We start from the raw sequence: 114,658 nt of genomic DNA, 5'->3' as shown, positions 1-114,658 counted from the left end.
GGCCGAGACGGCAACGGCGGCCCAGGGACTGTCCGACCGTCCCTGGTACGACGCCCGCCGACTGGACATCGACCTGCTGCTGTGGCGACTGCGGGACCACCGGGACCTGGCCGCCTTCGTGGACCGCGCCATCGGCCCCCTCCGCGACCACGACAACCGCTCGAAGCCTCCGCTGCTGCCCACCCTGGAGACGTATCTGGCGCACGCGGGCCGCAAGGCGGAGACCGCGCGCGAACTGCACCTCAACCGGCAGACGCTCTACAACCGGCTCGCGAGGATCGGGGAGCTGCTCGGGACGGACCTCGACGACCCGCAGACCGTACTGGCCCTGAGCCTGGCGCTGCGGGCCCGCAGGCTCGTCCCCTAGCGCGAGGCCCCGCGTCCGGGCCTACGGCAGCGGCAAGGGCTTGGTCAGTTCGTCGTACACGCTGAGGACTTGGGCCACCGTCTCGTCCTCGGTCGGCCAAGTGGCCACCTGGAGTGTGCCCTTGTCCCTCAGGAGCTCACGCCGGGCGGGGTCGCCGAGAAGAGCCTCGACGGCCTCGGCGAGCGCTTCGGAGTCTCCGTGCGGGACGAGTTCGGCCGCGTCGCCGACGAGTTCGGGGATGCCTCCGGCGGCCGCCGCGACGAGCGGCACGCGCGCGTGGAGGGCTTCCTGGGCGAGCACGGAGCGCGATTCCCAGCTGCCGGGCAGCAGCGCGAGATCGGCGGCTGCGAGCAGCTCCCCGATGTCGTCACGCGGGCCGACGAGGCGCACGGGCAGCCCTTCGTTCACGATGCGCCGCTGGAGTTCACCGCGCAGCGGCCCCTCCCCGGCGATCACGAGCAGTGGTACGGGATCGAGCCGCCGCCACGCGCGCGTGGCGTCCAGCAGCGTGTCGTACCCCCGGTGCCGGTCGAGGGAGCCGACGGCCATCAGCAACGGGCGGTCGGTCGCGCCGAGTTCGGCACGCGCCTTGGGGCGCAGCCGGTCGGCGTCCTCGCTCTCGGAGAGGGGCCGGCGCGGGGCGGGCAGCGCGACCGCGGCGAGCCGAGCGTCCCGTGCGCCCCTGCTGCGGGCCCGGTCCACGAGGTCGGACGAGGATCCGAGGACCACGGACGCGGCCTTGGCCACGCGCCGCTCAAGGAGGCGCAGCAGATGCCCCTGCGCGCCCTCGGCGTACGGGCGGGAGTGCAGGGTGACGACGAGCGGGACGCGCCGTCCGCTGAGCGCGAGCGCGGCCCGCAGCGCGGAGTGCAGCCCGTGCGCGTGCACCAGGTCGGCGTCCGCGCAGGCGGCCCGCAGCGCGGCCACGGAGGCCGGGTCGTTCCGCCTCGGCACGTGCACGTGGTCGGCCCCGACGCCGCTGAAGTCGTACGTGTGGTCCGCGGTGGCCGGGGCGCACACGGTGACCCGCACGCCCCGTGCGACGAGCCCCGAAGTCAGCGACCGCACATGGGCACAGCTGCCCGCGCTGCCGCCGCCGAGCACTTGGACGGTACGCAGCGGCGGCTGTCCGGGCGGTGAGTGGCTGCTCACGTGGATCACGTGGCCGGGGCTCCTGGTTCGGCGTCGGGCGGTCACGAAGAAACGTACAGAAGGAACGCGCGGTGGGGGTGTACCGCTCGGGTTCCTCTTCTAAGGATGCCAGGGCTCGCGGAAGTTGCGGACCATCGAGGGGGTGGGGTGGGGGTGGGTGGCGGAGACGGGGTGCGGGTGATCACTCACATGAGTGAGAGGTGGATGGTGGTCGCCCCCGGAACGGGCGGGGTTCGGGGAGCGGGCCGGATTAGGGGAGCGCGGAGGGCTCGACACTGGCGGGTGGGCGGGAAAACCGCCGCGCGTGGGCGGAGTTCGGCCCGCGGAGCGGGCAAGCGCCTCGGTGCGGCGCGGCACCCGGCCCCCGCAGCGGGGCGGCGGCTACCTGTCGCCCCGGGCCGTCGCCAGCAACTCCTCCGCATGCGCCCGGGCCGTTTCCGAGTCCTCCTGCCCGGCCAGCATCCGCGACAGCTCCCGGACCCGCTCCTCGCCCTCCAGGACCTTCACCCCGGACCGCGTGACCGACCCGTCGTTGGTCTTCTCGACCAGCAACTGCCGGTCGGCGAAGGCGGCCACCTGGGGCAGGTGGGTGACGACGACGACCTGTGCGCTCTTGGCGAGCTTTGCGAGCCGCCGCCCGATCTCGACGGCCGCCTTGCCGCCCACACCAGCGTCGACCTCGTCGAAGAGATACGTCGGCACAGGATCAGTACCGGCGAACACGACCTCGACGGCGAGCATGACGCGTGACAGTTCACCGCCGGACGCCCCCTTGGCGATGGGCCGCGGCGGCGCCCCCGGATGCGGAGCAAGGAGCAGCTCGACCTCGTCGGCGCCGGCGGGCCCGTACGAGACCGGACGACCGCCGACCTCCACGCCCTCCGGGTCCTCCGTCTGCCGGATCTCGAACGACACGCGCGCGTGCGGCATGGCGAGCGAGGCGAGTTCGGCGGTCACGGCGGCGGCGAAGCGCTCGGCGGCCTCCGTACGGGCGTCCGTCAACGCCTGCGCCAGCCCGCCCAGTTCGGCCCGCAGCGCGTCCCGCTCGGCCGTCAGCTCGCCGAGCCGGTCGTCGTCACCGTCCAACTCCAGGAGCCGCGCGGCCCCTTGTTCCGCCCAGGTCAGTACGGCACCGACGTCCTCGCCGTACTTGCGCGTCAGCGCGGTGAGCGCGGCGCGCCGCTCCTCGACCGCCGCGAGCCGCAGCGGGTCCGCGTCGAGGTCGTCGGCGTACCCCGCCAGCTCCCCCGCCACATCGCCCAGCAGGATCCCGATCTCCCCGATGCGGCCGGCCAGCGCGCCGAGCGCCGCGTCGTGGGACCGTACGGCCTCCAGGGCCCGGTGTGCGCCCGCGACGAGCGTCGTGGCGTCGATGCCCTCCGGGTCCTCGGGATTGCCCGCGAGGGCGGCGTGTGCGGCCGTGGCGGCGGACGCGAGGGCCTCCGCGTGTCCGAGCCGCTCGGCCTCGGCCGCGAGCTCCACGTCCTCGCCCGGGCGCGGCTCCACCGCGGCGACCTCGTCGAGGCCGAAGCGCAGCATGTCGGCTTCCTGGGCGCGTTCCCGTGCGCGCGTGGTGATCTCGTCCAGCTCGGTGGAGATGGCGCGCAGCCGTCGGTATGCGCCCGCGTACTTGGCGAGCGGCACGGTGACGGCGTCGCCCGCGTACCGGTCGAGGGCCTGCCGCTGGCGGGACAGCTTGAGCAGCCCCTGCTGGTCGGTCTGGCCGTGCACGGCCACCAGGTCGTCGGCGAGCTCGGCGAGCAGCCCCACCGGCACGCTGCGCCCGCCCAGGTGCGCGCGGGAGCGCCCCTCGGCGGAAACGGTGCGGCTGATGAGCAGCACCCCGTCGTCGAGCTCGGCGCCGGCCTCCTCGGCCCGTACGACGGCCGAGGCGCCGTCGGGTACGGAGATCCGCCCTTCCACGACCGCGTTCTTGGCCCCGATCCGCACGAGGGCCGGGTCGGCGCGCCCGCCCAGCAGCAGGCCCAGGCTGGTGACCACCATCGTCTTGCCCGCGCCGGTCTCACCGGTCACGGCGGTGAAGCCGGGTGACAGCTCGACGACCGCGTCGTCGATGACTCCGAGCGACCGTATCCGCATCTCCTCCAACACGGACATGACCATACGAGGTTTCCCCCACCCGGCGCGACGCCGCCCCAGTCCCTCCACAAACGCCCTGGAGCGGTTGACCGAATTGCCCGTCCCCCGCGCCCCTGAAAGACGGGGCGGTAGCCCCTGCTTTTAAGGGGCGCGGGGAACTGCGCGACCAGCCCCCACCGGCCCGCACCAAACCAACGACATCCCCCGCCCCCCTGCGGAACACTCAGTGAGGAGCGCCCCGCCAACCCGCCACCGGCAGCGCGAACTTCGCGACGAGCCGGTCGGTGAACGACGCGTGGTGCAGCCGCGCCAACCGCACCGGCACCGCACCACGGCGGACCTCCACCCGCGCGCCGGGCGGCAGCTCGATCGTGCGGCGGCCGTCACACCACAGCACCCCTGGCGGGATGTGCGGCAGGACCTCCACGGCCAGCACCGAGTTCGGCGAGGTCACCAGCGGCTTGGCGAACAGGGCGTGCGCGCTGATCGGCACCATCAGCAGCGCCTCGACCTCCGGCCACACCACGGGACCGCCCGCGGAGAACGCGTACGCCGTCGACCCGGTCGGCGTCGACAGGACGATTCCGTCGCACCCGAACCCGGTCACCGGCCGTCCGTCGATCTCCAGCACGACCTCCAGGAGCTTCTCGGCCCCCGCCTTCTGCACGGCCGCCTCGTTGAGCGCCCAGTCCGTGTGGACGACATCGCCGTTGCTGTGCACGACGACGTCGACGGTCATGCGCTCCTCGACCTCGTACGCCTTCGTCACCACCCGGTCGACGACCTTGTCGAGGTCGTCGCGCTCGGCCTCCGCGAGGAAGCCGACGCGCCCGAGGTTGACGCCGAGCATCGGCACCCCGGAGGCACGGGCGAACTCGGCACCGCGCAGCAGTGTCCCGTCACCGCCGAGGACGATCAGCAGTTCACACCCGTCGAGGCACTCCGGTGTCGCCTCCTTGACGAGCTCCACGCTCGACGGGAGCGGCAGATCGGCCGCCTCCGCCTCCAGGACCCGTACGCCGAGTCCGGAACGCACCAGCCCCTGGACGACGAGCTCGGCACTGCGGATGGCCGCGGGCCGTCCGGTGTGGGCGAGCAGGAAAACAGTACGAGCTCGGGTCTGTGTCAACGCGGCCCCTCCGCCACTGCACGGTCAACGTCGGCCGGGTCCAGTGCGGGTGCCCCGGCACGCAGCCACAGAAAGTACTCGACATTCCCCGAGGGCCCGGGCAACGGACTCGCCGTCACGCCGTTCACCCCGAGTCCCAGCTCCCCCGCCTGCCGGGCCACACCGCGCACGGCGTCCGCCCGTAGCTCGGGGCTGCGGACGACTCCGCCGCTCCCGAGCCGTTCCCTGCCCACCTCGAACTGCGGCTTGACCATCATCACCAGGTCGGCTCCGGGCGCCGCGCACCGCACAAGGGCGGGCAGCACCAGGCCGAGTGGGATGAAGGACAAGTCACCGACAATAAGATCCACCGGCTCCCCATCGATCGCCTCCAACGTCAACTCGCGTACGTTCGTACGGTCCTTGACGGTGACGCGTTCATCACTCTGAAGAGACCAGGCCAACTGGCCGTATCCGACGTCCACGGCGACGACGTGGGCGACGCCCGCGCGCAGCAGTACATCGGTGAACCCGCCGGTCGAGGCGCCGGCGTCCAGCGCCCGCCGCCCCTCGACCGCCAGACCGAGCGGTACGAAGGCCTCCAGTGCCCCGGCGAGCTTGTGGCCGCCGCGCGAGACGTAGTCGGGATCGTCGTCGTCCTGGGTGACCAGGATGGCGGCGGCCGTCTCCACCTGGGTGGCGGATTTGGTCGCGAGGGTCTTGCCGACGGTGACCCGCCCGGCGGCGATCAGCTGTCCGGCGTGCTCGCGCGAGCGGGCGAGTTTACGTCGGACCAGTTCGGCGTCGAGGCGGCGTCGTGCCACTCCTGCCACGTTCGGTTCAGCTCCTGTTGCTGTTGCTGCTGTACGGCGCGGGGGGCGCCGGAGGTCCCGGGCGGGCGTCGAGCGCGGTGAGCGCGTCGCGCAGCCCCCTGTGCACATCCTCGTACACCTCCACGTGGCCGTCCGTGGCGAGGTGGTCCACATCGGCCAACCGGTCGAGCTGGGCGTCGGTCTCGGCGTGGCCCGTGGGCGTACGCGGCACGTGGAGGGGAGCGGGGGCGGCGGGATCGTCCTCGGGTTCCGCGGCGGGCCCGGCCTCGGCCTGAGCGTCGGGCTCGCCTTCGGGCTCGGGCCGGGCCAGGGCCTCGGGGTCCGCGGACGCCACCGGCACCGGCTCGGGCACCGGCTCGACCGGAAGCCGGGCCTCCGCGCCGAAGGGTCCTGTGTCGAAGGCCCCCGTCTCCGGGCCGGTCATGGAGTCGCTCATGACCCGACGCTACCGCGAAGCGCTGCGGTACCGTCGATCGCGATGGCCACGATCGAGGAGTGCCGCAGCGCACTCGAGAAGCTCTCGGACAACATGGCGGGCGCGGACGGCGACGTACGCAGCGCGGCGGCGTTGGACCGCTCGCTGAGCTGCCGTATCACCGACCTCGACATCACCTTCGTAGGCCGTCTCAAGGACGGCCGGATCGAGGTGCTCGACACGCTCCAGGGCCCTCCGCCCGACAAGGCCGAGATCCGGCTCACGATGACCGGCGACGACCTGGTCGCGATGGTCGACGGCGAGCTGAACTTCGCGAAGGCCTGGGGCTCGGGCCGGGTCAAGCTCGAAGCGGGCCTACGCGACCTGCTCCGGCTCAGAAAGCTCCTCTGAAAGCTCCTCCGGCCCTGCCCGGCCGGCCCTTGGCGATCCCTCGGGAGCACTAGCTCTTCGCGACACCGGCAGGCGCGGCGGCGGTCGTACGTGCCTTCCGCGCCGCAGGCACCACCAGCGGCGTACCCGTCTCCGGGTCGTCGATGACCTGGCAGCGCAGCCCGAAGACCTCCTCGACCAGCCCGGCCGTGACGATGTCGGCCGGGGCGCCCTCGGCGATCACCGAGCCCTCGCGCAGCGCGATCAGATGGGTGGCGTACCGGGCCGCGTGGTTGAGGTCGTGCAGTACGGCGACCAGGGTGCGGCCCTGCTCCTCGTGGAGTTCCGCGCACAGGTCGAGCACGTCGATCTGGTGCTGGATGTCGAGGAAGGTGGTCGGCTCGTCGAGCAGCAGCAGCGGGGTCTGCTGGGCGAGCGCCATGGCGATCCACACGCGCTGGCGCTGGCCTCCGGAGAGTTCGTCGACATAGCGGTCGGCCAGTTCGGCGACCCCGGTCGAGGTCATGGACTCGCGCACGATCCGCTCGTCCTCGGTCGACCACTGGCGCAGCAGCCCCTGGTGCGGATAGCGCCCGCGCCCCACGAGGTCGCCGACGGTGATCCCGTCGGGCGCGATCGACGACTGCGGCAGCAGCCCGAGCGTCCTGGCCACCTTCTTCGCGGGCATCGACTGGATGACCTGCCCGTCGAGCAGCACCCGGCCGTGGTTCGGCTTCAGCATGCGGGACAGGGCGCGCAGCAGCGTGGACTTGCCGCAGGCGTTCGGGCCGACGATCACCGTGAACGAGTTGTCCGGTATCTCGACCGACAGCTGCTCGGCGATGACGCGCTGGTCGTAGGCGAGGGTCACGTTCTCGGCGGACAGGCGGTTCACAGTGCTCCTTCGGGTGTTCGTGTGCGGCCCGCCATCGGAGCCCGTACTCGTCCTGCTCGTCCTGCTCGTCCTGCTCGGCTTTCCGGCGGCGGCCGTACGCGCCGTCCCGTCGTCGGCCGTACTCGTCGTGCGGTCGGCCTTCATATCCGGCCCGCCTTCCGCTCGGTGACCAGGAGCCACAGCAGGTAGACACCGCCGAGCACTCCGGTCACGACGCCGACGGGCAGCTGGTCGGCGCCGAAGGCCCGCTGCGAGGCCCAGTCCGCGACGACCAGCAGGGTGGCGCCCATGCACATGGCGGGCACCAGGTTGGGGCCCGGCGAGCGGGTGAGACGCCGCGCGAGCTGTGGCGCGGTGAGCGCGACGAAGGCGACCGGGCCCGCGGCGGCGGTGGCGGCCGCGGTGAGCAGCACGGCGGCCACCAACAGCAGCAGCCGCGTCCGCTCGACCCGCACCCCGAGCGCGTACGCCACGTCGTCGCCCATCTCCAGCATCCGCAGTCCGCGCGCGCTGCCGAGGACCAGCGGTACGAGGACGGCACACAGGCCGAGCAGCGGCCAGACCTGGTCCCAGTCACGGCCGTTGAGCGAACCGGTCATCCAGACGACGGCACGGGCCGCGTCGACGAGGTCGGCCTTGGTGATCAGATAGCCGTTGACGGCCGTGACGATCGCGGAGACACCGATACCGACCAGAACCAGCCGATATCCGTGCACACCACGCTTCCAGGCGAGCACATAGATGGCGAGCCCGGTCACCAGGCCGCCGACCAGCGCCCCGACGGCGACCTGGGTGGCGCTCCCCGAGAAGAGCACGATCATCACGAGCGCACCGGCCGTCGAGCCCTGCCCGAGGCCCAGCACGTCCGGACTGCCCAGCGGATTGCGGGAGATGGTCTGGAAGAGCGCGCCGCCGAGCCCGAGCGAGGCCCCCACCAGGAGTCCGACCAGGACCCGCGGCAGGCGCAGCTCGTTGACGATGAACTCCTGGCCCGCGTCGCCGTTGCCGAGCAGCGTCCTGAGAACGTCGGCGGCCGGTATCGGGAAGTCGCCGGTGCCGATGAGCACGACACTCGCGGCGAGCGCGGCCACCAGCAGCAGCACGACGACCGTGAACCCGCGGACGTCGACACGGACCGAAAGCCCACCGCCGGTACGCACGGTCCGAGCACGGAAGGCCCGGACGGGACCTGCCTGATCGAGCACAGCCTGATCGAGCACTGCCCGATCGCGCCCGGCCTGTTCGTGTTCTGCCTGGTCGCGCCCGGCCTGATTGCGTGGGGGCTTCACAGCTGCGCCGTCCTCCGCCGTCGTACGAGAAAGATGAACACCGGCCCGCCGAGGATCGCGGTGACGATGCCGACCTGGAGCTCCGCGGGCCGGGCGACCATCCGGCCGATCACATCGGCGCCCAGCAGCAGCACCGGCGACAGCACGGTGGCGTACGGCAGGATCCAGCGCAGGTCCGGCCCGGTGAAGGACCGCACGACGTGCGGAACCATCAGCCCGACGAAGACGATCGGCCCGCACGCGGCGGTCGCGGCCCCGCACAGCACGGTCGCGGCGGCCATGGACAGCCCACGGGTGCGGTTCAGATGCGCCCCGAGCGCGCGGGCGGTGTCGTCGCCCATGGCCATGGCGTTCAGCGGCCGGGCGAGCGCCAGCGCGAGCACCGTGCCGATCACGAGGAACGGCAGCACCTGCTCGATGGTCGTGTTCGTGGCCGAGGCCAGCGAACCGACCGTCCAGAAACGCATCTTGCCCAGCGCGGCCTCGTCCGTGATCATCACGGCCTGCAGATAGCCGTAGAGAGCGGCGCTGATCGCGGTGCCGGCGAGCGCGAGCCGCACCGGCGTGGCACCCCGGCTGCCGCCGAGGAAGTACACGAGCGCCCCGACGGCGGCGGCCCCCGCGAAGGCGAACCACACATAGCCGCTCAGCGAGGTGACACCGAAGAAGGTGATGGCCGTGACGACCGCGGCGGACGCGCCGGCGTTGATGCCGAGCAGCCCGGGGTCGGCGAGCGGGTTGCGGGTGAGCGCCTGGAGGACCGCGCCGGAGAGGCCGAGCGCGGCGCCGACGAGCAGCCCGAGGACCGTACGCGACAACCGCTCGCCCACCACGACGTCGCCGTACGTCCCCGAGTCCTCGAACAGGCCGTGCCAGACCTGCTCCAGGGACAGCTCTTTTGCGCCGATCGCGACGCTCGCCAAGGCGACGAGCACCAGCACGGCGAGGGACACGAAGAGCCCAGCGGCCCGTATCGCCCGGCGGGTTGGGGGCGCGGGGGCGGTCTCCGCGCTCGGTTCGGGGGGACTGTCGACCAACACCCGGTTAGGTTAGCCTACCCTCGCTGCGAGCCACGATCCCCGTACGCGGTGACCTGCGCAACCACCCCTTTCGAGGCCGCGCTCCGGGCCCCGCCGAAGAGCCTGCCTGAGAGGCCCGGGGATTCCGCCGGGCCCGCGCTCAAAGCCCCAGCCGCGCCAGCGCCTTGCCCCCGTCCAGGTCGCACGCCCCGTCCCCGGCGGCCGTCCAGGCGGCGGCACACAGCGCCCGCAGCCCGTCCATCGCCTCGCCCTCACCGTCCAGTTCCAGCCGCTCGGTGCCGGCCGTCGCCGTCCAGCCCCCGCAGCGGAACCCTTCGCCCGCCTCGACGACCTCCGGCTGCCCGGTCAGCATCCCCCTCAGATCGGCGTCGACGTACGTCGGCCGGTGCTGCGGCGGCGCGGCGAGGAGCTGGGCCCCGTCGGTCACACCCGTCAGCACCAGCAGCGAGTCCACCTCGCCGTTGAACGCCCCCTCGATGTCCGTGTCGAGCCGGTCCCCCACCACCAGCGGCCGCTCCGCCCCGGTCCGCAGGATCGTCTCGCGGTGCATCGGCGGCAACGGCTTGCCCGCCACCTGCGGCTCGGCACCGGTAGCGATCCGTACAACCTCAACGGCCGCGCCGTTGCCCGGGGCGATCCCGCGCGCGCCGGGGATCGTCAGATCGGTGTTGGACGCGAACCACGGCACTCCGCGCGCGATGGCGTAGCAGGCCTCCGCGAAGCGGCCCCACGGCAGATCGGGACCGCCGTACCCCTGCACGACCGCCACCGGCTCGTCCTCGGCCGACCCGACCGGTTCGAGCCCGCGCTCGCGCAGCGCGACCCGCAGCCCCTCCCCGCCGATCACCAGCACCCGCGCCCCCTGGGGCACCTGCTCGCTGATCAGCCGGGCCACCGCCTGCGCCGAGGTGATGACGTCCGACTCCTTGGTCGGTATCCCCAGCTCCGTGAGATGCGCGGCGACCGTGTCGGGCGTCCGCAGCGCGTTGTTCGTCACGTACGCGAGACGCATACCGCCCGCGCGGGCCGTGCCGAGCGAGTCGACTGCGTACGCGATCGCGTTCCCGCCCGCGTACACCACCCCGTCCAGGTCGAGCAGCGCCGTGTCGTACGCCTCGCTCAGGGCCCGGTCACTGCCCTCGGGGCGCGTCCTCACGGTCTGGCTCATTACGCATCGCTCCTCGTTCGATCCCTTTCCCCCGATCATCCCGCATGGCAGTGACACACTTACGATGCACCAATGAACACTGCAGGTCCCGCGGACGTACCGGCACGCATGGGCCTTGATCTGACCCCGTTCCGGGGTCTGCGCTACGACCCCGACCGGGTCGGCAGCCTCTCCGCCGTCACGTCCCCGCCGTACGACGTGGTCGTACGGCCCGACGGTCTCCACCACCTCGAATCGGCGGACCCGCACAACATCGTCCGGCTGATCCTCCCCCAGGCCACCACGCCCGGCGTCCGCAACGAGCAGGCCGCGGACACCCTGCACCGCTGGCTGTCCGAGGGCGTCCTGACGACGGACTCCGAGCCGGGCCTGTACGTCTACGAGCAACGCGACGGCGACGGCATGCTGCAACGGGGCGTCATCGGCGCCCTGCGCCTGTCGGAGGCGTCGGACGGCGTGGTCCTGCCCCATGAGGACGTCATGCCGCACGTCGTCGCGGACCGTGCGGCCCTGATGCGCGCCACCTCCGCGAACCTCGAACCCCTGCTGCTGACCTACCGCGGCAACGGCGCCGCCTCCGGCACGACCGCCGTCATAGAGCGCGCCGCCGAGCGCCCTCCCCTGCTGTCCACGACCACGGAGGACGGCTTCAGCCACCGCCTGTGGGCCGTGACCGACCCGGCGCACCTGGCCGAGATCCGGACAGACCTGGCCAACCGCCAGGCCCTCATCGCCGACGGCCACCACCGCTGGGCGACGTACTTGCGTCTACGCGCGGAGCATCCCTCCCCCAGCGCCTGGGACTTCGGCCTGGTGCTCCTCGTCGACACCGCCCGCTACCCACTGCGTGTCCGCGCGATCCACCGCCTCCTGCACCGCCTCCCGGTTGCCGACGCCCTGGCGGCCCTCGGCGACGACTTCCGCGTACGCCACGTCGACGGCCCTCTCTCCAAGGCCCTGGAGGCCCTCTCCGCAGCGGCCGCCGAGGGAAACGCATACCTCCTAGCGGGCGACGGCACCTTCCACCTCGTCGACCGCCCGTCCCCGGACCTGCTCGCCCGTACGATCCCGGCGGGCCGCCCCGAGACCTGGCGCACCCTCGACGCGACGGTCCTGCACGCCACGCTCCTCGACCGTGTCTGGCAGATACCCGACGTCCCGGAGCACATCGCCTACATCCACGACACCGCTGCCACGGTCGACAAGGCGGAGCGCGACGGCGGCACGGCCGTCCTGATGCACCCGGTCCGCGAGGAGGTCGTACGCGACCTGGCGAGCCAGGGCGTCACGATGCCCCGCAAATCGACGTCGTTCGGCCCGAAGCCGGCGTCGGGCCTGGTGTTGCGCACCCTGGACCCCTGAAAACACGAACGGGCGGGACCCCCTCGGGGATCCCGCCCATGTACTCGTTCGTGTACTAGCTAGGCACTCGTACGACTCCTGCGGGGCTGTCAGCCCTTCAGGTCGTCCTTGTCGCCGTCCACGTCGTCCATGTCGTCCACGTCATCGTCGTCGACGCTGTCCTCGGCAGACTCCGACTCAGGCTCCGTCTCCGCTTCCGCTTCCATCACTGACTTCGGCTCCGGAGCCTCGGAGTTCACGACCTCGATATCACCGTCGCCATCGCCGTCGCTGTCGCTGTCGCTGTCGTCCTCGACGAGGGCGTCGACGAACTCCACACCGTCCAGCTCGGCGAGCCGGTCCGAGGCGTCCGTGCTGCCGTCCTTGTCGGACTCGACGGCCTTGGCGAACCACTCACGCGCCTCGCCCTCGCGCCCGGCCGCGAGCAGCGCGTCGGCGTACGCGTAACGCAGTCGCGCGGTCCAGGGCTGAACGGAGTTGGAGGCGAGCTCGGGGCTCTGCAGTGTGACGATGGCCGCGTCGAGCTGGTCCATGTCCCGCCGCGCACCGGCCGCCACGAGCCGCATCTCGACCTGGCCGGCCTTGTCGAGCTTCTGCACCTCGGGTGCCCCAGCCATTTCGAGAGCCCTCTCGGGCCGCCCGAGACCGCGCTCGCAGTCCGCCATGACGGGCCACAGGTCCACGTTGCCGGTCATGCGCCGCGCGGCCCGGAACTCGGCGAGCGCCTCGCTGTACTTCTGGTTCGCGTACGCGGCGAAGCCGGCCGCCTCCCGCACGGCCGCGACACGCGACGCCAGCCTCAGCGCGACCCTGGAGTAGCCGTACGCGCCCTCGGGGTCCTCGTCGATGAGCCTGGCCACCATCACCAGGTTCCGGGAGACGTCCTCGGCAAGCCCCTTGGGCAGGCTCTGCAGCTCCTGCCGTACGTCCTTGTCGATCTCCTCGCCCGTGACGTCGTCCGGGATCGGCAGCCGCTTGATCGGCTCGCGGTCGCGGTCCCGCTCGTCACGGAAGCGCCCGCCGCCACGGCGGTCGTCGCCACCCCGTCCACCACGGTCATCACGCCCACGGAACCCGCCGCCACCACCACCGGGACGGCCACGGCTGTCATCGCGACGCGGTCCGCCACGACGGTCGTCGCCACCTCGTCCTCCACGGTCGTCACGCCCGCGGAACCCGCCACCACCTGCGCGGTTGTCGTCCCGACGGAAGCCACCACGGTCGCCACCGCCACTGCTGCCACCGCGATTGTCATCACGACGGTCGTCACGCCGATCATCCCTACGGACGTAACCGGCACGGTCGCCACCACGGTTGTCGTCACGGCGGAAGCCACCGCGGTCACCGCCACCGCTGCTGCCACCGCGGTTGTCGTCGCGTCGGTCGTCGCGGCGGAACCCGCCACGATCGCCGCCGGCGCCACGGTTGTCGTCGCGACGCGGAGCGCCCCGATCGTCGTCACGACGGAACGCCGGACGGTCACCATCACGCCGCGGGGCACCACGGTCACGGTCATCACGACTCGGCCCACTCGGCCGGTCATCACGACGGAACGGAGGACGACCACCACGGTCGTCGTCCCGCCGGTCGTCACGGCGGAACGCCGGACGATCACCATCGCGCCGGAACCCACCACGATCACGGTCGTCACCACGGCGGTCGTCACGCCGGAAGGGCGGACGGTCACCGTCACGCCGGGGGCCACCGCGCTCGTCATCACGGCGGAACGCCGGGCGGTCTCCACCGCCACGGTTGTCATCGCGCCGGAAGCCACCACGGTCCCCGCCGCCACCGCGGTTGTCGTCCCGACGGAAGCCACCACGATCCCCGCTGCCACCACGGTTGTCATCACGACGGAACGGCGGACGGTCTCCACCACCACGGTTGTCATCACGACGGAACCCACCACGATCGCCGCCGCCATCGCGTCGGTCGTCACGGCGGAAGCCACCGCGGTCACCGCCACCGCTGCTGCCACCGCGGTTGTCGTCACGTCGGTCGTCGCGGCGGAACCCGCCACGATCGCCGCCGGCGCCACGGTTGTCGTCGCGACGCGGAGCGCCCCGATCGTCGTCACGACGGAACGCCGGACGGTCACCATCACGCCGCGGGGCACCACGGTCACGGTCATCACGACTCGGCCCACTCGGCCGGTCATCACGACGGAACGGAGGACGACCACCACGGTCACGGTCATCGCGCCCGCGGAATCCGCCGCCACTGCCGCCACCGCGGTTGTCGTCGCGACGGAACCCACCACGGTCACTGCTGCCACCGCTGCCGCTGCCACCACGGTTGTCGTCGCGACGGAAGCCGCCACGGTCCCCGCCGCCACCACGGCTGTCATCACGACGATCGTCACGCCGGCCGTTCCCGCCACGGTCGTTGTCGCGGCGCGGACCCCCTCGGTACCCGCCGCGGTCACCACTGTCCCGGCTTCGCTGGTCGCGCTCCGGTCGCTCGTCGGGAGAGTTGGTGGACATGGGTGACTCCTGTCATCGGTACCGCAAGTCATTCTCGCGCAGCCGGGTACCCAGCGCGCTTCGGAAAACAAAAAAGGACCTCTGGCCCCAGCGAGTCGCTGGGACCAGAGGTCCTCCAAATATTGTTCGGCGGCGTCCTACTCTCCCACAGGGTCCCCCCTGCAGTACCATCGGCGCTGTAAGGCTTAGCTTCCGGGTTCGGAATGTAACCGGGCGTTTCCCTCACGCTATGGCCACCGAAACCCTAATGGTTTCGAGCGAACAAGCACACTTTTCAGTTGGGTGTTCTGCTCAAAAGCCGACAACTGTTCGTTGTCTCAGAACTAACACAGTGGACGCGAGCAACTGAGGACAAGCCCTCGGCCTATTAGTACCGGTCAGCTTCACCCCTTACGAGGCTTCCACATCCGGCCTATCAACCCAGTCGTCTACTGGGAGCCTTAACCAATCTAGTTGGTGGGAATACTCATCTCGAAGCAGGCTTCCCGCTTAGATGCTTTCAGCGGTTATCCCTCCCGAACGTAGCCAACCAGCCATGCCCTTGGCAGGACAACTGGCACACCAGAGGTTCGTCCGTCCCGGTCCTCTCGTACTAGGGACAGCCCTTCTCAATATTCCTACGCGCACAGCGGATAGGGACCGAACTGTCTCACGACGTTCTAAACCCAGCTCGCGTACCGCTTTAATGGGCGAACAGCCCAACCCTTGGGACCGACTCCAGCCCCAGGATGCGACGAGCCGACATCGAGGTGCCAAACCATCCCGTCGATATGGACTCTTGGGGAAGATCAGCCTGTTATCCCCGGGGTACCTTTTATCCGTTGAGCGACGGCGCTTCCACAAGCCACCGCCGGATCACTAGTCCCGACTTTCGTCCCTGCTCGACCCGTCGGTCTCACAGTCAAGCTCCCTTGTGCACTTACACTCAACACCTGATTGCCAACCAGGCTGAGGGAACCTTTGGGCGCCTCCGTTACTCTTTAGGAGGCAACCGCCCCAGTTAAACTACCCATCAGACACTGTCCCTGATCCGGATCACGGACCCAGGTTAGACATCCAGCACGACCAGACTGGTATTTCAACGACGACTCCACCATGGCTGGCGCCATGACTTCACAGTCTCCCAGCTATCCTACACAAGCCGAACCGAACACCAATATCAAACTGTAGTAAAGGTCCCGGGGTCTTTCCGTCCTGCTGCGCGAAACGAGCATCTTTACTCGTAGTGCAATTTCACCGGGCCTATGGTTGAGACAGTCGAGAAGTCGTTACGCCATTCGTGCAGGTCGGAACTTACCCGACAAGGAATTTCGCTACCTTAGGATGGTTATAGTTACCACCGCCGTTTACTGGCGCTTAAGTTCTCAGCTTCGCACACCCGAAAGTGCACTAACCGGTCCCCTTAACGTTCCAGCACCGGGCAGGCGTCAGTCCGTATACATCGCCTTACGGCTTCGCACGGACCTGTGTTTTTAGTAAACAGTCGCTTCTCGCTGGTCTCTGCGGCCACCCCCAGCTCACCGTGTAAAACGGATCACCAGTGATGGCCCCCCTTCTCCCGAAGTTACGGGGGCATTTTGCCGAGTTCCTTAACCATAGTTCACCCGAACGCCTCGGTATTCTCTACCTGACCACCTGAGTCGGTTTAGGGTACGGGCCGCCATGAAACTCGCTAGAGGCTTTTCTCGACAGCATAGGATCATCCACTTCACCACAATCGGCTCGGCATCAGGTCTCACCCTGTTGGTGTGCGGATTTACCTACACACCGGGCTACACCCTTACCCCGGGACAACCACCGCCCGGGCTGGACTACCTTCCTGCGTCACCCCATCACTCACCTACTACAGGTCTGGTCCGTCGGCTCCACCACTCCCCTTTGCCCGAAGGCTCCAGGGCGGCTTCACGGACTTAGCATCGCCTGGTTCACTGTTTGACGCTTCACAGCGGGTACCGGAATATCAACCGGTTATCCATCGACTACGCCTGTCGGCCTCGCCTTAGGTCCCGACTTACCCTGGGCAGATCAGCTTGACCCAGGAACCCTTAGTCAATCGGCGCACACGTTTCTCACGTGTGTATCGCTACTCATGCCTGCATTCTCACTCGTGAACCGTCCACCACTAGCTTCCGCTGCGGCTTCACCCGGCACACGACGCTCCCCTACCCATCCCAGCGGGCGTTGGCCCTATATGCTGAAATGACACGACTTCGGCGGTACGCTTGAGCCCCGCTACATTGTCGGCGCGGAATCACTAGACCAGTGAGCTATTACGCACTCTTTCAAGGGTGGCTGCTTCTAAGCCAACCTCCTGGTTGTCTCTGCGACTCCACATCCTTTCCCACTTAGCGTACGCTTAGGGGCCTTAGTCGATGCTCTGGGCTGTTTCCCTCTCGACCATGGAGCTTATCCCCCACAGTCTCACTGCCGTGCTCTCACTTACCGGCATTCGGAGTTTGGCTAAGGTCAGTAACCCGGTAGGGCCCATCGCCTATCCAGTGCTCTACCTCCGGCAAGAAACACACGACGCTGCACCTAAATGCATTTCGGGGAGAACCAGCTATCACGGAGTTTGATTGGCCTTTCACCCCTAACCACAGGTCATCCCCCAGGTTTTCAACCCTGGTGGGTTCGGTCCTCCACGACCTCTTACAGCCGCTTCAACCTGCCCATGGCTAGATCACTCCGCTTCGGGTCTTGAGCGCGCTACTGAATCGCCCTGTTCGGACTCGCTTTCGCTACGGCTTCCCCACACGGGTTAACCTCGCAACACACCGCAAACTCGCAGGCTCATTCTTCAAAAGGCACGCAGTCACGACTGTATGTGCAAGCACATACAGCGACGCTCCCACGGCTTGTAGGCACACGGTTTCAGGTACTATTTCACTCCGCTCCCGCGGTACTTTTCACCATTCCCTCACGGTACTATCCGCTATCGGTCACCAGGGAATATTTAGGCTTAGCGGGTGGTCCCGCCAGATTCACACGGGATTTCTCGGGCCCCGTGCTACTTGGGTGTCTCTCAAACGAGCCGTTGATGTTTCGACTACGGGGGTCTTACCCTCTACGCCGGACCTTTCGCATGTCCTTCGCCTACACCAACGGTTTCTGACTCGTCTCACAGCCGGCAGACTGTGAAAGAGAGATCCCACAACCCCGTACACGCAACCCCTGCCGGGTCTCACACGTATACGGTTTGGCCTCATCCGGTTTCGCTCGCCACTACTCCCGGAATCACGGTTGTTTTCTCTTCCTGCGGGTACTGAGATGTTTCACTTCCCCGCGTTCCCTCCACACACCCTATGTGTTCAGATGTGGGTGACAGCCCATGACGACTGCCGGGTTTCCCCATTCGGAAACCCCCGGATCAAAGCCTGGTTGACGGCTCCCCGGGGACTATCGTGGCCTCCCACGTCCTTCATCGGTTCCTGGTACCAAGGCATCCACCGTGCGCCCTTAAAAACTTGGCCACAGATGCTCGCGTCCACTGTGCAGTTCTCAAACAACGACCAACCACCCACCACCCCACCCTGACGGGCGAGTTCACTGGGGCCGGCACTGAAGACAGACCTTGCGGCCATACCCTCAGACACCCAACAGCGTGCCCGGCACCCTCGCCACTCGTGATCAGCTTTCCACGCCCCGAAGGACAGTACTTGCAGCCCGAGATGACTGAGAGTGCCGAATAATCAACGTTCCACCCTTGAGCAACCAGCACCGGACGTACGCCGATGTACTGGCCTCTGGACCATCGGCAAGCCGACAGCCAAGAAGTGCTCCTTAGAAAGGAGGTGATCCAGCCGCACCTTCCGGTACGGCTACCTTGTTACGACTTCGTCCCAATCGCCAGTCCCACCTTCGACAGCTCCCTCCCCACAAGGGGGTTGGGCCACCGGCTTCGGGTGTTACCGACTTTCGTGACGTGACGGGCGGTGTGTACAAGGCCCGGGAACGTATTCACCGCAGCAATGCTGATCTGCGATTACTAGCAACTCCGACTTCATGGGGTCGAGTTGCAGACCCCAATCCGAACTGAGACAGGCTTTTTGAGATTCGCTCCGCCTTGCGACATCGCAGCTCATTGTACCTGCCATTGTAGCACGTGTGCAGCCCAAGACATAAGGGGCATGATGACTTGACGTCGTCCCCACCTTCCTCCGAGTTGACCCCGGCAGTCTCCTGTGAGTCCCCACCATCCCCGAAGGGACGTGCTGGCAACACAGAACAAGGGTTGCGCTCGTTGCGGGACTTAACCCAACATCTCACGACACGAGCTGACGACAGCCATGCACCACCTGTCACCCGACCACAAGGGGGGCACCATCTCTGATGCTTTCCGGGCGATGTCAAGCCTTGGTAAGGTTCTTCGCGTTGCGTCGAATTAAGCCACATGCTCCGCTGCTTGTGCGGGCCCCCGTCAATTCCTTTGAGTTTTAGCCTTGCGGCCGTACTCCCCAGGCGGGGAACTTAATGCGTTAGCTGCGGCACCGACGACGTGGAATGTCGCCAACACCTAGTTCCCACCGTTTACGGCGTGGACTACCAGGGTATCTAATCCTGTTCGCTCCCCACGCTTTCGCTCCTCAGCGTCAGTAATGGCCCAGAGATCCGCCTTCGCCACCGGTGTTCCTCCTGATATCTGCGCATTTCACCGCTACACCAGGAATTCCGATCTCCCCTACCACACTCTAGTCTGCCCGTATCGAATGCAGACCCGGGGTTAAGCCCCGGGCTTTCACATCCGACGTGACAGACCGCCTACGAGCTCTTTACGCCCAATAATTCCGGACAACGCTTGCGCCCTACGTATTACCGCGGCTGCTGGCACGTAGTTAGCCGGCGCTTCTTCTGCAGGTACCGTCACTTTCGCTTCTTCCCTGCTGAAAGAGGTTTACAACCCGAAGGCCGTCATCCCTCACGCGGCGTCGCTGCATCAGGCTTTCGCCCATTGTGCAATATTCCCCACTGCTGCCTCCCGTAGGAGTCTGGGCCGTGTCTCAGTCCCAGTGTGGCCGGTCGCCCTCTCAGGCCGGCTACCCGTCGTCGCCTTGGTGAGCTTCTACCTCACCAACAAGCTGATAGGCCGCGGGCTCATCCTTCACCGCCGGAGCTTTCAACCCCCACCCATGCGAGTGGAAGTGTTATCCGGTATTAGACCCCGTTTCCAGGGCTTGTCCCAGAGTGAAGGGCAGATTGCCCACGTGTTACTCACCCGTTCGCCACTAATCCACCCCGAAGGGCTTCATCGTTCGACTTGCATGTGTTAAGCACGCCGCCAGCGTTCGTCCTGAGCCAGGATCAAACTCTCCGTGAATGTATTCCCGTAATCGGGATGACACCACGAGAGCGGAACAACCGGGCGGAATAAGCCCGACTGTTCACAGCGTCCTCGCTGTGCGCCTACCGGAACAATGCCCGGCAGGACTTTTTCAAAGGAACCTCGTCCCGGCCGTGATGGCCGGAGACGGGGCATCAACATATCTGGCGTTGATTTTTGGCACGCTGTTGAGTTCTCAAGGAACGGACGCTTCCTTTGTACTCACCCTCTCGGGCTTTCCTCCGGGCTTCCCTTCGGTCTTGCGTTTCCGACTCTATCAGACCCTTTCGGGCCGTGATTCCCAGTCGGTGGGATTTGCCTTTTGGCCTCGCGGCCTTTCGACATTCACTACGTTAGCCGATTCCCTCAGCAACTCATAATCGAGTTCCGCAAGCTTGAATTCAGGCATGCAGGCACGCCGAATTCGCCCTCGCTCAGAGGAAGTCGTAGGTAGTGGGTTGGCCGCTTCCGACTGCTGACTGAACGCCGTACCCGGTTCAGCGGCTCGGGCTACATTACGGACCGCCCAGGGGAGAGTCAAGTTCGGCGACGGCGGGGGGTATGGGCCCGATAAGGGCTCACCGTCGGGTCGTTGTCGGCCCAGTAGCGCCACGGGTGGACGCCTCCGTCGCCGGACACTCCGGTGCGTGGACCGTTGCGTACCTGGTCGGAGGGCACCGGAGTGCCCGTGAGAAGGGTCAGCGGCGAGCCCTCGGTGGCGCATGCGTCCGTACCGTCAAGAGCCCGGTCGACCCCGAGGGCCGTGGCCAGGCGGGCCGGGCCTTTGGCCAGTTCTCTGTCATTTCGGGCCGAAAGTCGACGTTTGCGGGCCAGTTCGGCCCCTTCGATGATCTCGCCGGCGCGGAGCAGGACCGCGCTCGCCCTGCCCTCCGGGCCGCACACCAGGTTCATGCAGTGCCACATGCCGTAGGTGAAGTAGACGTACACGTACCCGGGCGGACCGAACATCACGCCGTTGCGGGCCGTGCGGCCACGATAGGCGTGGGAGCCGGGATCGTTCGGACCGTCGTACGCCTCGACCTCCGTGAGGCGGAGCTTGACCGGACCGTCCGGGGTGGTGCGCACGAGCACGCGCCCCAGGAGGTCTGGGGCGACCTCCAGAACGGGTCGGTCGAAGAACTCCCGGGTGAGGGGCGTACGGTCAGGGGCCGCGATCATGGCGTACGAGCGTAGTGCAGAGGTGTGACTGCGTGCGGGGTGGTCAGGGAGCGTGCGTCTTGCCAGGGTGAGTGCGCGGAACCGGACACGGCTGGATCGCGTTTGTATGGATCAAGGATCCGATCCGGACAGAACAACAACGGGGCGTTGCCCGAGGAGGAAAAGACATGGGGTTCAAGCGGCTGCTTGCGAGCCTGGGGGCCGGTGGGGCTTCGGTCGAGACGGTGCTGACCGAGGTCAACGTCGTTCCCGGCGGCGTCGTTCAGGGTGAGGTGCGGATCCAGGGCGGGTCCGTGAACCAGGCGATCGAGGGTCTGTCGGTCGGTCTGCAGGCCCGCGTCGAGGTCGAGGGCCCCGACGACCAGGAGCACAAGCAGGACATCGAGTTCACGAAGCTGCGGCTCGGCGGTGCCTTCGAGCTGCAGGCGGGCGGGGTGCACGCGGTGCCGTTCGGGCTCGAGATCCCGTGGGAGACGCCGATCACGACGATCGACGGGCAGCCGCTCCGCGGGATGAACGTCGGCGTGACCACGGAGCTGGAGATCGCGCGCGCGGTGGACTCCGGTGACCTGGACCCGATCAGCGTGCACCCGCTGCCGGCGCAGCAGGCACTCCTGGACGCCTTCATCCAGCTGGGCTTCCGCTTCAAGAGCGCCGACCTGGAGCGCGGCCACATCCGGGGCACGCGGCAGAAGCTGCCCTTCTACCAGGAGATCGAGTTCTTCCCGCCGCAGCAGTACCGCGGTCTCAACCAGGTCGAGCTCAGCTTCGTCGCGGACGACCGTGAGATGGACGTCGTACTGGAGATGGACAAGAAGCCTGGTCTCTTCAGTGAGGGCAGCGACACGTTCCGCTCCTTCAAGGTGGGGCTCAACGACTTCCAGGGGACCGACTGGACCGCCTATCTCAACCAGTGGCTGTCCGAGGTCGGTAGCAAGCGGAACTGGTTCTAGGCTCGGGGCGAGAGTTTCCAAGGATCAGGAACCGATCAGGAGGTGCCGAGGTGACCGAGTCCAAGAGGCCGCCGCTTCCCCATGACTTCCATCCCGTCGTGCCGTCGTTCACGGTCACGAGTGAGGACGTCGAGCCGGGCGCGACGCTGAAGGACGCTCAGGTCCACGCGGCCGGGAACACCTCGCCGCAGCTGCGCTGGGAAGGCTTCCCGCCGGAGACCAAGAGTTTCGCCGTGACGTGCTTCGACCCGGACGCCCCTACGGGGAGCGGCTTCTGGCACTGGGTCGTGTTCGACATTCCGGCCTCGGTGGCGGAACTGCCGACGGGTGCGGGCACGGGGAAGTTCGAGGGCCTGCCCGAGGGCGCTGTGCAGGTGCGCAACGACTACGGGTCGAAGGACTTCGGCGGCGCCGCGCCGCCTGCCGGGGACCCGGCGCACCGGTACGTGTTCACGGTGTACGCGGTGGACCAGGAGAAGCTCGGTCCCGACTCGGACGCCTCCCCGGCTGTCGTGGGCTTCAATCTCCGGTTCCACACGCTTGCGAGGACGCAGGTCGTCGCCGAGTACGCGGCTCCCGCGGACAGCTGAGCGTTCACTGAACGTTTGCCCGCTCCTGGTCATGGAATTGATCAGGGGCGGGCAGTTTTTATTGCGTTGTCCATCTCGGCGTGCCCGGCCAGAGTTGATCCAAGCCCGCCAGGCGGTGGGCCGGTGCGCATGGGAGGTGGGCTTGATGCGGGACACGCTGGTGCTGAATGCGAGCTTTGAGCCGCTGTCGACGGTGACGTTGAACCGAGCCGTCGTTCTGGTGCTGCAGGACAAGGCCGTTGTCGAGCAGGCCCACCCCGAACTGCGTATGCGCGGAGCCGCGCTCGACATACCGGCGCCCCGGGTGATCAGGCTCTGCCGCTATGTACGGGTGCCGTTCCGAAGACAAGCGCCGTGGTCGAGGCGGGGTGTGCTGGTGCGTGACCGGCACAGGTGCGCGTACTGCGGTCGTCGGGCGACGACCGTGGACCATGTCGTGCCTCGGGCCCAGGGCGGTCAGGACTCCTGGCTGAACACGGTTGCCTCTTGCTCGGCGGACAACCATCGCAAGGCTGCGCGGACGCCGGAGCAGGCGGGGATGCCGCTGTTGCGGCAGCCGTTCGAGCCGACGCCGGCCGATGCGATGTTGCTTGCGCTGGGGCGGGATGATCTTGAGGCTTTGCCGGAGTGGCTTGCGCAGCCGGCGGCGTGAGCGCTCCGCTGGGTGGGGCGAGGTTCAGGTGCTTCGTCGGGTGCGGGTGCGCTGTGGCTGGTCGCGCCGTTCCCCGCGCCCCTAAAAGATTGCGCCGTTCCCCGCGCCCCCAAGCAGGCTGTTCCCCGTGCCCCTAGAAACAAGTGGCGGCTCCTCGTGTCCCTGGTCAGGGGCGCGAGGGGCCGCTTTTTGTAGCCGGTGTCAGTCGGTGACCGACGGCTTTTCTCGGCGTTCTGTGGGGGGGTTGCCCTGGGGGCCGCCGCCCATGCCGCCCATCGGGCCGAAGTTGCCCATAGCGCCGCTGAGGCCCTTGAGGGCGTCGCCGATCTCGCTGGGGACGATCCAGAGCTTGTTGGCGTCGCCTTCGGCGATCTTCGGGAGCATCTGGAGGTACTGGTAGGCGAGGAGCTTCTGGTCCGCGTCACCGGCGTGGATGGACTCGAAGACCGTACGGATGGCCTGGGCCTCGCCCTCTGCGCGCAGTGCGGCGGCCCTTGCCTCACCTTCTGCGCGCAGGATCGCGGACTGCTTCTCACCCTCGGCGGTGAGGATCTGCGACTGGCGGATACCTTCGGCGGTGAGGATCGCGGCGCGCTTGTCACGGTCGGCGCGCATCTGCTTCTCCATCGAGTCCTGGATGGAGGTGGGCGGCTCGATCGCCTTGAGCTCGACGCGGTTGACGCGGATGCCCCACTTGCCGGTGGCCTCGTCGAGGACGCCGCGCAGGGCCGCGTTGATCTCCTCGCGGGAGGTCAGGGTCCGCTCCAGGTCCATGCCACCGATGATGTTGCGGAGCGTGGTGACGGTGAGCTGCTCGATCGCCTGGATGTAGCTGGCTACCTCGTAGGTGGCGGCGCGGGCGTCGGTCACCTGGTAGTAGATGACGGTGTCGATGTTCACGACCAGGTTGTCCTGGGTGATCACCGGCTGGGGCGGGAACGGAACGACCTGTTCACGGAGGTCGATGCGGTTGCGGATCGAGTCGATGAACGGGACGACGATGTTGAGGCCGGCGTTGAGCGTGCGCGTGTAGCGGCCGAACCTCTCGACGATGGCCGCGCTGGCCTGTGGGATCACCTGGATGGTCTTGATCAGTGCGATGAAGACCAACACCACCAGAATGATCAGGACGATGATGATCGGTTCCATCGTGGTCCCCGTACCCTTCTCCGCCTAGGTGCTTCCGGAAGATCTTGTGATTGTCGAAGATCTTGCTGGACGAGTGTGTCAGACCACAACTCGCCACGTGCGACGTTCCGTTCACTGGACGCCACAGGAGTCACATGACGATCGCCGTGGCTCCTTCGATCTCCACGACGTCCACCTCTTGGCCTACTTCGTAGGCGCGTCCGGTGTCGAGGGCGCGCGCGGACCAGACCTCTCCGGCGAGCTTGATCCGGCCACCCGAACCGTCGACTCTCTCCAGGACGACGGCCTGTTTGCCCTTCAAGGCGTCGATGCCTGTGGCGAGTTGGGGCCGCTGGGAGCGATGTCGGGTGGCGACGGGGCGTACGACCGCGATGAGCGCGACCGAGACGGCGGCGAAGACCACTACCTGGAGGACCACACCGCCTCCGAGGCCTGCGGTCACGGCGCCCGCGACGGCACCCACGGCGAGCATTCCGAACTCCGGCATCGCGGTCACGACGAGCGGGATTCCGAGCCCGACCGCGCCGATCAGCCACCACACCCATGCGTCGATGTCGTCCACGTGGTCATGGTAGGTCCGCGGGTCCTGTCCCCGACAGGGCGCCGATCAAGTTGGGGCAGGTGTTCCTGGTTGTCAGGACAGGGGCAGGCCCTGCGCGGTCCAGCGCTCACCGACCTGTTCGACGACGAGCGGGAGGCCGAAGCACAACGACAGGTTGCGCGAGGTGAGTTCGAGCTCCAGGGGGCCCGCGGCGAGCACCTTGCCCTGACGGATCATCAGGACGTGGGTGAAGCCCGGGGCGATCTCCTCGACGTGGTGCGTGACCATGAGCATGGAGGGAGCGATCGGGTCGCGGGCGAGGCGGCCGAGACGGCGTACGAGGTCTTCGCGTCCGCCGAGGTCGAGACCGGCGGCGGGCTCGTCGAGGAGGAGCAGCTCGGGGTCGGTCATCAGCGCGCGGGCGATGAGCGTGCGCTTGCGCTCGCCCTCGGAGAGCGTGCCGAACTTGCGGTCCACGAACTCGGTCATGCCGAGGCGGTCGAGGAAGGCGCGGGCGCGCTGCTCGTCGACGTCCTCGTAGTCCTCGTGCCAGCCGGCCGTCATGCCGTAGGCGGCGGTCAGGACCGTCTGCAGTACGGTCTGGCGCTTGGGGAGCTTCTCCGCCATGGCGATGCCGGCCATGCCGATGCGCGGGCGCAGCTCGAAGACGTCGACCTTGCCGAGGGTCTCGCCGAGGATGGTGGCGGTGCCCTGGCTGGGGTAGAGGTAGCTGGAGGCGAGGTTCAGAAGGGTCGTTTTTCCGGCACCGTTGGGACCGAGGATGACCCAGCGCTCGCCTTCCTTGACCGACCAGGAGACCTGGTCCACCAGAGCCCGGCCCTCTCGGACCACGGATACGTCCTCAAGCTCCAGAACATCGCTCATGAGCGCGCTGTCTCCCATTGCAGTCTCGGCCGTCGCTGACGTCTGTGGACGCAGCCCCCAGGGAAAACCTACGCCACCGGTCGACCCGTCCAATCCATCGGCCGGTCCTTAGGGTGGGAGCCATGCATTCGGAACCACGCTCAGGACGGCTGGCAGCATGGGGAAATGCCCTGTTGGCCGGTTTTGCCTCTCCGGACGACGCGGTCGTCGCCATCGTCGGCGAGGACGCGGTGCACCGGGTCGAGGGGCTGCCCGGTGAGACCGCGCCCGTCGGACTCACTCTCGCTCTGGGGCGGCTGCGCGCGCTCGGGGTGACCGGTCTGCGGGTCGCGCTGCCCGCGCCCGGGCATCCGCTCGGGCTGAGCGGACCGCCCGACTTCAACGCCCGCGCCCTGGATGCCGAGGAGGCGGTGGTCTGTCACGGGGCCGCGCTGGGGCTCGTGCCCGAGGTGTCCGAGGCCGGGCCCGACGGTGATGTGCATGTGGAGGTCGTCTGGCACTGTCTGCCCGTACGTGAGGCGCCGCCGGCCGATGTGCCGTCCCTCGGCGAGGCGGAGCGGGAGCTCGCGGAGGCGCTGCGCGACGCCACGGAGATGCTGTCGCGGCTCGATGTCGCCGGGTCGGGTCCGGTCGCCGAGGCGGCGATCGACGCGTACCGGGCTCGGGCCGAGCGGGGGCGTGAGGTGCTCGCCCCCGGATATCCGCCGCGTGCGGTACGGGTGTTGGAGCTGGCCGAGCGAGTCGGGCTGCTCATCTCCGTCGCCTTCGAGAACGGGCACGGCGGGGCCGTGAGCGCGTCCGAGATGGCCGCGCGCTCCGAAGCGCTGCGGCCGGTCGAGCGGACGTCCCGACGGGCTCAGGTGGCGGCGTACAACGCGTTCGTGGAGGAACGGGAACGGGGGGTTCGTTGAGCGGCGCCCACTGACTCGGCGGGGTGTGTTGTCGGGCGGCTGCGGGTCGTCTGTGGCTGGTCGCGCAGTTCCCCGCGCCCCTGAAAAGAGCCGGCCGAGCTTTCAGGGGCGGGTCGAAAACCGGACCGGCCCCCCAGGCGTGCCTGGAAGGCCGGTGGTCACTGGTGACCCGAGGCGCGAACGTCAGCCGTTGAAGCCGTCGTTGCCGAACGCCGGGTTCAGGATGCCGACAACGTTCACGGTGTTGCCGACCGCGTTCACCGGGATGGCGACGGGGACCTGGACGAGATTGCCCGAGGCGACGCCCGGCGAGCCAACGGCCTTGCCGCCCGCGTGCGCACCATCGGTGGCGGAGGCGAAACCGGCACCGGCGGCAACCAGGCCACCGGCCACCATCGTGACGGCTGCGGCCTTCTTCAGGTTCTTCACTTCTTGAGCCCTCTCCTTGTGAACCACTGCGGCAAAGCGCCGCAGCACGCACTGGAGAACGGCGGAGTTCCCGGAAGGATGCGCCATCCGGGGGACATTCCCACGACGGTATGAATCTCACTCCGGAACGGGACCCTCCGTGTTGCCGTCCGTAGTCCTCTCCGGAAGACCACCGATCCGCGGATCAGCAGGTCATCCGTCGACCACACCATGGCGTACGGCCCACAGCGCGGCCTGTGTTCGGTCGGCGAGGTCGAGTTTCATCAGGATGTTCGAGACATGTGTCTTGACGGTCTTCTCGGAGAGGACGAGGGCGCGGGCGATCTCGCGGTTGGAGCGCCCGTCGGCGATCAGGCCGAGCACCTCGCGCTCCCGCTCGGTGAGTGAACTGCCTCGCCCCTGGCCGTAGTTGGTCTCCTCCTGGGACAGCAGCGCACCGGCCACCTCGGGCTGGAGCAGGATGTGTCCGGCGTGGACCGAGCGGATGGCTCCGGCGAGGGCGTCGGGGTCCACGTCCTTGTAGACGTACCCGGCGGCGCCCGCGCGCAGGGCCGGGATCACCGTGCGCTGCTCGGTGAAGCTGGTGACGATGAGCACGCGCGCGGGGTTGTCGAGTTCGCGGAGCCTGCGCAGGGCCTCCACGCCGTCCATGCCCGGCATCTTGACGTCCATGAGGACGACGTCGGGTTTCAACTCCTCGGCGCGGGCGACTCCTTCGGCGCCGTCGGACGCCTCTCCCACGACCTCGATGTCGTCCTGTACTTCGAGGAAGGTGCGCAGGCCCCGGCGGACCACTTGGTGGTCGTCGACGAGCAGCACCTTGATTGCGTCAGCCACCAGGGACCTCCATCTCGATCGTGGTGCCCTTTCCGGGCGCCGATTCCACGGTGAGCGTGCCCCCGACGCCGTTGGTCCGGTCGCGCATGGACACGAGGCCCAGGTGGCGGCCCGCGCGGCGTGTCGCCCTGGGTTCGAATCCGCTGCCGTCGTCGATGACGCGCAGGACGGCGCCCGGCCCGTGCCGCTCCAGGGTGACGTCGACGCGGGCGGCGCCGGAGTGCCGCAGCGCGTTGTGCAGCGCCTCCTGGGCGACGCGCAGCATGGCCTCCTCCTGGGACGCGGGCAGTGCGCGGACACCGCAGCTGTCGAAGGTCACGCGCGCGGAGTGGGCACGGTCGAGGACCTGTATCTGGGTGCGCAGCGTGGCGACCAGTCCGTCCTCGTCGAGGGCCGCGGGGCGCAACTCGACGACGGCCGCGCGCAGTTCGTCGGCGGCCTCGGCGGCGAGGGCGGCCACCTGCTGGAGTTCGCCCTTGGCGCGGGCCGGGTCTCGGTCGACCAGTGCGGCGGCGGCCTGGGCGGTGAGGCGCAGGGAGAACAGCTTCTGGCTGACGGCGTCGTGCAGTTCGTGTGCGAGGCGGGAGCGCTCCTCGGCGATGGTGAGTTCGCGGCTGCGCTCGTACAGGCGGGCGTTCGTGAGGGCGATCGCGGCGTGCTGGGCGAGGATCGTCAGGAGTTCCTCGTCGTCCTCGGTGAAGCCGCAACCGCCTTCCGGCTTGGGGCAGTTCTTGTTGGCGAGGAAGAGGGCGCCCATGACCTCGTCGCCGTCGCGGATGGGCAGGCCCAGGAAGTCGGACATGTCGGGGTGGGCGGAGGGCCAGCCCTCGAAGCGGGGGTCCTTGCGCACGTCGGCCAGGCGCTCGGGGCGGGCCTCGTGCAGCATCGCGGCGAGGATGCCGTGCTGGCGCGGGAGCGGTCCGATGGCCTTCCACTGGGCGTCGCTGACGCCGTCGACGACGAACTGGGCGAAGCCGCCGTGGTCGTCGGGGACCCCCAGAGCCGCGTACTGCGCGTCGAGCAGTTCGCGGGCCGAGGCGACGATCGTCTTGAGGACGTCGCGCACCTCGAGGTGTCGGCTCATGGCCAGCAGTGCGGTGCTCACCGCCGACAGGCCCGAGCGGGGTCCTTTGCTCATGACCTCACGGTACCGGCGGGGTGTGACAGCGCGTATCCGACCTGTGGCGGCCCTCCCTGGGCCGCTGGGCCTAGGGCTAAGGGCCCCTTCGCATTGCGGCCCGCGCACGAGGCGGCGGGGGCGGTCCGGTTCCTACGTTGGAAGCACTCGCCGGGAACGGCGGCCATGGGACGAGGGGACGGATGTCATGCCGGTAGCGATCATCACGGGGGCTTCGAAGGGGCTGGGGCGCGCACTCGCCGAGGCCCTGGCGGAGCGCGGCTGGGATCTGGTGCTCGACGCCAGAACGGCGGGGGTCCTCCATGAGACGGCCGCCGCCGTCGCCAAGTACGGGACACGGGTGGAGGCGCTGCCCGGGGACGTCACGGACGGTGCTCATCGGGCCGGTCTGGTGGCGGCGGCGCGGGAGCTCGGTGGCGTCGATCTCCTGGTGAACAACGCCAGCGCGCTGGGCGCCGAACCGCTCGTGCGTCTCGACGCGCTGGCCCTGGACGGGCTGCGGCGGGCCCTGGAGGTCAATGTGGTCGCGGCGCTCGGCCTGATCCAGGAGGCGCTGCCGCTGCTGCGGGAGTCCCCCAAGGGCGCGGTGATCGATGTCAGCTCGGACGCCGCGGCCGAGGCGTACGAGACCTGGGGCGGTTACGGGGCCTCGAAGGCGGCGCTGGACCATCTGTCGGCGGTGCTCGGGGAGGAGGAGCCCGGGCTGCGGGTCTGGGCGGTCGACCCGGGCGACATGGGCACCGATCTGTACGCGGCGGCCGTGCCGGACGACGAGAATCCACGGCCTGAGCCGGTCCATGTCGTGCCTGCCTTTCTGCGGCTGATCGACCGGCGTCCGGCCAGCGGGCGCTTCGGGGCGCCGTCACTGCTGGAGGAGCGATGACGACGGCCCTTCGGGTGCCGGAGGAACTGTCGGCCCGGGTGCCCGCCGAGCAGCGGGGGCCGGGGCTCGACCGTGACGCGGTGCGGCTGCTCGTCTCGCGGGGTACGGAGGTGTCGCATCACGGGTTCGCTGAGCTGCCGTGCCTGCTGAGAGCCGGGGACCTGCTCATCGTGAACACGTCGCCGACGCTGGCGGCCGCCGTGGACGGGAGGATCGGGCACGCGCGCGTGGTGGTGCATTTCTCCACGCGGGGGGACGACGGGCGCTGGGCCGTGGAAGTGCGGGATCCCGACGGAAGGGGCACCACGCGCGCGCGTGCGGGTGGGCCCGCGGGGACAGAGGTGCGTCTCCCCGGGGGCGTACGGCTCGTCCTTGAGGAGCCCCTCACGGAGCGGAGTCCTCGGCTGTGGTGGGGGCGGGTGTCGGAACCGGGCGGAGAGGTGCCGGAGACGGACGGCCCGGGGCCGGAGGCCGACGTCCTGGGGTTGCTGGGCCGGCGCGGGAGGCCCATTCGTTACTCCTATACGGAGCGGGACCAGCCGTTGTCCGCGTACCAGACGGTGTTCGCACTGCCGGGCGCCGACGGATCGGGCAGTGCGGAGATGCCGAGCGCGGCCCGGCCCTTCACCGCGCGGCTGGTGGCGGCGCTGGTGAGCCGGGGTGTGCAGTTCGCGCCCGTCACCCTGCACACCGGGGTCGCCTCGGCCGAGGCGCACGAGCCGCCGTACCCGGAGCGCTTCGCGGTGCCGGAGACCTCGGCGCGGCTGATCAACGCGGCCGGGGCCGGCGACGGCAGGGTCGTCGCGGTGGGGACGACGGCCGTACGGGCGGTGGAGTCGGCGACCGGTGCCGACGGCGTGGTGCGGGCGGCGGAGGGCTGGACCGATCTCGTGGTGACCCCGGAGCGCGGGGTGCGGGTCGTCGACGGGCTGCTCACGGGGCTGCACGAGCCCGAGGCCTCGCATCTGCTGATGCTGGAGGCGGTCGCGGGGCGGGCCGCGATCGACCGCGGGTACGACGCGGCGCTGCGGGGGCGCTACCTGTGGCACGAGTTCGGCGACGTGCACCTCATCCTCCCGGAGGAGGCCCCTCACACAGAGCATTGCGCCAGCAACTGTTGGTGAGACAGGACCGGAGCCGGTGTGAGCCCGCACATAGGACGCACATCACGTACGAAGGGACCTAGGAGACAAAGGGACTCCTGGTGAGCGGGGCAGACGTATCGGTCTGCCCCGATTTGCCCTGACCGGGTCCACTACCCGGGTTCGTACGTCACACCTTTGCCACAGAAAATTGCGACCGCTAAGAATGGCCATCGGTCGCTCGGCGCCGCAGGTCTTTACCCGTGGTGCTTGTCCCGGAAACATCCTTGTCCCCATCGGGCCGAGAGCGACCTCCGCGCTATTCGAAGAGGTCCATCAGCCATGCCCAAGCAGCAGAACACTCCTGGTCATAGCCGCGCGCTGACCAAGACCCACAAGCTCTCCATCGCCGGTGTCGCCACCCTCGGTGCCGCGGCCCTCGCGTTCTCGCTCGTGCCGGGGAACACCCAGCAGGCCAGCGCCGACTCGGTCGCCGCCGCTCCGGTCGCCTTCTCCGCTGAGCAGCTCAAGCCCGCCACGGCCGGTCTCAGCGGGCAGCTGGCCGACGCCCAGGCCGCTGCCGCGAAGAAGAAGGCCGCCGACGCCGCTGCCGCCAAGAAGGCCGCGGAGGCCGCCGCGAAGAAGAAGGCCGAGGACGCCCGCAAGGCGAAGGAGGCCGCGAGCCGGTCCGCCAAGCGTGCCGCCGTCAAGCCTGCCGCGAAGACCTACGCGAACAACCTGGACGGCTGGATACGCCAGTCGCTGGACATCATGAAGAAGCACGGCATCCCGGGCACGTACGACGGCCTGCACCGCAACATCATCCGGGAGTCCGCGGGCGACCCGAACGCCATCAACAACTGGGACATCAACGCGATCAACGGTGTCCCGTCCATCGGTCTGCTGCAGGTCATCAAGCCGACCTTCGACGCGTACCACGTCGCCGGCACGGCCAAGAGCCAGTACAACCCGGTCGCCAACATCACCGCCGCCGCCAACTACGCGGCCGACCGGTACGGCTCGATCGACAACGTCAACAGCGCGTACTGAGGTTTGCGCGGACCTCTGACACGTACGCCGAAAGGGCGGCACCCCCAACGGGGCGCCGCCCTTCGCGTGTCGGCTGTGACCGGCCTGGCTACTTGCGCATGACCTCGGGCTCGTGGCGGCGCAGGAAGCGCGCCACGAGGAAGGCGCAGACTGCGGCCAGCGCGAACAGCGCGGTCATGTCCAGCGCCCAGGTCAGAGCATCGTGGTCCCAGAGCGGGTCCGAGTCGGTCGTGTTGTGCGGGTTGATCTTGTTGAAGTCGAGCGTGGTGCCGGCGGCGCCGACCGCCCAGCGCGACGGCATCAGATACGAGAACTCGTTGACGCCCAGTGCCCCGGCCAGGGGGAACAGGCAGCCGGTGAAGACGACCTGGATGATCGCGAACATGACCAGCAGCGGCATGGTCTTCTCGGCGGTCTTCACCAGCGAGGAGATGACCAGGCCGAACATCATCGAGGTGAAGCCCAGCGCCATGATCGGCAGGGAGAGCTCGATCGCGACCGCGCCACCGAGGATCAGGCCCTCGTCGGGGATCGTCCGGCTCATGAAGCCGATCGCGCCGACCAGCGCACCCTGGAGCATGGTGATCACGCCCAGGACGATCACCTTGGACATCAGATACGCGGAGCGGGACAGGCCGGTCGCGCGCTCCCGCTCGTAGATGACCCGTTCCTTGATCAGCTCACGGACCGAGTTCGCGGCGCCCGCGAAGCAGGCGCCGACCGCGAGGATCAGCAGCACCGTGGCGGCCGTGCTGTTCGGGATGGGCAGGCCGTTCGGCCCCAGCTGCTTGTTCACCAGCAGCGTCTTGTCGGGCTCGATGAGCAGGCTCACCGCGCCGAGCACCGCCGGCAGGATCACCGTCAGCGCCAGGAAGCCCTTGTCGGACGCGATCACCGACGTGTAGCGGCGGATCAGGGTCATCAGCTGCGAGCCCCAGCCCTGCGGCTTGGGCGGGCGCATCGACTGGGCCGACGGCATGTCTACGGACTGCGGGGCGACCGCGTCGATGTCCGCGGCGTACATCTGGTAGTGCTGCGAGCCCTTCCAGCGGCCCGCCCAGTCGTAGTCGCGGTAGTTCTCGAAGGCGGAGAAGACATCGGCCCAGGTGTCGTAGCCGAAGAAGTTCAGAGCCTCCTCGGGCGGACCGAAATAGGCCACCGAGCCGCCGGGCGCCATGACCAGAAGCTTGTCGCAGATGGCCAGCTCGGCGACCGAGTGCGTGACGACCAGGACCGTACGGCCGTCGTCGGCGAGGCCGCGCAGCAGCTGCATGACGTCGCGGTCCATGCCCGGGTCGAGGCCGGAGGTCGGCTCGTCCAGGAAGATCAGCGACGGCTTGGTCAGCAGCTCCAGGGCCACCGAGACGCGCTTGCGCTGGCCACCGGAGAGGGAGGTGACCTTCTTCTCCTTGTGGATGTCGAGCTTGAGCTCGCGCAGCACCTCGTCGATCCGGGCGTCGCGCTCCTGCGTCGTGGTGTCCGCGGGGAAGCGCAGTTTGGCCGCGTACTTGAGGGCCTTCTTGACGGTCAGCTCCTTGTGCAGGATGTCGTCCTGCGGGACCAGACCGATGCGCTGACGCAGCTCGGCGAACTGCTTGTACAGGTTCCGGTTGTCGTAGAGGACGTCACCCTGGTTGGCGGGGCGGTAGCCCGTCAGCGCCTTCAGGAGCGTCGACTTGCCGGAGCCGGACGGGCCGATGACCGCGACGAGCGACTTCTCCGGGACGCCGAAGGAGACGTCCTTGAGGATCTGCTTGCCGCCGTCGACCGTCACCGTCAGATGGCGGGCCGAGAACGAGACCTCACCGGTGTCGACGAACTCCTCGAGCCGGTCGCCGACCAGGCGGAACGTCGAGTGACCGACGCCGACGATGTCGTTCGGGCCGAGCAGCGCGGAGCCACCCTTGGCGATCGGCATACCGTTGACGTACGTGCCGTTGTGCGAGCCGAGGTCGCGGATCTCGTAGCGGCCGTCCGGCGTCGCGTGGAACTCCGCGTGGTGACGCGAGACCTGCAGGTCGGAGACGACCAGCTCGTTCTCCAGCGCACGGCCGATGCGCATCACACGGCCGAGCGAGAACTGGTGGAACGTGGTGGGGCTGCGATCGCCGTAGACCGGCGGCGCCCCCGCGCCCCCACCGGGTCCTTGCTGCGGCGGAATGTGCGCGCCCTGCTGCGGCTGCTGCCAGCCCTGCTCCGGTGCGTGCTGCTGCGGCTGCGGAGCCTGCTGGGCCCAGCCCGCCGCCGGCGCGCCCTGCGCGGCGTACGGCTGCTGCTGCGGCTGTGCCTGCGGTGCGGCGGCGGTCGCGTTGCCCCCCAGGCTCACCCGCGGTCCGTCGGTCGCGTTGCCGAGGTGCACGGCCGAGCCCGGGCCGATCTCCATCTGATGGATCCGCTGCCCCTGCACGAATGTGCCGTTGGTGCTGCCGTGGTCCTCGATGACCCAACTGCGGCCGCCCCAGCTGATCGTGGCGTGACGCCAGGAGACCCTGGCGTCGTCGAGCACGATGTCCCCCTGCGGATCACGTCCGAGGGTGTATGGCCTGGACGCATCGAGCGTCCAGGTCCGTCCATTCAATTCCAGTACGAGTTCCGGCACTCCATGCCCCACTGAGTTGTCCCCCGAAGTTCCCCCATCACAGGGAGTCTAGGGATGTCGAACATCGTGGGGAACTATTTCAGTAGGACCCCCTTGACCGAAAGTCGGGCCTTGTGAAGACCGCGTACGGGCGGCTTGTCCGTTTCCGTTGACTGGGTTGAAACCGGCCCGGAGAGTGGTAATCCCACGCGAGGGGGACACCGCGGTGGAACCATCGCGGCGCGGAGTCGGGGGGCTGACGATGAGCGACGGAACCGTGGGACACGGCAGGCGTGTGCCGTGGGGTGATGTGCTGCTGGCCTCGATCGCCGCCGTGAGCTGGGCCTTGATCGGCATGGCAGGCGTGGCGGCGCTGGGGCTGCATCTGCTCGGCGCGGACGCGGCGGGCTCGCTCGGGACGATGACCGCGGCGGTCGTGGCGCTCGCGGCGGGTGGGTCCGTGACACCGTCCGGCGACGTGTCGGCTTTCGGCCTTGAGGGCGCGCAGGCCGACACCGCCCTCCAGATCACGCCACTGGGCGTGAGCCTGGTGGGTGCGCTGCTGCTGTCCTGGTTCTTCCTACGGTCACTGCGCGGGGCCGGGGTGGTGATCGGGCCGGCCGAACTGCTCGCTCGCGCGGGCGCTGTGGTGGCGCTCTTCGTGGCGATGCTCGGCGGTCTGGCCTGGGCGGGGCACGACGTCATCACCATCGACGGCGGCTCGCTCGGGCTCGATTCGCTGCCGGGCGGCGGGCTGCCCGACGAGGTGGACGTGCCCGGTCTCGGTGACATCGGCGGACTGCTGCCCGACCGGCTCGGGGATCTCGCGGACGCGAACGCCGAGGTGGGCTTCACGGTCGAGACCGTGCCGACGCTGCTGGGCGGCCTGGGCTGGGTGCTCGGCGTCCTGGTGATCGCGCTGCTGGCCTCGCGCCGGACTCCGCTGCCGCGCGGCCTGACCGCCGTGCACCGCCTGGTGCGCCCTGCCGCGTCCGCCCTGGTCACGGTGTTGCTGGTGGCGGTCCTCGCCGGGCTCTCGGCGGCAGCGTACGCGGCGATCGGTGACGACAACCCGAAGCGGATCGCGGGCGCCGCGCTGGTCGGGGCCCCAAACGGGGTGTGGCTCGGCATCCCGATCGGGCTCTTCGTACCGTGGGACGGAAGCGCGTCGGGACCGCTCGTCCAGTTCCTGCCCGACCCCCTGGACAAGTTGCTGAGCGCCTCCTCCGACCAGTCCGTCTCGCTGGGACGGCTGGCCGAACTGGACAGCCGGGTCTGGCTGTTGGGGGTCGCGGCGGCGCTGATGATGCTCTACGCGGGTGTGCTGACCGCGGTGCGCACTCCGTTCGTACGGGAGCGGGGTGTCCTCGGTTTCGCCGGACGCTGCGCGCTGCGGCTGGGGATCGTGACCGCGCTCGCGATGCCGTTGCTCGCCTGGCTGACGGACGTGTCCGTGGACGCCTCGATGGCCGTGCTCGGCATCGACGCCTTCGACGCTGGGATAGAGCTGCACGGGCATCTGGGCATGGCTCTGCTGCTCGGGGCGCTGTGGGGCGTGGGCGCGGGGACGGTGGGGGCGCTGCTCGCGTGCGCCACCGGGGCCGCCGGCCGGCACGCGGCACCACTGGCACTGGGCGACGTGGACGCCGGCGAGGCGGGTGCCCCGGCCTCCGCTCCGCCGTTCTCGGAGGTCGCAGGCGAGAGCGGGCCCTACAACCCCGGTATGCCGTACCGGCCGGCGAACCCGGACACGAACCCGTATCTGCGGCTGCCCGACGAGCTGCGGGAGCCCGGACCCGGGCGGCGGCCCGGCGTCCCGCCGCCCGGCCCCCAGTCCTCCGGCAACCGGTCCTCGGGGTTACCGCCTGCCGGGCCCCGGTCCCCCGGCGGGCAGCCCTCTGGCCGGCGGTCGCCCGGGGCCCAGCCTCCCGGCGGGCAACCGCCAGGGGGACGGGATCCGGGCCGGCAGGATCCAGGCGGGCGGCCACCTGGTGCCCGGCCGCCGAACGACGTGTACGGCGCCCCCACGGTGGCCGGGCCGTTCACGCCGCCGCCCGCACCGGGGCAGCGGCGCCGGCCCCGGTCGTCGCAGGACGGGCCGCCTCCTCCCCCGCCCGACGAGCCGCCGCCTCCGTCCGGGAGGCGGCCCGGACGGCGCTGACCGGCGGCCGGGGCGATGCCGGGCCGGGCCGTGGTGTGCGGGCGCCACGGTTCGTGAAGACCGCGGACACCTCGGCGACACCCACTGTTCCCTGTCCGTCAGGCGGACCTCAGCGGCGTGCGGCACGGGGTGCCGGATACGGTGTAAGCACCATGAGCGCATCACAAACGTCTGATGTCCCCACTCTCCTCGTCAAAATCTTCGGCAAGGACCGGCCCGGAATCACGGCCGGGCTCTTCGACACCCTCGCCGCCTACTCGGTCGACGTGGTCGACATCGAGCAGGTCGTCACCCGTGGCCGGATAGTGCTGTGCGCGCTCGTGACGCATCCGCCGGCCGGCCTGGAGGGCGACCTGCGGGCCACGGTGCACGGCTGGGCGGACTCGATGAGGCTGCAGGCCGAGATCATCTCCGGCCTCGGCGACAACCGGCCGCGCGGGCACGGCAGGTCGTTGGTGACCGTGCTCGGGCATCCGCTCACCGCTGAGTCGGCGGCCGCGATCGCCGCCCGGATCACCGGGACCGGCGGCAACATCGACCGTATCTTCCGGCTGGCCAAGTACCCCGTGACGGCCGTCGAGTTCGCCGTGTCCGGTACGGAGCCGGAGGCGCTGCGGACCGCCCTGGTGACCGAGGCGGCGGCCCTGGGCGTCGACATCGCGGTGGTCGCGGCGGGGCTGCACCGGCGGGCCCAGCGCCTCGTCGTCATGGACGTGGACTCGACGCTCATCCAGGACGAGGTCATCGAGCTCTTCGCCGCGCACGCCGGCTGCGAGGACGAGGTCGCCGAGGTGACGGCGGCTGCCATGCGGGGAGAACTGGACTTCGAGCAGTCGCTGCACGCGCGCGTGGCCCTGCTCAAGGGGCTCGACGCCTCCGTGGTGGACAAGGTGCGCAGCGAGGTACGGCTGACGCCGGGGGCGCGCACGCTGATCCGTACGCTGAAGCGGCTCGGCTTCCAAGTCGGTGTCGTCTCGGGCGGGTTCACGCAGGTCACGGACGACCTCAAGGAGCGGCTCGGGCTGGACTTCGCCCAGGCCAACACTCTGGAGATCGTCGACGGGAAGCTGACGGGCAGGGTCACCGGCGAGATCGTGGACCGGGCGGGCAAGGCGCGGCTGCTGCGCCGGTTCGCCGCGGAGGCGGGGGTGCCGCTCGCCCAGACCGTGGCGATCGGCGACGGCGCGAACGACCTGGACATGCTCAACGCGGCCGGTCTCGGGGTCGCCTTCAACGCCAAGCCGGTGGTGCGCCAGGCCGCGCACACCGCGGTGAACTTCCCCTTCCTGGACACCGTCCTGTACCTGCTGGGCGTGACCCGGGAAGAGGTCGAGGCGGCGGACATGCACGTGGACTGAGTTCTCGCACGTCCACGACGCGGACGGGGCCCGGCACCGCGATGGTGCCGGGCCCCGTCCGCGTGAGAAGGGAACGACCGGGTCTACTCGGACGGCGCCCAGTAGTCGAGCAGTGTGGCCACGCCCGGCTCCAGGGCCTTCCAGGAACCGGTGAAGGAGAGCACGGCGAAGGCGGCCGCGGGGAAGCCCAGGCGGCTCATCCGCTCCTGCGCGTCGCCCTCGGACTGGCCGGCCAGGATGTCGGCGAGGCCCTGCACGCCGGGGTTGTGGCCGATCAGGAGTGCGTTCTGCACATCGTCGGGGGTTTCGTTGAGCACGGCGATCAGCTCGCCGGGAGAGACCTCGTAGAGCCGCTCCTCATAGACCGTTTTCGGCCGGTGAGGGAGCTCGTGGACGGCGAGTTTCCATGTCTCGCGGGTCCGGGTCGCGGTGGAGCAGAGGGCCAGATCGAAGGGGATGCCGGTGTCGGCCAGCTTGCGTCCGGCGACGGCGGCGTCCTTGCGGCCCCGCTCAGCGAGCGGCCGCTCATGATCGGAGACCTCGGGCCAGTCGGCTTTCGCATGCCGGAAAAGGACAATCCTGCGGGGTTCTGCGACGCTCATGGTTCCCAGCTTCGCACGAAACACGCCATGGGGCGCAGGGAGTTGACTGGCTGCCCCGACGTGGTGTGCCGGGAGCTCAGGAGCCCTGGCGCAGCACGATCTGCTGGACCTGCTCGAAGAGCCGGCCGACCGCGGGTTCGCCGCCTGTCGCGTGGGCGTCGGCGGGGTTCAGTATCAGCAGGAGCAGTGCGGCGAAGGCGAGCGCGGGGAGGACCAGGGCCCACCAGGGGAGCCGGGTCTCGACGCCGCGCCTGCTCGCCGGATGGGGCGGGATGTGCGTAGGGGCCGACATGCCGCCTCCGTGGGGCTTCGAGTGCTCCGTGGTCCGCGTCCTCGCGGCCACATCTCGAAGTTACGGACTTCGCAGGCCTCAACCCATCCGGAGATCCACCCACTTGACCCTGACACTCACCCCCTAGGGGATGGTGGGGATAGCCCCACCATCGCGCCGCGGAGGCCTCACGCCGGAGGGTTCGGGGCCGGCTGCCGACGGATCAGGGCGAGGCGATCGACGCGATGACGCCGATGATCACGAAGATGAGGAGGAACGCGCCGAAGACGAGCAGCATCTTCTTCTGGCCGTTCTGGGGGTTCGGGTCGAGCACGGGCATACGAGCAGTCTCGCACCTCTCTGCCGCCCGCTCGCGGGTGGGGTCGGCATGCCGGTGACAGCCGTACGCGGGCGGCGGCGAGGTCACGGCCGACGCTCGGCCTCGTCCTCCACCGTGCGGTCGCGGCCGGCCAGGATGCCCACCACGATCTGGGGGATCATCAGGCCCGCCATGAGCGCGATCGGCAGTCCCCAGCCGCCGCTGTGCTGGTAGAGCACGCCCACCAGGAGCGGACCGGGGATCGAGATGAGGTACCCGGTGCTCTGCGCGAAGGCGGAGAGCTGCGCGACCCCCGCTCCGGTCCTGGCCCGCATGCCGACCATGGTGAGGGCCAGCGGGAACGCACAGTTGGCGATACCGAGCAGCAGCGCCCACGCCCAGGCGCCGCCCGCAGGGGCGAGGTAGAGGCCCGCGTAGCCGACGAGGCCGCAGACCCCGAGGGCGACCACGATCGGTCCCTGGTGGGGCAGGCGCGTGGCCAGCCGCGGGATGACGAAGGCCAGCGGCACGCCCATCACCATGGTGACGGCGAGCAGCAGTCCGGCCGTGCCCGCCGGGACGCCCGCGTCCCGGAAGATCTGCGCCATCCAGCCCATCGTGATGTATGCGGCGGTGGCCTGGAGCCCGAAGAAGACGGCCAGCGCCCAGGCGGTACGGCTCCGGGTGATCCGCAGTGCGGAGGGCTCCTGACCCGCCGCGGATGCCGAGGGCGTGTCACGGGCCGGGGCCGGAGCGGAGGCCGAGGCGGTGTCCCTGGACAGGGCCGTGCCCCGGGCCCGTACGAGTGGGATCCACGGCAGTACGGCGACGGCCGCGAGCCCCGCCCAGACGGCGAGTCCCGCATGCCAACTGCCGCCCAGCGCCCGGGTCATGGGGACGGTGACGGCGGCCGCGGCGGCGGTGCCGAGTGCGAGGGCCATGGAGTAGAGGCCGGTCATGGAGCCGACCCGGTCCGGGAACCAGCGCTTGACGATCACCGGCATGAGCACGTTGCTGACCGCGATGCCCATGAGCGCGAGGGCGCTGGCGACCAGGAAGCCGGCCGTGTTCCCGGCGAAGGGCCGGATCGCCAGTCCCGCGGCGATCGCGACCATGCCGGCGCAGACCACGGCGGCGGGTCCGAAGCGGCGGGCGAGGCGCGGTGCCATGACCCCGAAGACGGCGAAGCACAGAGGCGGTACGGAGGTGAGGAGTCCGGCGAAGCTGCCGCTCATGCCGAGCCCGTCGCGCACCTCTTCCAGGAGGGCGCCGAGGCTGGTGATGGCGGGGCGCAGGTTGAGGGCGGTGAGCACGATGCCGACGATCACCAACCGCGTCAGCCACGCGCGCGTGGCGGGCGGGCGGAGTTCCGCGTCCTGTGCGGAGCTGCGTATCGGTGGGGACATCGCCGTCCGGGTTTCCTCGCCAGTCATGTCAGCCATCATAGAATCATGGGATGATTGGTTGTCCAATCCCCTGGTGCACACCTGGGGCACAATCCCCTGACACGCATTCCGGTGCGTCCTCCCGGTGCACCCCCTGGCGCGAAGGACCGTCATGCCGCTGAGCCACCCCCGCCGATCGGCACTGTCCGAACAGGTCATCGCCGAGCTGCGGAACCAGATCACCTCGGGCGAGTGGCCGGTGGGCTCCCGCATCCCCACCGAGCCGGAGCTGGTCGAGCAGCTGGGGGTCGCCCGGAACACGGTCCGCGAGGCCGTCCGCGCGCTCGCGCACAACGGCCTGCTCGACATCCGTCAGGGCTCGGGCACATATGTCGTGGCCACCAGCGAGCTGGCGGGCGTGATGCACCGCCGCTTCGCGGACGCCGATCCGCGGCACATCGCCGAGCTGCGTTCCACGCTGGAGTCGAGCGCCGCGAAGCTGGCCGCCGAGCGCCGCACGGAGCGCGATCTGAAGCAGCTGGACGCCCTCCTCGTACGCCGGGAGGAGGCCTGGGAGTCGGGCGACGCGGAGGCCTTCGTGACCGCCGACACGACCTTCCACCTGGCCGTGGTCGCCGCGTCCCACAACGACGTCATGACGGCGATGTACGCGGACCTGGGCGAGGTCGTGCGCGACTGGCTGCGCGAGGACGTGGGCGAGGAGCTGACGCCCGAGACGTACATGGACCACACGCGTCTGGTGGACGCCATCCGCACGGGCGACGCGGAGACCGCCGCCGCGGAGGCCGCGGGCTATCCCTTCCTGTGCCGCCCGGGCCGACCCGCCGTGGAGAAACCCGACGCCGCCCCGGCGTGAAGAAGTCTGCGGTCATCGCTGCGTGACAGGACGCGACGTCGTCGCCGTGCGGCAAGGCCCGGCGTCATCCCTGCTTGGCGAGGGGCCGACGCCGCCTCCGTACGAACGAGCCCGTCGTCATCGCTGGTGGCTGACCCACGCCGAGCGGACTTCCTTCCAGCAGCGGCCGGTCAGCCGCACGGTCTGCGCGGGTCCGGCCTCGACCGAGGCCCCGTCGGTGTCGAGGTCCCACCAGGGGTCGCACTCGATGTGCAGACGGACGTGATCGGGCTCCGGGTACGGGTTGTGGCAGTACGCCGTCACATACGAACCGTCGACGGCGGTCCGGCACGCCGCCCCGAAGGGCCTCTCCTCCACGGGCACGCGCGCGTGGGGCGCTGTTTTCGTGGTGTGCGAGGCGGCACCGCACGGCAGTGCGAGCAGGAGGGTCAGGGCAGCGAGCAGCGGGGCGAAGCGCTGGGACAGGCGCACAAGGGGACCTCCTCGGCAGAGCTCGGGAGGACATCTCGGGAGGGGGAACTCCTACTCCAGAGTGCGCTGTTACCGGCCCGCACCGCCCGGCCGGTAGGGCCGAACGGGTGACGCCCCGCTCCCCGCGCGCTGCGGGAAACGGGGCGTCGAAGCCGTACGAAGGCGGATACGCAAACGTTCGCGTAAACGCTTACGCGCCGATCGCGTGCAGACCGCCGTCGACGTGGATGATCTCGCCGGTGGTCTTCGGGAACCAGTCACTGAGCAGGGCGACGATGCCGCGGCCGGCCGGGTCGGGGTCCTTGAGGTCCCACTCCAGGGGCGAACGGCTGTCCCACACGGCGGCCAGGTCGCTGAAGCCCGGGATGGACTTGGCGGCCATGGAGCCGATGGGGCCCGCGGAGATGAGGTTGCAGCGGATGTTCTGCTTGCCCAGGTCACGCGCCATGTAGCGGCTGGTGGCCTCCAGGGCGGCCTTGGCCGGGCCCATCCAGTCGTACTGCGGCCAGGCGTACTGCGCGTCGAAGGTGAGGCCGACGACCGAGCCGCCGTTCTGCATCAGCGGCAGACAGGCCATGGTCAGCGACTTCAGGGAGAACGCCGAGACGTGCATGGCGGTGGCCACGGACTCGAACGGCGTGTTGAGGAAGTTGCCGCCGAGGGCGTCCTGCGGGGCGAAGCCGATGGAGTGCACGACGCCGTCCAGGCCGCCCAGCTCCTCGGCGACCAGGTCGGCCAGCCGCGCCAGGTGCTCGTCGTTGCTGACGTCGAGCTCGATGACCTTGGTGGGCTTGGGGAGCTTCCTGGCGATGCGCTCGGTCAGCGTGGGCCGCGGGAACGCGGTCAGGATGATCTCGGCACCCTGCTCCTGGGCCAGCTTCGCGGCGTGGAAGGCGATGGAGGACTCCATCAGCACACCGGTGATCAGGACGCGCTTGCCCTCGAGAATTCCGCTCATGGTGATCAGTGACCCATTCCCAGTCCGCCGTCTACGGGGATGACGGCTCCAGTGATGTACGAGGCGTCGTCCGAGGCGAGGAACCGCACCGTCGCGGCGATCTCCTCGGGCTTCGCGTACCGGCCGAGCGGCACCTGCTTCACGATGCCCTCGCGCTGCTCGTCGGTGAGCACCTTGGTCATGTCGGTGTCGACGAAGCCGGGCGCGACGACGTTGAAGGTGATGTTGCGCGAGCCCAGCTCACGGGCGAGCGAGCGCGCGAAGCCGACGAGGCCGGCCTTGGAGGCCGCGTAGTTGGCCTGGCCCGGACCGCCGTACAGCCCGACGACCGACGAGATCAGGACGACACGGCCCTTCCTGGCGCGCAGCATGGCGCGGTTGGCGCGCTTCACGACCCGGAAGGCGCCCGTCAGGTTGGTGTCCAGGACGGAGGTGAAGTCGTCCTCGGACATCCGCATCAGCAGCTGGTCCTTGGTGATGCCGGCGTTGGCCACGAGCACCTCGACCGGGCCGTGTTCGGCCTCGATCTCCTTGTAGGCCTGATCCACCTGCTCGCTGTCGGTGATGTCGCACTTGACGGCGAGGAAGCCCTCCGGGGGCTCGCCCGAGCGGTATGTGATCGCGACCTTGTCGCCCGCGTCGGCGAAAGCGCGGGCGATGGCGAGGCCGATGCCCCGGTTTCCTCCGGTGACGAGAACCGAGCGGCTCAACGGATCACCCTTTCGATAGCCGGTCTGGTACCTCGAAAACCTATCGGCACCGTCCCCCGTACGGAGAATCGGGCGCCGACAGTGACGCAACGGACTCGCTGTCGGATCCCTACAGAAAGTTGTGGCCCCCGGCGCGCCCGCGCGACATGATCGGACCGACAGGCGACGACAGCAGGGAGACCTCCGTGCCTCATTCCATCGACGAAGCCTTCACGGCACTGCCGCTGAGGGCCCTGGCCGACGCGGCGCTCGCGCGGGCCAGGGCGCTGGGTGCCGACCATGCGGACTTCCGGTTCGAGCGGGTGCGCAGCGCGGCCTGGCGGCTGCGGGACGCGAAACCGGCCGGGTCCTCGGACACCACGGATCTGGGCTACGCGGTGCGTGTGGTGCACGGCGGGACCTGGGGGTTCGCGTCGGGTGTGGACCTGACGATGGACAGCGCCGCGAAGGTGGCGTCGCAGGCCGTGGCGATGGCGAAGCTGTCGGCCCAGGTGATCAAGGCGGCGGGTTCGGACGAGCGCGTGGAGCTCGCGGACGAGCCGGTGCACGCCGAGAAGACCTGGATCTCCTCGTACGAGATCGATCCCTTCTCCGTGCCGGACGAGGAGAAGTCCGGGCTGCTCGCGGAGTGGAGCGCACGGCTGCTCGCGGCGGACGGCGTCAGTCATGTGGACGCCTCGCTGCTGACGGTGCACGAGAACAAGTTCTACGCGGACACGGCGGGGACGGTGACGACGCAGCAGCGGGTCCGGCTGCACCCCCAGCTGACCGCCGTCGCCGTCGACGAGTCGAGCGGCGAGTTCGACTCGATGCGCACGATCGCGCCGCCCGTGGGGCGCGGCTGGGAGTACCTCACGGGCACCGGCTGGGACTGGGAGTCGGAGCTCGCGCGGATCCCGGAGCTGCTCGCCGAGAAGATGAGGGCGCCGAGCGTCGAGGCCGGGGTGTACGACCTGGTCGTCGACCCGTCCAACCTGTGGCTGACCATCCACGAGTCCATCGGCCACGCCACCGAGCTGGACCGCGCGCTCGGCTACGAGGCTGCGTACGCCGGGACCTCCTTCGCCACCTTCGACCAGCTGGGCAAGCTGCGGTACGGCTCCGATCTGATGAACGTCACCGGGGACCGCACCGCCGAGCACGGGCTCGCGACCATCGGGTACGACGACGAGGGCGTGGCCGGACAGTCCTGGGACCTGGTGAAGGACGGGACGCTGGTGGGCTACCAACTGGACCGGCGCATCGCGAAGCTGACCGGCTTCGAGCGGTCCAACGGGTGCGCGTACGCCGACTCCCCCGGGCATGTGCCCGTACAGCGCATGGCGAACGTGTCGCTGCAGCCCGATCCCGCCGGGATGTCCACCGAGGATCTGATCGGGAGCGTCGACCGCGGGATCTACGTGGTCGGCGACCGGTCCTGGTCGATCGACATGCAGCGCTACAACTTCCAGTTCACCGGGCAGCGGTTCTTCAGGATCGAGAACGGGCGGATCACGGGCCAGCTGCGGGACGTTGCCTACCAGGCGACGACCACGGACTTCTGGGGCTCGATGGCGTCGGTCGGCGGCCCGCAGACCTACGTCCTGGGCGGCGCCTTCAACTGCGGCAAGGCCCAGCCGGGCCAGGTCGCGGCGGTCTCGCACGGCTGCCCGTCGGCCCTCTTCAAGGGCGTCAACATCCTCAACACCACCCAGGAGGCCGGTCGATGAGCCCTCGTACGAACAAGCCGCACGAGATCGTCGAGCGCGCCCTCGAACTGTCCCGGGCGGACGGGTGCATCGTCATCGCCGACGAGCAGTCGACCGCCAACCTGCGCTGGGCGGGCAACGCGCTGACCACCAACGGCGTCACGCGCGGGCGCACGCTGACCGTCGTCGCGACCGTTGACGGCCGCGAAGGCACTGCGTCCGGAGTCGTCTCGCGTGCGGCCGTGACCGCGGACGAGCTGGAGCCGCTGGTACGGGCCGCCGAGGCCGCGGCACGGGGCGCGGGCCCCGCCGAGGACGCGCAGCCGCTCGTCGAGGGCGTGCCCGCCTCCCCCGACTTCACGGACGCGCCCGCCGAGACGTCGTCGACGGTCTTCGCGGACTTCGCCCCGGCCCTCGGCGAATCGTTCGCACGCGCGCGTGCGGGCGGACGTGAGCTGTACGGCTTCGCCAACCACGAGCTCGTCTCCAGCTATCTCGGTACGTCCACGGGGCTGCGCCTGCGGCACGACCAGCCCAACGGAACGCTGGAGCTGAACGCCAAGTCGCCGGACCGTACGCGCTCGGCGTGGGCTGGCCGGTCGACGCGGGACTTCAAGGACGTGGACCCGGCGGCGCTCGACGCGGAGCTGGCCACGCGGCTGGGCTGGGCCGAGCGGCGCGTCGAGCTGCCCGCCGGCCGGTACGAGACGCTGCTGCCGCCGACCGCGGTCGCGGACCTGCTGATCTACCAGATGTGGTCGGCGGCGGCCCGGGACGCGGCCGAGGGCCGGACGGTGTTCAGCAAGCCCGGCGGCGGGACGCGCGTCGGCGAGAGGCTCACCGACCTGCCGCTGACCCTGCGCAGCGACCCGAACGAGCCGGGCCTGGAGTCCGCGCCCTTCGTGCTCACGCACTCCTCCGGCGACGACGCCTCCGTCTTCGACAACGGGCTGCCGCTCCGTCCCACGGAGTGGGTCCACGAGGGCGAGCTGAGGCATCTGACGAGCACCCGGCACAGCGCCGGCCTGACCGGTCTGCCGGTGGCCCCCGGCATCGGCAACATCATCCTGGACGGCGGCGAGGACAAGTCCCTGGAGGACATGGTCGCCGCGACCGGGCGGGGCCTGCTGCTGACCTGCCTCTGGTACATCCGTGAGGTCGACCCGGCGACGCTGCTGCTGACCGGGCTGACCCGGGACGGCGTCTACCTCGTCGAGGACGGCCAGGTCGTCGGCGAGGTGAACAACTTCCGGTTCAACGAGTCGCCAGTGGACCTGCTGGGGCGGGCGACCGAGGCCGGGCGCACGGAGAAGACGCTGCCGCGCGAGTGGAGCGACTGGTTCACCAGGGCCGCGATGCCGTCGCTGAGGGTGCCCGACTTCAATATGAGCTCTGTCAGTCAGGGCGTATAACCTCGATAGCCTCGCAGTCGGCTGTCATTCCGGCTGCCCGAAGATCATCCAAGGAGACACGAGAACCGTGACGGACATCGTCGACGAGCTGAAGTGGCGCGGGCTGTTCGCCCTGTCCACCGACGAGGATGCATTGCGCAAGGCGCTCGCGGACGGTCCCGTCACGTTCTATTGCGGCTTCGACCCCACGGCGGCCTCGCTGCACGTGGGGCATCTGGTGCAGGTCCTCACCATGCGCCGCCTCCAGCACGCGGGCCTGCGCCCGCTGGCCCTGGTGGGCGGTGCGACCGGCCAGATCGGCGACCCGCGCCCGACGGCGGAGCGCACGCTGAACGACCCGGAGACTGTCGCCAACTGGGTCGGCCGGCTGCGCGGCCAGATCGAGCCGTTCCTGTCCTTCGAGGGCGAGAACGCCGCGGTGATGGTGAACAACCTGGACTGGACGGCCGGGCTTTCGGCCATCGAGTTCCTCCGGGACATCGGCAAGCACTTCCGCGTCAACAAGATGCTCACGAAGGACTCCGTCGCCCGGCGTCTGGAGTCCCAGGAGGGCATCAGCTACACGGAGTTCAGCTACCAGCTGCTCCAGGGCATGGACTTCCTGGAGCTCTACCGGAGGTACGGCTGCACGCTCCAGCAGGGCGGCAGCGACCAGTGGGGCAACCTCACGGCGGGGCTGGACCTGATCCACCGGCTGGAGCCCGACGCCGAGGTGCACTGTGTCGCGACGCCGCTGATGGTCAAGGCGGACGGCACCAAGTTCGGCAAGACCGAGGGCGGCGCGGTCTGGCTCGACCCGGAGATGACGACGCCGTACGCGTTCTACCAGTTCTGGCTGAACGTGGACGACCGGGACGTCTCGACGTACATGCGGATCCTGTCCTTCAAGTCCCGCGAGGAGCTCGAGGAGCTGGAGAAGCTGACGGAGGAGCGGCCCCAGGCGCGTACCGCCCAGCGGGCTCTCGCCGAGGAGCTGACGACTCTGGTGCACGGCGGTGAGCAGACGGCCGCCGTGATCGCCGCGTCGAAGGCCCTCTTCGGTCAGGGTGAGCTCGGTGGGCTCGACGAGAAGACGCTGAGTGCGGCGCTCTCCGAGGTGCCGCACGTCCAGGTCGACGAGCTCGGCCCCGTGGTGGACCTCTTCGCGGAGGTGGGCCTCGTGGCCAGCAAGTCCGCGGCGCGGCGGACGGTCAAGGAGGGCGGGGCCTACGTGAACAACGTGAAGGTCGCCTCCGAGGATGCCGTCCCCGGCAAGGAGGATCTGTTGCACGGGCGGTGGCTGGTGCTGCGGCGGGGCAAGAAGAACCTTGCCGCGGTTGAGCTCCGCTAGGGGCACGCTAGAGGCAGGGGAACGGCGGCCTCGGTTCGTGTGGTGCGGATGTGTGGGGGCCGGTCGCGCAGTTCCCCGCGCCCCTTGGCGGGGGCGCCCCCGCCAAGGGGCGCCCCCGCTTCAGGCTCTCTCTTTGTTGCCCCGCATCGCCGTGTACATCATGTCGCCGAGGAAGACGATGACGATCGCGGCGCCGAGTTGGAGGACGTGGCGGCCCCAGTCGATGCCGCGCGTCTCGTCGATGCCGAAGCCACGGGCGATCGCGTTGCCGACGATCGCGCCGATGATCCCGAAGATCGTGGTGAGCCAGAGCGGACTGTGCTGCTTGCCCGGAATGATCGCCTTGGCCAGCAGGCCCAGCACGAATCCCACGATGATCGCCCACAACCAGCCCATGGCTGCCTCCTATACGGCTCTACGTGAGCATTAGGGCCAGTCTCGGCCTGTCCGCCATACGGCGCATGTCGGGCACGGCCATACGCGGTACGGCGCAGCCCTACCCCGCCGAAACCGGACCTGCCCCGGTCTCGTAGGCGACGCAGCCGCGGCGTAACGTGGAGGCTGTACGGGCCAGGGGAGCGTCCGACACAGGCGGGTGGTGGAACGTGATGCGGAAGCAGAGCGAGGTCGAGGTCTTCCGGATCACCGGAGCCAGGCAGGGCCTCGCCGACGATGTACGTGGCAGGCAGCGCCGCTACATCATCTCGATGTCCGTCCGCACACTCTCGGTGATCCTCGCGGCCACCCTCTGGAACGTCGAACGGCACGTCGCCGTCGTTGCCCTGGCGCTCGGCATCCTGCTCCCCTACGTCTCCGTGGTGATCGCCAACGCGGGCCGGGAGAACGCGCCCTCGCTGCCGTCCACGTTCGTGACCGCGCCGACCCGTCCGATGCTCGCGGCGCCCCGCGCGAGCGACGCCGCGGAATCCGTCCCGGAAGACCTCGGGACCGATGCGGGTGCCCGGCTGCGGGACGAACCGCACGAGCGGACCTGACCACGAACGATCCTCCGCGGCCGAGATTCAGGACCGTACCAAGCTCAAGAAAAGCTCAGATCAATCATGTTGTTCCGGTGCCGGGCAACGGGTTACCCGTGACATACTTCGTACGCGCTCCGCATCCCCCGTCGGAGCGACAGACCGACGCCGGGCAGCTCCCCCCGTGGCTGCTCGGCGTCGCCTTTTTCGGAGCATGGTTCGCGGCCCCCGCGACAGCACCCGGAGCGGCCGGCCTACGCCGCTGGCGTAGGGTCGAGGCGTGATTCTGAACGTCCCCGGCTCCGACCCGTCCTCACCCTCCTCCCCTATCTGTTCGGCGAAGGCCTGCCGGGCGGACGCGGTCTGGGTCCTCGCCTGGAACAACCCCAAACTGCACACGCCGGAGCGCCGCAAGACCTGGCTCGCGTGCGAGGAACACCGGGAGCACCTGTCCCAGTTCCTGGGCGTACGGGGCTTCCTGAAGGACGTCGTACTCCTGGAGGACTGGGAGTCCCCGGAGTCCCCCTAGAGGGCGGAGCGATCAGCCGCCGATCGCCGACATGGGCCGGTCCGGCTGGACGAACGTCGGGTCGTCCAGGCCCGCCCCTGCCTTCTTCCCCCACATCGCGAGCCGCCAGATACGGGCTATCTCCTCGTCCGGCGCGTCCGAACGCAGTGCGGCCCGCAGGTCGGTCTCCTCGCGCGCGAACAGGCAGGTGCGGACCTGGCCGTCGGCCGTCAGCCGCGTACGGTCGCAGGCCGAGCAGAACGGGCGCGTCACGGAGGCGATCACACCGACCCGGTGCGGGCCCCCGTCCACGACCCACCGCTCGGCGGGTGCCGAGCCCCGCTCCTCGGAGCCCTCCTCGGTGAGCTCGAAGCGCGTACGCAGTGAGGCGAGGATGTCACCGGCGGTGACCATGCCGTCGCGCTTCCAGCCGTGCTGCGCGTCCAGGGGCATCTGCTCGATGAACCGCAGTTCGTAGTCGTGCTCCACGGCCCAGGCGAGCAGGTCGGGCGCCTCGTTCTCGTTCAGTCCCGGCATCAGTACGGAATTGACCTTGACCGGGGTCAGATCCGCGGCGCGGGCGGCTTCGAGGCCCTCGATGACGTCCTTGTGGCGGTCACGGCGGGTGAGGGTCTTGAAGACGTCCGGGCGGAGGGTGTCCAGCGAGACGTTGACCCGGTCCAGGCCCGCCGCCTTCAGGGCGGTCGCGGTGCGCTTGAGGCCGATGCCGTTCGTCGTCAGGGACATCTGGGGGCGGGGCTCCATGGCCGCCACGCGCTCCACTATGCCGACGAGGCCGGGGCGCAGCAGGGGCTCGCCGCCGGTGAAGCGGACCTCGGTGATGCCCAGCCGGGTGACGGCTATGTCGATGAGGCGGACTATCTCGTCGTCCGTGAGCAGGTCGGGCTTTGCCAGCCACTGCAGGCCCTCCTCGGGCATGCAGTACGTGCAGCGGAGATTGCACCGGTCGGTCAGCGAGACACGCAGATCGGTGGCCACTCGGCCGTAGGTGTCGATGAGCACGTGGGCCCCCTCCCTCTAGCTCTTTCCGTACGGACCTCGGCAGAGACATCCGGTCGATCAGTCGATCCGATACCAGCGAGCCTACGTGACGGGACCGACAACGGGACGGGCCCTGATCCCACGAGACGCACCGCGGCCGCGTCGTAGGGATCTACGACGCGGCCACTGGGCGTGACGGTCAGTGCGCTCCGGTGCCGGTGAGGGAGCGGACCTCCAGTTCGGCGTACTTGCGGACGTCCGGCTCCTCCTTGGACAGGATCGTGCCGAGCCAGCCGAGCAGGAAGCCGGCGGGGATGGAGATGATGCCCGGGTTCTCCAGCGGGAACCAGTGGAAGTCGACGTCCGGGAACATCGAGGTGGCCTTGCCCGAGACGACGGGCGAGAACAGCACCAGGCCGACCGCCGTGGTGAGGCCTCCGTAGATCGACCACAGCGCGCCCTGGGTGGTGAACTTCTTCCAGAAGAGGCTGTAGAGGATCGTCGGCAGGTTGGCGGAGGCCGCGACCGCGAAGGCGAGGGCGACCAGACCGGCGACGTTGAGGTCACGGGCCAGGGCGCCGAGGCCGATGGAGACGACGCCGATACCGATGGTCGCGTACCGGGCGGCGTTGATCTCCTCCTTCTCGGTGGCCTTGCCCTTCCTGATGACGTTCGCGTAGATGTCGTGGGCGAACGACGAGGACGAGGCCAGGGTCAGACCGGCGACCACCGCGAGGATCGTGGCGAAGGCCACCGCGGAGATCGTGGCGAGCAGGATCGCGCCCCAGGCCGAGTCGACGCCGCCCAGATGGAGCGCGAGCAGTGGCGCGGCCGTGTTGCCGGCGGGGTTGGACTCGACGATCTCTTCCTTCGAGATGAGGGCCGCCGCGCCGAAACCGAGCGCGATGGTCATCAGGTAGAAGCCGCCGATGATGCCGATCGCCCAGTTCACGGACTTACGCGCGGCCTTGGCGTTGGGCACCGTGTAGAAGCGGATCAGGATGTGCGGCAGGCCCGCGGTGCCCAGCACCAGGGCGATGCCCAGCGAGATGAAGTCGATGCTGGACGTGGTCGTGAGGCCGTACTTCAGGCCCGGCTCCAGGAAGGCCGCGCCCCCGCCGCTGTTCTCGGCCGCCTTGCCGAGCAGTTCGGAGACGTTGAAGTCGAACTTGAGCAGCACCAGGAAGGTGATGAGCAGGGTGCCGCTGATGAGCAGCACGGCCTTGACCATCTGGACCCAGGTGGTGCCCTTCATGCCGCCGATGGTGACGTACACGATCATCAGGACGCCGACCAGGGCGACGATGCCGACCTTGCCGGCGTCGCTGGTGATACCGAGCAGCAGCGAGACCAGGACGCCCGCGCCCGCCATCTGCGCCAGCAGGTAGAAGATCGAGACGACGATCGTGGAGGTGCCGGCCGCCGTACGCACCGGGCGCTGACGCATGCGGTACGCGAGGACGTCGCCCATCGTGTACCGGCCGGAGTTGCGCAGTGGCTCGGCGACCAGGAGCAGGGCCACCAGCCAGGCGACCAGGAAGCCGATGGAGTACAGGAAGCCGTCGTACCCGAAGAGGGCGATGGCGCCCGCGATGCCGAGGAACGAGGCGGCGGACATGTAGTCGCCGGAGACCGCGAGGCCGTTCTGGAAGGCGCTGAACTGACGGCCGCCCGCGTAGAAGTCGGCGGCGTCCTTGGTCTGCCGGCCGGCCCAGACGGTGATGACGAGGGTGGCGACTACGAAGACCGCGAACAGGGAGATGATCAGCGGCCGGTGCTCGCTGGCCTCCCCCGCCGCGAGTTGGACCTGAGTGATCGCGGGGCTCATGCGCCGCCCTCCATCCGGGACTTGATCGCCTCGGCCTTGGGGTCGAGCTTGCTGGAGGAGTGCCGCTCGTACCACCAGGCGATGAGGAACGTGGTGAGGAACTGGGCGAGGCCCAGGACAAAGGCGACGTTGAAGTTGCCGAACAGCTTGGTGCCCATGAAGTCGTCCGCGTAGATCGACAGCAGGACGTACAGCAGGTACCAGCTGATGAAGCCGATGGTCAGCGGGAAGGCGAAGGAGCGGTGGGCGCGGCGCAGTTCACCGAACTCAGCGCTCTCCTGAACCTCGACCCACTCCTCGCTGGTCGGGAAGTGAGGTTCAGCTTTCGAGGGGGGCGGTGTGTCGGTAGCCACGGAGTCTCCTCGCGTTGCGGGTGCGGTTGCGACATTGGACGGGGGTCTCTGGGGATCGGGGGACGGGCGGGGTACGGGCATGGCTGATTTCTGACCTCACGGTGATGTGGATCACGTGGGCCGGGTGGCGATGTTAGGTGCCCGGGGCGTGATCCGACAGGGGGCTCGACGGTGCTCGTGCTCCCTGCTCAACGTCACGGAGCCGCACGAGGAGCGGTTCAACTCGCGGCACTTCTTTCGGAAGTCGGGGCCGACGTTTCGGAAGACATCCCCGTAAGTCATTGCTGGCCAGGGACGACGGGAGATAGCTTCGGGCCTGCACCACCCCGTCATGTACCTGCCCGGGCACCACCTGTGTTCGGGCTGGTTCCGTTTCCGGATGATGTGGAGATCCCATGGCTCATCTGCGTTCCAGACGCCGTCTCGCCCTCGCCGTGCCCGTTGTTCTGTCGCTCACCGCCTCGCTCGGCTTCATTCCGGGCGTCGCCACGGCGGCCGCCCCGCAGTCCGCGCCCGCCGTCACGGCGGCGGACGGCCCGAATCTCGCTTACGTGGTCAACACGAAGACCGACCACCGCACGATCGCGTCGGTGAAGAAGGCGATAGCCAAGGCCGGCGGCACGGTCGTCACCACCTACAGCAAGATCGGCGTCATAGTCGTCCACTCCGCCAACCCGGAGTTCGGCCCGCAGATACGCACCGCGCGCGGGGTGCAGTCCGCCGGTGCCACGCGCACGACGCCGCTGACCGCGGCGGGGACGACGGACGAGGGCGCCGCCGACTACCTGTCGGCCGCCGAGGCCGCCAAGGTGAAGGCCGCGGCCACCCCGAAGAGCGAGCCCCTCGAGGCCGACCAGTGGGACCTGCGCGCGATAGGCGCCGACAAGGCCGCCAAAATCAACCCGGGCAGCAAGAAGGTCACGGTCGCCGTGATCGACACGGGTGTCGACGACACCCACCCGGACCTGGCCCCGAACTTCTCCGCCAAGCAGTCCGCGAACTGCGTGGGCGGCGTGGCCGACACGAGCGAGGGCGCCTGGCGTCCGTACACCGCCGAGGACTACCACGGCACGCATGTCGCCGGTGAGATCGCGGCCGCCCGCAACGACATCGGTGTGGCCGGTGTCGCGCCCGGCGTGAAGGTCTCCGGCATCAAGGTCAGCGACCCGGACAACGGACTCTTCTACCCGGAGAGCGTCGTCTGCGCCTTCGTGTTCGCCGCCGACCACGGCGTGGAGATCACGAACAACAGCTACTACGTGGACCCGTGGCTCTACAACTGCATGGACGACCCCGACCAGAAGGCGATCGTCGACGCGGTCAACCGGGCCCAGCAGTACGCCACGAAGAAGGGCACCCTGCACCTCGCGTCGGCCGGCAACTCCAACCACGACCTGGACTCGGACGCGATCGTCGACGACTCGAGCCCCGACGACTCGACCCCGGTCACCCGCACGATCGACCCGCACGAGTGCTTCGACGTACCGACGCAACTCCCGGGCATCGTCACGGTGAGCGCGACGGGCGTGCAGAACCTCAAGTCGTACTACTCCACGTACGGCAAGGGCGTCATCGACATCGCCGCTCCCGGTGGTGACCGGCTGTACCAGATCCCGGACACCCCGTCGAAGAACGGCCGCATCCTCTCCACGATGCCGAACAACCAGTACGGCTTCCTGCAGGGCACTTCGATGGCCTCGCCGCACGCCGCGGGTGTCGCCGCGCTGCTGAAGTCCGAGCACCCGTGGGCGAGCCCCGCCCAGCTGCAGGCGCTGCTGAAGGCCCAGGCGGACAACCCGGGCTGCCCGGACTCGTACGACCAGGACGGCAACGGCACGCAGGACGCCAACTGTGAGGGCGGCAAGCGTGTCAACGGCTTCTACGGCTTCGGCATCGTGAACGCGCTGAAGGCGGTCAAGTAGCCCGCTTCCGCCGGGACTTCCCGCACGGCCCGCACGTATTCGCGAAACGAACTGGAGACAGCATGACAGCGCCTCAGACGCGCTCCCGCCGCGTCATAGCCATCCCGCTGGGAATGGCCCTGGCGACGGCTCTCGCCTTCCTGCCGAACGTCAGCGCCTCGGCGGCCCCGGCGGCCGACAAGGCCGATGCCGCCGACGTGGCGGCGAAGATCTCGGCGGAGGCCACTCCGCTGAGCTACGTCGTCAACGTCCGCGCCGGGCACGGTCCTTCCTCGCAGGTGAAGAAGGCCATCGCCCGGGCCGGCGGCACGATCGTGACGTCGTACGACAAGATCGGCGTGATCGTCGTCCACTCGTCGAACGCCGACTTCGCCAAGACGATCCGCAAGGTGCGCGGGGTGGAATCGGCGGGCTCGACGCGCACGGCGCCGCTGCCCGCGCAGTCCACGACCGACGTCGGCACCCCCAAGGTGCTCAGCTCGGAGCAGGTCGCGGACGTCGAGGCGGCGGCCGGGCAGGACCCGCTGGAGCCGCTGCAGTGGGATCTGCCCGCCATCAAGGCGGACAAGGCGCACGAGAAGACGCTCGGCAGCAAGAAGGTCACCGTCGCCGTGATCGACACCGGCGTCGACGACACGCACCCCGACATCGCGCCGAACTTCGACCGCGACGCGTCGGTCAACTGCGTGTCGGGCAAGCCGGACACGACCGACGGGGCCTGGCGGCCGAGCGCCGCCGAGAGCCCGCACGGCACGCATGTCGCGGGCGAGATCGCGGCCGCCAAGAACGGCGTCGGTGTCACGGGTGTCGCGCCGGGCGTGAAGGTGTCCGGCATCAAGGTCTCCACGACCGCCGGCTTCTTCTACACGGAGGCCGTCGTCTGCGGCTTCATGTGGGCGGCCACGCACGGTGTGGACGTCACGAACAACAGCTATTACACCGACCCGTGGTACTTCAACTGCAAGAACGACCCGGACCAGAAGGCGCTCGTCGAGGCCCTCGGCCGGGCGACGAAGTACGCGGAGAAGAAGGGCACGGTCAACGTCGCGGCGGCGGGCAACGAGAACTACGACCTCTCCGCGGACGAGATCACCGACCCGGTCTCGCCGAACGACTCGACTCCTTCGGAGCGTGTCATCGATCCGTCGGAATGCCTTGACATCCCGACCCAGTTGCCGGGCGTCGTCACGGTCGCGTCCACCGGCGCCAAGGGCATCAAGTCGTCCTTCTCCAACCACGGCCTGGGCGTCATCGACATCGCGGCCCCCGGCGGCGACTCGACGCGCTTCCAGACCCCGGCCCCGCCGGCCACCAGCGGCCTGATCCTCGGCCCGCTGCCCGGCGGCAGCTGGGGCTACATGGCCGGTACGTCGATGGCGTCCCCGCACGTCGCGGGCGTCGCCGCGCTCATCAAGTCGACGCACCCGCACGCCTCGGCGGCCAAGGTGAAGGCCCTCCTGTACGCGGAGGCCGACGCCACGCCGTGCACCAAGCCGTACGACATCGACGGCGACGGCAAGGTCGACGCGGTCTGCGAGGGGCCGAAGAACTACAACGGCTTCTACGGCTGGGGCACCGCCGACGCGCTGGACGCGGTGACGAAGTAACGCATCCTTGAAGGGGGTTGAGCTCCCGTCAGGAAGTCGAGCCGGGTGGCCCACGGGCCGCCCGGCTCTCGCGCGTCCGGGGCCACCGCGCCCCATGCCGGACACCGCGTCCCATGTTGATCGCGTACACCCTGCATAGTGCCCGTATGACGCGTTCGGATGCACCGACCACGGAGTTCGCGTGGACCGCGCTGGGTGGGGACCTGGGGCTGGTCCCACGGTTGTCGACCGTCGTACGGTCCGGCGCACTGGAAGCACGGCTGCCCGTACGGGAGTTGGCGCGGGCCTGTGTGGGAGCGTGCGCGCTGGCCGCCGCCGAGCTGGGCGCGAGGCGGGCGGGGCTCTCCGACGTGCCCGAGGTGCGCGTCGACGACGGGGCCGTCGCCACGGCGTTCGTGAGCGAGCGGCACCTCCTCGTCGACGGGCGGGCGCCGGTCACCTTCGCGCCCCTGTCGCGGTTCTGGCGGACGGCGGACGGGTGGGTGCGCACGCACGCGAACTATCCGCATCACCGCGCGCGGCTGCTGGGCGCCCTGGGGCTGCCGGACGACGCCTCGGTGGAGGCCGTGGCCGGGTGCCTGGCGGAGCGGCCGTCCGTGGAGGTGGAGAGCGCGGTGTACGCGGCCGGGGGCCTCGCCGTCGCGCTGCGCAGACCGGAGGAATGGGCACGGCACGAGCAGGGGACGGCGGTCGCCGGGCAGCCGCTCGTCGAGCGCGGAACGCTGGGCTCCGCCGCCTCGCGGAGCCTCCCGCCGCTCGCCGGTGACCCGCTGTCGCCCGCCGCAGGGCTGCGCGTACTCGACCTCACCCGTGTCATCGCCGGGCCCGTCGCGACGCGAACCCTCGCACTGCTCGGCGCGGACGTCCTGCGCGTCGACCCGCCGGGGCTGCCCGAACTCGCCGACCAGCACACGGACACCGGCTTCGGAAAGCGGTCCGCCACGCTGGATCTGACGGCCGGCCGCCACGACCGGCAGGTCTTCGAGGAGCTGCTCGCCTCGGCGGACGTGGTCGTGACCGGCTACCGCCCTGGCGCCCTGGACCGGTTCGGGCTCTCCGCGGAGGCACTGGCCGAGCGGCGGCCCGGGACCGTGGTGGGGCAGCTGTCGGCGTGGGGAGCGTACGGGCCGTGGGGCGGGCGGCGGGGGTTCGACAGCCTGGTGCAGGTGGCCACCGGCATCGCCGCCATTGAGGGATCCGGGGAGAAGCCGGGCGCGCTGCCCGCGCAGGCTCTCGACCACGGCACGGGGTATCTGCTGGCGGCCGGGGTGCTGCGCGCGGTCACGGAGGGGCTGGACGAGGGCGGGACACGGTTCGTGCGGCCGGCGTTGGCGCGTACGGCGGCCTGGCTGACGGCCGGGGACGGGGCAGGGCGGGCTGGGGCGCCGGCGGAGGCCTCCGGCCCGCGTGAGGGCTCGTACGGCGATTCCGGCTCGGCCGAGGGCTCGTACGGCGACCCGGCGCCCTGGCTCGCGGAGGCGGACAGTGCGCTGGGACGGCTGCGGTACGCCCTGCCGCCGGTCTCCTTCGCGGGCGGGCCGGGCGACTGGTCGCGGCCGCCCGGCCCCTGGGGTGCGGATTCGCCGCGCTGGGGCTGAGTCGGGAGGGCGGCCGGGCGCGTATGGATGGGCGGAATGTCGTGTGCGTGAGCGGAATACCGTTCCGTCAGTTGTTTGCCAGGACTTGCCCGGACCTGGACGACTGGTGAAGATCTTGAGGTGAGTTCGATAAGACCGACTGCCGACGCGGGTGGCGAGGCGGGCGCGCCCCGGGTGAGCGCGGCCGTCGTGCGGCGTTCCGTCGCCGTCCTCGCCCTGGTGGCCCTGGCCGCGCTGATCCCGTTCCTCGGACCGCCCACCGCACTGCGCGGCACGGGAGAGGCCGCCGCTCCCGGCGTGCGCGGGATCGCGCTGCTGCGGACGGTCCTGTTCGCCGCGGTGTGCGTCTCGGCGGGTGAGCTGTTCGTCGCGCGGCTGGCCCGCAGGGTGCCGGGCGCGCCGCTCCAGGACGCGCCCCGCAGCTGGGCCCCGGCCGCGGCCGCCGCCGGTTTCGTCGCCGCGCTCGGTCTCGCCTCGGTGGTGGCCACCGGCAACCTGGTGCCGCGCAGCCTCTCCGACATGGACATCGGCGGTCTCTACCAGACCCGGGACGGCGCGCTCGCGCTGCTGGAGGTCAACGCGTTCGTCGTGATGGGTCTGTGCGCCCTGTCGAGCCGCCCGGGCAACCAGGTGTGGCCGCTGGCCGCGGTGGCCGTCGCGGAGGCGCTGCGCGCCCACCCCACCACGGAGCAGAGTCCGCTGATCGGCTCCGGTCTGACACTCGTCCATGTGACGTGCGCGGCCCTGTGGGCGGGCGGGCTGTTGTACGTCCTGCGCACGCTCCACCGGTGGCGGAACACGGCCTCCGGTGAGGGCGTCGCGTTGTTGGGCCTCTACGCGCGCGTGGCGGCCGTTCTGCTCGCCGCGATCACCGCGACGGGCGTGGGCAGCACCTTGCGCCGGATGCCGCCCGGCACGGTCCTCGATCAGCTGACGACGACGGCGTACGGGCGCATCCTGCTCGCCAAGGTGCTCCTCGTGGCCGCCGTCGCCGCCCTCGCCCTGTGGGCCCGCCACCGGCTGCACCGGGCGGCCGACCCGCTCACCGCTTACTCCCCCGCGCGCGCCGAGGTCGTGGTCCTGGGCGTGGTGGTCGCGGTCTCGGCGGTGCTCACGGCGGTGCCGGTGCCGATCCGCTGGTGACCCTTTCCGCGGGCCGACGGGTCAGTTGGCGACCATGACCTTCAGCGCGGTGCGCTCGTCCATCGCCTTGTAGCCGTCCGGCACACCTTCCAGACCGACGGTCAGGTCGAAGACGGGCGACGGGTCGATGCTCCCGTCGAGGACGTCGGGCAGCAGCTCCGGGATGTACGCGCGGACGGGTGCGACCCCGCCGCGCAAGGCGATGTTCCGGTCGAACATGACGCTCAGGTCGAGGCCGGTTCCGCTGCCGTGCGGAACACCGACGAAGCCGATCGCACCGCCGTCACGGGTGATGTTCACGGCCGTCCGCATGGACTGCTCCGTGCCGACGGCCTCGACGACGGCGTGCGCGCCCCGGCCGCGGGTGAGTTCGCGTACCGCCTCGACGGCCGCGTCCCCGCGCTCGGCGACGACGTCGGTGGCTCCGAAACGGCGTGCGATGTCCGTACGGGCCTCGTGGCGGCCCAGCGCGATGATCCGGTCGGCGCCGAGCCGCTTGGCCGCCAGCACGGCGCACAGGCCGACTGCTCCGTCGCCCACGACGGCGACCGTGGCCCCCGCGCGGGCGCCCGCGCCGAGTGCCGCGTGGTGACCGGTCCCCATGACGTCGGAGAGCGTCAGGAGGGCGGCCAGCAGACGGTCGTCGGAGGCGGCCTCGGCGGGCAGCGCGACGAGCGTGCCGTCGGCGAACGGGACGCGCACGGCCTCGCCCTGCCCTCCGTCCGACCCGGCCGAGCCCCAGAACCCGCCGTGCTCGCAGGACGTGGTGAGCCCTTCGCGGCAGTAGTCGCACACCCCGTCGGACCACATGAAGGGCGCGACGACGAGGTCACCGCGCCTGACTCCGGACACCTCCGCACCGGTCTCCTCGACAATCCCGAGGAACTCGTGCCCGATCCGCTGACCCGCCTGCCGCGCCGACTCGCCCCGGTACGCCCACAGGTCGCTGCCGCAGATGCAGGAGCGCAGTACGCGGACCACGGCGTCGCCCGGATTCCGCACCACCGGGTCGGGCACGTCCTCCACACGCATGTCGAACGGGGCGTGGATGGTGGTGGCGCGCATGGCTGGATCCTGCTTCCTGCTCAGGTGGTGAGAGTGCGCCTCTCACGGTACGTCGCCGAGGGTGCGGGCTGCGCGCCGACGGCCCCCAGCACTCCTCTGGCCAGCAGATACTGCGCCGCGATGTACGTGATCATGATCCAGAAGTCGGGCCGTGGGAGCTGTGGCCAGTCGGCGACACCGGTCGCGATGAGGGTGTCCGAAAGCATGAACAGCGCACCACCGACGCCTGCGAGAAGCCCTAGCCGCGCGGCCCCGAACGCCATAGCGGTGAGCAGCAGGCTGTAGCCGGCGACGGGGACGCGGAGGTCCGCCGGGAGCCCCGGCCAGAGGAGGGCGACGGTGGTGACGAGGGCGAGGGCGTACGCGGCCGCCGTCAGCCAGGTGACACGCGCGCGTGGAGGCTGTTTCCCGCCGAGTGCGGTGGTCTGCCTGAAGAGCAGCAGATAGCAGACATGGCCCGCCGCGAAGGACGCCATCCCGGCGAGGAAGGCCGGCTCGGCGTCGAACAGGAGCAGGACGTCTCCGCCCCACCCGAAGAGCAGCGCGGCGACGAGGAGCTGGGGCCCGCCGCACACGCGCGCGTAGAGGGCGAGCAGGGGCATCAGGAGGGGCTTGGCCACCGTGTGGCCGGTCTCGTACCCGGCGGCCAGGGAGACGAGATCCACGACCGCCACCAGGCCGAGGGTCACGAGCAGCACGCGCGCGTGGCGCGCGGTCACTTGGCGGGCTCCGGCTCCGGGACGGGCTTCTCCGGGGACGTGAGGGGCGCCTCCTGGGGCGAGACGGCTTTCTCCGAAGAGGCGGCCCGCTCCGCGGCGGAGGCGGGCGACGGCACCGGCTGCCAGCCCGGCCCCCGGAACATCCGCCCGGCCCGCTCCCGCCAACTCCCGGCGGCCCGCAGGTCCCTGGCGATGGCGGCGTACTCGTGGGTGGCGACCCGGATCGGGTTGTACGTGTCGATGTTCTTGGTCAGCCCGTACACCGGCCGGTCGGTCTCCGGGACGAACGACCCGAAGAGCCGGTCCCAGACGATCAGGATCCCGCCGAAGTTCCGGTCCAGATAGCCGCCCTGGGACGCGTGGTGGACGCGGTGGTGCGAGGGCGTGTTGAAGACGAACTCGAAGGCCCGGGGCAGCTTGTCGATGCGCTCGGTGTGGATCCAGAACTGGTACACGAGGTTCACCGACGAGCAGAACGCGAGGGCGGCCGGATGGACGCCGAGCGCGATGAGCGGGACGTAGAACGGCCACACGGTCCACGTCGTCCAGGGCTGGCGCAGCGCGGTGGTGAGGTTGAACTTCTGGCTGGAGTGGTGCACGACGTGACAGGCCCAGAGGATCCGGATCACGTGGTGCCCGCGGTGCGACCAGTAGTAGAAGAAGTCCTGCGCCAGCAACATCAGTGGCACGGTCCACCACAGGACGGGCACTCGCAGTGGTGTCAGCTCATATATCGCCGTGTAGATGGCGACGATCGGGATCTTCCACAGAAGGTCGAAGGCCAGACTCCCCAGACCCATGCCGACACTCGTGGCGGCGTCCTTCGTCTCGTACCCGGCGGCATCGTCGTCCGGATGGATCCGGACACTCACCACCTCGATCACGGTGAGCAGCACAAACGCGGGTATCGACCACAGCACGACATCGGGCAGGTTCGGCATGCAAGCACCGTAGAACCGCTGGTGGACCGCGGCTAGACGTTGTTACCCACAAGTATTACCGGGGGTATGCGCTTGCTTCTTGGCGATCTCCGCCAAGGAGCCGTGCGGCTCGGGGCCGTGCCCGTCACACGCCGGCCGCCCCCAGCAACGCCCCGGCCCCATAGGTGACCGCCATGGCCAGCGCCCCGCCCGCCACGTTCCGCAGCACCGCCCGGCCCGGGGCCGCGGCACCCAGGCGGGCGCTGGTCCAGCCGGTCAGGACGAGGGCGGCGAGCACCGAGAGCACGGTGACCGCCAGGCGCCAGGCGGCGGGAGGCAGCACCATCGCCAGCAGCGGGAGCAGCGCCCCGGCGGTGAAGGCCAGGAAGCTCGCCCAGGCCGCGTGCCACGGGTTCGCCAGTTCGTCCGGGTCGATGCCCAGCTCCACGCGCGCGTGGGCCCTCAGGGCGTCCCGTTCCGTGAGCTGCTGCGCCGCCTCCCGGGCCACGTCCCGCGAGAGTCCCCGCTCCTCCAGCAGTTCCGTGAGTTCCTCCAGCTCGGCCTCCGGCTGGTCCCGCAACTCCCGCTTCTCCGCGGCCAGGGCGGCCATCTCCGAGTCCCGCTGGGTGGAGACGGAGACGTACTCCCCCGCGGCCATCGACATGGAACCGGCGAGCAGACCCGCGAGCCCTGCCGTCAGCAGGGCCGAGCGGTCGTCCGTCGCGCCGGCCACGCCGACGACGAGGCCCGCGGTGGACACGATGCCGTCGTTGGCACCGAGAACGGCCGCTCGCAGCCAGTTCAGCCGCTCACCCAGCGCCCCGCCGTGGGCCTCGTCATGCGTCGGTTCCGTCACATGCGGGAGCATCGCACCCGGGACGTCACCAGACCCGTACCGACCCTCCCCGCGCGAAGACCGGACTCGTCGCGTCCGCCGGTGGCTCCCCCAGCGGTTCGGCGATCTCCTCCGCCGTCGGGCCGGCCTTCGCCGCGATGGCATCGAGGAGGTCGAGGTCGAAGCCGTACACGCGGGCCGCGTTGCCGCCGACCATCGCCGCGACCTCCTCGCGCGTAAGGCCCGCGTACGCGATCCGCAGACCCTCGCGGGAGTACGGGTACGTGCCCTCGTCGTGCGGGTAGTCGCTGCCCCACATGATCTTGTCGAGGCCGATGCGGCCGCGGAGCGGCACCTCGTGCGGGCGCATGAAGCTGGCGCCGACGAAGCAGTTGTCCCGCCAGACCTCCGAAGGGCCCTTGCCCATCGAAGCGGCGAGCCCGGCACCGAACTTGGACTCGGCCGTGGACGCCTTCGTCGCCGCCGCGACCAGCCGCCCGTGGTAGTAGTCCAGCATGTCGAGCACCCCGGGTATCCAGCCCGAACCCTGCTCGGTCAGCACCAGTTTCAGGCCGGGGTGGCGGCGGAAGGCGCCGCCGAAGATCAGGTGCCAGAGCGCGCGGTGCGAGAACCACGTCGTCTCCACCATGAAGACGGCCCGGGCGGCCGGCTCGTCGCCGAGCGGCGGGGAGGCCGAGCCCGCGTGGTGGTTCACGGGCACACCCAGTTCCTCGCAGACCGTCCAGATCGGGTCGTACGCCGACGAGTACAGCTCGGGCAGCCCGCTGCCCGGTGGCGTGCCGGGCAGCAGCAGGCCGCCCCGCAGCCCCGCGCCGACCGCCCACCTGATCTCCTTCACGGCCTCGTCGACGTCGTTCAGGAGGATCTGGAAGACGCCCGCCCGCCGGCCCGGGGCGGCCGCGCAGAAGTCCGCCAGCCAGCGGTTGTGGGCCCGCAGCCCCGCCCAGCGCCGCTCGAACTCCTCGGCCGTCGGCGCGGGCGCCATCAGGGACCCCGAGGGGAAGAACGGCGGGATGGTGTTCGGGAAGACGACCTCGGCGACGATCCCGTCCTGCTCCAGCTCCGCGAGCCGCCGCTCCGAGTTCCAGTTCTTGTCGGCCGTGTCCGCCATCAGGTCCTCGTACGGATTGACGTACGAGGCCGCCCAGTCGTCGAACTCCTCGTGGAACCGACTCGCCAAGTACGGCTTGTAGTCGAGGAGATCGGCTCCCGCGTGGCAGTCGGCCGAGATGACGGTGTAGCGGTCGTCACCTACGGGGTTCTCGCCCACGGCGTTCTTGTTCTCATGGTCGTCGCTCACGGGGTCACCCCCAGGACCGGGAAGTCGTGGTCCGTCAGCCAGTGCCGGCCCACCTCGCGGGAGCGCGCCCAGGACGCCTCGACGGCCGACTGGTCCTCGGACTGGCCGAGTTCGGCCGGGGTCGGGCCGATGCGCCGCGCGAGCGGGGCCAGTTTCCCGGTGTCGAAGCCGAAGACCTCCGCCGCCGCCAGGCCCAGCATGCGGCGCGTCTCCGCCACCGGGATGTCGTGGAACGTGCGCGACAGCCACGCGCGCGTGTCGGGCCATGTCCCCTCGGGGTGCGGGAAGTCGCTGCCCCACAGGATGTTGTCGACGCCGATCTCGTACCGCTGGGCGAGTTCGCGCCGCTTGGTGTTGGTCGCGCAGATGAAGACCTGGCGGTCCAGGTACTCGTGCGGCGGACGCGTCAGCTCCGCGAAGGGGGACAGCTTCTTGCCGCCGTGCGCGCCCAGGTACAGGCGGTCCATGAACCACAGGAGGTTCGGCAGCCACCAGCAACCCGACTCCGCCACACCGAACCTGAGCCCCGGGTGGCGCTCGAAGACACCCGACCAGAGCAGGAACCACAGCGGCCTGGCCGGCCACCAGGTCACCTCGCTCACATAGATCCCGAGGTGGTCGCCGTACTCGTGGCGGGGCGCCGCCCCGGAGTGCGTCAGCACGGGCATGGCGCACTCCGCCGCCGCGGCCCACACCGGGTCGTAACGGCGGTCGTGGTACGGCTCCTTGTCGACCCACATGGAGGGGATCATCAGGGCGCCGAGGCCCGACTCCTTGGCGCGGTACACCTCGGCGACGACCCGCTCGGTGGGGGCCGTGACGGGCAACAGGGCGACTCCGCAGTGCCGTTCGGGGTTCTCGCCCACGAAGTCGGCCAGCCAGCGGTTGTGCGCCTGCGCGCCCGCCATGCCCAACTCCGGGTCCTGGTCGCCGGAGAGGCCGAGGCCCACACCGAATGGCGCGGCCGTCTGGCTGTCGACCGCGTCGGCGTCGGGGAAGACGACCTCGGCCGCCACTCCGTCGCCGTCCAGCTCCTTGAGCCGCTGCGCGGAGTCCCAACCGCCGCGCAGGCCCTCCTCGTTGTCCTGGAACCACTTGCTCGCGAACGCCTCGTTGCGGATACCGAGCCGCGTCATCTCCTCGCGGCGGCGGTCGCGGCCCGCGAGGAACTCGTCGAAGTCCCGGTGGAAACGGGCGTCCAGATAGGGCCGGTACTCCTCGGTGGGCAGCCCGGCGTGGCAGTCGGAGGAGATGATCAGATAGGGCTCTGTCGTAGAGGCCATTTGGCGGCTCCTCGGTCCGGTCCGGACCTCAGTCCAGAATGAAGTTCTCCAGGTACGCCGGATCGGCGCGGTCGAGCATCGACCGCGAGCGCGCCCGGATCTGCGCGTCGCTGTGCTCGCTGTCGGGCAGCAGCCAGAAGCGGTCCGCCCGGATGCCGTCCGCCACGAAGTCGGCGACCTCCTCGACCGGCGTGAACCGCACGTCCTTCCCCGCCTCCTTCATCGCTGCCTCCCACTGGTCGAGGCTGCGGTACGGGGTCTTGCGGGGCTTCTGCTTCGCGTACCGGTCGGGCCGGTTGCGGTGCGACTCCCACAGGCCCGTACGGAGCATGTGGGGCCCCGGGAAGAGCACGGAGGCCCCCACGCGCGCGTGCTCGGCCCTCAGGTGCGCGTACAGCGACTCGGTCATCGTCACGACGGCCGCCTTGGTGACGGCGTACACGGAGGCGGTGGGCAGGGGCGCGATGCCGCCGTCGCCTGACGAGGTGTTGACGATGTGGCCGGGTTCACCGCCTGCCAGCATCCGCGGTACGAAGGCCTGGACGCCGTGGAAGACGCCCCAGACGTTGACCGCGAACGCCCACTTCCAGTCGTTCGGGTCGTGCTCCCACATGCGGCCCTCGGCGCCCGAGCCGACACCGGCGTTGTTGCACAGGACGTGCACGGCACCGAACCTCTCGTACGCCTCCTCGGCGAGCGCGAAGACCTCCTCCCGCTCCCCGACGTCGACCACGCGCGCGTGCACCACGGCCCCGTCCTCGCGCAGTCCCGCGGCGGCCTTCTCCAGGGCGCCCTCCTCGACGTCGGCGAGGACGACCTTCAGCCCCTCCGCCGCGAACCGCCGTCCCATGGCAAGACCGATGCCGCTCGCGGCTCCGGTGACGACGGCGACCTGTCCCGCCCTCAGTTCCATTCAGGTGCTCCCCTCGGGCGGCCCGTCGAGAATCTGCTGCGGGTCGTCGTAGCGCTGGTGGATGTACGGCAACAGGGCCTGCCCGCTGACCCGTTCGGCGACCCTGCCCTTCTGGTCCGTCGTCTTCTCGCCGAGGGTGATCCCGACCAGTTCCCGTACGGGCAGGTCGGCGACCGGGTCGTACATGGACTCCCGGAGGACCACGTCACCGGTGATCCGCTCCAGCTTGCGCACCTTCTCGTTGCGCACGCAGTGCACGAGTACGGGGTCGGCGTCGAAGCCCGAACCGTCCACCGCGGGAAGGAACTTGAAGTAGAAGTCGGTCTTCTGCGTCGGCTCCGGCAGGGGCAGCGCCCCACTGACCGCGCCGCGCACCTCCACGAACTCGATGCCGTGCCGGGCGAGGGCGGCACGTACGACGAGACCGTCGCGCTCGACCGTCACCTCGCCGAGCTTCTTGGGCTCCCCGAAGACCTCGCGGCCGCCGATGAGAGCCCGCTCGTGGGTCATCGGCATGACGAGCGGATACCAGCCCTCGACCCCGTCGTGCGCGGCGGCGACCGCGAACGAGCCTGCGCCCAGGGGGTATCCGGGCAGGTCGACCTTGCTGATGTTCACCCGGACCAGCGGCCGCCCGGTGGGTTTGAGCGGCGGTGGCAGGACCGCCGCGACCGCGTCCGGGTCGCTCTCCCAGACGGCCACCACACCGGTGGACCAGATGTCGGGGAGCCGGGAGCTCGCGGTGCGCGCGGCGCCGATCTCCGCCTCGGTCCGCGCGCCGTACCGTACGCGTGCCATGTCGTACCGCCCTTCTCTGATGGGCCGTCACCTGTAACACAGTTACAGCAGACCTCGCGAAGGGTAAATACTCGTGCGCCACAGGGACTTGGGGGCGTCATGGCAAGACCGGCACTGACCCGCGAGGAAGTCCTGGCCGCCGCCGCGGACCTGGTGAGGCAGCACGGCCCCCAGACGCTGACGATGCGGAAGCTCGCCGCCGAGCTGGGCACGGCGGTGACGTCGATCTACTGGCACGTCGGCAACCGCGAGTCGCTGCTCGACGCGCTCGTCGAGCGCACCGTCGCCGAGCTGGGCGAGATCCGGCCCGTCGGGCGCACCCCGGCCGGACGCATCGTGTCCGTGGCGCGCGCCCTGCGCCGACGGCTGCGCGACCATCCGCACCTCGTCGCGATGGTGCACGAACGCGGCCTGACGGAACGGATGTTCCTGCCCGCGCAGCAGGCCCTGGTGCACGAGGTGCACGCGGCGGGACTGCGCGGGGCCCGTGCCGCCGATGTCGTACGGGCCGTGCAGTTCCAGGTCGTCGGGCACCTGCTGGTCGAGCGCAACCGTGAGCGCGCCCCGGCGCAGCACCCCGGTGAGGAGGAGCTGTGGGGGGCGCGTACGGCAGAGGAGGACCCGGCGCTCGCCCGCACCCTCGCGCGGGCCATCGACACGGAGAGGCTGTTCGTCCTCTCCGTGAAAGCGCTGGTGGCCGGGCTGTTGGCAGGGGTTCGTGACGGGGAGTCGGACTCCGGATCCGGCCCGGGCCCGGACTCCGGGGACAGGACTGTCAGTCGCGCCCCTTATCCTCAGTGACCATGCTCGAAGACCATCAGACCGCACCGTCCACCACCCCGTGGCCGGCCGCGTATCCGCAGGGATACGCGGTCGTCGACGTGGAGACCACAGGACTGGCCCGGGACGACCGCATAGTGTCGGCCGCGGTCTACCGGCTGGACGCGCGCGGCGAGGTCGAGGACCACTGGTACACGATGGTCAACCCGGAGCGGGACCCGGGGCCGGTGTGGATCCACGGTCTGACGAGCGACGTGCTCGAAGGGGCACCCCTGTTCCCGGAGATCGCCGAGGAGTTCGCGTCCCGGCTCGACGGCCGCGTCCTCGTCGCGCACAACGCGGTGTTCGACTGGTCGATGATCGCGCGGGAGTACGCGCGCGCGGAGCGCGAGGCGCCGGTCCGTCAGCGGCTGTGCACCATCGCGCTGTCCAAGGAGCTGGGCCTGCCGCTGGCCAACCACAAGCTGGAGTCCCTCGCGGCGCACTTCGGCGTCGTGCAGCAGCGCGCGCACCACGCGCTGGACGACGCGCGCGTGCTGGCCGAGGCGTTCCGGCCGAGCCTGCAGGCCGCCGCGCGCGAGGGCGTACGGCTGCCGCTGCTCGAATGCCGGCCGCTGACGGAGTGGACGGACCGGGCGACGCCGCGGATCGGCCGGCAGTCCGGGGGCCAGTCCCCCGGCGGCTACTCGTCCGGGGGCTACGTGTCCGGGAGTTGGCGCCCCTCGCGCAAGAGGCCCGCCTGCCCGTATCCCAACCCGGGGCGGTACGAACCGGGCAAGCAGCTCAAGCAGGGCATGCGCATCGCGTTCTCCGGGGACACCTCGGTCGAGCGCGACCTCCTGGAGGACCGCGCCGTCGAGGCCGGGCTGCATGTCGCGACGAGCCTGTCCCGGCTCACCAGCCTCCTCGTGACGAACGACCCGGACTCCGGTACGTCCAAGGTGGTCAAGGCCCGCCAGTTCGGCACCCCGGTCGTCGACGAGGCCGCGTTCGGCCAGCTGCTGCGGGACGTGGAGCCGGCGTCGAAGGCGTAGCGGAGGACCCTGGGCCGTATCGCGGAACGCGGGTCGTCCGGGGCGCGAGGGGCGAGCACGGGGCATCCGGGCATCGGGTCCTCCGGGTGACCGCGGACATCCGGTCGTACGGGTGATTGGGGAGCGACTCGCCCGCCGACCGCTCGCCCGTACCGCCCCGGCGGCCCACCCTGTGGCGCATGGCACGTTGTGAGGTCTGCGGAAACGACTACGGCATGACGTTCGAGGTGCACGCGCAGGGCGCGGTGCACGTCTTCGACTGCTTCTCCTGCGCCATCCACCGCATGGCGCCCATCTGCGAGCACTGTCGCGTCCAGATCATCGGCCAGGGTGTCGAGGTCGAGGGCCACTGGTACTGCGGGGCCCACTGCGCCCGCGCGGAGGGGAGGGTGGGGATCATCGACAAGGTCTGAACCGCCCCGTCCGAACCACACGCCTCCAAGCCACCCCTCCCGCTCGACACCCCATGACCGAGTTGTACGGTCGTGGGGTGTACCGCTTCCTGTTGTCCCGGCAGTGGGTGATCCTCACCCTCATCATGCTCGCGCTCATCCCGACGATGATCGAGCTGGGCTTCTGGCAGCTGCACCGGCACGAGCACAAGGTCGCGCTGAACAAGGTGATCTCCGACTCGCTGTCCGCGAAGCCGGTCCCCGCCGAGTCGCTCACCGCGCCGGGCAAGGCGATCGAGCGCGACGACCTGTACCGCCGGGTGACCGCGAAGGGCACCTTCGACACCGCGGACGAGGTCGTCGTCCGCCGCCGCACCAACTCCGACGAAGAGGTCGGCTACCACGTGCTGACCCCGTTCGTCCTGGACGACGGCAAGGTCCTCGTGGTCAACCGCGGCTGGATCCCCGCGGACGGCGCGCAGACCCAGTTCCCGAAGGTCCCCGCGCCCGCGAAGGGCGAGACGACCGTCACGGGCCGGCTGATGGCCGACGAGACGACCGCCGACAGCGGCATCAAGGACGTCCGCGGCCTCCCCGACCGCATGGTCATGCTGATCAACAGCGAGCAGCAGGCGAAGGCGCTCGGCAAGCAGGTCCTCGGCGGTTACATCGAGCTGACCGCGCCGGAGCCGAAGAACGACACCCCCGAACTGATCTCGGAGCCCGACCACAGCGGCATCGGCCCCCACATGGCGTACGCCGTCCAGTGGTGGCTCTTCGCCGCGGGCGTCCCCGTCGGCTGGGTGATCCTGGTCCGCCGCGAACGCCGCGACCTGGCAGAGGCGGCCGCAGCGGAATCCGCCCCGAAGGCGGAACCGGCCACGGTCTGAGCGAGAGGCGGGGGCCGGGCCCCGCCCCGTCATGGGCGCGGGGAACTGCGCGACCAGCCACAACGGACCCGCACCCCTCAAACGGCCTGGATTGATCGCCACAATCGCCGGGAACCCGGCAGACGTGCACCCATCCATCGAGGACTACGCCCTCATCGGCGACCACCAGACCGCCGCCCTCGTCGGGCGGGACGGGTCGATCGACTGGCTCTGCCTGCCGCGGTTCGACTCGGCGGCCTGTTTCGCGAAACTGCTCGGGGACGAGGAGAACGGCCACTGGCGGATCGCGCCGAAAGGAGCGGACGTCTGCACCCGGCGGGCCTACCGCACCGACTCCCTCGTGCTCGACACCGAGTGGGAGACCGAGGACGGCACGGTACGCGTCACCGACCTGATGCCACAGCGCGACCGCGCCCCCGACGTCGTACGGATCGTCGAAGGCCTCAAGGGCCGGGTCACCGTGCGCAGCACCCTGCGGCTGCGCTTCGACTACGGCTCGATCGTGCCGTGGATGCGCAAGTCCGACGGCCATCGGGTGGCCGTCGCGGGCCCGGACTCGGTGTGGCTGCGCAGCGAGCCCGAGGTGCGCACCTGGGGCAAGGATTTCGGTACGCACTCGGAGTTCGAGGTCGCCGAGGGCGAGCGGGTCGCCTTCGTACTGACCTGGCACCCCTCGCACCAACCGCGCCCCGCGCGCGTCGACCCGTACGAGGCGCTGTCCGCGAGCCTCTCCGACTGGCAGGCGTGGGCGGCCCGCTGCCGCTACGACGGACCGCACCGGGACGCCGTCGTCCGCTCCCTGATCACCCTCAAGGCCCTCACGTACGCGCCGAGCGGCGGTATCGTCGCGGCGCCCACGACGTCGCTCCCCGAGGAGATCGGCGGCGTACGCAACTGGGACTACCGCTACTGCTGGCTCCGCGACTCCACACTCACCCTGGGCGCGCTGCTCGCGTGCGGCTACCAGGAGGAGGCTGCGGCGTGGCGCGACTGGCTGCTGCGCGCGGTCGCGGGTGACCCGGCGGAGCTGCAGATCATGTACGGCCTGGCGGGCGAGCGGCGGATCCCCGAGTTCGAGCTGGCGTGGCTGCCCGGTTTCCGCGACTCGGCGCCGGTCCGGATCGGCAACCACGCCGTACGGCAGTCGCAGCTCGACGTGTACGGCGAGGTGATCGACTCGCTCACCCTCGCGCAGCACGCTGGTCTGCCCGCCAAGCCGCACGTGTGGCGGCTGCGCCAGGCGCTGATGGACTTCCTGTGGTCGGCGTGGCGTGAGCCGGACGAGGGGCTGTGGGAGGTCCGGGGTCCGCGCCGCCACTTCGTGCACTCGAAGGTGATGGCGTGGGTGGCCGCCGACCGTACGGTCCGCACGCTGGAGGAGAACCCGGATCTGAGCGGCGACGTGGACCGCTGGCGTGCGATGCGCGACGAGGTGCACCGCGAGGTGTGCGAGCGCGGCTACGACCCGGAGCGCAATACGTTCACACAGTCGTACGGCTCCCGTGAACTGGACGCCGCGCTGCTGCTGATCCCCCGCCTCGGCTTCCTGCCGCCGGACGATCCTCGGGTGGTCGGCACGGTCGACGCGGTCCGGGCGGAACTCACGCGCGACGGCCTGGTGCGCCGGTACGACTCGGACCCGACGGCCATCGACGGACTGCCGGGCAACGAGGGCTCGTTCATCGTCTGCTCGTTCTGGCTCGCGGACGCGCTGCACCTGACGGGCCGTACGAAGGAGGCCCTCGACCTGTTCGAGCGGCTCGTCGCGCTCCGCAACGACGTGGGGCTGCTGGCCGAGGAGTACGACCCCGTGGCCGGCCACCAGCTCGGCAACTTCCCACAGGCGTTCAGCCACATCGGCCTGGTGGGCACCGCCCTCGCCCTGTTCGACGGGGAAGGGGGCCGGGGAGGGGCTGGAGGGTCCGATGAGGAGGGGGCAGGATAGGGCCCATGGATCTTGGACTGAAGGACCGCGTCTACGTCGTTACCGGAGCAACGCGCGGCCTGGGCCACGCCTCCGCGCGTGAGCTCGTCGGCGACGGCGCGAAGGTGATCATCACGGGGCGCGACGAGAAGACGGTGGCCGAGGCCGCGACGGCCCTCGGCCCGAACGCGCACGGCGTGGCCGTGGACAACTCCGACCCGAGTGCCCCGCAGAGCCTGATCGCGGCCGCGCGCGAGCGCTTCGGCGGTTTCGACGGCATCCTGATCAGCGTCGGCGGCCCGCCGCCCGGGTTCGTCGCCGACAACACGGACGAGCAGTGGCAGTCGGCGTTCGAGTCGGTCTTCCTGGGCGCGGTCCGGCTGGCCCGTGCGGCCGCCGCGGAGCTCGGCGAGGGCGGGGTCATCGGCTTCGTGCTCTCCGGTTCGGTGCACGAGCCGATCCCGGGTCTGACCATCTCCAACGGTCTGCGTCCCGGTCTCGCGGGGTTCGCCAAGTCGCTCTCCGACGAGCTCGGGCCGCGGGGGATCCGGGTGGTCGGGGTGCTGCCAGCACGGATCGACACGGATCGCGTGCGCGAGCTGGACGGGTACGCGCCGGATCCGGAGGCCGCGCGGGCCGCCAATGAGGCGCGGATTCCGCTCCGTCGGTACGGGACGCCGGAGGAGTTCGGCCGTACGGCCGCGTTCCTGTTGTCTCCGGCCGCTTCTTATCTGACGGGGATCATGGTGCCTGTGGATGGTGGGGCTCGGCACGGGTTCTGAACGGTGGGGTTGTTGTGTGGCTGCGGGTGCGTGGGGGCTTGTCGCGCGGTTCCCCGCGCCCCTGAAAGATCCAGGGGCGCGGGCTAGTTGACCCGTTCCGCGCCGTGCTTGACCCCCCGTAGGCGTACTTCCGCCGGGAGGGACGCGAGGCCCGCCGAGTCCCTTGCGTGGGCCAGGGCCTCCGTGGTCAGGCGGTGGAGGGCGTCGCCGGGGTCGGCGTGGGGTTCCAGGAGGAGTTGGACGCGCGCCTCGGGGACGTTGCGGCGCCCGGTGAGTGACGCCTGGGCCCGCTCGACCCCGTCCAGCGCTCCCGCCTCACCGGCCAGTACGCCCTCCAGGGCCCGGCCCCTCAGCAGCGCGCCCTCGCCGTCGCCGGTGTCGACGAGCACCTCGGCGAGCCGACGCCGGCGCAGTACGGCCGTGAGCCACCACAGGGCGAGCAGCACGGCCACGGCGAGTACGGCGATGACGGTGGGCCACCACCAGCCGTCGTCCCGCCATCGCGCCCGGTCCGCGTCGCTCAGCAGCACGTCGTGCCGTCCGTCGTGGATCCACCACGAGGGCGGGTTCGCCCCGAGGCCGACGACCAGCACGGAGCCGCCGAACACGACGAGGAGCAGGCCCGCGAGGCCCAGCAGCACCCGGTTCACGATCCTCAGCATCCGGCTCATCCCTTCCGGCCCGGCCGCGCGACATGCACCGACAGCGCGGGACGCCGGGCGAGCCCGAGTCCCCTTATGCCGTCGGCGAGCGTGGCGTCCAGATCGGCGCGTACGTCGTCGAGTTCACGGAAGTGCGACACCGCGCGGACGTCGACCTTCCTGCGCCCCACCCGGACCCGCACCGACCGCACGCCGGACACCTCCATGGCCCGGTCGCGCAGCACCATGGCGGCCGCGCCCCGGTGGAGACCGGCCCGTACGTCGGCGTGGGCGCGGCGCATCGGCAGGACGTCCCGCAGGCCCGGCGTCGCGGCGAGCACGAGCAGCCAGACGCCGAGGGCCGTCGCGACCCCCGCGCCGACGAGAACCCAGGTGTCGTCGAGGGGCCGCTCGGCCAGTTCGTGGGCAAGGGACCTGCGCCAGTGCATGGCGGGCCGGTCGGCGCGGACCGCGACGACGTCGTACAGCAGGAGGCCCGCGCCCGCCGCGACCAGCAGCGCGAGGATGCCCGCGGGGATGCGACGGGCCGACCAGAAGCGGCCTTCCGCGTCGTCGGCCTCTTCGAGGACGGGCAGCGGTTTGTAGTCCGCCGCGGAGGCGGACTGGCCGAGTTCGCTCTCGACCGCCTTCTCGATGACGGGCAGGTGCTGGGTGCTCTCGGAGCCGTGGGACTCGCTCATTGCGTCCTCCCCTGTGCCGCGCCGCGCGTCTGCGCCGAGTGCAGCCGCTCCACCTGGACGGCGACCTCGGGCACTTCCATTCCCGCCAACGCCTCTACCCGCTGAACGACTTGGTGACGCACGGCAGCGCACTGGCCACCGATGTCGGAGGGGTAGTCGAGTTCGAGGCTGACCCTGACGCGGGCGACCTCGTGGTGGACGATCACGTTGGCGTGCGGGGGCGCGGCGCCGGTCGGCAGCACGTCCAGGGCCTCACGCGCCGCGTGTGCGGCGATCTTCGCCACGACCCGGTCGGCGATCCTCAGCGCGCCTCGGTCGGCCGCCGCGACAGTCCGGCCGGGGCTGCCCGGTCTGACGACCGCACGGGACCCGGCGGACTCACCGGCCTCCCCGGCCGCGGTGGACTCACCGGACACGCGCGTCACCGTCGCCGGTCGTCGCGGGTGCCGCGGGTGCGGAAGAAGTCACCGGGGTCCAGATCCCCTTCGAGGAACCGGCCCACGACGAAGCCGATGGCGCCCAGCGCCGCCACCAGGAGGAAGGCACCGAACCCGCCGAAGTACCCGGCGAAGCCCAGCGCCATTCCGGCGATCATGCCGATCACGGCCAAGCTCATGGTGCACTCCTCAGCAGGTCACTGGCGGACAAGGGCAGGTCACCGGCGAGCACCGGCGGATCGCCGGTGCGGCGTCACTGGAGCCTGGTCTCCGGTTCCTCGTCCTCTTCCTCCGGCAGTTTGACGTCGCTGACCGCGATGTTGACCTCGACGACCTCAAGGCCCGTCATGCGCTCGACAGCCGCGATGACGTTCTCCCGTACGTCACGGGCGACGTCGGCGATGGACACGCCGTAGTCGACGACGATCTCCAGGTCGAGCGCGGTCTGCACCTCGCCGACCTCGGCCTTCACGCCGCGTGTGGCGGACTTCGAACCGCCGCCGGGGACCCGGTCGCGCACCGCGCCGAAGGTCCGTGAGATACCGCTGCCCATCGCGTGCACGCCGAGGACGTCGCGGGCGGCAAGCCCGGCGATCTTCTCGACCACGCCGTCGGCGATGGTGGTACGCCCTCGGGCGGCCGGGTCCCCGCCGCCACGCTTGGTCACGCTGGTCTTCCGGAGCTGCTGGTCCGGCTGCTCGACCTCGGGGGTCTCCGGCCGGTTCCGCTGAGTCGTGTCGCTCATCGCCGTACATCCCTTTCGGTTGCCCTCTTCCCACATTAAGTGGGGTTGCCCGGTCGCGCGCCGGGGATGCGGCAGGCTGGAGCAATGACGGCGGACCGATGGACCCAGGCGGTCAGAATTCAGCTCGGCCTCGGAAGACTGCTGCCCCTCGGGGGCCCGCACGACGGCGCATGGATCACTGAGGCGGCGGCCACCGCGGTACTGCGGCGCGCGGCCCGCGACGTGCCGGGCGTACGCCTCACCGCCGTACGCCTCTCCCTCGCCGCCCCCGACAGCGCCCCCGAGCCGGCCGTCCCTCCACCGCCGAGCGCACTGCCTCCGGGCCCTCTGCGCATCACGGCGGAATTCGCGGCCACACCCGCGGAGCCTCTCCCGGCGACCGCGTCCCGTCTGCGGACGACTCTCGCCGCGACGGCGACGGGCGTACTCGGCCTGAAGGTCACGGAGGTGGACCTACAGGTGACGGGGTTGCTGGGGCCGGAGGAGGACACGGGCACGGCGGACGAGGACGAGTCCGACGGACGCTCCGGGAAGCCCGATCTCCGGCTGGACGCCGACGAGTCCCGCGTGGCCACGGCCGTACGGTCCGTCCCCGGCGTCACCTGCCTGACCTCGGTCCACATCGCACCCCGCTCCGGCACCGCGTCCCTCCCCCGCCGCCATGTCCGCGTGGAGTTCGGGACGGGGGCGTCCGCACGCGCGCTGGACGTGGCGAGAGAAGTCCGTACGAGGGTCACCGAGGCACTGCCCGATCACCCATCGGTGGCGGCACTGGTAACAGCGGTACAACCAGGCACTTAGGGGCGCGGGGCTGTGCCACTGTGCGGCTCCGCCGCGGGGCGCGACAAGCCCTCACGCACCCGCACAGAACGATCGACCTCAGTCACCCACACCCGCAAGATCCCGAAGCCGTCGCCCCTGAGCGGCCCGCTCGGCAACCCGCTGATCCTCGTACGTACGACCCACGGCCCCCTGCAACAGGGCCTTGGTCTCGATCAGCGCGTCCCGAGGCGCGGCAAGAAGCGCCCCGGCCAGATCACGCGCGGCATCGTCGAGCTGGTCGGCAGGCACGGCGATACTCGCGAGCCCGGTCCGCTGTGCCTCCTCGGCCGACACGAACCGCCCTGTCGCGCAGATCTCCAGCGCCCGCGCGTACCCGACGAGCCCCACCAGCGGATGCGTACCCGTCAGGTCGGGCACGAGTCCGAGGCTGGTCTCGCGCATGGCGAACTGCACGTCGTCCGCGACGACGCGCAGGTCACAGGCGAGTGCGAGCTGGAAGCCCGCCCCGATGGCATGCCCTTGCACGGCGGCGATGGACACGATGTCGCTCCGTCGCCACCAGGTGAAACCCTCCTGGTATTCGGCGATGGCAGCATCGAGCTCGGCGTCGGAACGACGCGCGAGATCGATGAAGGACGGCTCGCCGTCGAACCCCTCGGGCGTGAACGCCTGCCGGTCGAGCCCCGCGGAGAAGGACTTGCCTTCCGCGCGCAGCAGGACGACACGGACGGTGCCCGGCAGCAACTGCCCCGCCTCGGCCAGTGCCCGCCACAGAGCTGGGCTCTGCGCGTTGCGCTTGGCCGGGTTGGTCAGCGTCACCGTGGCGATCGCGTCGTCGACGGTGAGCCGTACGCCGTCCTTGTCGAGCAGCGGGTCGAACGAAGCCATGGGGCGCCTCCGATGTGTGCGGTCAGAGCGGGTGCCGTAGGAGCACACCCTTAAGTGACTGCACAGTAACCACCCGGGCGGTCAATCGACCGACCGGGTGGCCACCATCGGAGAACGAGGAGCCGCCCGGCGTCAGGCCGACGCGGCCTTCTTGCCCCGCGTCGCTCCGCCACGCCCACGGAGCGTGACGCCCGACTCACTGAGCATCCGGTGTACGAAGCCATACGAGCGGCCGGTCTCCTCGGCCAGCGCCCGGATGCTCGCACCGGAGTCGTACTTCTTCTTCAGGTCTGCCGCGAGCTTGTCGCGCGCGGCGCCGGTTACCCGGCTGCCCTTCTTCAGAGTCTCGGCCACCCGTGCCTCCTCATGGGAAGTGCGCTCTGGACTTCTCATGATCACCCCTCAAGAGCTTCCTGGCCACCCATTCGGCAAGGTCCGTGCGACAAGCTTTGGGTCATGGAAGCCCGTCACCATGAGCGGAATACGGAATTCCGCCCGCGCCTGTCCGTACGGCCGAACGGGTTCATCGACGAAGTGCCAGGTCAGCGACGCGCGACGGCCGGACCCTTGGGAATGCAGGGCCCGGCCGGAAAATCGATGTAGGACACACCTCGGTACGAGGAGATCTCACACAGATGATGGATCACGGATAAGCCGAATGATCCATACGCAGTGGATCAGTGGTTCGATCAAGCACCGATGACCGCTTCGGTGGGCCGTGCCGGGCTCAGGCGAGGGCCACCAGATCCGCGTAGTCGGACCCCCAGAGGTCCTCGACGCCGTCCGGCAGCAGGATGATCCGCTCCGGCTGGAGCGCCTCGACGGCGCCCTCGTCGTGGGTGACGAGGACGACGGCGCCCTTGTAGGTGCGCAGAGCGCCGAGGATCTCCTCGCGGCTGGCCGGGTCGAGGTTGTTCGTCGGCTCGTCGAGGAGGAGGACGTTCGCGGACGACACCACGAGGGTGGCGAGCGCGAGGCGGGTCTTCTCGCCGCCGGAGAGGACACCGGCCGGCTTGTCCACGTCGTCGCCGGAGAACAGGAACGAGCCGAGCGTCTTGCGGACCTCGACCAGGTCCAGGTCGGGGGCCGCGGAGCGCATGTTCTCCAGGACCGTGCGGGCGGGGTCGAGGGTCTCGTGCTCCTGCGCGTAGTAGCCGAGCTTGAGGCCGTGGCCCTCTATGACCTGGCCGGTGTCGGGCTTCTCGGCGCCGCCGAGGAGCCGGAGCAGGGTCGTCTTGCCGGCGCCGTTCAGACCGAGGATGACGACGCGGGAGCCCTTGTCGATCGCCAGGTCGACGTCCGTGAAGATCTCCAGCGATCCGTACGACTTCGAGAGGCCCTCGGCCATCAGCGGGGTCTTGCCGCAGGGGGACGGCTCGGGGAAGCGCAGCTTGGCGACCTTGTCGGACTTCCGCTCGGCCTCGAGGCCCGCGAGGAGCTTGTCCGCGCGCTTGGCCATGTTCTGGGCGGCGACGGTCTTGGTGGCCTTGGCGCGCATCTTGTCGGCCTGCGAGTGGAGCGCGGAGGCCTTCTTCTCGGCGTTCTGACGCTCGCGCTTGCGGCGCTTCTCGTCGGCCTCGCGCTGCTGCTGGTAGAGCTTCCAGCCCATGTTGTAGACGTCGATCTGGGCGCGGTTGGCGTCCAGATAGAACACCTTGTTGACGACCGTCTCGACCAGGTCGACATCGTGGGAGATCACGATGAAGCCGCCGCGGTAGGTCTTCAGGTAGTCGCGCAGCCAGACGATGGAGTCGGCGTCGAGGTGGTTCGTCGGCTCGTCGAGGAGCAGGGTGTCCGCGTCCGAGAAGAGGATGCGGGCCAGCTCGATACGGCGGCGCTGACCGCCGGAGAGCGTATGGAGGGGCTGGCCGAGCACCCGGTCGGGCAGGTTGAGCGCGGCGGCGATGGTGGCGGCCTCGGCCTCGGCGGAGTATCCGCCCTTGGTGAGGAACTCCGTCTCCTGGCGCTCGTACTGTCGCATCGCCTTCTCGCGGGTGGCGCCCGAGCCGTTCGCGATGCGCTGTTCGTTCTCGCGCATCTTGCGGATCAGGGTGTCCAGGCCACGTGCGGAGAGGACGCGGTCGCTGGCCAGCATGTCGAGGTCGCCGGTGCGCGGGTCCTGCGGGAGATAGCCGACCTCGCCGGAGCGGGTGACGGTGCCGCCGGCGGGGGCGCCCTCGCCCGCGAGGACCTTGGTGAGGGTCGTCTTGCCGGCGCCGTTGCGGCCGACCAGACCGATGCGGTCGCCCTTGGTGATGCGGAAGGTCGCGGACTCGATGAGGACGCGGGCGCCGGCACGGAGCTCGACACCGGAGGCGGAAATCACGGACAGACTCCTGGGCAGGGTTGATGACGGGGTGGGCGGCTGGGATCGTTCACGCCGTCTAGTGCGCGAGGAGAATGGCCATGGGCCAAGTCTAACGGGGCGATGCAACCACTTTTTCTGCGTGCGGGTGTTCGGAAGTGTGACTCTCATTGCCCAGCGGGGTGCGGTGCGGGGTGATCCGGCCGAGGTCGTCCACCGCGATCAGCCGGGCGGTCCAGGCCCTTTCCGGACAGCGCTGCGCGACCAGGAGCACCGGTTCGCGCCGTACCCCGCCCGCGCGGGTACGAGGACGCAGCCCCTGCGGGAAGACGCGGCTCGGGCGGGTGGGAAGAACCCAGCGCAGGTCACGGTCCTCCGTGCCCCTTTCGGTGACCACGGGCCATGGACCACAGCCCGCGGAACAGGCGCAGGGCGTGGCCGTGCCGGAGGGGTCCGGCCGGGCCTGCCGTCGTGACGCGGCGGGCCGGCGGCGAGGTGTCGCCCGTTCGGCCCTCCGCCCGGCGCCGCGCCCCTGGAGCCCGGCGAGGATGGCGCCAGGAAGACGACCAGGGGGACGACGTCCGCAGAGGGTGGTGCGCCCATGCAGTTCGACGACGACGCCGATCTGGACACCTCCGAGGTGCAGGACGTGCGCGGCAGTCGGATCCCCGGCGGCAAGGCGACCGTCGGCGGTGGCGCGGCCGCTCTGATCGCACTCCTGCTGGGACTCTTCTTCGGTGTCGGCCCCGACCAGCTGGGCCTGTCCTCCGGCGACGAGGAGCCCGCGGCGACCGCGTCGTCCCTGGCCCAGGTCCAGCAGACGTGCCGTACGGGACGGGACGCGAACACCAAGGAGGACTGCCGCATCGTGGCGGTGGTCAACAGCGTCCAGGACTTCTGGGCGCAGGAGTTCGAGCGCCGCGGCGGTACGTACACGCGGTCGCCGACCGTCCTCTTCGGTGAGCGGGTCGGCACGGGGTGCGGCGCGGCGACGTCGGCGGTCGGGCCCTTCTACTGCCCCGCCGACCGGAAGGTCTATCTGGACCTGGGTTTCTTCGAGGAGCTGCGGACGAGGTTCGGCGCGAGCGGCGGACCGTTCGCGCAGGCGTACGTGGTGGCGCACGAGTACGGGCACCACGTGCAGGACCTGACGGGGACGCTGAGCCGTTCCCAGGACGGGCGGACGGGCGCGACCAGCAACGCTGTGCGGGTGGAACTGCAGGCCGACTGCTACGCGGGCGTGTGGGCGCACCACGCGACGACCACCAACGACGAGTCGACGGGCAGGCCGCTGATCACCAGCCTCACGGACGCCGACATCCGTGACGGACTGGACGCGGCGGCCGCCGTGGGCGACGACCGGATCCAGGAGCGGTACCAGGGCGGGGTGACGCCCGAGTCCTGGACGCACGGGTCGGCGAAGCAGCGGCAGCAGTGGTTCTACGAGGGCTTCCGCACCGGTGACATGGCGCGGTGCAACACCTTCCGCTGAGCGATCGAACTCTGCCGAACCTCTGCTGAATCCCTGCCGAATCCGGCCGAATCCGGCCGAATCCCTGTCGGGGCCGCCCGGATCCGGCTCGGCAGGGCGTTGTCGGTGCCGGGTGCAAGACTGTGGAGCAGGTCACATTCAGGCGATGTTCCGGCACCGGAACCAGAGGGAGTGATCGGCATGGCAGGCACGGACGGCGGGCGCCCGAGCATCTACCCGACGCTGCTGTACACGGACGCGAAGGCGGCGATCAAACAGCTCACGGAGGCCTTCGGCTTCAGCGAGGCCTCGGTGTACGAGGGCGAGGACGGCAAGATCCTGCACGCCGAGCTGGTGCAGGGCAACGGCGCGGTGATGCTCGGCTCCCGAGGCACCGGCGGCCGCTTCGACGAGGCGATGAAGGGCTCGACGCACACGGGGGTGTACGTGGTCGTGGACGACATCGACGCACACCACCAGCAGGCCGTCGCCCACGGGGCGGAGATCCTGATGCCCCCGACGGACCAGGACTACGGCTCCCGGGACTACATGGCCCGGGACATCGAGGGCAACATCTGGAGCTTCGGCACGTACGCCCCAGAGATAACGGCCTGACGCGATTGGCCCCGCCCGCGCCCCGGGCCCCGTAAGGGGCGCGGGGAACTGCGCGACCAGCCACTGCCGGCCCGCAGCCGAATCACGCGCCCCCGCGGAGCGGCTAGTTCCCCCCGGTGTGCACCTGGAACGCAGCCCGCCGCACGGCCTTGGCGAGCGCCGGGTCGGGGTGGGCGGCGGCAAGCGCGACCAGCACCTGCACGGTGCGCGGATGCCCGACCGCCCGTACCTCGTCGAGCAGCGCCGGCACGGTCGGCTGTATGGCGGACTCCAAGTGCCGTACGAGAAGCGGGGCTTCGCCGTGGTCGGCGACGGCCGCGGCCGTGTCGACCCACAGCCAGGTGGCCTCCTCGCGGGTCAGTACCTCGTGGGCGTCCTCGGGGTCGTGCCCGTCGTGCTCGGCGAGCCACAGCAGGGCGTACGGCCGCAGATGGGTCTCGTCGGACACGGAGCGGACGTCGGGCTCGGCGGGGGCTCCGACGACGCGCAGGGCCTCGAAGGCGAGTCCGCGCAGGAGGGCGTCCTCACCGCGGGCGGCGTCGAGGAGTTCGGTGACGGCGCTGCCGACGGTTCGGGCGGCGAGCCAGGCGCGGTACTCGGCGCGGGCCGCGTTCGGCCGCAGCTGGGCGCAGCCGCGGAGCATGTCCTCGGCGCCCTGCTCGATGTTCCCGGCGGGGCTCTGCGCGGCGACGCAGATCTGCTCCAGCTTGACCCAGACGGCCCAGCTGCCGAGCGGGGTGAGCGTGGCCTGGCCGTCGGCGCAGGTGAGGGCGCCCACGTCGGCGATCGCGTGCAGCGCCCAGTCGAGGAGGGGGGCCAGCGGGGTGTCCTCGGTGGGGCTCTCGACGGGCTCGGGCTGCGGACCGTAGGGGATCTCGCAGCGCTCGGTGCGCAGTTCCGTGACGCGCTGTTCGAGCAGGTCGAGGAGTTGCGGTACGGGGACGGGACCCGCGGACAGCTGGAGGAAGGAGAGGACCTGAGGCATCGCGGAGACGACCTCGGCGACGGCGGCGGGCTCGCGTCCGTCGGGGCCGGGGTGGGCGATCGACCAGGCGTCGAAGAGGGCGACCCAGCCGCGCAGCACGGCGCTGTCGTCACGGTTCCAGGCGCGCAGCCGCCAGCCGGGGCGCGCGATGCCGCCGTGCACCTCGACGAGGCCCGCGAGACGTGCGGTGTCCCAGTCCGCGCGGACCTGAGCCGGGGTCAGGGCCAGATCCGTGGCGGCCCGTTGGGCGGTCGCGTCGGAGAGTGTGCCGGTGCCCTCGGGGGTGCCGCCGGAAGCGGTGCCCTCGCGGTCCCTGGCCGGGCTCAGGACGGTGTCGGCCCAGCGGGCGACACGGGCCGCGCCGGCGAGTACGGAGCGCGCCATGCGGGCGAGTTCCGCGGGTGCCGGTGTGCCCTCCGGCGGGCGTGGTGCGGGTCGGCGCGTGGGCCTCTGGGTCATCGCTCGGGGGGCGGCGGCCAGGGTTCGCGGGCGGACGAGTCGGAGCCTGGAGTCGCGCGGGATACGGGACGTCACGGGGGCAGTCTTCCGGTTGACGGTCCGAAAACCCAAACGGAATGCCACAAGGGGCCACGGGGGCGGCCTGCGCACCGGTCCCCGCAGGCCCTCCCGGGGCGTGAACGGGCAGGTGGTACGGAGTTAAACGGAACGTCCGGGACCGGGTGGAACGGACGCCCCGGCAGCGGACGGGGAGAGGGCCGCGCCAGGAGATGAGGCCACTGGGTGAGGCGGCTGGATGAGATGGCTGGGGGACGTCGCTACATCAGAGGGGTGAGGAAGCGACGGAGGGCCTCTTCGTATCCGGCCGGGTCGGCGTTCCACATGGCGCCGTGCGGGGCGCCCCGGACCGTGTGCAGGGTGACGAGGTCGGGGCGGCGCTCCGCGAGGCGGCGAGAGGGGCCCCAGGGGGCGACCGTGTCGTCCGGACCGTGCAGGACGAGGATCGGCACCTTGAGCCGGTCGGGGTCGGCGGCGCCCTCGATGCGGTCGCCGTGCAGGCCGGTGCGGCCCTGGGCCGCGCGGACGGCCAGTGGCAGCAGGGCGCCGGGGGTGCGGCGGGCCCTGGCGAGGGCGCGCAGCGTGGTCTCCCAGCTGAGGACGGGCGAGTCGAGGACGAGGCCGGAGATCCTCTCGCGCAGCGCCGAGTGGGCCGCGGCGCGCAGGGCCATGGTGGCGCCGGTGGACCAGCCGTGCAGGACGACCCGTTCGGCGCCGTAGCGCACGGCGTAGCGGATGGCCGCGTCCAGGTCGCGCCACTCCGTCTCGCCGAGGTGGTTCAGGCCGTCGGGAGGCCGGGGCGCGCCGAGGTCGCCGCGGTAGGCGAGGTCGAGGACGGGGAACTGCTGGCGGTGCAGGAACTCCATGACGTTCATGGGGTGTTCGCGGGTGGCACCGAGGCCGTGCACGGTGATCACCCAGGTGTCGCGGGCGGCGGGCACGAACCAGGCGGGCAGGGCTCCGAGCTCGCCGGGGACGTCCACGTCGGCGTGGTCGAGGCCGAGGGCGGCGCCCGGGTTGCCGATGTGCACGCCCGGGGTGAACCACACCTTGTCCCCGGCTTCCAGGGTGCCGTGCGTGACCCGTTCCAGACGGCGTACGACCGTGTCGGCGGAGTGCGGGGCGGCGTTGAGGAGCGGGCCGACGACCGCGTGGCTGCCGTCGCCACTGAGGCCGTACACGCCCGGGCGCTGTGAGGCCAGGGCGCGGGTCAGGGTGATCTGTCCCGCCGCCGTGGAGTGCACGGTGAGGCGGGGTTCGGTGGGCAGCGGTTTGCCCGGCGGCGCCTTGAGAGCGGCGTCGCTGGCGAAGCGACCTGCCGCCACCGTGGCGGCGACGGTGGCTGCGCCGGCTATGGCGACGGTGACGGCTGCTGCCGTCGGATTCACAGTGCGCACGGGTCCAGTCTCCTGACGGAACCCGTTGTCGGCCAGTCAAATGGGGCGAATGTGGGTTCGGCACCGCCGGAATGGTGCGTATCCGCTGGGTGCGGGGGCGGCGGACCTCGACGACGCGAGCGCCGTCACACCGCAGATCGACCACGTCGGCGCCGTGGCGGCGGGGATCAGCACGGCCGCCGCACCGGGTCGGATCGGCGGGCGTACGCGGGCAGGTCGGCGGCCGTACCGGAACGGTCAGGTCGGCGGCCACACCGACTACCTTCACCCTGCACGCTCGGCCGCCTTCACCGCTCACGCCCGGCCCCCTTCACCGGCCACGCCCAGCCACCGTCACCGACCGCACCCGGTCACGGTCGCTGGCCGTATTCCTTCAATCGTTCGCCCACCTCGTTCACCTGCTCCCGGGTCAGCAGCGTGGGCGTGTGCCCGGGCAGGGACGAGGCCGTCAGCCAGACGCGGCACATCCACTCCAGCTGGGCCGTGCGGTCGTAGGCCTGGAGGAGCGAGGCTCCGTATGTGAGGGTGCCGTGGTTCTGAAGGAGACAGGCGGTGCGGTCCCGGAGGGCCCGGAGCATGTTCTCGGCCAACTTTTCCGTGCCGTAGGTGGCGTAGGGGGCCACACGGACGGGGCCGCCGAGTGCGGCGGCCATGTAGTGGATGAGCGGCAGCTCCGTGACGAGTGTCGAGACGGCCGTGGCGTGCACCGCGTGGGTGTGGACGATCGCCCGTGCGCCGGTGGCGCGGTAGACCGCCAGATGCATGGGCAGTTCGCTTGTCGGAACGAGCGAACCGAGCACCTGCCGGCCGTCGAGGGAGACCCCGCAGAGGTCCTCGGGGGCCAGCCGGTCGTACGGGACTCCGCTCGGCGTGACCAGGACGGTGTCGCCCACGCGCACCGAGACGTTGCCCGATGTGCCGACGACCAGAGCGTCGGCCGCCGTCCGACGGGCCGTCGCCACGAGTTCGCCCCACGCCCGCTCCAGCGCCTCCCGTGCCGGGGCCGCGTCCCGCTCCCCCGCGTCCCGTCCGTCTCCTGTGTCCCGCCGCTGCTCAGCCATGCCGCGATCCTGCCAGCCGCGCAGCTCAACCCCGGGGCGGGCGGGGCACTTTAGGGCTGAACCGACACATCCGAAAGGTCGCACAAGGGCATGAATCGCCTGCCGGGAGCGAATGACCGGCATGTGACGGGCTTTCAGGGATCTTCCAGTAGCCTCTGGGAGATTTTTCGTGCATGCCGCCATTCCGGGGGGAAATATGGCTCGTGATCGCAAACCGTCCCTGCAGCGCGCCCGACTCGTCGCCGCCTCCGTGGCGACGCTGGCGCTCGGTGGCACCGCTCTCGCCGAGGTGCCGGCCGCGGCGGCCGCCAGGCCCAAGGGCCACGACGTGTCCTCGCACCAGAAGAACGTCAACTGGTCGAGTGCGAAGAGCAAAGGCGCCAAGTTCGTCTATGTGAAGGCCACCGAGTCGCACACGTACCGCAATCCGTACTACAACCAGCAGTACAACGGGGCACGCGGCGCGGGCATCGTCCGCGGGGCATACCACTTCGCACTGCCGCACAAGTCCTCGGGGACGAAGCAGGCCGCGTACTTCGTGCGCAACGGCGGCGGCTGGCGGGCGGACGGCTGGACGCTGCCGCCCGCGCTGGACATCGAGTACAACCCGTACGGCAAGAAGAAGTGCTACGGCCTGAGCAAGACCAGGATGGTCAGCTGGATCAAGGCCTTCAGCGACGAGGTGAGGCGGCAGACCGGCCGACGGCCGGTGATCTACACCACCTACAACTGGTGGAAGATGTGCACGGGCAACAGCGCCGCGTTCGCCGCGAACCATCCACTCTGGCTGGCCCGCTACAGCTCGACGGCGGGGTCGCTGCCGTCCGGCTGGAACTTCTGGACCTTCTGGCAGTACGACAACGGCGGCAGCCTGCCAGGTGACCAGAATCTCTTCAACGGATCCCTGAATCAGCTCAGGGCGTTCGCAAGGGGACAGCGGGGGTAGCGGACCCCTGAATTCCGCCTCTGTTCGATGGCTCTCGCCGCCGCTCCGACACAAGCGGAGTGGCGGCACCTCTATAGGGCCACCCTGTCGCCCACCCCAGTTCATCTTCCGTTCATCCAGGTTACCTACGGTCCCTGTGCCACTGACGTCCAAGAGAAGCCTGGGTAAATGGAACACATCACGCTCCTCCTCGGAATCGTGATCGTTACCGCTCTCGTGTTCGATTTCACGAACGGTTTCCACGACACAGCCAACGCGATGGCGACGACCATCTCGACCGGTGCCCTGAAGCCCAAGACGGCGGTGGCCATGTCCGCCGTGCTGAACCTCGTCGGTGCGTTCCTCTCCGTGGAGGTCGCCAAGACGATCTCCGGCGGCATCATCAACGAAGAGGGCATCCGCACCGAAGTGATCTTCGCGGCGCTCGTCGGCGCCATTCTGTGGAATCTCCTGACCTGGCTCCTGGGTCTGCCCTCCAGCTCCTCCCACGCACTGTTCGGCGGTCTGATCGGCGCCGCGGTCATGTCGGCCGGCTGGTCGTCGGTGAACGGTTCGACCGTCGTCACCAAGGTCCTGCTTCCCGCGATCGCCGCGCCGTTGGTGGCCGGTCTCGCCGCGATGCTCGCCACCCGGCTGACGTACCGCATCAGCAACAAGGCGGGTGAGCAGGCCACCTCCAAGGGCTATCGCGCGGGTCAGATCACCTCCGCGGGCCTGGTCTCGCTGGCCCACGGCACGAACGACGCGCAGAAGACCATGGGCATCATCACGCTCGCCCTGGTCACCGGCGGTGTGATCGCGCCCGGGTCGAACCCTCCCATGTGGGTCATCGTCTCGGCCGGTATCGCCATAGCGCTCGGCACCTACCTGGGCGGCTGGCGCATCATCCGCACCATGGGCAAGGGCCTCACCGACCTCGCGCCGCCGCAGGGCTTCGCCGCCCAGACCAGTGCCGCGACGGTCATCCTGGCCTCCTCGCACCTCGGCTTCTCGCTCTCCACCACCCAGTCCTGCTCCGGCGCCGTGATGGGCTCGGGCCTCGGCCGCAAGGGCGGCGTCGTCCGCTGGTCGACCGCGACCCGTATGTTCATCGCTTGGGGCCTCACGCTGCCCGCCGCCGGTCTGGTAGGCGCGGGCGCCGAGTTCCTCACCAAGCAGGGCACCTGGGGCATCGTCCTCACCGGCGCGCTGCTGGTCGCGGGCTCGGCGGTCATCTGGGTCCTCTCCCGCCGCCAGCCGGTCACCCGCGACAACGTGAACGACGTCGAAGGCGAGCCCGCGGGCGTCGTGACCACCGCCATCGCCGCCGTCACCCCGCCGCCTGCGGGCACGGTCGCCACGGCCGACGAGTTCAAGACCACCATCCCGGGCCCGGACGCCACCGAGCCCGCCCGCCCGGCCACGGTGTAAGGAACCCACAGCATGAAGATCGACTGGGCAGCCCTCGGCTCCGTCTTCGGAGTCAGCCTCATCGTCACCGTCGCCCTCGTGGGCCTCTTCACCCTCGGCATCGTCGGCCTCTCCAAGCGCGAGTCCGCCTCCGCCCAGGGCGGCACAGCGACCCTCGCGGTCACGGGCGCGTACGCCTGCTTCGCCGCGTGCGCGGCGGCGGTGACGTACGGGATCTATCTGATCGTCGCCTGACGCGTACAGCGCCTCCGCACCTCACGACTCCGCCCCGCCGACCCCCCGGTCGGCGGGGCGGAGTCGTGTCCGTGTGTGGGCCTCAGCACACTCTCCCGTCGCAGGTCAACAGCAAGTTGACGGGTGTTCGTGGGCGTGGTGGACTGCCGGAGCCATGTACGGCGGCAGGAGAGGAAGCCGGTGCGAATCCGGCGCGGTCCCGCCACTGTTACCGGGGAATCGATCCCCCGGGAGCCAGGAACTCTCGCCGTCGGTCTCGTCGAACCAGGGCGTGGACACCCTGAGTGAGGACAAATCGCCATGCGCGGCTGCCCAAGTGCCTTTCGAGCGACGGTTGTACCCGACCTGACGGTCGGCTGAACCGATGAGTGCCGATCGCGTCTTCGCGTACGGCGCCGCCGCCGGCCTCCTCGGTGACCTGCTGCTCGGCGATCCCCGCCGGGGGCATCCGGTCGCCGCGTTCGGACGGACCGCGGGCGCCGTGGAGCGGGTGCTGTGGCGGGACCACCGGGGGTGGGGTGCGCTGCACACCGCCGTCTGCGTGGGCGGTGCCACCGGACTCGCGGCGCTCGCCGCCCGCTCCGTGCGTGCCTCGCGCGTCGCGTCCGTCGCGTTGACCGCCACCGCCACCTGGTCCGTCGTCGGCGGGACTTCGCTCGGGCGTGAGGCCCGGGCCGTCGGCGGGGCGCTCGCCGCCGGGGACGTCGAGGTGGCCCGGGAGCGGCTGCCTCATCTCTGCGGGCGGGATCCGCAGGCGCTGGACGCCGACGGGATCGCCCGGGCCGTCGTGGAGTCCGTCGCCGAGAACACCTCCGACGCCGTCGTGGGCGCCTTCGTGTGGGGTGCCGCGGCCGGTGTGCCGGGGCTCGTCGGATTCCGTGCCGTGAACACGCTCGACGCGATGGTCGGGCACAGGTCCGCCAAGTACCGGCGGTACGGGTGGGCCTCCGCGCGGCTCGACGACGTCGCGGGGTGGCCGGGAGCGCGGCTCACCGCCGTCCTCGCGGCCGTCGCGGGAACCGATCCGCGCGGGGCCGTACGCGCCTGGCGTGCCGACGCCGCCAAGCATCCGAGCCCCAACGCCGGGCCCGTCGAGGCCTCGTTCGCGGGGGCGCTCGGCGTGCGGCTGGGCGGGACGCTCTCGTACGCCGGAAGGGTCGAGCACCGGCCCGTGCTCAACGGCGAGGGGCGGGCCGTGGAGGTCGGCGACATCGAGCGGGCCGTACGGCTCTCGCGGCGCGTGGGCTGGCTCGCGCTCGGCGTGAGTGTCGCCGGGCGGCTCCTCGTCAACGGCCTTCGCACGAAGGGGCGTACGTCATGAGCCGGGGTACGAGCGGGGGCACAGGTGGGGGCCTGCTCGTCGCCGGCACCACCTCCGACGCGGGCAAGAGCGTCGTGACCGCCGGGATCTGCCGGTGGCTGGTGCGCCAGGGCGTCAAGGTCGCGCCCTTCAAGGCGCAGAACATGTCGCTCAACTCGTTCGTCACGCGGGAGGGCGCCGAGATCGGCCGGGCGCAGGCCATGCAGGCGCAGGCCGCGCGCGTGGAGCCCACCGCGCTGATGAATCCCGTGCTGCTCAAGCCCGGCAGCGACCGGAGCAGCCAGGTCGTCCTCATGGGCAGACCCGTCGGGGAGATGAGCGCCCGCGGCTATCACGGCGGCCGTCAGGAACAGCTCCTCGGGACCGTCCTGGAGTGCCTCGCCGAGTTGCGGGGCACGTATGACGCGGTGATCTGTGAGGGGGCGGGCAGTCCCGCCGAGATCAATCTGCGGCGGACGGACATCGTGAACATGGGGATCGCGCGCAACGCGCGGCTGCCCGTGCTCGTCGTCGGCGACATCGACCGCGGGGGTGTCTTCGCCTCCTTCTTCGGGACCGTCGCGCTGCTCTCGCCCGAGGACCAGGAGTTCGTCGCCGGGTTCCTCGTCAACAAGTTCCGCGGGGACGTGTCCCTGCTGGAGCCCGGCCTCGACATGCTCGAGAACCTCACCGGGCGTCGTACGTACGGGGTCCTGCCGTTCCAGCACGGTCTGGGCATCGACGAGGAGGACGGGCTGCGGATCTCGCTGAGGGGCTCGGTCCGCGAGTCCGAGGTCTCCTCCCCCGTCGGCGAGGACATCCTGCGGGTGGCCGTCTGCGCGATCCCGCTGATGTCCAACTTCACGGACGTGGACGCGCTGGCCGCCGAACCGGGCGTCGTCGTGCGGTTCGTGGACCGGGCCGAGGAACTCGTCGACGCGGACCTCGTCGTCGTGCCCGGCACCCGGGGCACGGTCAGGGCCCTGGAGTGGCTCCGGGAGCGCGGCCTCGCGGACGCCCTCGCCAGAAGGGCTGCGGAGGGGCGTCCCGTCCTCGGCATCTGCGGCGGCTTCCAGATCCTCGGCGAGCACATCGAGGACGAGGTCGAGTCGCGCGCCGGCCAGGTGGACGGGCTCGGACTCCTTCCCGTGCGGGTGCGGTTCGCGCGGGAGAAGATCCTCACGCGACCCGTCGGCGAGGCGCTCGGCGAGCCCGTCGAGGGGTACGAGATCCACCACGGGGTCGCCCAGGTCACCGGCGGGGCCCCCTTCCTGGACGGCTGCCGGGTCGGCGAGGTCTGGGGTACGCACTGGCACGGCTCGCTGGAGTCGGACGGCTTCCGCCGGGCCTTCCTTCGCGAGGTGGCGGCCGCCGCGGGGCGCCGCTTCGTACCGGCCGCCGACACGTCGTTCGGGTCGCTGCGCGAGGAGCAGCTGGACCGGCTCGGCGATCTGATCGAGGAACACGCGGACACGGACGCGCTGTGGCGGCTCATCGAGTCCGGCGCGCCGACAGGACTGCCTTTCATTCCACCGGGAGCGCCCGCATGAGCACAGTGTTGTTGTTGTCGACCGCCGACACGGATCTGCTGGCGGCGCGTGCCGCCGGCGCCGCGTACCGGATCGGCAATCCGACCCGCGTGGATGTCGCGGAGGAGCTTCCCGCGCTGGTCCGGGGCGCGGACGTCGCCGTCGTACGGCTGCTGGGCGGCAAGCGTGCCTGGGAGGACGGGCTCGCCGCGCTCAAGGCGTCCGGTATTCCGACCGTGCTGCTCGGCGGGGAGTCCGTCCCCGACGCGGAGCTGATGGCCGAGTCGTCCGTGCCCGCCGGGGTCGTCGCGGAGGCGCTGCGCTATCTCGTCGAGGGCGGCCCGGAGAACCTGGCCGAGCTGGCCCGCTTCCTCTCCGACACCGTGCTGCTGACGGGCGAGGGGTTCGAAGAGCCGCGGAAGATGCCCGAGTTCGGGGTCCACGGCGAGCGCGCGTACGTCGAGGGCCGTCCGACCGTGGGCGTGCTCTTCTACCGGGCCCACCAACTGAGCGGCAACACCGCCTTCGTGGACACCCTGTGCGACGCGATCGAGGCCCGGGGCGCCAACGCCCTTGCCGTGTACTGCGGTTCGCTGCGTGACGCCGACGCGGGCCTGTACGAGATCCTCGGCACGGCCGACGCGCTGGTCGCCACGGTCCTCGCCGCCGGTGGCACGCACGCCTCGCAGGCGTCCGCGGGCGGTGACGAGGAGGCCTGGGACATCGGCGCGCTCGCCGACCTCAACGTCCCTGTCCTGCAAGGGCTCTGCCTGACCTCGTCGCGGGCAGCCTGGGCCGGGTCGGACGCCGCCCTCTCCCCCATGGACGCGGCGATGCAGGTCGCGATCCCCGAGTTCGACGGACGCCTCATCACGGTCCCGTTCTCGTTCAAGGAACAGGGTCCGGACGACGTTCCGGTGTACGTCGCCGACCCCGAGCGGGCCGCCCGGGTCGCCGGGATCGCCGTGCGTCACGCCCGGTTGAAGCACAAGCCGAACGCGGAGAAGAAGCTCGCGCTGGTCTTCACCGCCTATCCGACCAAGCACTCCCGGGTCGGCAACGCGGTCGGCCTCGACACCCCCGCCTCGGCGGTACGGGTCCTCGACGCGCTGCGGGACGCCGGGTACGCGCTGACCGAATACCCGGACAACGGCGACGAGTTGATCCACCGGCTGATCGCGGCCGGCGGCCACGACGTCGAGTGGCTGACCGAGGAGCAGCTCGCCTCGGCCCCCGCACGCGTGCCGCTCGCCGACTACCGGGCCTGGTTCGACAAGCTCGACCCGGATCTGCGGAACGGGATGCTGGAGGCGTGGGGCGAGCCTCCGGGCAACCTGTACGTGGACGGCGACGACATCGTGCTGGCGTCCCTCCAGTTCGGGAACGTCGTCGTGATGATCCAGCCGCCGCGCGGTTTCGGCGAGAACCCGATCGCGATCTACCACGACCCGGACATGCCGCCGTCGCACCACTACATGGCGGCCTACCGCTGGCTGGACAACAGCTTCGGCGCCGACGCCGTCGTGCACATGGGCAAGCACGGCACGATGGAATGGCTGCCGGGCAAGGGACTCGGGCTCAGCGGCGGCTGCGCGCCGGACGCCGTCCTCGGTGAACTCCCGCTCGTCTACCCCTTCATCGTCAACGACCCCGGCGAGGGCACTCAGGCCAAGCGCCGCGGGCATGCCACGGTCGTCGACCACCTCGTACCGCCGATGGCGCGTGCGGACACGTACGGCGATCTGGCGAAGCTGGAGCAACTCCTCGACGAGTACGCGCTCGTGTCCGACCTGGACCCGACGAAGGCCCCGGCCGTGCGGGCCCAGATCTGGACGCTGGTCAAGGCGGCCGAGCTGCACCACGACCTGCATGTGGACGACCAGCCGGACGACGAGGCATTCGACGAGTTCGTCATGCACATCGACGGCTATCTGTGCGAGATCAAGGATGTGCAGATCCGCGACGGCCTGCACATTCTCGGTGGCGGCCCGGAGGCCGAGCCGCGCGTGAACCTCGTACTGGCCGTGCTGCGGGCCTCCCAGGTGTGGGGCGGGGCGGCGAACGCGCTGCCGGGTCTGCGGGCCTGTCTCGCCGAGCACTTCGGCCTGGTCGAGAAGGAGTTGCTGGGCGAGCCCGGCGCTCCGGTGAAGGTGCCGGTCGAGCTGACCGACCTGGTCTCGGGACCCTCGCGGTCGGCGGCCGACGCGATCGACCTCCTTGAGCAGCTGTGCCGCCGGTTCGCGGAGGGCATGGAGGAGCGCGCCTGGGAAGTCGCCGCCGTGCCCGCCCTCGTGCGCGACGTGCTGGGCGGCACCGAACTGCCCGACGCCGTCGGGGTGTTGGAGTTCGCGTGCCGTGAGGTGGTGCCGCGTCTTGCCCGTACGACGGACGAGATCGACCACATCCTCCTTGCCCTGAACGGCGGTTACGTCCCGGCGGGTCCCTCGGGTTCACCGACCCGTGGACTCGTGAACGTCCTGCCGACCGGCCGGAACTTCTACTCCGTCGACCCCAAGGCGATCCCGTCCAGGCTGAGTTGGGAGGTCGGGCAGTCGCTGGCCGACTCGCTCGTGCAGCGGTACCTCCAGGACACCGGCGACTACCCGAAGTCCGTCGGGCTCACGGTCTGGGGCACCTCCGCGATGCGCACCCAGGGCGACGACATCGCGGAGATCCTGGCGTTGCTGGGCTGCCGGCCGGTGTGGGACGACGCCTCGCGGCGCGTCACCGGCTTCGAGGTCGTCGGCCTGGAGGAGCTCGGCCGGCCGCGCATCGACGTCACGGTCCGCATCTCCGGCTTCTTCCGGGACGCGTTCCCGCACGTGGTCGGGCTGATCGACGACGCGGTACGGGCGGTGGCCGACCTGGACGAGCCCGCCGACCGGAACTATGTCCGCGCGCACGCCGACGAGGACACCGCCGAGCACGGCGACCGACGGCGCGCGACGTCCCGTATCTTCGGCTCGAAGCCGGGCGCGTACGGTGCCGGTCTCCTCCCCCTCATCGACGCGCGCAACTGGCGCTCCGACGCCGACCTCGCCGAGGTGTACGCGGTGTGGGGCGGCTACGCGTACGGGCGCGGGCTGGACGGGCGGGCGGCGCGCGGGGACATGGAGACCGCGTTCAAGCGCATCGCCGTCGCCGCCAAGAACGTCGACACCCGCGAGCACGACCTCGTCGACGCGGACGACTACTTCCAATACCACGGCGGCATGGTCGCCATGGTCAGGCATCTGACGGGCGCGAGCCCCGAGGCGTACGTCGGCGACTCCGCCACCCCCGACCAGGTCAAGACCCGCACCCTCGGCGAGGAGACCCACCGGGTCTTCCGCGCCCGCGTGGTCAACCCGCGCTGGATGGCGGCCATGCGGCGGCACGGCTACAAGGGCGCCTTCGAGATGGCGGCGACCGTCGACTACCTCTTCGGGTACGACGCCACGGCCGGGGTCGTCGACGACTGGATGTACGAGAAACTCAGCGCGGAGTACGTCTTCGACGCGGAGAACCGGGACTTCATGAAGAAGTCCAACCCCTGGGCCCTGCGCGGCATCACGGAACGGCTCCTTGAGGCGGCGGACCGCGGGCTGTGGGCCGAGCCGGACGCCGAGACGCTGGAGCGGCTGCGCGCCACGTATCTGGAGCTCGAAGGCGACTTGGAGGGCGACGACCAGTGAGTACCCCCTTTCCGTTCACGGCTGTCGTCGGGCAGGACGACCTGCGGCTCGCGCTGCTCCTGAACGCCGTGTCACCCGCGGTCGGCGGTGTGCTCGTACGCGGCGAGAAGGGCACCGCCAAGTCGACGGCCGTGCGCGCGCTCTCGGCGCTCATGCCCGAGGTGGACGTCGTCGCCGGATGCCGGTTCTCGTGTGCCCCCGCGGCTCCCGACCCCGCGTGCCCGGACGGACCGCACGAGATGGGACCGGGAGTCCAACGGCCCGCGCGCATGGTCGAGTTGCCGGTCGGCGCCTCGGAGGACCGGCTCGTGGGCGCCCTCGACATCGAGCGTGCGCTGGCCGAGGGCGTGAAGGCCTTCGAGCCGGGCCTGCTGGCCGACGCGCATCGCGGGATCCTGTACGTGGACGAGGTCAACCTCCTCCACGACCACCTGGTCGACCTGCTGTTGGACGCGGCCGCGATGGGTGCCTCGTACGTGGAGCGCGAGGGTGTCTCCGTACGGCATGCCGCGCGGTTCCTGCTGGTGGGGACGATGAACCCCGAAGAGGGCGAGTTGCGGCCGCAGTTGCTCGACCGGTTCGGGCTGACGGTCGAGGTGGCCGCCTCGCGGGAGCCCGATCAGCGGGTCGAGGTCGTGCGGCGGCGGCTCGCGTACGACGACGATCCGGACGGCTTCGCGGCACGCTGGGCCGACGAGGAGACGGCGGTTCGGGCGCGGATCGTGGCCGCGCGGAAGCTGTTGCCGTCGGTCGTGCTCGGCGACGGGGCGCTGCGGCAGATCGCGGCGACCTGCGCGGCCTTCGAGGTGGACGGCATGCGGGCCGACATCGTGATGGCCAGGACCGCCACCACCCTGGCCGCGTGGGCCGGGCGCACGGAGGTGCTGGCCGAGGACGTACGGCAGGCCGCGCTGCTCGCGCTGCCGCACCGGCGGCGGCGCAATCCCTTCGACGCGCCGGGACTCGACGAGGACAAGCTCGACGAGACGCTGGAGGAGTTCGGGAGCGGGGAGAACTCCGACGGGTCCGGGGGTTCGGACGGCTCGGACGACTCCGGCGACGAGGATCCGGATCCCGACGGTCCGGACGGGGGCGGCGGGCAGCCGCCTCAGGAAGGGCCCGACAACGGCAACGACGCTGGCAGCAGCGAGAGTTCCGGTGAGGTGCCCGCGCAGGGCGAGCCCTCCGAGAGCGGACAGGCCCCGTCGCCGGGCGCGGGTGAGCAGGCTCCCGTACGAGCCGCCGAACCCTTCCGTACGAAGGTGCTGAGCGTGCCGGGCCTCGGCGAGGGTGCCGCCGGCCGGCGGTCGCGGGCGCGGACCGAGCACGGGCGGACCACCGGGGCGCGTCGGCCCCGGGGAGCCCTCACCAAGCTGCATTTGGCCGCCACCGTGCAGGCCGCGGCCCCGCATCAGCGGGCGCGCGGCCGGTCCGGGCCGGGCCTCGTCGTGCGGCGCGACGATCTGCGGCAGGCCACACGGGAGGGGCGTGAGGGGAACCTCGTGCTGTTCGTCGTGGACGCCTCCGGTTCGATGGCGGCCCGGCAGCGGATGAGCGCGGTCAAGGGGGCGGTGCTGTCGCTGCTCCTGGACGCCTATCAGCGGCGGGACAAGGTGGGGCTCGTGACCTTCCGTGGGTCGACGGGCGAGGTCGCGCTGCCGCCCACCTCCTCGGTGGACGCTGCCGCGGTACGGCTGGAGTCGCTGCCCACCGGCGGGCGTACGCCGCTCGCCGCCGGGTTGCTGCGGGCGCACGACGTGCTGCGGGTGGAGCGGTTGCGGGATCCGGCCCGGCGGGCGCTGATGGTCGTGGTGACGGACGGGAGGGCGACGGGCGGGCCCGAGCCGGTGACGCTGGCGGGGCGGGCCGCTCGGCTGTTCGCCGCCGACGGGGTCGCCTCCGTGGTCGTCGACTGCGAGTCCGGGCCCGTGCGGCTCGGACTCGCCGGGCAGCTCGCGGGCGAACTCGGCGGTACGGCCGTGACGTTGGACGAGCTTCGGGCCGACTCGATCGCCGGGCTCGTCAGGGATGTTCAGGGCAACAGCAGGAGGGCCGCGTAATGCCGCAGGGACAGCCGAGTGTGGTGCCCGACGACGGGCTGACGACCCGCCAGCGGCGGAACCGGCCGCTCGTGGTCGTGCACACCGGGATCGGGAAGGGCAAGTCCACCGCCGCCTTCGGGCTCGCGCTGCGGGCCTGGAATCAGGGCTGGCCCATCGGGGTCTTCCAGTTCGTCAAGTCGGCGAAGTGGAAGGTCGGCGAGGAGAACGCGCTTCGCGTGCTGGGGGCCTCCGGCGAGGGCGGGGCCGTCGACTGGCACAAGATGGGCGAGGGCTGGTCGTGGGTGCAGCGCGACTCCCAGATGGACAACGAGGAGAAGGCCCGCGAGGGCTGGGAGCAGGTCAAGCGCGACCTCGCCGCCGAGACGTACAAGCTGTACGTGCTCGACGAGTTCGCCTACCCCATGCACTGGGGGTGGGTCGACGTCGACGAGGTCGTCTCCGTGCTGCGGGACCGGCCCGGGACCCAGCACGTCGTGATCACCGGGCGCAACGCTCCCGAGAAGCTCGTCGAACTCGCCGACCTCGTGACGGACATGTCCAAGGTCAAGCACCCCATGGACGCCGGTCAGAAGGGGCAGAGGGGCATCGAGTGGTGAGTTCTTCCGTCCCTCGGCTGGTCATCGCCGCGCCCTCCTCGGGCAGCGGCAAGACCACCGTCGCCACGGGGCTGATGGCCGCGTTCGCCTCGCGAGGGCTTGCCGTGTCCCCGCACAAGGTGGGGCCCGACTACATCGATCCCGGGTACCACGCGCTCGCCACCGGGCGGGTGGGGCGGAATCTCGACGCCTATCTGTGCGGGGCGGAGCTGGTCGCGCCGCTGTTCGCCCATGGGGCGCGGGGGTGCGATCTCGCTGTCGTCGAGGGTGTGATGGGGCTGTTCGACGGGGCCGCGGGGGAAGGGGAGCTGGCCTCCACCGCTCATGTGGCCAAGTTGCTGCGGGCGCCTGTGGTGCTGGTGGTGGACGCCTCTTCGCAGTCCCGGTCCGTGGCCGCGCTCGTGCATGGGTTCGCCTCCTGGGATCCCGAGGTGCGGATCGGTGGGGTGATCCTCAACAAGGTCGGGTCCGATCGGCACGAGGCGATGCTGCGGGAGGCGTTGGACGCGTCCGGGGTGCCTGTGCTCGGTGTCCTGCGGCGGGCTGAGCAGGTGAGTACGCCCTCTCGGCATCTTGGGCTGGTTCCTGTTGCCGAGCGGGGGGCTGAGGCGGTTGCCGCTGTTGCCGCGATGGCCTCGCAGGTGCGGGAGGGGTGTGACCTGGATGCGCTGTTCGCGTTGGCGCGTGGGGCCGGGGCGTTGCCCGGTGACACGTGGGATGCGGCTGAGGCCGTGGCTTTTTCGCCCCCGCCGCCCCTTCCCGTTCCCGTCCCTGGGGGCTCTGCCCCCAGACCCCCGTATCGCGCTGAACGCGCTCGTCCTCGAACGCCGGACGGGCTGAAAATTGCCGTTGCCGGTGGGGCCGCTTTCACCTTCTCCTATGCCGAGCATGCCGAGTTGCTTGCCGCTGCCGGCGCCGAGGTCGTCGTCTTTGATCCGCTTCGGGATGAGGAACTGCCCGAAGGGACACGGGGGTTGGTCATCGGGGGCGGGTTTCCCGAGGTGTACGGCCCTGAGCTTTCCGCCAACGAACCCCTCCGTAGGGCCGTTGCCTCGCTCGCCGAGCGTGGGGCGCCTGTCGCGGCCGAGTGTGCGGGGCTGCTGTATCTCTCGCGTGAGCTCGACGGCCTGCCCATGTGCGGGGTGATCGACGCGAAGGCGCGGATGGACGAGCGGCTGACGCTGGGGTATCGGGATGCCGTCGCCGTGTCCGACAGTGTGCTGGCCGAGGCCGGCAGCCGGATGCGCGGGCACGAGTTTCACCGGACCGTCGTGGAGCCCGGGGCGGGGGCCGCTCCGGCCTGGGGCGTCCGTGTGCCGGTGCGGCGGGTCGAAGGTTTCGTACAGCAGGGCGTGCATGCGAGCTATCTGCACACGCACTGGGCATCGGCGCCCGGTGTCGCCCGTCGGTTTGTGGAGAGGTGTGTCGGGTCATGGGCAACAGCAGGCTGATCGGGGTCGGGGTCGGGCCCGGGGATCCCGAGCTCGTGACCGTCAAGGGGGTCAACTGTCTTCGGGCCGCCGATGTCGTTGTCGTGCCCGTGATGGCCGCGCCCGACGGGAAGGACGGCGGCGAGCGAGGGCGCGCCGAAGCCACCGTGCTGCACTACGTGCCCGAGGAGAAGGTCGTACGCGTCGTCTTCGCGCTCAACGAGCGGTCCGACCGGGGGCGCCGCGAGGCCGCCTGGGACGCCGCCGGGGAGCGGGTGGCCGGGCTGCTGCGTACGCACGGGACCGTGGCCTTCGCGACCATCGGCGACCCGAACGTGTACTCCACCTTCACCTATCTCGCGCAGACCATCGAGCATCTCGTACCGGGAACCGTCGTCGAGACCGTGCCCGGTATCACCGCCATGCAGGATCTCGCCGCCCGGTCCGGAGCCGTGCTGACGGAGGGCACCGAGCCGCTGACGCTCGTGCCCGTCACCGCCGGGTCCGGCGCGCTCAAGGACGCGCTCAACGGGCCCGGGACCGTCGTCGCGTACAAGTTCGGGCGGCTGGCGCAGGAGGTCGCCGCGGCGCTGCGGGAGACCGGGCGGCTCGACGACGCCGTGTGGGGTTCGGCCTTGGGGCTGGAGGGCGAGTCCATCCGGCCCGCTGCCGAACTGGACGGCGCCCAACTGCCCTACCTCTCGACGCTCATCGCGCCCGCGCGGCGCGACGGCGGACGCGGCGGCAAGCTGTGACTCGCGTCAGAACAGTGACTCCCGTCAGAGGGCGGCTCCGACGTGTCTCACTCCGCGATGCCCACCACCAGCCAGATGAAGGACGCCCCCGCGATCGTGCACAGCAGCGTGGAGCGGGCCGGGTGTTCGTGGTGGGCCTCGGGGAGGATCTCGGCCGCGGCGAGATAGAGCAGCGCGCCGCCGAAGAAGCCGAGATAGCCGCCGAGCAGATGCTCGGGGATGGTGAACAGGAGCGTCGAGGCGGCGCCCACGACCGGGGCCGCCGCGTCCGCGAACAGCATCGCGACCGCCTTGCGGCGGGCGTTCCCGTACAGGGTCGTGATCGTGTACGTGTTGAAGCCGTCCGCGAAGTCGTGGGCGATCACGGCGACGGCCACGGCCGCTCCCATGCCGCCGCCGACCTGGAAGGCCGCGCCGATCGCCACGCCGTCCATCGCACTGTGGCCGACCATCGCGGCGGCGGCCGTCAGGCCCACCTCGGGCGCGCGGCCGTTGTGTTCCTCACCCCCGTGCGCCGCCATGGGGGTCCCCCCGGTCGAGCGGAGCCGAGACTGGGGGAGGACGGCCAGCAGGCGTTCCACCAGATGGGCCAGCAGGAAGCCCGCCACGAAGAGCAGCAGCGCGGCCGGTACGCCGAAGATCTCGTCGCCCGCCGCGTCGAGCGCCTCCGGCAGCAGATCCAGACCGACGACGCCCAGCATCAGACCGCCTGCCAGACCGAGTACGAGGTGGCGGCGGTCGGTGACGCGTTGCGCCGTCCAGCCGCCGGCCAGCGTCATGAGGAACGCGCCGAGCGCGACGAACACCGCCATACGCCCTTGCTATCCGATCGACCCGGGTTCACGCACGTCCGCCGCACGTTCGCGACCGGACTGCTCCCGGAACCCGCGTGCGCCGATGTCCCGTAGCGCCCAGCACACCCGTACGAACCGCACGACCACCCGTAGTACTCGCAATACCCGTACTGCTCGTAGGAGAGGACCCCATCCCATGGCCGATGCCCCCACCGGCAAGGTGACCTTCGTCGGGGCCGGGCCCGGTGCCGCCGACCTGCTGACGTTCCGCGCCGCGCGCGCCATCGCCGAGGCCGACGTCGTGATCTGGGCGGCCAGCCTGGTACAGGCCGAGGTTCTCGACCACGCACGCGAGGGCGCGGAGATCCTGGACTCGGCGACGATGTCGCTGGAGGACGTCGTCGCGGTGTACGAGCGGGCCGCCGAGGGCGGGCTGAAGGTCGCCCGGATCCACTCAGGCGACCCCGCGCTCTGGGGCGGTACGCAGGAGCAGGTCGACCGGTGCGCGGAGATCGACATCGAGACCGAGATCGTGCCCGGCGTCTCCTCCTTCTCCGCCGTCGCCGCGCTCGCCCAGCGGGAGCTGACCATCCCCGAGGTCGCGCAGTCCGTGATCCTCACCCGGCTCGGCGGCGGCAAGACGCCGATGCCGCCCGGGGAGGAGGTACGGGAGTTCGCCCGGCACGGGACGACGATGGCGCTGTTCCTGTCGGCCGCCCGCAGCGGGCAGCTCGTACGGGAGCTGCTGGAGGGCGGCTATCCGACGTCGACGCCCGTCGTGGTCGCGTACCAGGCGACCTGGCCGGAGGAGCTGATCGTGAAGTGCACGATCGGCACGCTGGAGGAGACCGTCAAGGAGCACAAGCTCTGGAAGCACACGCTGTTCCTGGTCGGCCCGGCCCTCGACGCGCACGGCACGCGCTCGCACCTCTACCACCCCGGCCACTTCCACGGCTTCCGCAAGGCCGACCCCGAGGCCCGCAGGGCGCTGCGCACTCAGGGTGCGCGAGGTACGCAGGGTGTCACTCCGTGATCACCGTCGTCGGTACGGGCACGGGGGCGCCCCTTCCGCCGGACGCCGGGGCCGCGTTGGCCGGGGCGGGGCTCGTCGTGGGCGGCCGGCGGCATCTGGCCGCCGCGACGACAATGCCGGACACGGCCGAGCGGATCGTCCTCGGTCCGCTCGCGCCCGCCCTCGACGCGATCGAGCAGTTTCTGGAGAAGCCCGCGGACCAGGGGCGGGTCGTCGTGCTGGCCTCCGGGGACCCCGGGTTCTTCGGGATCGTCCGGGCCCTCGCCGAGCGTTTCGGCGCCGAGCGGCTGGAGGTCCACCCCGGGGTGTCGTCCGTCGCCACCGCCTTCGCGCGGCTCGGGCTGACCTGGGACGACGCGGTGGTCGTGAGCGCGCACGGACGCGATCTGCGGACCGCCGTGAACGTCTGCCGGGCCCATCCCAAGGTGGCGGTCCTGACCGGTCCGGGGTCCGGGCCCGCGGAACTCGGGGCCGCGCTGCGGTCCAGCGGGCGGGTGTTGGTGGTGGCGTCGGCCCTGGGGGCGGGCGCCATCTCGGGCGCGACCTCCGCCTCGAACGCGGGCGCCGCATCGGCCTCGGGCAGTGGCACCGACTCGGGCTCCGCCTCGCACTCCGGGGAGCGTGTCGAGCGGGTCACGCCCGCCGAGGCCGCCGCCCGTGACTGGGGGCCGGCGGTGAGCGTGGTGCTGTGTCTCGACGAGTCACGCGTCCTCTCCCCCGTGCGCACGATCGCGGGACCGCCGCCCAGGCCCGCCCGATGGGCCCTGGAAGAGGGCGAGTTCACCCACCGCGACTCGATGATCACCAAGTTCGAGGTACGGGCGCTGGCGCTGGCCCGGCTCGGACCGCGGCTCGGTGAGCATGTGTGGGACATCGGCGCGGGCTCCGGCTCGGTCGCCGTGGAGTGCGCACGGCTCGGGGCCGCCGTGACCGCGGTGGAGAAGACCCTGGACGGTGTGGAACGGGTCCGCGCCAACGCCGCCGCGCACGGGGTCGACGTGACCGCCGTGCACGGGGCGGCGCCGACCGTGCTGTCCGACCTGCCCGACCCGGACGCCGTGTTCATCGGCGGGGGCGGACGGGAGCTGCCCGCCATCGTGACCGCCTGTGCCCGGCGGGCGCGGCGGTCGGTCGTCGTGGCGATGGCCGCCCTCGACCGGGTTCCGGCGGTCCGGGACGCGCTCGTCGCGGCCGGGCTCGACTGTGACGGCGTACTGCTGCAGTCGTCCCGGCTGGCGCCGCTGCCGGGGGATGTCACCCGGCTCGCGGCGACCAACCCCGTTTTCCTGCTGTGGGGCGTCCGGCCTCCGGTACGTAGTGAAGGAGTCGCTCAGTGATCGGCCTGATTTCCGCGACGGCCGCCGGTTCGGCGAGTTGTGAGCGGGTGGCCTCGGCCTGGCCGGGCCGTACCCGCGTGTACGAGGGTCCCGTGGGGGACGCCGTGCGGCGGGCCTTCGCGGAGTGTGAGCAGCTCGTGTGCTTCCTCGCCACGGGGGCCGTGGTGCGGCTCGTCGCGCCGCTGCTCGTCGACAAGGCGTCCGACCCAGGAGTGGTGTGCGTCGACGAGGGCGGGCGGTTCGCGGTGTCCCTGGTCGGGGGCCACGGCGGCGGCGCCAACGAACTCGCCCGTGAGGTGGGCGAGTTGCTGGGTGCCGAACCCGTCGTGACGACGGCGACCGACTCCGTGGGCGTGCCGGGGCTCGACATGCTCGGCCTGCCGGTCGAAGGGGATGTGGCCGGGGTGTCCCGGGCCATGCTGGACGGGGAACCGGTCGCGCTGAACGCCGAGTTGGCCTGGCCGCTTCCGCCACTGCGGGTCGCCGAGACCGGTGAGTATTCAATTCGGGTCAGCGACAGGACTGTTGAGCCCGCCGAGCGTGAGGTCGTGCTCCGTCCGCCCTCCCTCGTCGTCGGCGTCGGTGCCTCCAAGGGTGCCCCCGTCGACGAGGTGCTCGGGCTCGTCCAGGACGCCCTTCGGGACGCCGGGCTGTCGGTGAAGTCCGTCGCCGAGCTCGCCACCGTCGACGCCAAGGCGGAGGAGCCCGGCATTCTCGGGGCGGCCGAGCGGCTCGGGGTGCCCGTGGTGACGTACGGCGCCGAGGAGTTGGCGGCGGTCGACGTGCCGAACCCCTCGGACGCGCCCCTCGCCGCCGTCGGCACCCCGTCGGTGGCGGAGGCCGCCGCCCTCCTGCGCGGCGGCGAACTCCTCGTCCCCAAGCGCAAGTCGGCCGCGCGGCCCGCGATGGCGACCTGCGCGGTCGTACGCAGGCCGGGGCGCGGGCGGCTCGCGGTGGTCGGCCTCGGTCCCGGCGCCCGGGACCTGCTGACGCCCCGCGCGAAGGACGAACTGCGCCGCGCCTCCGTGCTCGTCGGGCTCGACCAGTACGTCGACCAGATCCGCGACCTGCTCCTCCCCGGCACCCGGATCCTGGAGTCGGGACTCGGGGCCGAGGAGGAGCGGGCCAGGACCGCCGTGGCCGAGGCCCGGCTCGGGCAGGCGGTCGCGCTGATCGGCAGCGGTGACGCGGGCGTGTACGCGATGGCGTCGCCCGCGCTCGCGGAGGCGTCCGACGACATCGACGTGGTCGGGGTGCCGGGGGTGACCGCCGCTCTCGCGGCTGCGGCGATCCTCGGCGCGCCGCTCGGCCACGACCATGTGTCCATCAGCCTCTCCGACCTGCACACGCCGTGGGAGGTCATCGAGCGCAGGGTGCGCGCGGCGGCCGAGGCAGACATCGTCGTCACCTTCTACAACCCGCGCAGCCGGGGCCGCGACTGGCAGCTGCCCAAGGCGCTCACGATCCTCGCCGGGCACCGGAAGCCGACGACGCCCGTGGGGGTCGTACGCAACGCCTCGCGGCCGGACGAATCCAGCCGCGTCACCACCCTCGCGGGACTCGACCCGGCGACGGTGGACATGATGACGGTGGTGACCGTGGGCAACACGGCGACCCGTGAGATCGCCGGCCGCATGGTGACGCCGCGCGGCTACCGCTGGCAGGAGGAGCCCAAGTGAGCGCAGTCGGCCGGGTGTTCCCGGAGAGCCGGACCGTGGCCCCCGAGTCCCGGATCGTGCACCCCATCGAGCAGGAGTCCTTCCGGCGACTGCGGGCCCGCCTGGACACCTCGCACTTCCCGCCGCTGACCCGTGCCGTCGTGGAGCGGGTGATCCACTCCGCGGCCGACCTCGACTACGCGACCGACCTTGTGACCGACGAGAGCTCGCTGGAGAAGGCCCACCGGGCGCTGCACGACGGGGCGCCCGTCGTGGTGGACGTGGAGATGGTCGCGGCGGGCATCACCCGGCGCGACACCGTCTGCCGTCTCAAGGACGCCGTGTCCGGTCCGGGGCTGACCCGCTCGGCCCATGCGGTCCGGCTCGCGTACGAGCAGGTCGGACCCGGCGCGCTCTGGGTGATCGGCTGCGCCCCGACCGCGCTGGAGGAGCTCCTCACCCTGGACGCGGCCCCGGCGCTCGTCATCGGTCTGCCCGTCGGCTTCGTCGGCGCGGCCGAGTCCAAGGCCGCACTGCGCGAGAGCGGGCTTCCCGCCGTGAGCAACGTGTCCGAGAAGGGCGGTTCGGCGGTCGCCGCGGCCGCGCTCAACGCCCTGCTGTACCACCCGGTGCCTGACGCCGAGTCCCACCCTGCGCCCGAGGCCGAGTCCCGGGCCGGTTCCCCGTCCAAGTCCAAGGAGAAAACGTGACCACCCCCGCCCCCGCCCTGCTCATCGCCGGACACGGCACCCGGGACGACGCGGGTGCCGAGGCCTTCCGCGACTTCGTACGGGAACTGGGCCGCCGCAACCCCGGACTGCCCGTCGCGGGCGGCTTCATCGAGCTGTCCCCGCCGCCGCTGGGCGACGCGGTGACCGAACTGGTCGAGCAGGGCGTGCGCCGGTTCGCGGCCGTCCCGCTGATGCTGGTGTCCGCCGGGCACGCCAAGGGCGACATCCCGGCCGCCCTGAGCCGTGAGAAGGAGCGGCACCCCGGGATCTCGTACACGTACGGGCGTCCGCTGGGCCCGCACCCGGCGTTGCTCACGGTGCTGGAGCGGCGGCTCGACGAGGCGCTCGGCGGTTCGGTGCGGACCCCGGCGGACCGTGCCGAGGTGACCGTCCTGCTCGTCGGGCGCGGCTCGACCGACCCGGACGCCAACGCCGAAGTGCACAAGGCGGCGCGGCTGTTGTGGGAGGGGCGGGGTTACGCGGGCGTGGAGACGGCGTTCGTGTCGCTGGCCGCGCCGGACGTGCCGTCGGGCCTGGACCGCTGTGTGAAGCTGGGCGCGCGCCGGATCGTGGTGCTCCCCTACTTCCTCTTCACGGGTATCCTCCCGGACCGGGTGCGGCAGCAGACCGAGGGGTGGGCGGCCGCGCATCCGGAGGTCGACGTGGTCTCCGCCGATGTCATCGGGCCGGAGCCGGAGCTGCTCGACCTGGTCATGGAGCGCTACCGGGAGGCGATCGAGGGTGATCTGCGGATGAACTGCGACTCGTGCGTCTACCGCATCGCGCTGCCCGGCTTCGAGGACAAGGTGGGGCTCCCCCAGCAGCCGCACTTCCACCCGGACGACGACGATCACCACCACGACGGCCACCACCACGGGCATCACCACCACGACGGCCACGCACCCTCCCATGCACACTGACAGGGGCGACAGGGACGGCCCGAACGGACACCACCGCCCCGGCGGCGGACAGGGCGTCGGGGCGCCGGGCGACCGCGGACAGGGCGAGGCGCACGACCTCCGGCACCACGGTGACGCCGAGGTGCGCGACGACGGCTCGGCGCTCGTCGACCTCGCGGTGAACGTCCGTGCGGACACTCCGCCCGCCTGGCTGCGCGAGCGGGTCGCCGAGTCGCTGGCCGGGCTGGCCGCCTACCCGGACGGACGGGTCGCGCGGGCCGCGGTGGCGGCGCGGCACGGGCTGCCCGTGGAGCACGTCCTGCTCACGGCGGGCGCCGCCGAGGCCTTCGTGCTGCTGGCACGCGCCCTGAAGGTCCGTCAACCCGTCGTCGTGCACCCGCAGTTCACCGAGCCGGAGGCTGCGCTGCGGGACGCGGGGCACACCGTGGACCGGGTTCTCCTGCGGGCCGAGGACGGCTTCCGGCTCGACCCGTCGGCCGTCCCCGAGGACACCGACCTGGTCGTGATCGGCAACCCGACCAACCCGACGTCCGTCCTCCATCCGGCCGCTCTGATCGCCCAACTCGCCCGTCCCGGGCGGACGTTGGTGGTCGACGAGGCGTTCATGGACGCGGTTCCGGAGGAGAGGGAGGCCCTCGCGGGTCGCACGGATGTACCGGGTCTCGTCGTGCTGCGCAGCCTCACCAAGACGTGGGGCCTCGCGGGGCTGCGCATCGGGTACGTCCTGGCGTCACCCGAGACGATCGCCGAGCTCGAACGGGCCCAGCCGCTCTGGCCGGTGTCCACGCCCGCCCTCGCCGCCGCCGAGGCCTGTATGACTCCGCGGGCACTGGCGGAACAGGAGCACGCGGCCCGTCGCGTCGCGATCGACCGGGCCCATCTGGTCGCCGGGCTGAGGGAGTTCGCGTCCGACGGCGTCCGGGTCGCGGAGCCCGCCGAGGGTCCCTTCGTCCTCATCGGGCTGCCCGGGGCGGCGGCCGTCCGTGCCCGGCTGCGCCGGCTGGGCTTCGCCGTGCGGCGCGGCGACACCTTCCCGGGGCTCGACGACACCTGGCTGCGCCTGGCGGTACGCGACCGCGCGACGGTCAACCGCTTCCTCCAGGCCCTGGACCAGGCAGTGAGCCTGCGGGACTGCTGACCTCGCGCGAACTCCCGCTTGCCGTCGAGGAGTTCGCGCGTCCGGCCGCCGAGGGTGTTGCTCAGCCCCTCTTGCGACGGGCCAGTACGACGGCTCCGCCGCCCGCCGCCAGCAGGGCGACCGCGCCCGCGGCAACGTACGGTGTCGCCGAACTGCCTCCGGTCTCGGCGAGGTTGGCCTCGTTTGCGGCCGCGCCCTGCGGCTTCACCTCGGTCGCCGGCTCCACGGGGTCCGCGGACGCGGGTGCGGCCGGTGCCTCGCAGGTGGCCTCGGCGAGGGTGACCGTGCCCTCGACCTCGGCGACGTTCAGCTTCAACGGGTTGATGGACACCTTGAGTTGGAGAGCGGTGGCGGCGGCCGTACGTGAGGTGGTGCGGGTCGACGCCAGGTCGAGGCGTACCTCGCCGACGCCGGGCACCTTCACCTCGGTCGGGCCTCCGGCGGTCACCGTGGTCTTCTTGCCTAGAACCGTCACGGCGCCCAGCGGATCGGCGGTGGCGACCGGCTTCTCGCCCGCCGTGCAGACCGCCTTCGCGCTGACCTGTTCGATCTCGATGAGGGACAGCAGGGGCAGCCCCGGCACATGCACCTTGGCATGGGCGAGGTTCACCGAGCCCTCGGCCTTCTTCGCGGAGACGGTCGCGCTCGACCGGGCGACCTCCGCGCCCAGCACGGTGAACGGCCGCCCGCCGTCGACTCCGTCCAACTTGGCCGTGAGCGCGGTCTTTTCGGCGCTGCGTGGTGCCTGTACGTCGTTGAGCGAGACCGTGAGCGGGACGTTCACGGACTTGTTGAGCAGGGAGACGTCGAGCCCGGCGCGCAGGACCACGGCACTGGCGCGGCCGTGGTCTTCGGTCGCCCGGGCCGGGCCCGCGCCGGCCAGGACCGCGGGACCTGCGGCCAGGACGGTGGCCGCCGCGGTGACGGCGAACCTGCGTGCGGGCATGCGTGCGGGCATGCGGAAAGCGTTGCTGTTCAAGGTGGTGGGACCCCCACGGGAGACAGAACTGGAGACGCGACGCCGCCGGACGCTCCGCTCACGGGGACCTGTGGGGAGCAGCACCGACGGCGTCGATGCGGGAATCCTTACGCACAGAGAGTGAACAGTCAGCAAGCTGACGGGAGTTCACTCATACGTGGAGTTTCCGTGCGCTTCTTCGAATCCCTCGGCACGCGCGTTCCTCATCTCCACCCGGATGCCCGAACCGGCTCGAACGCGCCGGTTGACGCGCCGGAGCGTGCGCGGAAGTGCAGAACGAGCAGGCCCGACGGGTGGTTACGCTCCGTCAACACAGGCTCTAGCCGACGACCTTGCCGTTCAGCACAACCCGTCGGGGCGCCGCCAGTACCCGTACGTCCGCCCGCGGGTCCCCCTCGTACACGACCAGGTCGGCCGGTGCTCCCTCGTCCAGGCCTGGCCGTCCCAGCCAGGCCCGGGCGCCCCACGCCGTCGCCGACAGCGCCTCGACCGGCGGGATTCCGGCGGTCACCAGCTCGGCGACCTCGCCCGCCACCAGGCCGTGTGCGAGCGTGCCGCCGGCATCGGTGCCGACGTACACGGGGACGCCTGCGTCGTACGCGGCGCGCACGGTGTCGTAGCGACGCTCGTGCAGCCGCCGCATGTGCGCCGACCACTGGGGGAACTTGGCCTCGCCGCCGGCCGCGAGCTGCGGGAAGGTGGCGATGTTGACGAGGGTCGGGACGATGGCGACGCCGCGTTCGGCGAAGAGCGGGATGGTGTCCTCGGTCAGGCCGGTGGCGTGCTCGATGCAGTCGATGCCCGCTTCCACCAGGTCCCGCAGGGAGTCCTCGGCGAAGCAGTGCGCGGTGACCCGGGCGCCCAGCCGGTGAGCCTCGGCGATCGCCGCCTCGACCTCGGCGCGGGGCCAGCAGGCACCGAGGTCGCCCGTTTCACGGTTGAGCCAGTCCCCCACGAGCTTCACCCAGCCGTCGCCCCGGCGGGCCTCCTGGGCGACGTACGCGACGAGGTCGTCAGGCTCGATCTCGTGGGCGAAGCCCCGGATGTAGCGGCGGGTGCGGGCGATGTGGCGGCCCGCCCTGATGATCTTCGGGAGGTCCTCGCGGTCGTCGATCCAGCGGGTGTCGGAGGGCGAACCCGCGTCGCGGATGAGCAGGGTGCCGGCCTCTCGGTCGGTCAGGGCCTGCTTCTCCGCGGTGTCGTCTGCGACGGGGCCACTGGGGCCGAGGCCCACGTGGCAGTGGGCGTCCACGAGGCCTGGTAGTGCCCAGCCGTTCACGGTGCGGATGTCACGAGCGCCTTGTGGGCGCTCGTAGGTGATCTTGCCGCCGACGATCCAGAGCTCGTCCCTGGCGTCGTCGGGGTCGATGAGTACGCGGCCCTTTACATGCAGCACCGGCTGATCGCTCATGTACTGCACCCTAATTCGTCGGTGGAGTACGTACGGAGGCTGCGGGCCCGTGGGGGCTGGTCGCGCCCACGCGGCGGAGCCGCATATCGATACAGCCCCGCGCCCCTGAAGGGGCGCGGAGCGCTCAGCCCTCCTTGCCAGGTCGGCCGGCGCTGTCCTCCTCGACGTCCGCCATCGCCGGGTCCAGTAGCCGGGACAGGAAATGCCTCGTCCGCTCATGGGTGGGGTTGCCGATCACCTGGGCCGGAGTGCCGTCCTCGACGATGGCGCCGGCGTCCATGAAGACGACGCGGTCGGCGACCTCGCGGGCGAAGGTCATCTCGTGGGTGACGACCATCATGGTCATGCCCTCGTCGGCGAGCATGCGCATGACGGCGAGGACGTCGCCGACGAGTTCCGGGTCAAGGGCGGAGGTGGGCTCGTCGAAGAGCATCACCTCGGGGCCCATGGCGAGCGCGCGGGCGATGGCGACGCGCTGCTGCTGGCCGCCGGAGAGGGAGGCGGGGTACGCGTCCGCCTTCTCGGAGAGGCCGACCCGCCGGAGGTTCTCGGCGGCGACCTTCGCGGCCGCCTCCTTGTCGCGGCCGAGCACCCGGCGCTGCGGCAGCGTGAGGTTCTCGGTCACCGTCAGGTGCGGGAAGAGGTTGAACTGCTGGAAGACCATGCCGATCCGGCGGCGTACGGCGTCGATGTCCACGTCGGGGTGGGTGACTTCGGTGCCGCCGACGAAGACCTGGCCCTTGGTGGGCTCTTCGAGGAGGTTCACGCAGCGCAGGAGCGTGGACTTGCCGGAGCCGGAGGGGCCGATGACGCACACGACCTCGCCGGAGCGGACCTCCAGGTCGATGCCGCGCAGCACCTCGTTGTCGCCGAACGACTTGTGCAGGCCGCGGACCTGGATCTCCGGCGTGCCGCTCGCGTCCTTCGTGAGGGCCGGACTGCTCGTAGTGCTCACTTGGTGGCCTCCCCGGCCTTCGCCTCAAGGCGGCGTACCACGAAACCGAGCGGGATCGTGACCAGCAGATAGCACAGGCCCGCCACCAGGATCGGTGTCGAGTTGGCGGTCTCGCTGGCCAGGTCGCGGCCGAACTTGGAGAGTTCGCGCTCCTCCAGGGTGACCCCGAGGAACAGCACCAGCGAGGAGTCCTTGAAGAGGAGCACCAACTCGTTGGTGAGCGGCGGGATCACGATTCGGAACGCCTGCGGAATGATGATCGAGACCATGGCCCGGGCATGCGAGAAGCCCAGCGAACGGGCCGCCTCCATCTGCCCCTTGGGCACGGCCTGGATGCCCGCGCGGATCGTCTCCGCCATGTACGCGGCCGCGACAAGTCCGAGTGCGAGCGCGACCTTCCCGTACGTGCCGCCGGGGATCTCCGTCCCGGGGAACGCCAACGGCACGGCGACGCCCACGAAGATGAAGATCAGCAGGGCGGGCAGCCCGCGGAAGATCTCGATGTAGATGCCGGCCAGCCAGCGGTACGGGCCGACCGAGGAGAGCCGCATCAACGCGACGACCACACCGAGGGCGAGGCCGAAGACGAAACCGGACACCGTGTAGAGGACGGTGTTCTTCAGCGCCAGCGTGATGATGTCCGGGAACATCCGCTCGGCCAGGTCGACCTGGGCGAACTGGTTCTGCAGCTGCTCCCAGTCGGCCGTGACGCCGAAGGCGACCAGGGCGGCGACGAACACCGCGTACTGGACGCCGCGCGACACGGCCCGCTTCTGACGTCTGGTCAGGCCGCTTCTGCGTGGCTGGACTTCGGTGTCCGTCCCACTCATGAGGCGGCGGACGGGGAAGCGGAGGCGGCGTCCTCGTCGTACGGGCCGATCCACTTCTCGTAGAGCTTCTTGTACGTGCCGTCGGACTTCGCGTCCGCCAGCGCCTTGTTGATGGCGTCGGCGAGCTCGGTGTTGCCCTTCTTCACCGTGACGCCGTACTCCTCACCGGTGTTGATGTTGTCGGCGACCTCGAAGGCGTCCGCGTTGGCCTTGTCCTTCAGCCAGCCCTGGACGACCGGGTAGTCGATGACGACGGCCTTGACCTGGCCGGTGCGCAGGCCGTTGAGGAGTGCGTCGGAGGACTCGAACGAGACCGGGTCGAGGCCCTTGCTCTTCGCGAACTCCTCGCCGGTGGTCTGCGCCTGGGCGCCGACCTTCTTGCCCTTGAGGTCCGCGAAGGAGGAGATGCCGCTCTTCCTGTCGGCCAGGACGGCCTGGGTGGCCTCGAAGTACGGGTCGGAGAAGTCGACGTTCTTCTTGCGCTCGTCGGTGATCGTCATGCCGGCCGCGGCGAGGTCGCACTGGCCGGCGTTGAGGGACCCGCCGGTCTTGAAGTTCTCGAAGGGCTGGTCGAGGATCACCTGCTTCACGCCCAGGTCCTTGGCGACCAGGTCGATGATCGAGACGTCGAAGCCCTGCACCTTGCCGTCGATCTCCGACTGGAACGGCGGGTACGGCAGGTGCGTGCAGGTGGTGAGCTGCCCGCCCTTCACCAGCTCGACCCCGTTCGCGGTGGTCTTCTTGCCCCCGTCGTCGTCCGAAGAACAGCCGGCGACGAGCAGCAGCCCGGCCGTCGCGGTGGTGGCGGCCAGGATGCGGGACCGGCGCCCGAGGACCATCTTCACGGGGGTTGACCTCCTGTGGGGGAACTGTGGCTTCTGATTATAAGGAAAGGTTTGAGGCTCTCAAACCATTCCCATGGCCATTGGGCCGTCCGGCCTCAGAAGTCATCGGTGGGGTGGGCGGGGTACCGCCCGTTACGCTCGTGTGCGTCTACCCCGTGAGCGCCATCCGTGAACGAAGAGAGCACTGCTGTGACCCACCCACTCCTGGACCTGGCGCCGCTGAGCGCCGCGCACTTCGCGTCGATCGAGGACCGCGTGGCGCGGCTGCTCTCCACCGAGCAGGACGTCCTGATCACCCAGGGCGAGGCGCTGTTGCCGCTGGAGGGAGCCATTCGCGGCGCCGCCGGCCCCGGTACGACGGCTCTCAACGTGATCACCGGTCCGTACGGGCAGACGTTCGGCGACTGGCTGAGGGACTGCGGCGCGACGGTGCACGACCTGGCCGTCCCCTTCCACACGGCGGTCACGGCCGCGCAGATCCGGGAGGCCTTCGCCGAGCACCCGGAGATCGACTTCGTCTCCCTCGTCCACGCGGAGGCGGCCACCGGCAACACCAACCCGGTCGCGGAGATCGGCGAGGTCGTACGGGCACACGGTGCCCTGTTCTACCTGGACGCGGTGGCCTCGATCGGTGCGGAGCCGGTGCTGCCGGACGCGTGGGGCGTGGACCTGTGCGTGATCGGCGCCCAGAAGGCGATGGGCGGTCCGGCCGGGGTCTCCGCGGTCTCGGTGAGCGACCGCGCCTGGGCCCGTATGTCCGCCAACCCGCACGCTCCGCGCCGCTCCTACCTCTCCCTGCTGGACTGGAAGGAGCGCTGGATCGACACCGGCCGCCGGGCACTCCTGCACGCCCCGGCCCAGCTGGAGATGCTCGCGCTGGAGGCGTGTGTGGTCCGTATCGAGGAGGAGGGGCTCGACACGGTGATGTCCCGCCATGCGGCGGCCGCGGCGGCCACCCGGGCGGGTGCGCTCACGCTGGGCGGGGGCATCGAGCCGTATGTGTACGAGGACTCGGCGGCGGCCCCGGTCGCCACGACGTTGCGTACGCCGGTCGGGGTCGACGCCTCCGCGGTGGTGGCCAGGGCGCTGGCCGCCGACCCGGCGCTGCCGCTCGCCGCGGGTGGCGGTGCCCTGGCCAAGGAGATGATCCGGGTCAACCACTACGGCCCCGCGGCGTCTCCGGACACGGTCCAGTCCTGCCTCTCCGCGCTGCGCGCGGCATTGACCGAGGCCTGATTCCGTCCGCGGGTCCGGTGGGGGCTGGTCGCGCAGTTCCCCGCGCCCCTAAAAGATGAAAGGCACAGGGGCGCAGCCCCGCCTTTCAGGGGCGCGGGGAACTGCGCGACAAGCCCCCACTCACCCGCACCCGACAACGAACCCGAGTTCCCGGAACCGCGCCGGAGGCGACCCGCGTCCTTCGCGGCATGACCGGCATGATCAGAAACCGGGTGACCGGCCGCCGAGTGACCAGAACCGTGCTGTCCGTCGAGGCGGAGACCGTCGCCGACCTGCACTCCCGGGCACGGGCGACGTACTACCCGGACGGGGCGCCGCACGACGGGACCGACCGGGTCGCGGCCTGGCGGGGCGTCATCGAGCGGCCGGACGCACAGGTGCTGTGCACGGTCCACGAGGGCCGCATCGTGGCCGTCGCCTCGTTCCGCACCGCGGACGGCGCGCCCTCCGACACCGTGAAGCTGTTCCAGCTCCATGTCGACCCGGACCACTGGCGTACGGGCCTCGGGAGCGCGCTGCACGCCGAGTGCGTGGAGCAGTGGCGGGCCGACGGCAGGCGGATCGCGACGCTCGACGTGCACGTGGACAACGAGCGCGCCCGGGACTTCTACGCCCGCCGGGGCTGGGTGCCGGATCCGGAGAACCCGCCGGTCGCGGGCGGCCACCATCTCGTCCTGCGGTACGCGGTGGGCACGGCCTCCGCCCGGGAATGAACCTGGGCGATTGAACGTTCACGTACCGAGCGGAGGGTGCCTCCGTGTCCGTACGAGCCGAAAGAGCCGAAGACATGCGCGTCGAGATCTGGAGCGACATCGCCTGCCCGTGGTGCTACGTGGGCAAGGCCCGCTTCGAGAAGGCGCTCGACGCCTTCCCGCACCGCGACGACATCGAGGTGGTGCACCGCTCCTTCGAGCTCGACCCCGGGCGCGCCAGGACCGACATCCAGCCGGTGATCAAGATGCTCACCAAGAAGTACGGGATGAGCGAGGCGCAGGCGCAGGCCGGTGAGGAGAACCTCGGCACACAGGCCGCCGCCGAGGGTCTGGAGTACCGCACCCAAGGCCGCGACCACGGCAACACCTTCGACATGCACCGGCTGCTGCACCTCGCCAAGGAGCGGGGCCGGCAGGACGAGCTGATCCAGATCTTCTACAGGGCGAACTTCGCCGAGGAGCGGTCCGTCTTCGGCGACGACGAGCGGCTGGTGGAGCTGGCCGTCGCCGCCGGGCTCGACGCCGACGAGGCCCGCAAGGTGCTCGCCGACCCGTCCGCGTACGCGGACGAGGTCCGCGCCGACGAGCGCGAGGCGGCCGAGCTGGGCGCGAACGGCGTGCCGTTCTTCGTCCTCGACCGGAAGTACGGCGTCTCCGGCGCCCAGCCCGCCGAGGTCTTCGCGC

Annotated in this window: 106 protein-coding genes, 3 rRNA genes and 1 riboswitch (2 of these 110 only partly in view); of the genes, 50 read left to right on the top strand and 59 right to left on the bottom strand. The window is 70.6% G+C overall.

The genetic code is table 11. The features are described 5' to 3' along the window. Positions 1–367, top strand: the end of a protein-coding gene (locus OG718_RS40935; protein WP_306940721.1) for a PucR family transcriptional regulator. Its footprint begins 1,280 nt before the window's first position; 367 of the gene's 1,647 nt are visible here — the last part of the coding sequence; the start codon falls outside the window, past its left edge; it ends in the stop codon at positions 365–367. Positions 368–388: 21 nt separating this feature from the next. On the opposite strand, the gene OG718_RS40930 is transcribed toward OG718_RS40935, so the two are convergent. The 5 genes from OG718_RS40930 to OG718_RS40910 all read right to left on the bottom strand — a co-directional run bounded on the left by OG718_RS40930 (position 389) and on the right by OG718_RS40910 (position 5,900). Continuing rightward, on the bottom strand, positions 389–1,528 hold the full coding sequence (locus OG718_RS40930; protein WP_143635985.1) for a glycosyltransferase family 4 protein: 1,140 nt from the start codon (positions 1,526–1,528) through the stop codon (positions 389–391). 372 nt (positions 1,529–1,900) lie between these two features. After that, positions 1,901–3,643, bottom strand: a complete 1,743-nt coding sequence (recN, locus tag OG718_RS40925) for a DNA repair protein RecN (RefSeq protein WP_186001123.1) — start codon at positions 3,641–3,643, stop codon at positions 1,901–1,903. Positions 3,644–3,842: 199 nt separating this feature from the next. Next, positions 3,843–4,748, bottom strand: coding sequence for an NAD kinase (locus OG718_RS40920; RefSeq protein ID WP_143635987.1), 906 nt, complete (start codon positions 4,746–4,748; stop codon positions 3,843–3,845). Continuing rightward, a complete protein-coding gene (locus tag OG718_RS40915) occupies positions 4,745–5,560 on the bottom strand; it encodes a TlyA family RNA methyltransferase (protein WP_143635989.1) in 816 nt (271 codons plus the stop codon). Before OG718_RS40915 ends, OG718_RS40920 begins: the two co-directional genes overlap by 4 nt. 7 nt (positions 5,561–5,567) lie before the next feature. Continuing rightward, the gene (locus tag OG718_RS40910; protein ID WP_443055372.1) at positions 5,568–5,900 is read right to left on the bottom strand and encodes a hypothetical protein; all 333 of its coding nucleotides are present in this window, start codon (positions 5,898–5,900) and stop codon (positions 5,568–5,570) included. 138 nt (positions 5,901–6,038) lie between these two features. Between OG718_RS40910 and OG718_RS40905 the strand changes: the two genes are divergently transcribed. Next, the gene (locus OG718_RS40905) at positions 6,039–6,386 is read left to right on the top strand and encodes an SCP2 sterol-binding domain-containing protein (protein ID WP_328846564.1); all 348 of its coding nucleotides are present in this window, start codon (positions 6,039–6,041) and stop codon (positions 6,384–6,386) included. Positions 6,387–6,435: 49 nt separating this feature from the next. Here the strand turns inward: OG718_RS40905 and OG718_RS40900 are convergent, their stop codons facing one another. From OG718_RS40900 to OG718_RS40885, 4 genes are all read right to left on the bottom strand, one after another. Continuing rightward, entirely contained in the window at positions 6,436–7,404 is a 969-nt protein-coding gene (locus tag OG718_RS40900; RefSeq protein WP_443055230.1) for an ABC transporter ATP-binding protein, read from the bottom strand. Then, positions 7,401–8,465, bottom strand: coding sequence for a FecCD family ABC transporter permease (locus OG718_RS40895; RefSeq protein ID WP_306940718.1), 1,065 nt, complete (start codon positions 8,463–8,465; stop codon positions 7,401–7,403). The genes OG718_RS40900 and OG718_RS40895 overlap by 4 nt, the downstream gene beginning before the upstream one ends. An 80-nt stretch (positions 8,466–8,545) precedes the next feature. After that, positions 8,546–9,589 (bottom strand): FecCD family ABC transporter permease, encoded by a 1,044-nt coding sequence (locus OG718_RS40890; protein ID WP_328846563.1) that lies wholly within the window; start codon positions 9,587–9,589, stop codon positions 8,546–8,548. 139 nt (positions 9,590–9,728) lie between these two features. Then, complete coding sequence (locus OG718_RS40885; protein WP_143635999.1) at positions 9,729–10,757, bottom strand: HAD hydrolase-like protein; 1,029 nt, start codon at positions 10,755–10,757, stop codon at positions 9,729–9,731. A 72-nt stretch (positions 10,758–10,829) separates the two neighbouring features. On the opposite strand from OG718_RS40885, the gene OG718_RS40880 reads away from it, so the two are divergent. Next, on the top strand, positions 10,830–12,119 hold the full coding sequence (locus tag OG718_RS40880) for a DUF1015 domain-containing protein (RefSeq protein ID WP_328846562.1): 1,290 nt from the start codon (positions 10,830–10,832) through the stop codon (positions 12,117–12,119). An 89-nt stretch (positions 12,120–12,208) separates the two neighbouring features. On the opposite strand, the gene OG718_RS40875 is transcribed toward OG718_RS40880, so the two are convergent. From OG718_RS40875 to OG718_RS40850, 6 genes are all read right to left on the bottom strand, one after another. Then, the gene (locus OG718_RS40875) at positions 12,209–13,090 is read right to left on the bottom strand and encodes a hypothetical protein (RefSeq protein ID WP_443055371.1); all 882 of its coding nucleotides are present in this window, start codon (positions 13,088–13,090) and stop codon (positions 12,209–12,211) included. Continuing rightward, a complete protein-coding gene (locus OG718_RS40870; RefSeq protein ID WP_328848013.1) occupies positions 12,982–14,481 on the bottom strand; it encodes a hypothetical protein in 1,500 nt (499 codons plus the stop codon). Before OG718_RS40870 ends, OG718_RS40875 begins: the two co-directional genes overlap by 109 nt. Positions 14,482–14,726: 245 nt before the next feature. After that, positions 14,727–14,843 (bottom strand): 5S ribosomal RNA (gene rrf / locus OG718_RS40865). A 106-nt stretch (positions 14,844–14,949) separates the two neighbouring features. Continuing rightward, a 23S ribosomal RNA gene (locus OG718_RS40860) occupies positions 14,950–18,072 on the bottom strand. Positions 18,073–18,386: 314 nt separating this feature from the next. Beyond that, a 16S ribosomal RNA gene (locus OG718_RS40855) occupies positions 18,387–19,916 on the bottom strand. The 16S, 23S and 5S rRNA genes sit together here, the layout of an rRNA operon. A gap of 540 nt (positions 19,917–20,456) precedes the next feature. Then, positions 20,457–21,098: a DNA-3-methyladenine glycosylase gene (locus OG718_RS40850; RefSeq protein ID WP_143636936.1), complete on the bottom strand. Its 642-nt coding sequence runs from the start codon at positions 21,096–21,098 to the stop codon at positions 20,457–20,459. 167 nt (positions 21,099–21,265) lie between these two features. On the opposite strand from OG718_RS40850, the gene OG718_RS40845 reads away from it, so the two are divergent. The 3 genes from OG718_RS40845 (at position 21,266) to OG718_RS40835 (ending at position 23,293) form a co-directional block, all read left to right on the top strand. Next, on the top strand, positions 21,266–22,051 hold the full coding sequence (locus OG718_RS40845) for a sporulation protein (protein WP_143636938.1): 786 nt from the start codon (positions 21,266–21,268) through the stop codon (positions 22,049–22,051). 50 nt (positions 22,052–22,101) lie between these two features. After that, entirely contained in the window at positions 22,102–22,641 is a 540-nt protein-coding gene (locus tag OG718_RS40840) for a YbhB/YbcL family Raf kinase inhibitor-like protein (RefSeq protein ID WP_328846561.1), read from the top strand. 145 nt (positions 22,642–22,786) lie between these two features. Further along, complete coding sequence (locus OG718_RS40835; RefSeq protein ID WP_143636943.1) at positions 22,787–23,293, top strand: HNH endonuclease; 507 nt, start codon at positions 22,787–22,789, stop codon at positions 23,291–23,293. Between the two features lie 201 nt (positions 23,294–23,494). On the opposite strand, the gene OG718_RS40830 is transcribed toward OG718_RS40835, so the two are convergent. The 3 genes from OG718_RS40830 to OG718_RS40820 all read right to left on the bottom strand — a co-directional run bounded on the left by OG718_RS40830 (position 23,495) and on the right by OG718_RS40820 (position 25,868). Beyond that, on the bottom strand, positions 23,495–24,442 hold the full coding sequence (locus OG718_RS40830; RefSeq protein ID WP_328846560.1) for an SPFH domain-containing protein: 948 nt from the start codon (positions 24,440–24,442) through the stop codon (positions 23,495–23,497). 130 nt (positions 24,443–24,572) lie between these two features. Then, entirely contained in the window at positions 24,573–25,004 is a 432-nt protein-coding gene (locus OG718_RS40825; protein ID WP_143636948.1) for an NfeD family protein, read from the bottom strand. 72 nt (positions 25,005–25,076) lie between these two features. Beyond that, positions 25,077–25,868 (bottom strand): ABC transporter ATP-binding protein, encoded by a 792-nt coding sequence (locus OG718_RS40820; protein WP_143636951.1) that lies wholly within the window; start codon positions 25,866–25,868, stop codon positions 25,077–25,079. A 122-nt stretch (positions 25,869–25,990) separates the two neighbouring features. On the opposite strand from OG718_RS40820, the gene OG718_RS40815 reads away from it, so the two are divergent. Further along, on the top strand, positions 25,991–26,779 hold the full coding sequence (locus OG718_RS40815) for a hypothetical protein (RefSeq protein WP_306940711.1): 789 nt from the start codon (positions 25,991–25,993) through the stop codon (positions 26,777–26,779). Between the two features lie 183 nt (positions 26,780–26,962). Here the strand turns inward: OG718_RS40815 and chpE are convergent, their stop codons facing one another. From chpE to OG718_RS40800, 3 genes are all read right to left on the bottom strand, one after another. Beyond that, positions 26,963–27,208 carry a chaplin ChpE gene (gene chpE / locus OG718_RS40810; protein ID WP_055615420.1) on the bottom strand — a complete coding sequence of 82 codons (246 nt, stop codon included), beginning with the start codon at positions 27,206–27,208 and terminating at the stop codon, positions 26,963–26,965. A gap of 192 nt (positions 27,209–27,400) precedes the next feature. Next, positions 27,401–28,045 (bottom strand): response regulator, encoded by a 645-nt coding sequence (locus OG718_RS40805; protein WP_143636957.1) that lies wholly within the window; start codon positions 28,043–28,045, stop codon positions 27,401–27,403. Continuing rightward, positions 28,038–29,183: a GAF domain-containing sensor histidine kinase gene (locus tag OG718_RS40800; protein ID WP_143636960.1), complete on the bottom strand. Its 1,146-nt coding sequence runs from the start codon at positions 29,181–29,183 to the stop codon at positions 28,038–28,040. The genes OG718_RS40805 and OG718_RS40800 overlap by 8 nt, the downstream gene beginning before the upstream one ends. Before the next feature lie 187 nt (positions 29,184–29,370). Here OG718_RS40800 and OG718_RS40795 point away from each other — a divergent pair, with 187 nt between their 5' ends. The 3 genes from OG718_RS40795 to OG718_RS40785 all read left to right on the top strand — a co-directional run bounded on the left by OG718_RS40795 (position 29,371) and on the right by OG718_RS40785 (position 32,198). Further along, entirely contained in the window at positions 29,371–30,066 is a 696-nt protein-coding gene (locus OG718_RS40795) for an SDR family NAD(P)-dependent oxidoreductase (RefSeq protein WP_328846559.1), read from the top strand. Further along, positions 30,063–31,190: an S-adenosylmethionine:tRNA ribosyltransferase-isomerase gene (locus tag OG718_RS40790; protein WP_328846558.1), complete on the top strand. Its 1,128-nt coding sequence runs from the start codon at positions 30,063–30,065 to the stop codon at positions 31,188–31,190. Before OG718_RS40795 ends, OG718_RS40790 begins: the two co-directional genes overlap by 4 nt. Positions 31,191–31,490: 300 nt before the next feature. Continuing rightward, entirely contained in the window at positions 31,491–32,198 is a 708-nt protein-coding gene (locus OG718_RS40785) for a transglycosylase SLT domain-containing protein (protein ID WP_143636967.1), read from the top strand. Between the two features lie 88 nt (positions 32,199–32,286). Here OG718_RS40785 and OG718_RS40780 read toward each other — a convergent pair whose 3' ends face one another. Beyond that, complete coding sequence (locus tag OG718_RS40780) at positions 32,287–34,797, bottom strand: ABC transporter ATP-binding protein/permease (RefSeq protein WP_143637958.1); 2,511 nt, start codon at positions 34,795–34,797, stop codon at positions 32,287–32,289. Between the two features lie 241 nt (positions 34,798–35,038). Here OG718_RS40780 and OG718_RS40775 point away from each other — a divergent pair, with 241 nt between their 5' ends. Both OG718_RS40775 and serB read left to right on the top strand, forming a co-directional pair. After that, positions 35,039–36,937, top strand: a complete 1,899-nt coding sequence (locus OG718_RS40775; protein ID WP_328846557.1) for a streptophobe family protein — start codon at positions 35,039–35,041, stop codon at positions 36,935–36,937. 152 nt (positions 36,938–37,089) lie between these two features. Beyond that, positions 37,090–38,295 (top strand): phosphoserine phosphatase SerB, encoded by a 1,206-nt coding sequence (serB, locus tag OG718_RS40770; RefSeq protein ID WP_328846556.1) that lies wholly within the window; start codon positions 37,090–37,092, stop codon positions 38,293–38,295. Positions 38,296–38,378: 83 nt separating this feature from the next. Here serB and OG718_RS40765 read toward each other — a convergent pair whose 3' ends face one another. The 4 genes from OG718_RS40765 to OG718_RS40750 form a co-directional block, all read right to left on the bottom strand. Further along, positions 38,379–38,897 carry a SixA phosphatase family protein gene (locus tag OG718_RS40765; RefSeq protein WP_143636976.1) on the bottom strand — a complete coding sequence of 173 codons (519 nt, stop codon included), beginning with the start codon at positions 38,895–38,897 and terminating at the stop codon, positions 38,379–38,381. Between the two features lie 76 nt (positions 38,898–38,973). Further along, on the bottom strand, positions 38,974–39,189 hold the full coding sequence (locus OG718_RS40760; RefSeq protein ID WP_143636979.1) for a hypothetical protein: 216 nt from the start codon (positions 39,187–39,189) through the stop codon (positions 38,974–38,976). Between the two features lie 202 nt (positions 39,190–39,391). After that, positions 39,392–39,508: an SGM_5486 family transporter-associated protein gene (locus OG718_RS40755; RefSeq protein WP_107102519.1), complete on the bottom strand. Its 117-nt coding sequence runs from the start codon at positions 39,506–39,508 to the stop codon at positions 39,392–39,394. An 83-nt stretch (positions 39,509–39,591) separates the two neighbouring features. Further along, the gene (locus OG718_RS40750; protein ID WP_443055229.1) at positions 39,592–40,920 is read right to left on the bottom strand and encodes a CynX/NimT family MFS transporter; all 1,329 of its coding nucleotides are present in this window, start codon (positions 40,918–40,920) and stop codon (positions 39,592–39,594) included. A gap of 124 nt (positions 40,921–41,044) precedes the next feature. Between OG718_RS40750 and OG718_RS40745 the strand changes: the two genes are divergently transcribed. After that, on the top strand, positions 41,045–41,749 hold the full coding sequence (locus OG718_RS40745; protein WP_143636986.1) for a FadR/GntR family transcriptional regulator: 705 nt from the start codon (positions 41,045–41,047) through the stop codon (positions 41,747–41,749). A 117-nt stretch (positions 41,750–41,866) separates the two neighbouring features. Here OG718_RS40745 and OG718_RS40740 read toward each other — a convergent pair whose 3' ends face one another. From OG718_RS40740 to fabG, 3 genes are all read right to left on the bottom strand, one after another. Further along, positions 41,867–42,220 carry a hypothetical protein gene (locus tag OG718_RS40740; RefSeq protein WP_143636990.1) on the bottom strand — a complete coding sequence of 118 codons (354 nt, stop codon included), beginning with the start codon at positions 42,218–42,220 and terminating at the stop codon, positions 41,867–41,869. Positions 42,221–42,410: 190 nt separating this feature from the next. After that, on the bottom strand, positions 42,411–43,178 hold the full coding sequence (gene fabI, locus OG718_RS40735) for an enoyl-ACP reductase FabI (protein WP_143636993.1): 768 nt from the start codon (positions 43,176–43,178) through the stop codon (positions 42,411–42,413). A 5-nt stretch (positions 43,179–43,183) separates the two neighbouring features. Then, positions 43,184–43,888, bottom strand: coding sequence for a 3-oxoacyl-[acyl-carrier-protein] reductase (gene fabG, locus OG718_RS40730; protein WP_143636996.1), 705 nt, complete (start codon positions 43,886–43,888; stop codon positions 43,184–43,186). 185 nt (positions 43,889–44,073) lie between these two features. On the opposite strand from fabG, the gene OG718_RS40725 reads away from it, so the two are divergent. From OG718_RS40725 to tyrS, 3 genes are all read left to right on the top strand, one after another. Then, positions 44,074–45,597 carry a TldD/PmbA family protein gene (locus tag OG718_RS40725; RefSeq protein WP_143636998.1) on the top strand — a complete coding sequence of 508 codons (1,524 nt, stop codon included), beginning with the start codon at positions 44,074–44,076 and terminating at the stop codon, positions 45,595–45,597. Next, on the top strand, positions 45,594–46,988 hold the full coding sequence (locus OG718_RS40720) for a metallopeptidase TldD-related protein (protein ID WP_328846554.1): 1,395 nt from the start codon (positions 45,594–45,596) through the stop codon (positions 46,986–46,988). The genes OG718_RS40725 and OG718_RS40720 overlap by 4 nt, the downstream gene beginning before the upstream one ends. Positions 46,989–47,055: 67 nt before the next feature. Next, positions 47,056–48,318: a tyrosine--tRNA ligase gene (gene tyrS, locus OG718_RS40715; protein WP_143637004.1), complete on the top strand. Its 1,263-nt coding sequence runs from the start codon at positions 47,056–47,058 to the stop codon at positions 48,316–48,318. A gap of 120 nt (positions 48,319–48,438) precedes the next feature. Here the strand turns inward: tyrS and OG718_RS40710 are convergent, their stop codons facing one another. Next, a complete protein-coding gene (locus tag OG718_RS40710; protein WP_143637006.1) occupies positions 48,439–48,714 on the bottom strand; it encodes a GlsB/YeaQ/YmgE family stress response membrane protein in 276 nt (91 codons plus the stop codon). A 212-nt stretch (positions 48,715–48,926) separates the two neighbouring features. Between OG718_RS40710 and OG718_RS40705 the strand changes: the two genes are divergently transcribed. Both OG718_RS40705 and OG718_RS40700 read left to right on the top strand, forming a co-directional pair. Further along, the gene (locus OG718_RS40705) at positions 48,927–49,313 is read left to right on the top strand and encodes a DUF3099 domain-containing protein (protein ID WP_143637009.1); all 387 of its coding nucleotides are present in this window, start codon (positions 48,927–48,929) and stop codon (positions 49,311–49,313) included. A gap of 262 nt (positions 49,314–49,575) precedes the next feature. Continuing rightward, on the top strand, positions 49,576–49,824 hold the full coding sequence (locus OG718_RS40700; protein WP_143637012.1) for a hypothetical protein: 249 nt from the start codon (positions 49,576–49,578) through the stop codon (positions 49,822–49,824). 12 nt (positions 49,825–49,836) lie between these two features. Here OG718_RS40700 and moaA read toward each other — a convergent pair whose 3' ends face one another. The 3 genes from moaA to OG718_RS40685 form a co-directional block, all read right to left on the bottom strand. After that, positions 49,837–50,826: a GTP 3',8-cyclase MoaA gene (gene moaA / locus OG718_RS40695; RefSeq protein ID WP_306940700.1), complete on the bottom strand. Its 990-nt coding sequence runs from the start codon at positions 50,824–50,826 to the stop codon at positions 49,837–49,839. Between the two features lie 178 nt (positions 50,827–51,004). Further along, complete coding sequence (locus tag OG718_RS40690) at positions 51,005–52,633, bottom strand: solute symporter family protein (protein ID WP_143637018.1); 1,629 nt, start codon at positions 52,631–52,633, stop codon at positions 51,005–51,007. Beyond that, positions 52,630–52,986, bottom strand: coding sequence for a DUF485 domain-containing protein (locus tag OG718_RS40685; protein ID WP_143637020.1), 357 nt, complete (start codon positions 52,984–52,986; stop codon positions 52,630–52,632). The genes OG718_RS40690 and OG718_RS40685 overlap by 4 nt, the downstream gene beginning before the upstream one ends. A gap of 395 nt (positions 52,987–53,381) precedes the next feature. On the opposite strand from OG718_RS40685, the gene OG718_RS40680 reads away from it, so the two are divergent. The 4 genes from OG718_RS40680 (at position 53,382) to OG718_RS40665 (ending at position 59,256) form a co-directional block, all read left to right on the top strand. Continuing rightward, complete coding sequence (locus OG718_RS40680) at positions 53,382–54,908, top strand: S8 family peptidase (RefSeq protein ID WP_328846553.1); 1,527 nt, start codon at positions 53,382–53,384, stop codon at positions 54,906–54,908. A 62-nt stretch (positions 54,909–54,970) separates the two neighbouring features. Beyond that, the gene (locus OG718_RS40675; RefSeq protein WP_143637024.1) at positions 54,971–56,515 is read left to right on the top strand and encodes a S8 family peptidase; all 1,545 of its coding nucleotides are present in this window, start codon (positions 54,971–54,973) and stop codon (positions 56,513–56,515) included. Between the two features lie 146 nt (positions 56,516–56,661). After that, positions 56,662–58,113 carry a CoA transferase gene (locus tag OG718_RS40670; protein ID WP_328846552.1) on the top strand — a complete coding sequence of 484 codons (1,452 nt, stop codon included), beginning with the start codon at positions 56,662–56,664 and terminating at the stop codon, positions 58,111–58,113. Positions 58,114–58,233: 120 nt separating this feature from the next. Then, positions 58,234–59,256: a CopD family protein gene (locus OG718_RS40665; RefSeq protein WP_443055228.1), complete on the top strand. Its 1,023-nt coding sequence runs from the start codon at positions 58,234–58,236 to the stop codon at positions 59,254–59,256. A gap of 21 nt (positions 59,257–59,277) precedes the next feature. Here the strand turns inward: OG718_RS40665 and OG718_RS40660 are convergent, their stop codons facing one another. From OG718_RS40660 to OG718_RS40625, 8 genes are all read right to left on the bottom strand, one after another. Beyond that, complete coding sequence (locus OG718_RS40660) at positions 59,278–60,321, bottom strand: zinc-dependent alcohol dehydrogenase family protein (RefSeq protein WP_328846551.1); 1,044 nt, start codon at positions 60,319–60,321, stop codon at positions 59,278–59,280. A gap of 20 nt (positions 60,322–60,341) precedes the next feature. Continuing rightward, positions 60,342–61,040 (bottom strand): lysoplasmalogenase, encoded by a 699-nt coding sequence (locus tag OG718_RS40655; RefSeq protein WP_328846550.1) that lies wholly within the window; start codon positions 61,038–61,040, stop codon positions 60,342–60,344. Next, positions 61,037–61,981 carry a sterol desaturase family protein gene (locus OG718_RS40650; protein ID WP_328846549.1) on the bottom strand — a complete coding sequence of 315 codons (945 nt, stop codon included), beginning with the start codon at positions 61,979–61,981 and terminating at the stop codon, positions 61,037–61,039. Before OG718_RS40650 ends, OG718_RS40655 begins: the two co-directional genes overlap by 4 nt. A gap of 124 nt (positions 61,982–62,105) precedes the next feature. After that, positions 62,106–62,816: a VIT1/CCC1 transporter family protein gene (locus tag OG718_RS40645; protein WP_328846548.1), complete on the bottom strand. Its 711-nt coding sequence runs from the start codon at positions 62,814–62,816 to the stop codon at positions 62,106–62,108. 25 nt (positions 62,817–62,841) lie between these two features. Then, a complete protein-coding gene (locus tag OG718_RS40640; protein WP_443055227.1) occupies positions 62,842–64,116 on the bottom strand; it encodes an amidohydrolase family protein in 1,275 nt (424 codons plus the stop codon). After that, a complete protein-coding gene (locus tag OG718_RS40635; protein WP_143637039.1) occupies positions 64,113–65,399 on the bottom strand; it encodes an amidohydrolase family protein in 1,287 nt (428 codons plus the stop codon). The genes OG718_RS40640 and OG718_RS40635 overlap by 4 nt, the downstream gene beginning before the upstream one ends. Before the next feature lie 28 nt (positions 65,400–65,427). After that, positions 65,428–66,312, bottom strand: a complete 885-nt coding sequence (locus OG718_RS40630; protein WP_328846547.1) for an SDR family NAD(P)-dependent oxidoreductase — start codon at positions 66,310–66,312, stop codon at positions 65,428–65,430. Then, on the bottom strand, positions 66,313–67,110 hold the full coding sequence (locus tag OG718_RS40625) for an acetoacetate decarboxylase family protein (RefSeq protein WP_328846546.1): 798 nt from the start codon (positions 67,108–67,110) through the stop codon (positions 66,313–66,315). A 99-nt stretch (positions 67,111–67,209) separates the two neighbouring features. Between OG718_RS40625 and OG718_RS40620 the strand changes: the two genes are divergently transcribed. From OG718_RS40620 to OG718_RS40595, 6 genes are all read left to right on the top strand, one after another. Beyond that, on the top strand, positions 67,210–67,911 hold the full coding sequence (locus tag OG718_RS40620; protein ID WP_328846545.1) for a TetR/AcrR family transcriptional regulator: 702 nt from the start codon (positions 67,210–67,212) through the stop codon (positions 67,909–67,911). 2 nt (positions 67,912–67,913) lie between these two features. Then, positions 67,914–68,924, top strand: a complete 1,011-nt coding sequence (locus tag OG718_RS40615; protein ID WP_328846544.1) for a DEDDh family exonuclease — start codon at positions 67,914–67,916, stop codon at positions 68,922–68,924. Between the two features lie 179 nt (positions 68,925–69,103). Then, on the top strand, positions 69,104–69,337 hold the full coding sequence (locus OG718_RS40610) for a hypothetical protein (RefSeq protein WP_143637050.1): 234 nt from the start codon (positions 69,104–69,106) through the stop codon (positions 69,335–69,337). A 77-nt stretch (positions 69,338–69,414) separates the two neighbouring features. Next, entirely contained in the window at positions 69,415–70,206 is a 792-nt protein-coding gene (locus OG718_RS40605; protein ID WP_186001168.1) for an SURF1 family cytochrome oxidase biogenesis protein, read from the top strand. A 124-nt stretch (positions 70,207–70,330) separates the two neighbouring features. After that, positions 70,331–72,151, top strand: a complete 1,821-nt coding sequence (locus OG718_RS40600) for a glycoside hydrolase family 15 protein (RefSeq protein WP_306940691.1) — start codon at positions 70,331–70,333, stop codon at positions 72,149–72,151. A 5-nt stretch (positions 72,152–72,156) separates the two neighbouring features. Beyond that, complete coding sequence (locus tag OG718_RS40595; RefSeq protein ID WP_143637059.1) at positions 72,157–72,912, top strand: SDR family oxidoreductase; 756 nt, start codon at positions 72,157–72,159, stop codon at positions 72,910–72,912. An 83-nt stretch (positions 72,913–72,995) separates the two neighbouring features. Here the strand turns inward: OG718_RS40595 and amaP are convergent, their stop codons facing one another. The 5 genes from amaP to OG718_RS40570 all read right to left on the bottom strand — a co-directional run bounded on the left by amaP (position 72,996) and on the right by OG718_RS40570 (position 75,436). Then, entirely contained in the window at positions 72,996–73,583 is a 588-nt protein-coding gene (gene amaP, locus OG718_RS40590) for an alkaline shock response membrane anchor protein AmaP (RefSeq protein ID WP_328846543.1), read from the bottom strand. Beyond that, on the bottom strand, positions 73,580–74,254 hold the full coding sequence (locus OG718_RS40585; RefSeq protein WP_143637065.1) for a DUF6286 domain-containing protein: 675 nt from the start codon (positions 74,252–74,254) through the stop codon (positions 73,580–73,582). The genes amaP and OG718_RS40585 overlap by 4 nt, the downstream gene beginning before the upstream one ends. Continuing rightward, on the bottom strand, positions 74,251–74,670 hold the full coding sequence (locus OG718_RS40580) for an Asp23/Gls24 family envelope stress response protein (RefSeq protein WP_143637067.1): 420 nt from the start codon (positions 74,668–74,670) through the stop codon (positions 74,251–74,253). The genes OG718_RS40585 and OG718_RS40580 overlap by 4 nt, the downstream gene beginning before the upstream one ends. A gap of 5 nt (positions 74,671–74,675) precedes the next feature. After that, positions 74,676–74,870: a hypothetical protein gene (locus OG718_RS40575; protein ID WP_055616254.1), complete on the bottom strand. Its 195-nt coding sequence runs from the start codon at positions 74,868–74,870 to the stop codon at positions 74,676–74,678. Between the two features lie 74 nt (positions 74,871–74,944). Next, the gene (locus OG718_RS40570) at positions 74,945–75,436 is read right to left on the bottom strand and encodes an Asp23/Gls24 family envelope stress response protein (RefSeq protein ID WP_143637070.1); all 492 of its coding nucleotides are present in this window, start codon (positions 75,434–75,436) and stop codon (positions 74,945–74,947) included. Between the two features lie 84 nt (positions 75,437–75,520). Between OG718_RS40570 and OG718_RS40565 the strand changes: the two genes are divergently transcribed. Then, positions 75,521–76,237, top strand: a complete 717-nt coding sequence (locus tag OG718_RS40565) for a nucleopolyhedrovirus P10 family protein (protein ID WP_328846542.1) — start codon at positions 75,521–75,523, stop codon at positions 76,235–76,237. Between the two features lie 78 nt (positions 76,238–76,315). On the opposite strand, the gene OG718_RS40560 is transcribed toward OG718_RS40565, so the two are convergent. The 4 genes from OG718_RS40560 to OG718_RS40545 all read right to left on the bottom strand — a co-directional run bounded on the left by OG718_RS40560 (position 76,316) and on the right by OG718_RS40545 (position 79,809). Continuing rightward, positions 76,316–77,107 (bottom strand): enoyl-CoA hydratase/isomerase family protein, encoded by a 792-nt coding sequence (locus OG718_RS40560; protein WP_328846541.1) that lies wholly within the window; start codon positions 77,105–77,107, stop codon positions 76,316–76,318. 132 nt (positions 77,108–77,239) lie between these two features. Next, complete coding sequence (locus OG718_RS40555; protein ID WP_006123601.1) at positions 77,240–77,461, bottom strand: helix-turn-helix domain-containing protein; 222 nt, start codon at positions 77,459–77,461, stop codon at positions 77,240–77,242. Positions 77,462–77,834: 373 nt separating this feature from the next. Continuing rightward, a complete protein-coding gene (locus tag OG718_RS40550; RefSeq protein ID WP_143637079.1) occupies positions 77,835–79,433 on the bottom strand; it encodes an ABC-F family ATP-binding cassette domain-containing protein in 1,599 nt (532 codons plus the stop codon). Positions 79,434–79,524: 91 nt separating this feature from the next. Further along, positions 79,525–79,809 (bottom strand): hypothetical protein, encoded by a 285-nt coding sequence (locus tag OG718_RS40545; protein WP_328846540.1) that lies wholly within the window; start codon positions 79,807–79,809, stop codon positions 79,525–79,527. A 204-nt stretch (positions 79,810–80,013) separates the two neighbouring features. On the opposite strand from OG718_RS40545, the gene ypfJ reads away from it, so the two are divergent. Continuing rightward, positions 80,014–80,904 (top strand): KPN_02809 family neutral zinc metallopeptidase, encoded by an 891-nt coding sequence (gene ypfJ, locus OG718_RS40540; protein WP_328846539.1) that lies wholly within the window; start codon positions 80,014–80,016, stop codon positions 80,902–80,904. Between the two features lie 180 nt (positions 80,905–81,084). Then, on the top strand, positions 81,085–81,498 hold the full coding sequence (locus OG718_RS40535) for a VOC family protein (protein WP_143637085.1): 414 nt from the start codon (positions 81,085–81,087) through the stop codon (positions 81,496–81,498). Between the two features lie 103 nt (positions 81,499–81,601). Here OG718_RS40535 and OG718_RS40530 read toward each other — a convergent pair whose 3' ends face one another. From OG718_RS40530 to OG718_RS40520, 3 genes are all read right to left on the bottom strand, one after another. Then, on the bottom strand, positions 81,602–83,017 hold the full coding sequence (locus tag OG718_RS40530) for a hypothetical protein (protein WP_186001169.1): 1,416 nt from the start codon (positions 83,015–83,017) through the stop codon (positions 81,602–81,604). 242 nt (positions 83,018–83,259) lie between these two features. After that, positions 83,260–84,396, bottom strand: a complete 1,137-nt coding sequence (locus tag OG718_RS40525) for an alpha/beta hydrolase (protein ID WP_143637088.1) — start codon at positions 84,394–84,396, stop codon at positions 83,260–83,262. A gap of 350 nt (positions 84,397–84,746) precedes the next feature. After that, positions 84,747–85,457 carry a class II aldolase/adducin family protein gene (locus OG718_RS40520; protein ID WP_328846538.1) on the bottom strand — a complete coding sequence of 237 codons (711 nt, stop codon included), beginning with the start codon at positions 85,455–85,457 and terminating at the stop codon, positions 84,747–84,749. A 196-nt stretch (positions 85,458–85,653) separates the two neighbouring features. Here OG718_RS40520 and OG718_RS40515 point away from each other — a divergent pair, with 196 nt between their 5' ends. From OG718_RS40515 to cobI, 10 genes are all read left to right on the top strand, one after another. Then, on the top strand, positions 85,654–86,403 hold the full coding sequence (locus OG718_RS40515; protein WP_328846537.1) for a lysozyme: 750 nt from the start codon (positions 85,654–85,656) through the stop codon (positions 86,401–86,403). Between the two features lie 168 nt (positions 86,404–86,571). Next, on the top strand, positions 86,572–87,813 hold the full coding sequence (locus OG718_RS40510) for an inorganic phosphate transporter (protein ID WP_328846536.1): 1,242 nt from the start codon (positions 86,572–86,574) through the stop codon (positions 87,811–87,813). Between the two features lie 12 nt (positions 87,814–87,825). Next, positions 87,826–88,047: a hypothetical protein gene (locus tag OG718_RS40505; RefSeq protein ID WP_143637099.1), complete on the top strand. Its 222-nt coding sequence runs from the start codon at positions 87,826–87,828 to the stop codon at positions 88,045–88,047. A gap of 122 nt (positions 88,048–88,169) precedes the next feature. After that, positions 88,170–88,313, top strand: a riboswitch (cobalamin riboswitch). Between the two features lie 98 nt (positions 88,314–88,411). Further along, the gene (locus OG718_RS40500) at positions 88,412–89,368 is read left to right on the top strand and encodes a cobalamin biosynthesis protein (RefSeq protein ID WP_328846535.1); all 957 of its coding nucleotides are present in this window, start codon (positions 88,412–88,414) and stop codon (positions 89,366–89,368) included. Then, on the top strand, positions 89,365–90,897 hold the full coding sequence (locus OG718_RS40495; protein ID WP_328846534.1) for a cobyric acid synthase: 1,533 nt from the start codon (positions 89,365–89,367) through the stop codon (positions 90,895–90,897). Before OG718_RS40500 ends, OG718_RS40495 begins: the two co-directional genes overlap by 4 nt. Then, on the top strand, positions 90,894–94,550 hold the full coding sequence (gene cobN / locus OG718_RS40490) for a cobaltochelatase subunit CobN (protein ID WP_328846533.1): 3,657 nt from the start codon (positions 90,894–90,896) through the stop codon (positions 94,548–94,550). The genes OG718_RS40495 and cobN overlap by 4 nt, the downstream gene beginning before the upstream one ends. Next, the gene (locus OG718_RS40485) at positions 94,547–96,610 is read left to right on the top strand and encodes a putative cobaltochelatase (RefSeq protein ID WP_328846532.1); all 2,064 of its coding nucleotides are present in this window, start codon (positions 94,547–94,549) and stop codon (positions 96,608–96,610) included. Before cobN ends, OG718_RS40485 begins: the two co-directional genes overlap by 4 nt. Further along, positions 96,610–97,209 (top strand): cob(I)yrinic acid a,c-diamide adenosyltransferase, encoded by a 600-nt coding sequence (cobO, locus tag OG718_RS40480; RefSeq protein ID WP_306940678.1) that lies wholly within the window; start codon positions 96,610–96,612, stop codon positions 97,207–97,209. The genes OG718_RS40485 and cobO overlap by 1 nt, the downstream gene beginning before the upstream one ends. Further along, positions 97,206–98,660 carry a cobyrinate a,c-diamide synthase gene (locus OG718_RS40475; RefSeq protein ID WP_328846531.1) on the top strand — a complete coding sequence of 485 codons (1,455 nt, stop codon included), beginning with the start codon at positions 97,206–97,208 and terminating at the stop codon, positions 98,658–98,660. The genes cobO and OG718_RS40475 overlap by 4 nt, the downstream gene beginning before the upstream one ends. Next, positions 98,642–99,394 carry a precorrin-2 C(20)-methyltransferase gene (gene cobI, locus OG718_RS40470; protein WP_143637119.1) on the top strand — a complete coding sequence of 251 codons (753 nt, stop codon included), beginning with the start codon at positions 98,642–98,644 and terminating at the stop codon, positions 99,392–99,394. The genes OG718_RS40475 and cobI overlap by 19 nt, the downstream gene beginning before the upstream one ends. 47 nt (positions 99,395–99,441) lie before the next feature. Here cobI and OG718_RS40465 read toward each other — a convergent pair whose 3' ends face one another. Continuing rightward, entirely contained in the window at positions 99,442–100,206 is a 765-nt protein-coding gene (locus OG718_RS40465) for a ZIP family metal transporter (protein WP_143637122.1), read from the bottom strand. A 178-nt stretch (positions 100,207–100,384) separates the two neighbouring features. On the opposite strand from OG718_RS40465, the gene cobM reads away from it, so the two are divergent. Genes cobM through cobC form a run of 6 tightly spaced genes read left to right on the top strand, consistent with a single transcriptional unit; the run spans position 100,385 to position 107,005 of the window. Next, positions 100,385–101,221 (top strand): precorrin-4 C(11)-methyltransferase, encoded by an 837-nt coding sequence (cobM, locus tag OG718_RS40460; RefSeq protein ID WP_328846530.1) that lies wholly within the window; start codon positions 100,385–100,387, stop codon positions 101,219–101,221. After that, positions 101,218–102,558 (top strand): precorrin-6y C5,15-methyltransferase (decarboxylating) subunit CbiE, encoded by a 1,341-nt coding sequence (cbiE, locus tag OG718_RS40455; RefSeq protein WP_328846529.1) that lies wholly within the window; start codon positions 101,218–101,220, stop codon positions 102,556–102,558. The genes cobM and cbiE overlap by 4 nt, the downstream gene beginning before the upstream one ends. Beyond that, the gene (cobJ, locus tag OG718_RS40450; protein ID WP_328846528.1) at positions 102,555–104,237 is read left to right on the top strand and encodes a precorrin-3B C(17)-methyltransferase; all 1,683 of its coding nucleotides are present in this window, start codon (positions 102,555–102,557) and stop codon (positions 104,235–104,237) included. The genes cbiE and cobJ overlap by 4 nt, the downstream gene beginning before the upstream one ends. Continuing rightward, positions 104,234–104,926, top strand: a complete 693-nt coding sequence (locus tag OG718_RS40445; protein ID WP_328846527.1) for a precorrin-8X methylmutase — start codon at positions 104,234–104,236, stop codon at positions 104,924–104,926. The genes cobJ and OG718_RS40445 overlap by 4 nt, the downstream gene beginning before the upstream one ends. Continuing rightward, positions 104,923–105,867: a sirohydrochlorin chelatase gene (locus OG718_RS40440; protein WP_328846526.1), complete on the top strand. Its 945-nt coding sequence runs from the start codon at positions 104,923–104,925 to the stop codon at positions 105,865–105,867. Before OG718_RS40445 ends, OG718_RS40440 begins: the two co-directional genes overlap by 4 nt. After that, positions 105,857–107,005 (top strand): Rv2231c family pyridoxal phosphate-dependent protein CobC, encoded by a 1,149-nt coding sequence (cobC, locus tag OG718_RS40435; protein ID WP_306940672.1) that lies wholly within the window; start codon positions 105,857–105,859, stop codon positions 107,003–107,005. Before OG718_RS40440 ends, cobC begins: the two co-directional genes overlap by 11 nt. 61 nt (positions 107,006–107,066) lie before the next feature. Here the strand turns inward: cobC and OG718_RS40430 are convergent, their stop codons facing one another. From OG718_RS40430 to OG718_RS40410, 5 genes are all read right to left on the bottom strand, one after another. Continuing rightward, complete coding sequence (locus OG718_RS40430; protein ID WP_443055225.1) at positions 107,067–107,984, bottom strand: SCO1860 family LAETG-anchored protein; 918 nt, start codon at positions 107,982–107,984, stop codon at positions 107,067–107,069. Between the two features lie 319 nt (positions 107,985–108,303). Beyond that, positions 108,304–109,395, bottom strand: coding sequence for an amidohydrolase family protein (locus tag OG718_RS40425; protein ID WP_306940670.1), 1,092 nt, complete (start codon positions 109,393–109,395; stop codon positions 108,304–108,306). Between the two features lie 124 nt (positions 109,396–109,519). Beyond that, positions 109,520–110,350, bottom strand: coding sequence for an amino acid ABC transporter ATP-binding protein (locus OG718_RS40420; RefSeq protein ID WP_143637141.1), 831 nt, complete (start codon positions 110,348–110,350; stop codon positions 109,520–109,522). Then, positions 110,347–111,180 carry an amino acid ABC transporter permease gene (locus tag OG718_RS40415; RefSeq protein WP_143637142.1) on the bottom strand — a complete coding sequence of 278 codons (834 nt, stop codon included), beginning with the start codon at positions 111,178–111,180 and terminating at the stop codon, positions 110,347–110,349. The genes OG718_RS40420 and OG718_RS40415 overlap by 4 nt, the downstream gene beginning before the upstream one ends. After that, positions 111,177–112,025: a transporter substrate-binding domain-containing protein gene (locus OG718_RS40410; protein ID WP_328846523.1), complete on the bottom strand. Its 849-nt coding sequence runs from the start codon at positions 112,023–112,025 to the stop codon at positions 111,177–111,179. Before OG718_RS40410 ends, OG718_RS40415 begins: the two co-directional genes overlap by 4 nt. A gap of 189 nt (positions 112,026–112,214) precedes the next feature. Here OG718_RS40410 and OG718_RS40405 point away from each other — a divergent pair, with 189 nt between their 5' ends. The 3 genes from OG718_RS40405 to OG718_RS40395 all read left to right on the top strand — a co-directional run. Continuing rightward, positions 112,215–113,261, top strand: a complete 1,047-nt coding sequence (locus tag OG718_RS40405) for a pyridoxal-phosphate-dependent aminotransferase family protein (protein WP_143637147.1) — start codon at positions 112,215–112,217, stop codon at positions 113,259–113,261. A 197-nt stretch (positions 113,262–113,458) separates the two neighbouring features. Then, positions 113,459–113,974: a GNAT family N-acetyltransferase gene (locus tag OG718_RS40400; RefSeq protein WP_186001192.1), complete on the top strand. Its 516-nt coding sequence runs from the start codon at positions 113,459–113,461 to the stop codon at positions 113,972–113,974. 74 nt (positions 113,975–114,048) lie between these two features. Beyond that, positions 114,049–114,658: the 5' portion of a DsbA family oxidoreductase gene (locus tag OG718_RS40395; RefSeq protein WP_143637150.1), read on the top strand. Its footprint extends 104 nt past the window's final position; the window shows 610 of its 714 coding nt (coding positions 1–610); it begins with the start codon at positions 114,049–114,051; the stop codon falls past the right edge of the window.

This window comes from Streptomyces sp. NBC_00258, from assembly GCF_036182465.1.
GTDB lineage: Bacteria > Actinomycetota > Actinomycetes > Streptomycetales > Streptomycetaceae > Streptomyces.
Note: the sequence above shows the minus strand (reverse complement) of the source record. Positions and strands in the feature narration are given on the sequence as shown.

Excerpts from the sequence above, each read along its gene's own strand:
- OG718_RS40610 (WP_143637050.1), top strand. The coding sequence starts at position 69,104 with ATGGCACGTTGTGAGGTCTGCGGAAACGACTACGGCATGACGTTCGAG.
- OG718_RS40815 (WP_306940711.1), top strand. The coding sequence starts at position 25,991 with ATGCATTCGGAACCACGCTCAGGACGGCTGGCAGCATGGGGAAATGCC.
- OG718_RS40575 (WP_055616254.1), bottom strand. The coding sequence starts at position 74,870 with ATGAGCTTGGCCGTGATCGGCATGATCGCCGGAATGGCGCTGGGCTTC.
- OG718_RS40675 (WP_143637024.1), top strand. The coding sequence starts at position 54,971 with ATGACAGCGCCTCAGACGCGCTCCCGCCGCGTCATAGCCATCCCGCTG.
- OG718_RS40710 (WP_143637006.1), bottom strand. The coding sequence starts at position 48,714 with ATGGGCTGGTTGTGGGCGATCATCGTGGGATTCGTGCTGGGCCTGCTG.
- OG718_RS40400 (WP_186001192.1), top strand. The coding sequence starts at position 113,459 with ATGATCAGAAACCGGGTGACCGGCCGCCGAGTGACCAGAACCGTGCTG.
- cobO (WP_306940678.1), top strand. The coding sequence starts at position 96,610 with ATGCCGCAGGGACAGCCGAGTGTGGTGCCCGACGACGGGCTGACGACC.
- OG718_RS40500 (WP_328846535.1), top strand. The coding sequence starts at position 88,412 with ATGAGTGCCGATCGCGTCTTCGCGTACGGCGCCGCCGCCGGCCTCCTC.
- OG718_RS40415 (WP_143637142.1), bottom strand. The coding sequence starts at position 111,180 with ATGAGTGGGACGGACACCGAAGTCCAGCCACGCAGAAGCGGCCTGACC.
- OG718_RS40905 (WP_328846564.1), top strand. The coding sequence starts at position 6,039 with ATGGCCACGATCGAGGAGTGCCGCAGCGCACTCGAGAAGCTCTCGGAC.
- OG718_RS40835 (WP_143636943.1), top strand. The coding sequence starts at position 22,787 with ATGCGGGACACGCTGGTGCTGAATGCGAGCTTTGAGCCGCTGTCGACG.
- OG718_RS40690 (WP_143637018.1), bottom strand. The coding sequence starts at position 52,633 with ATGAGCCCCGCGATCACTCAGGTCCAACTCGCGGCGGGGGAGGCCAGC.
- recN (WP_186001123.1), bottom strand. The coding sequence starts at position 3,643 with ATGGTCATGTCCGTGTTGGAGGAGATGCGGATACGGTCGCTCGGAGTC.
- OG718_RS40850 (WP_143636936.1), bottom strand. The coding sequence starts at position 21,098 with ATGATCGCGGCCCCTGACCGTACGCCCCTCACCCGGGAGTTCTTCGAC.
- OG718_RS40560 (WP_328846541.1), bottom strand. The coding sequence starts at position 77,107 with ATGGCTTCGTTCGACCCGCTGCTCGACAAGGACGGCGTACGGCTCACC.
- OG718_RS40670 (WP_328846552.1), top strand. The coding sequence starts at position 56,662 with ATGACGCGTTCGGATGCACCGACCACGGAGTTCGCGTGGACCGCGCTG.
- OG718_RS40465 (WP_143637122.1), bottom strand. The coding sequence starts at position 100,206 with ATGGCGGTGTTCGTCGCGCTCGGCGCGTTCCTCATGACGCTGGCCGGC.
- OG718_RS40625 (WP_328846546.1), bottom strand. The coding sequence starts at position 67,110 with ATGGCACGCGTACGGTACGGCGCGCGGACCGAGGCGGAGATCGGCGCC.
- OG718_RS40775 (WP_328846557.1), top strand. The coding sequence starts at position 35,039 with ATGAGCGACGGAACCGTGGGACACGGCAGGCGTGTGCCGTGGGGTGAT.
- OG718_RS40660 (WP_328846551.1), bottom strand. The coding sequence starts at position 60,321 with ATGCGCGCCACCACCATCCACGCCCCGTTCGACATGCGTGTGGAGGAC.
- OG718_RS40635 (WP_143637039.1), bottom strand. The coding sequence starts at position 65,399 with ATGGCCTCTACGACAGAGCCCTATCTGATCATCTCCTCCGACTGCCAC.
- OG718_RS40720 (WP_328846554.1), top strand. The coding sequence starts at position 45,594 with ATGAGCCCTCGTACGAACAAGCCGCACGAGATCGTCGAGCGCGCCCTC.
- OG718_RS40745 (WP_143636986.1), top strand. The coding sequence starts at position 41,045 with ATGCCGCTGAGCCACCCCCGCCGATCGGCACTGTCCGAACAGGTCATC.
- OG718_RS40630 (WP_328846547.1), bottom strand. The coding sequence starts at position 66,312 with ATGGAACTGAGGGCGGGACAGGTCGCCGTCGTCACCGGAGCCGCGAGC.
- OG718_RS40750 (WP_443055229.1), bottom strand. The coding sequence starts at position 40,920 with ATGACTGGCGAGGAAACCCGGACGGCGATGTCCCCACCGATACGCAGC.
- OG718_RS40615 (WP_328846544.1), top strand. The coding sequence starts at position 67,914 with ATGCTCGAAGACCATCAGACCGCACCGTCCACCACCCCGTGGCCGGCC.
- OG718_RS40650 (WP_328846549.1), bottom strand. The coding sequence starts at position 61,981 with ATGCCGAACCTGCCCGATGTCGTGCTGTGGTCGATACCCGCGTTTGTG.
- OG718_RS40585 (WP_143637065.1), bottom strand. The coding sequence starts at position 74,254 with ATGAGCGAGTCCCACGGCTCCGAGAGCACCCAGCACCTGCCCGTCATC.
- OG718_RS40885 (WP_143635999.1), bottom strand. The coding sequence starts at position 10,757 with ATGAGCCAGACCGTGAGGACGCGCCCCGAGGGCAGTGACCGGGCCCTG.
- OG718_RS40755 (WP_107102519.1), bottom strand. The coding sequence starts at position 39,508 with ATGCCCGTGCTCGACCCGAACCCCCAGAACGGCCAGAAGAAGATGCTG.
- OG718_RS40800 (WP_143636960.1), bottom strand. The coding sequence starts at position 29,183 with ATGAGCAAAGGACCCCGCTCGGGCCTGTCGGCGGTGAGCACCGCACTG.
- OG718_RS40760 (WP_143636979.1), bottom strand. The coding sequence starts at position 39,189 with ATGTCGGCCCCTACGCACATCCCGCCCCATCCGGCGAGCAGGCGCGGC.
- OG718_RS40820 (WP_143636951.1), bottom strand. The coding sequence starts at position 25,868 with ATGAGCGATGTTCTGGAGCTTGAGGACGTATCCGTGGTCCGAGAGGGC.
- OG718_RS40595 (WP_143637059.1), top strand. The coding sequence starts at position 72,157 with ATGGATCTTGGACTGAAGGACCGCGTCTACGTCGTTACCGGAGCAACG.
- cobM (WP_328846530.1), top strand. The coding sequence starts at position 100,385 with ATGGCCGATGCCCCCACCGGCAAGGTGACCTTCGTCGGGGCCGGGCCC.
- OG718_RS40765 (WP_143636976.1), bottom strand. The coding sequence starts at position 38,897 with ATGAGCGTCGCAGAACCCCGCAGGATTGTCCTTTTCCGGCATGCGAAA.
- OG718_RS40620 (WP_328846545.1), top strand. The coding sequence starts at position 67,210 with ATGGCAAGACCGGCACTGACCCGCGAGGAAGTCCTGGCCGCCGCCGCG.
- OG718_RS40515 (WP_328846537.1), top strand. The coding sequence starts at position 85,654 with ATGGCTCGTGATCGCAAACCGTCCCTGCAGCGCGCCCGACTCGTCGCC.
- OG718_RS40520 (WP_328846538.1), bottom strand. The coding sequence starts at position 85,457 with ATGGCTGAGCAGCGGCGGGACACAGGAGACGGACGGGACGCGGGGGAG.
- OG718_RS40570 (WP_143637070.1), bottom strand. The coding sequence starts at position 75,436 with ATGAGCGACACGACTCAGCGGAACCGGCCGGAGACCCCCGAGGTCGAG.
- OG718_RS40845 (WP_143636938.1), top strand. The coding sequence starts at position 21,266 with ATGGGGTTCAAGCGGCTGCTTGCGAGCCTGGGGGCCGGTGGGGCTTCG.
- OG718_RS40795 (WP_328846559.1), top strand. The coding sequence starts at position 29,371 with ATGCCGGTAGCGATCATCACGGGGGCTTCGAAGGGGCTGGGGCGCGCA.
- cobI (WP_143637119.1), top strand. The coding sequence starts at position 98,642 with ATGGGCAACAGCAGGCTGATCGGGGTCGGGGTCGGGCCCGGGGATCCC.
- OG718_RS40680 (WP_328846553.1), top strand. The coding sequence starts at position 53,382 with ATGGCTCATCTGCGTTCCAGACGCCGTCTCGCCCTCGCCGTGCCCGTT.
- ypfJ (WP_328846539.1), top strand. The coding sequence starts at position 80,014 with ATGCAGTTCGACGACGACGCCGATCTGGACACCTCCGAGGTGCAGGAC.
- amaP (WP_328846543.1), bottom strand. The coding sequence starts at position 73,583 with ATGAGCCGGATGCTGAGGATCGTGAACCGGGTGCTGCTGGGCCTCGCG.
- fabI (WP_143636993.1), bottom strand. The coding sequence starts at position 43,178 with ATGAGCGGAATTCTCGAGGGCAAGCGCGTCCTGATCACCGGTGTGCTG.
- OG718_RS40535 (WP_143637085.1), top strand. The coding sequence starts at position 81,085 with ATGGCAGGCACGGACGGCGGGCGCCCGAGCATCTACCCGACGCTGCTG.
- OG718_RS40880 (WP_328846562.1), top strand. The coding sequence starts at position 10,830 with ATGAACACTGCAGGTCCCGCGGACGTACCGGCACGCATGGGCCTTGAT.
- OG718_RS40505 (WP_143637099.1), top strand. The coding sequence starts at position 87,826 with ATGAAGATCGACTGGGCAGCCCTCGGCTCCGTCTTCGGAGTCAGCCTC.
- OG718_RS40495 (WP_328846534.1), top strand. The coding sequence starts at position 89,365 with ATGAGCCGGGGTACGAGCGGGGGCACAGGTGGGGGCCTGCTCGTCGCC.
- OG718_RS40565 (WP_328846542.1), top strand. The coding sequence starts at position 75,521 with ATGACGGCGGACCGATGGACCCAGGCGGTCAGAATTCAGCTCGGCCTC.
- OG718_RS40510 (WP_328846536.1), top strand. The coding sequence starts at position 86,572 with ATGGAACACATCACGCTCCTCCTCGGAATCGTGATCGTTACCGCTCTC.
- OG718_RS40785 (WP_143636967.1), top strand. The coding sequence starts at position 31,491 with ATGCCCAAGCAGCAGAACACTCCTGGTCATAGCCGCGCGCTGACCAAG.
- OG718_RS40790 (WP_328846558.1), top strand. The coding sequence starts at position 30,063 with ATGACGACGGCCCTTCGGGTGCCGGAGGAACTGTCGGCCCGGGTGCCC.
- cobN (WP_328846533.1), top strand. The coding sequence starts at position 90,894 with ATGAGCACAGTGTTGTTGTTGTCGACCGCCGACACGGATCTGCTGGCG.
- OG718_RS40900 (WP_443055230.1), bottom strand. The coding sequence starts at position 7,404 with ATGAAGGCCGACCGCACGACGAGTACGGCCGACGACGGGACGGCGCGT.
- cobC (WP_306940672.1), top strand. The coding sequence starts at position 105,857 with ATGCACACTGACAGGGGCGACAGGGACGGCCCGAACGGACACCACCGC.
- serB (WP_328846556.1), top strand. The coding sequence starts at position 37,090 with ATGAGCGCATCACAAACGTCTGATGTCCCCACTCTCCTCGTCAAAATC.
- OG718_RS40705 (WP_143637009.1), top strand. The coding sequence starts at position 48,927 with ATGCGGAAGCAGAGCGAGGTCGAGGTCTTCCGGATCACCGGAGCCAGG.
- OG718_RS40425 (WP_306940670.1), bottom strand. The coding sequence starts at position 109,395 with ATGAGCGATCAGCCGGTGCTGCATGTAAAGGGCCGCGTACTCATCGAC.
- OG718_RS40830 (WP_328846560.1), bottom strand. The coding sequence starts at position 24,442 with ATGGAACCGATCATCATCGTCCTGATCATTCTGGTGGTGTTGGTCTTC.